Raw genomic sequence first — 115,343 nt, 5'->3', positions numbered from 1 at the left:
GAAGGCATTCCTGAAGAGGCTGACTTAGACAAGTTTCGTCAAGGCGTTGAATTGAAAGATGGGATGACGAAGCCAGCAAAAGTGCGGTTGATTTCAGAACCAGATTTTCTTTGGCCTCGCAAGCCACCTATTCGTGAACGTCAAAGTATTCCAACGAGCTGGTTAGAAATTAAAATTAGTGAAGGGCGTAATCGACAAGTACGTAGAATGACGGCACATATCGGCTTTCCGACATTGCGTCTCATCCGTTATCAAATGAGCCATTTAACACTTGATGGATTGGGTAATGGTGAATATCGCTGTTTGAATGAAGAAGAAATGCGTGCGTTATTCAAACAACTTCATTTGAACAACGCACATTAAGATTAGAAACGTTGAGCGGGTTGTGCGTTTTCAACTTGCACGAAGAAACCTTTATCATTCAAGATAATGCTGTAATCGGTGACATATTTAACGCTGTTAGTTTCCACTATCGCATTACAGCTGCGAATGCCTTGTTGTGGATAAGATTGCGTTTCACGGGCTTGCGTGATTTGTTTTACTGTCATTTGGGTGTTAGTAGCAGCGCCTTGTTTTTTGAAGGCATCAGATAATACCGCAAAAACTTTTGAATCATTACATCTTGGCACAACGACGGATTTTGTCACAGTATTCGCTGTTTTCTGAGCAACAGTTTCCACTCTATTTTCAGTTACTTTTTCAACGGCTTTTGGTTCCGCTTTCTTCACTTCAGTTTTAACCACTGGAGTTTTTTTAGCCATCACCTTTTCAGGTTTAGCGGATTCTTTAACTGCACTTTGTTTGCTTTTCTCTACAGTCTTTTTATCTTTTACTGCCGCTTGCTTAGTTTTTTCTACTGGCTGTTTGCCTTTCGTTTTTGTCGGCTCTGCTTTAGCGGCTTTATTTGTCGTTTTATTTTTTATTTTTTCTTTTTTTGTTACCGCTTTTTTCGCTTCGACAATTTTAGCTGGCTTTTTCACTTCTGCTTTTTTGGCATCGGCTTTCTTTTTGACTGTTTTGGCTACAGCTTTAGGTGTGGTTGCTTTCTTGGCTTCCACTTTTTTAACTGCCGTTTTCACTGACTTGGTTTGAGTTGATTTTGCCGTATGATTTGGCGATGCAGCAAAGGCCAAAACAGGTAACAAAGCAAAAATCACCGCGAGTAATTTTTTCATCTGTTATTCTCCTTAAACAAAAAGTGCGGTCAACATTAACCGCACTTTGAAATCATTTATAAATTAAAGATAGTAGTGTTCTACGTAGTTTAATTTATCGTCAAGTTTTAACACTAATGGTTGACCGGTTGGGATTTCAAAATCCATGATTTCCGCATCAGAAATACCAATGATGTGTTTTGCTAATGCACGAAGTGAGTTACCGTGTGCCACCACTAAAACACGTTTACCAGAAAGCATTGCTGGAGCAATTTGGTCTTCCCAGAATGGTAATGCGCGTTCTAAGGTTAATTTTAAGTTTTCTGCATTTGGTATAACATCAGACGGAATGTTTGCATAACGACGGTCATTATGTGCAGAATTTGGATCTTTCGGATCTAAATCTGGAGGGGAAATATCATAAGAACGGCGCCAGATATGAACTTGTTCGTCACCGTATTTTTCTGCTGTTTCTTTTTTATCTAAGCCTTGTAATGCACCGTAGTGACGCTCATTTAAACGCCAGTTTTTCACTTGAGGAATCCATAATTGGTGAGATTCTTCTAACACGATGTTACAGGTTTTGATTGCACGAGTTAAAACAGAGGTAAAGGCGATATCAAATTCATAGCCTTTCTCCAACAATTTTTTACCCGCTGCTTTTGCTTCTTCAACACCGCGCTCGGTTAAATTCACATCACGCCAACCGGTGAATAAATTTTTTGCGTTCCACTCACTGAAACCGTGACGAATGAATACTAATTCCATAAGGATCTCCTAAGTATTAATAAAAAAATGAATGGTTCTGTTATAGCAAAAAATCGTTATGTTTAAAAGTAAAAAGGCGGTATTTACTGATCTTTCGCAAAAAATCGCCTGTAAACTTTTAGCCACTCAAAAATAATGCTAGTATTTAAGCTTTATTCGTCCCTTAATTTCTCTCAAGTTTAGATGTATGCAGCAAAGCAATCGTAGAAAAAAAATCTTATCAAAACTGACCGTACTTTTAGCTTGCGGTCTGCTTGGCTTTTCATCTTTCGCGCAAGGCAACGATCTCAACCAAATTCAAAAACAAATTAAACAACAAGAGTCGAAGATCGCCGAGCAAAAACGTGCACAAGCTAAACTCCAAGCTAGTCTTAAAGATCAAGAAAGCAAAATTAATAGCGTTGTTGGTGAATTACGTGAAACAGAATTAAGTTTGCAAGAAATCCGCAAGCAAATGGCGGAAACCGAAAAGCAAATCAAGCAATTAGAAAAGCAAGAGCGCGTGCAAAAAGCGAAGCTCGCACAGCAAATAGATGCCATTTATCGCTCAGGTGTCAATCCTTCTACCTTGGAAAGAATGCTTTCGGAAGATGCCAAAAAAGCGGAACGCATGAAAGTGTATTATCAGCACTTAAACCAAGTTCGCATTGATATGATTAACAATCTGAAAGCGACACAAGAGAATTTAGCGAAACAACGCGAAGCGATTTCAGGCCAACAAAAGAATCATCGCGATCAGCTTTCTACGCAAAAGAAACAGCAGCAAGAATTACAAAAAGCGCAACAAGAACGTCAATCTACGTTAAATGAACTCAACAAAAACTTAACGAAAGATCAGAATAAGCTGGAAACGTTGAAAGCGAATGAAAATGCCCTTCGCCAAGAAATTCAACGTGCTGAACAAGCTGCTCGCCAACAAGAACAACGTGAGCGTGAAGCCCTTGCTCAGAAAAAACAAGAGGAAGAAAAACGTACCTCAAAACCTTATCAACCAACTGATCAAGAACGTAAGTTGATTAACAGCACCAGTGGTTTAGGTACGGCTGCACGTCAATACAGTCGTCCAGTTTCTGGCCCGACGTTATATTCCTTTGGTTCAATCCAAGCGGGCGAAGTACGTTGGAAAGGCATGGTTATCGGTGCACCAACGGGTACCGCGGTAAAAGCTATTGCAAGTGGTCGTGTCATTCTAGCGGGTCATCTTAATGGCTATGGTTATATGGTGATTGTGAAACACGGCGACAGCGACTTGAGCTTATATGGTTTCAACCAAGCGGTATTTGTGAAACAGGGTCAGCTGGTGTCTGCGGGACAAACCATCGCACAAGTGGGGAATACGGGTGAGATCTCTAAACCGGCACTTTACTTTGGTATCAGCCGTAAAGGGGTGCCTGTAAATCCAGCTGGGTGGATTAAATAATGGCGGCATTCTTTCAAAGTGCGGTCAAAAATACGATCATTTTTTCAACCGCACTTTTCTCTGCGTTTACTTCTGCACAAGGCAAACTGGCTATTGTAATTGATGACATTGGCTATCATCCGAAAGAAGATGCCGAGGTTTTAGCCATGCCAAAAGAAATCTCCGTTGCTATTATTCCAGCTGCACCCTATGCCAAATTACGCAATCAAGAAGCGAAAGCACAAAATCATGATATTCTCATCCATATGCCGATGCAGCCTGTCAGCAACATTAAAATTGAAGAGGGTGGTTTGACTTTAGGCTTGTCTGAAGCGCAAGTGAATGAGCGAGTAAAAAAAGCGAAAGCTATTGTGCCCAATGCCATCGGAATGAATAATCATATGGGCAGTGCAGCCACAGCCGATGCCACATTAATGACCTATTTGATGACCGCACTTCGCGAGCAGCATTTATTCTTTTTAGATAGTCGCACTATCGGGAAATCAGTTGCGGGAAAAATAGCAAAAGAACAAGGCGTACGTGTATTAGATCGCCATGTGTTTTTAGATGACAGTGATAATTTGACAGATGTTCAACGCCAATTTCAAAGTGCAATTCAATATGCGCGTAAACATGGCACAGCCATTGCTATTGGACACCCTCGCCCAAATACTGTGGCTGTATTAAAAGCAGGAATAAAGAATTTACCCGATGATATTCAATTAGTGAGCATGGGAAGTTTATGGCGAAATGAAAAAATCTTGCCACCTAAACCATTTATCTTACTTTTTAATGATATTCCTGCGCCAACCTCAGTCGCACCGTTTGAGCCAATTCCTTTATTACGGGGCGTGCCGAGATAAATAAAAAGTGCGGTCAACATTGACCGCACTTTTTACGTTTTGAAACTTGCCTATCGACCATTTCGTTCAAAGAATAATACTGTCGCCGCAACACGTGAATGCACGTTAAGTTTACGCAGTAAATTACGAATATGCACTTTAACTGTTTCTTCAGAAATGAAAAGTTGGCCTGCAATTTGTTTGTTGGATAAACCTGTTGCGATTAAACGTAATACATCCATTTCACGATCAGTGAGTGAATCCATTGGATCAACGGTATGTTTGCGTTCTAAAAGAAGATTTTTAATTGAATCACTTAAAATCACTTCACCTTGTGCAATACGTTTAATTTGCTCAAGGAGCACATCTGGCTCAGTATCTTTCAATAAATAGCCATCAGCACCCGCATCGATGAGAGTGAAGATATCATTTTTCGCATCAGACACCGTCAAGATCAAAATTCGCGCATCAACACCTTCTGCACGCAAGCCTTTGAGCGTATCTAAACCAGAAAGACCCTTCATATTAAGATCTAAAATGATTAAATCCGGGGATTCTTGAATTGCAACGGAAATACCTTCGGTACCGCTTCCTACATCAGCGACGACTTCAAAATTCTCTTCTAATTCAACTAATTGCTTGATACCACGACGCATTAATGGATGGTCGTCGATAATTAATACTTTTAATTTTTCTTGCATAATATTCTCCAAGAGATAAGCAGGCGCACATTTTATCGCCCGAAGGCAAAAACGTCTACCGCCTTAGATTATTTCTCAATAGATTTTCGGACGAGGGATTCTATCGGGATTTTGCTTATCTTCCAATGCATAATTTGCAGATAAATGAGTTTTATCCCAAATAATGCTTGTTTTGATTTAGCTATTAGCAAGTCCTTTTGCTTTTAAATTTGAACGGCATAATACGCATGCCGCTTTCTGTCGGATGCAATTGATAAAATTGCGGGTAATTAAAATTCCGTTGCACCATTTTATACGGATTTTCACAATCTTTTGAACCAAGCGATTGATAAATCTGATTTATTTCACGTACTTTATCATCTTTCGAACCTTCACATTGACGATAAATTTCGAGACGATTTTTTTCATCTAACAAATAGACGTTAAAACTATCATCCGCATTATCTTCAAAAAAGAACTGTAAAAAACCTTCACTGGCAAATAAATCAATTTCAGGTGGGTATCGACGGGCTTCCGGAATAATTTCTTTTTCTTCCAACTGAGTCGGTAAAACGTCCTCAAAATTGACCGCACTTTCTTTTCCGCCTTCAATAGGTTGCAAACTGATCCCTTTTTCCTCAAAAAAGAATTGCCAGTTTTTCCCTGCTACACGTAAACGAGAATGGGTTGTTGGACGACTATCCCCCAATTGAATACTAATACAACGATTGACTAACGCACTCACTAAGTTTCGCAACGTACGATTGTAGTGTTTACTATAACAGAAAACCTGTACAGAACGCGGCTGATTTACACCCTGATCAATTTTATTAGAAAGCACTTTTAAGGCAAGCAAAATCGCATTCTGCCCTTCAAAGTGTAAGGTTCGAATTTCATTCCATACGTTACGGTAAGTGAAATCAATGCTTCCGACCAAACTCTGTTCTAACTGACCAAAACTGAATAAATCACTTGGGGAAATATTGGATTTAAGTTCTTCCACTTGTGCAGTTGGGTCATTTACTAAGTTCACAGCGATAAATAGATCACGGATTTCACATTGGGACGAAAGCGCCTCATTTGTAGGCGCTTGGCCATTGGTATGCGGGAAAAATAACCGTAAATCGGCAACAAAATTACGTAAAGTCAGTTGGTCGATATTTTGACTAATTAGATGTAAACGCGTTTCAGCTGTTAGCAAGCGATTAAAATAAGCCCATGCGACCACTTTATTTAAACTTTCCCCATATTCAATCACGCGTTCTTTCGAGAACATCATATGATGTGGCGGCTGATTCACCAGATACCACCCATCCTTAAAATTCTTATTGCCGTGAACTTCGATAAATGTGAGGTGATCTTCCGCTAAATTATGCGAAATCTGTGGATTCAGTAGTGTGATTTTACCGGGTAATTCTTCAAAAGCAGTATAAAGTTTGCGAGACAATACCGTAATATCTTGCGGAATCACGCTAGAATTAATTTTGTGTTTGCGTGCAAAATCCACCAGATTTCGATAACTCATCATCAAGAAATTCACTAAATTATTGTGACTTTCTTTCACCCGTTTAATTTTCCAATTTGGACGTTGATCCAATTCTTCAATGCGCTCTTTTGACCAGCCCCATTCTTGAGCCATCATTTTCATATAAGAAATACGCCAGTTTGAGGCGTGATATAACGCAAAGTCTTCTGTGGCTTTCACATAAAAACAAGAACGCACAAAATCAAGGCGCTTAAATTCTGAATGTGCGGTCAAATATTGACTAATTCTCTCTAGAATCGCGATATAAGGGTCAAAATGGTGTGCAGCGGTACTGCGACCGGACAGTAAATCTTCTTTAAATTGACGAGCAATTAAATGGGCATTTGGGTATTCTTGGGCATAGGTTTCCAACAATAAGATTTTCATCACTGATTTATACGGTGAATCAATACCTTTATAAAGTTGCCATAAACTCGCACCGAAATATTCACTGGCAGAGAATTGCCCCAATCCACCAAAATCCACCCAATCATTTGGATTAAGCTCACCTTCTGCCACTAGACGCGCAACTTCAGCTTCATATTGTTTTTCATCTTCCACCCACAAGTGGAGCCACAATAATGGTTTACCCGAAAGGCGTACAGCAGAACGATAAAATTCTTCCAATAACAACATATATTGAGCAGAACCGCTGTTTTCTTTAGTTAATGGATCGGAATAACGCTCATTACGGAAACGTTTTTGCGTCATCAAATAAAAATGCATTTCCACATGAAATGTGGATGCCCATTGAGTGATTTTCTTCGTTTTTTCCGCTAAGCGCTGCTGATCTTGTTCAGATAAATCATCTTGATGGCAGATCCAAATATCCAAATCCGAAGCTGAGGTTTGGCTAATAGATCCAAAACTGCCCATCACATAAATACCTAAGATCGGTGTGAAAACAGCATCAGAATTGACCGCACTTTGCACATATTCGACAAGTTCGGGATGTTCTTTTGAGAGAAAATTTTGCTGATAATTGGAAAGGATAAAATCGGCAATGCCTGCAGGGGCATCTTCCACATAACCCGGCAGAGCTGGATGATTAAGATGCAACAACAGCGGCACCAAAGAGACAATGTGTCGGAATGCATCACCAGAGCCCAATAATGCACGATCAAAACGACGTTTATCTAGAGTTTCGATACATTTTCGGGCTTGAGTGAGATCGTATTTCAAGGCTTCCTACCTATGACCATATAACTGATATTACTGTACCACTTAGCTCATCAGAAATCAAAAATTTAAATGATCTGACTTTTTGCCCTAAAAATGGTAGCATAGGGCATAATTCTATTTAAAATCAGCGGTATTTATGGCAGTACTTAAAACCTTAAAAATAGCGACTCGTCAAAGCCCTTTAGCCCTTTGGCAAGCGAATTTTGTAAAAGATCAATTAGAGAAATTTCATCCAACGCTTTCTGTTGAATTAGTTCCGATGGTAACAAAAGGCGATGTCATCCTAGATTCTCCTTTAGCTAAAATTGGCGGAAAAGGCTTATTTGTTAAAGAGTTAGAAAATGCTTTACTCGAAAAACGTGCCGATATTGCCGTCCATTCAATGAAAGACGTACCGATGGAATTTCCGGAAGGTTTAGGGTTAAGTGTGATCTGTAAACGTGAAGATCCGCGCGATGCTTTCGTCTCCAATACATACTGTTCATTAGATGAATTACCACAAGGTGCTATTGTTGGAACCTCAAGCTTACGTCGTCAATGCCAATTGAAACAATTACGCCCTGATCTTGATATTCGCTCTTTACGTGGCAATGTGGGCACCCGATTAAGTAAATTAGACAATGGCGAATACGATGCCATTATTTTAGCCTCAGCCGGCTTAATTCGTTTAGGACTAGCAGAACGCATCGCCTCATTTATTGAAGTAGAACAATCTTTACCGGCTGCCGGACAAGGTGCAGTTGGCATTGAATGCCGCGTTGATGACGAAGAAGTGAAAGCGTTACTTGCTCCACTTGCAGATGCGACCACGACGACTTGTGTTTTGGCTGAGCGTGCAATGAATACCCGCTTACAAGGCGGCTGCCAAGTACCAATCGGTGGTTATGCTATTGAGCAAGATGGCGAAGTTTTCTTGCGAGCACTCGTCGGAGAAACCGATGGCTCTGCGATTATTCGAGCAGAAGGTAAAAGTGCGGTTGAAAATGCCGAAGCATTAGGTGTGAGCATTGCAGAACAACTTCTAGCACAAGGCGCAGATAAGATTCTGGCGAAGATTTATTCAGCATAGGAAATCACCATGGCCGTACTAGTCACTCGCCCTGATGAACGAGGAAAAGCCCTAGTTGACCAGCTGAATCAAGCCGGTGTGGTTGCCTTGCACTTGCCTTTGCTTTCTATTGAAGCAGGGGCAGAATTGGCACAATTACCGATGAAACTTAATCAGCTAAAAAGTGGTGATTATGTGTTTTTGGTTTCCAAAAGTGCGGTCGATTTTGCGGATAAAACCCTGAAAGATATTGGCTTTAGCTGGCGTCAAGATTTACAATACTTTACAGTTGGACATAGAACGGCACAGCATTTTTCCTGTCAAACTGAATGCACTGTTCGTTATCCAATTACGTCGGAAAATACCGAAGGCGTGCTAAATTTACCGCAAATGACAGAATTAACAGATAAAAACTTGTTAATTTTACGTGGCAACGGCGGACGAGAATTACTGCGCGAACAAGCCACACTACGCGGTGCAACTGTTGATACAGTCGAATGTTATCAACGCACACCGATTAGTTATAATAACGAAGAGCAAACCAGTATTTGTATTCGTTCTGGTGTACAAACCCTTGTAGTAACAAGTCTTGAAATTTTGCAGGCGTTAATCGAATTTGTGCCTGAAAATGAACAAACTTGGCTAAAAAATTGCTGTTTAGTCACGGTAAGCCAACGCATTGCTGATGTTGCAATACAACAAGGTTGGCATAATGTGGTGGTTTCCGCCGGTGCGGACAATCAAAGTTTACTTAATACCTTACTTAATGAAGTAACTCCCCTTTCTCACTAAGGAAAAGATATGGCGAAAGAGAAATTAACCCCTGAAACGACAGATGAAATCCAAGCAACAGATGCGGTGGAAATTCAAACTGAAGATCGCGAGCCTGTTGCGCCACGTACACAAACCGTTGTGAAGAAAAGTGGTACTGGATTAAGTTTATTGGCTATTCTCATTGCACTTGGCGTGGGTGGTGCCGGTTATTATTTTGGTCAACAACAAGTGGATGAATTCCAACAAAAATTGACCGCACTTGAAGCTCAAATCAATAATAAAACGGCGGTTTCAGCACCTGCTCAAGACGTAAAATTTGATACCACACAACTTGCTCAATTAGAATCTGCGAATAAAGCAACACAAGACAAAATTGCACAAGTAGAAGAACTAATCAATGCTAAATCACATGAGTTAGTTGGCTTACAATCACAAATTAATAAAGTGAGTGCGCAAGCTAATGCTCAACAACCTACTGATTGGTTATTCTCAGAAGCCGATTTCTTACTCAACAATGCATTACGTAAATTAGTGTTAGATAATGACGTGGATACAGCGGTTTCACTCTTAAAACTCGCTGATGAAACTCTTGCTAAAGTGAATAACTCACAATCAGCAGCTATTCGTAGTGCCATTAATCAAGATCTGAAACAACTTCTCTCCGTAACTGGCGTGGATCAAAATGCGGTCATGCAAAAATTATCGCAATTAGCCAATACGGTTGATGAGTTACCTGTGTTAGATGTGAATTTTGGTGATGACCAAAATGCAACAAAATTGTCAGATTCTCTTTCAGATTGGGCGGAAAATGCAGAAAAAAGTGCGACTTCATTCTTGAACCACTTTATCCGCATTTCACCGAAACATGGTGCAGATCGCAAAGAATTATTAGCGCCAAACCAAGATATCTACTTACGTGAAAACATTCGTTTACGCTTACAATTAGCAATTATGGCAGTGCCTCGTCAGCAAAACGAACTTTATAAACAATCTCTAGAAGCTGTTGCATCTTGGATTCGTAGCTATTTTGATACCAATGCTGAAGTAACTCAAAGCTTCTTAAAATCAGTGGATGAATTATCTGAATTGTCCATCTATGTGGATGTGCCAAGCCAATTACAAAGCTTAAGCATGCTTGATAAATACTTAAACCGTACACCTTTAGATGTACAAAAAGTGGAAATCGAAGCAGAAAAAGCGGTTGATAATTCACCAAGAAAAGAAGAAGTAAAACCAGCACCTGAAGCGAAAGCTGAAGAGCCAAAAGCGGAAGAAAAACCCGCTGAAGCACCAGCTGCACAACCGGCAACTGAACCCCAACAATAAGGATAGATAATGTTTAGAGTTCTCTTTTTAATGATCGCCTTACTTGCCGGATTGATTGCAGGACCTTACCTCTCCGGTCAGCAAGGTTATGTCAGAGTTGAAACGGCAAACACCGTGTATGAAATGTCACTTACCACATTAGTCCTTCTCTTTGTGGTCGCACTTGCAGTGATTTATACATTAGAGTGGATTGTTACCCGTTTCTTCCGTTTAAGTAGCAATACCTATAACTGGTTTTCTCGCCGTAAACGTGTGAAAGCACAACGTCAAACCCTTGAAGGCTTGATGAAAATGAATGAAGGCGATTATGCCAAGGCAGAAAAACTGATTGGTAAAAACGCGAAACATTCTGCAGAGCCAGTATTGAATCTGATTAAAGCCGCGGAAGCTGCTCAACAACGCGGTGATGAATTCAGCGCAAACCGTTATTTAATTGAGGCTACGGAGCTTGCTGGTTCAGATAATCTACTGGTCGAAATTGCCCGTACCCGTATTTTATTACAACAAAATAAATTACCGGCAGCGCGTAGTTCTGTTGATAGCTTGCTTGAAATGTCAGATCGTAACAAAGAAGTATTAAAACTTGCTGCTGAAATTTATAGCCGCTCCAAAGCTTATCAAGCACTTGATGGCATCTTAGATTTAATCGAAGGTTCAGGATTATTCTCAGCTGAAGAATTTAAAGCGCTTCAACAAGAAACAGAAAATGGCTTGTTAGATGAGAAAATGAATGAAGAAGGCGTTGAAGGTCTGCTTGCTTGGTGGGAAGCTCAACCACGCCGCCGTCGCAATGACTTAGAGTTAAAAACCGCTTTAATTCAACGTTTGATTGATTGCAACGACCATGAGTCAGCTTATGAATTCACGCTTGAAATCATGAAAAAATTGGGTGATAACACCCCAATCAGCCCTGAACTTTGCACGCAAATCACTCGTTTACAAGCAGAGGATAACAGCAAACTACTCAAGTTAGTAGAAAAACGTGCAAAACGTGCCGATGAAAGCCAACGTTGTTGTCTCAATCGAGCATTAGGCTACCTTTATGTGCGTAATAACGATTTTGCTAAAGCTGCAGAAGCATTTAAAGAAGTCACTGCTTGCCCAACCCAGCTTCAACCAAATGATGTCATGATGGCATCTTATGTGTTCGAACAAGCTGGCGACAAAGCAGCAGCGGAAAAAATTCGTCAGGACAGTTTAAAATCAGCCATGTCTATTCAAGACAAACCAGCTGAACAGCAAACTGAACCAAAAACAGATGAAGAACCAACCGCACTTATCGCAAAACGTGATTAAAATAAAAAAAGACGGGGCTGAATGAAGCCCCGTTTTTATTATTTCATCCTCGCCTATCTCATTTAAAACACATTTCTTATTACATTTCATTATAAATAATGCATTTCCATTCTTTTCTCACCGATTCAAAATTTTTTACTATATCGTCAAGCAAACGATTAAATTATAAGAAATGAATTGGGATTATATTTTAAGCGTCACACCACGTTTTATTCACGCCACATTAATGACGCTTCATCTCGCCTTTTGGGGCATTTTGTTGTCGCTGATGATTGGTGTGGTTTGTGCTGTGATTACCACCTACAAAGTCAAATCATTAACTTGGCTTGTAAAAGGCTATATCGAGCTTTCTCGTAATACGCCTTTATTAATTCAAGTGTTTTTTCTCTATTTTGGGCTTTCTAAAATTGGCCTGAAATTAGATGGGTTTACTTGCGGTATTATCGGCCTGGCATTTTTAGGTGGAAGCTATATGGCAGAAGCCATTCGCGGAGGCCTAGAAGCGGTATCAAAAGGACAAATTGAGTCAGCCTTAAGTATCGGCCTAACTCCTTTTCAAGCTTTTCGCTATGTCATTTTCCCACAGGCCTTTGCAATTGCGACACCTGCAATTGGTGCAAATTGCTTGTTCTTAATGAAAGAAACCTCTGTGATCAGTGCTGTTGCTGTTGCTGAACTCATGTTTGTCGCAAAAGAAGTCATTGGGCTCGATTACAAAACCAATGAAGCCTTATTTTTATTAGTGGTATTTTATTTGATCATTCTATTACCGATGTCTCTGTTCATCAGTTATTTAGAACGCCGTACTCGGAGAGCAAAATATGGGGCTTGAGTTATTATTCCAAGGCAGCAACATTGAACGCTTGCTCAACGGTTTATGGGTAACAGCTGAAATTGCATTCGTTTCTGTCTTCTTCGCCTGTATTTTAGGTGTCATTTTTGGCGTAATCATGACAAGCAGAAATCCAATTATCAAAGCCATCTGCCGCTTTTATTTAGAATTTGTGCGCATCATTCCATTATTAGCGTTACTTTTTCTCGCGTATTTCGGTTTAGCAAAATGGTTTGATATTCACTTAGATGGCATTTCTGTATGTATTTTGGTGTTTATTTTCTGGGGAACGGCAGAAATGGGCGATTTAGTGCGTGGTGCATTAACGTCCATTGAAAAACATCAAGTGGAATCAGCCTATGCTTTAGGCTTAACGCCGTTTCAAACCTTTGTGTATATTTTACTTCCGCAAAGTTTAAAACGTGTGACACCAAGTGCTATTAACCTCTTTACTCGCATGGTAAAAACCAGCTCTTTGGCGATGTTAATTGGTGTGGTTGAAGTAATTAAAGTCGGTCAACAAATTATTGAGCATTCATTATTTAGTAATCAATCGGCGGCGCTTTGGATTTACGGTGTCATTTTCGGTTTATATTTTGTGATTTGTTACCCGCTATCCTTATTTTCCCGTTATTTAGAAACCCGTTGGGAAAGTTAATTTTAATTAGGAAAACACATGGCGTTATTAGAAATTAAAAACCTCGTCAAAAATTACGGTGATGTAGAAGCACTCAAAGGCATCAATCTTTCTATAGAGAAAGGCGAAGTTGTCGTGATTTTAGGTCCATCGGGTTGTGGTAAAAGTACTTTTTTACGCTGCCTAAATGGACTAGAGGAAATAAAGAGCGGTCAGATTTTGCTGCAAAATGCAGGCGAATTAGGCAAAGACATTCCTTGGGTCAAAGCACGTCAACGCATTGGGATGGTATTCCAAAGTTATGAACTCTTCGCTCATTTATCAGTGATTGACAATATTTTGCTCGGCCCTTTAAAAGTACAAAAACGCGATCGCGCTGAAGCTGAAAAACAAGCCGATGAGTTACTTAAACGCGTAGGTTTATATGACCGAAAAAATGCCTATCCACGTGAATTATCCGGTGGACAAAAACAGCGAATTGCCATTGTTCGTTCACTTTGCATGAACCCTGAAATTATTCTGTTCGATGAAGTCACTGCAGCCCTTGACCCTGAAATGGTACGTGAAGTACTTGATGTAATTTTAGGTCTTGCCAAAGATGGCATGACGATGCTCATCGTTACCCATGAAATGAACTTTGCCCGTCAAGTGGCTAATCGCATCGTGTTTATGGATAAAGGGCAAATCATTGAACAGGCAAAACCAGAAGATTTCTTCACGAATCCAACCACGGATCGTGCGAAAACATTCTTAAATATCTTAAATTATGAACCGAGAGGGACAAACTATGAAGAAAACATTTAAAACATTGACCGCACTTTTAGCTACTGCCACCTTAGCATTTGGCTTAACCGCGTGTAATGACAAAGACCCCGCTAAAGACGGGGCAAAAACGGTTTCAAGCCTTGAGCAAATACAAAAAGATGGCAAAGTGCGCATTGGTGTATTTAGCGATAAACCACCATTTGGTTATGTTGATGCACAAGGCAAAAGCCAAGGCTTTGATGTTGAAATTGGTAAAGCGATCGGTAAAGATTTATTAGGTGATGAAAACAAAGTGGAATTTGTTTTAGTAGATGCCGCAAACCGTGCAGAATACTTACTTTCTAAGAAAGTTGATATCATTCTTGCCAACTTCACTGTGACACCAGCACGTAAAGAAGTGGTGGATTTTGCGAATCCATACATGAAAGTGGCATTAGGTGTTGTTTCAAAAGATGGTTCTGTTATTACTGACCTTGAACAATTAAAAGGAAAAACTTTAATTGTTGATAAAGGTACTACTGCCGATATTTTCTTCACCAAAAACTATCCTGATGTGAAGTTATTAAAATTCGAACAAAATACAGAAACCTTTGAAGCCTTACGTGATGGTCGAGGTGATGCATTATCTAATGACAATACCTTCTTATTCGCTTGGGCAAAACAAAATCCAGGTTATACCGTAGGCATAAAAAACTTTGGTGATCAAGATGTTATTGCACCAGCTGTTCGCAAAGATGCGCCTGAATTGTTAAATTGGTTAAATAACGAAATCCAAACCTTAGGCAAAGATGGTCGTTTAAAACAAGCTTATGAAAAAACTTTATTGCCTGTTTATGGTGATAGCGTCAGCGAAAGCGATATCGTGGTTGAATATAAATAATTCTCCCACATTCACTTCTCCTTTAGTCCAACTCAAGGAGAAGTGAAAACTTACTAAGTTTTGACCGCACTTCCAATTTTAAATGCGAAATATGTTTTTTCTAGATATATGCCTATTTTACCCTTCAACAGCATTTCTTGTATTATCACTTTATAACATCTAAATTTGATAATAATTCTTATTTATGGCAATATTCTGATGTTTTATTCAGACAGGAGTTTATATGCAAAAAAATCAACAATTCGTTTAATTTTGGCCGTTCTATTACTGACTTTTGGTATCACTACTCAAGCAGAAATAAAAACAATCAAAGATGTATTAGGACGAGAAGTTAACGTTGATGTGCCCGTAAAAAATGCCGTGTTAGGCTTTTACTATCCTGATTACATTGCTGTTACGGGTGTTGAAAATTTTAAATATGTTAAAGGTATCTCACGTGAATTTTGGGAAAAATTTAATCCAGGAAGTTGGGCATTGTTTTCTGAAAAAATGCCTGAACTCAAAAATATTGCTGATATTGGTAATGTAAATACAGGAACTTTCTCAACCGAAAAAACCTTGGCATTAAAACCTGATGTATTGATTCTTGCAGAATGGCAATATCAAACTATTGGTTCCGAACTACCAAAGTTAGAACAAGCTGGCGTTCCAATTATTGTTGTCGATTTTAATGCTCAAAGTGTAGAACGACACACCCAAAGCGCAAAGATTTTTGGGCAACTTGCAGGTACCGAAGAACGAGCAAATAAAATTGCAGATGAATATGCTCAAGGCATTACTGATATTCAAAAACGTGTAAAAGAGGCTAACCTACCTAAACCTAAAATCTATGTAGAATTTGGCAATAAAGGTCCTAGTGAATATAGCTTTACCTTTGGTAAAAATATGTGGGGTGCTATTGCTGAAACTGTTGGCGGGGATAACGTAAGCGCGCCTTTTGTCGAAAATTGGGGACCAATTAATCCAGAACAACTTCTTGCCGCACAACCTGAAGTGATTATGATTTCTGGCACAGAAATGGGGCATGAAACTAACGATGAAATGATGGCGATGGGAATAAACATCAATGAACAGGATGCACAAAAACGCCTAAAAGGTTTCTTAACCCGTGCAGGGTGGCAAGATTTACCTGCAGTTAAAAACCACCGTGTTTACGGTATTTATCATACGGCTTCTCGCTCACTAAGTGATCTAGCAGCCGCTCAATTTATGGCAAAAGCACTTTACCCAAAACTTTTTGAAGACATAGACCCACAAAAAACCTTTATGGATTTCCATAAAAACTATTTGCCTATCATACCTAGTGGTACGTTTTTTATTAAATTGAAAGATTAAACAATTCATAAGGTGAGCGATGCTCACCTTTTTTATATTCTCACTGCCTTTCATAAGTGAAAACTCCTTTATTTTTGACCGCTCTTTGGAAGATGCGGTGTAAATCTCGCCTTTAATGGCATTCTTTCCTGAATACGTTCCCGATTAATCTGTAACGCCGCCTCTGTGGCTTCATAGTCCAACCATAAACTTGGATCATCGGGTAACGTTTCATTCCAAATATACTGCACGTTAAAGCCTCGCGCTTTACATTCCGCATGTAATGCATCATACCGTTTCTTTAAAAATGCCAATTTATTAAAGAAAAAACGCACATGCCCTTCCCCTAATTTATATTCTGCAGGCTGTCCTTTTAAGTGATATTTACCTTTTGCTACGGCATTAGGAATACGGGTTAATTCACGATGTTCAGCTAAAAGATGCTGATCACAAAGCTCCTCAGGCGGAACAAGATTAATTCGAGTCATAAACGATACCAAAGAAAAAGAAACATAGTACGGGGCATGAATGTATTTGTCTATCTCATAATAAATACGACTCAAAAGATGAATTCTTTTTCTTTGATTTTCACATACATCAATCCTTGCTAAACTGATTAAAAATATCGCTATTGAAGGAATCTCTCATGTCTGTCAAAACATTTGAAAAATTGACCGCACTTTTAGATAAGCATCAAGCACGCTATCGCGTGGTTGAACACCCCACCGCAGGAAAATCAGAGGAAGTGGCTAAAATCCGTGGCACAGAATTAGGACAAGGGGCAAAAGCCTTGGTATGCAAAGTAAAAGGGAATGGCGTAAAACAAGCAGTATTAGTTATATTACCAGCTGATCAACAATCTGATTTAAGCAAAGTAGCGGCCTATTTGGGTGGAACTAAGGCGTCACTTGCTAGCCCTGCAGAAGTGGATACCCTAACTGACTGTGTATTTGGTGCAATTCCGCCTTTTAGCTTTCATCCTGATTTGTTGCTAATTGCTGATCCTAGCTTGCTTTCTCGTTATGATGAATTAGCATTTAATGCAGGTACGTTAGAACGCTCTATTATTCTCAATACACGAGATTATGCCTCAATCGTTCAGCCCACATTAGTGGATGTAATAAAAACCGAATAGAGAAAAGATTGGTTGTCTTTCATTTGATTGATACAATGCTTCCGTTTTTCTATTAATTGGACATCTCATGAAAAAATATCTTAAAGCATTTATTCTTTTTCCGTTGATTATTCAAATTATCGGCACTGTCGCCTTAACATTCTCGAATAATGACACTGATCAAATTCAGAGCTCAGTGCTTTCTGTCTTTATAGTGGCTGCAGTGCCGACTTTTCTCATTACGCTTTGGGCGGCATTTCATCGTTATGCAAGCTACAATGTGAAAGCTATTGCATTAATTGCAGGATTAATCGGATTTAGTTACACAGTCGTGGCAGGATTCTTTTATGCCACACTCATTAATGACATGGGATTTGGCGAATGGTTACGCGCAGGAGGATTAGAAATTACCTGCTTAATGGCCGCAGGTTTGGCGCTTTATTCTGTTATGGTATTACCGCTCTTGTTACCGAAAGAACGCCCGCTATAAGGCGATTTGAGGAGAATATTGAGCAGTTAAATCCACCAAATCTGCTAATGAAATTGACCGCACTCTATTGTTTTCTGGCAAAAGTGCGGTTAAATTTCGGGCTAAAACATCTTGTTCCAGCACAAAACATTGTCCTTTGCATTGAGTAAACATTTCTCCGTACTTTACCGCTAGCAACACACCATCTTGCCATAAAACCACCGCATCATTTTCTGTGATTTCAGTCAAATAACGTTGAAGGTCTGTCTCAGAATCATGAGCTTGAGAAAAGGTATAAAGCATAATATTCCTTAAAACGTAAACACTTTTTCTGCTTGGCTAAGTTTATTGATCAGCGAAGTGCGGTCAATTTTTTCAGCAGAAATAATGAGTTGTTCTGTTTGCAAATTGTATTGGTCGAGCGAATCGGCGCAGACAAAGCGCTGTTCAATATCGTATAAATCTAATAATTTAAAGGTGCGGATAAAATCTTTTTGTAACAATAACTCAGGATTTTGCCCATCAAGTAAATTTAATACGCCATCATCGATAAAAAAGACACCAATTTCCTCTTCATCACAAAATGCTGTTGCCGCGAGCAAAGCATCTAAACCTTCACGAGAAATCGCGTTTCCATGCGGTGCGGTACGAAATAAGAATGCAAGCTTCATAATGTCACCACCCGATCTGCTTTTAATGCCATCGCCATAAACTCACCTAAGCCTGTAATCTCAAAACCTTCTGCCAGATTCGTTTTATCAGTCTCTTTTGCCGTAAGTGCATCCACCACACCACGACGTTGTGAAGCGGCTACACATAAATGCAAAGGAACATGATGCTGCGCTGAAAAGGCTTGCCAAGCTTGCGCGAGATTAAATTCATCATTGGCAGGATAAACTAAACCATTGCCATTACTCACGCCGTCTTGGAAAAAGAAAATTTGACTAATGACATGCCCTTTTTCGAGTAAAGCTTGGGCAAATTGATAGGCAAGAAAAGCCCCTTGTTTTCCATAAACGGGACTTTTCACAGCGAGAACATAGTTCATTACTCTTGCTCTTGTTTGATTTGACGAATATACAAATACACGGTGTGGCGAGAAATCGCGAGGCGATCAGCCACTAAATTGATCGCATCTTTAATATCAAAAATGCCTTTTTCATAAAGTGAAATCACAATCTGACGGTTCTTATTATTATTTGAAACCGAGCGATCTGCATTTACTTCTTCAATGGTTTTTTCTACCGTTTGTGCCACCAATTCTTCCACTGAACTTGCAAAATTGACGGAAGAGGTTTCATTTTGCTCCTGCGTTGGCATAAAGGCCTGCATAAATTGAGAGACTGGCACATCCAAATTAATATTGATACAAAGTAAACCAATAATGCGTTGTTTGCTATTTCGAATGGCGATGGTTACAGACTTCATCAACACATTGCCTTTAGCACGGGTGAAATAAGGCTTAGACACACTCGCACTTTGCATGTTACGCAAAGATTTCAAGGCTAAATCCGTAATAGGTGAACCCACTTGACGATTGGTATTATGCCCGTTGGCGATACAAATGGCGGAATGCTCAATGTCTTCCAAAGAGTGTAAGACGATTTCACAATGCTTGCCGATCAACGCGCTCACGCCATCAACTACCGCTTTATAGGAAATCAGAATGGTACGATCTTCATCGGTGAAAGGTTGTCTATCGGTTAGTATCATTTTTCAAATCTGGTAGGGAAAATGACCGCACTTTGGACAAAGTGCGGTTAAATTAAGGATTATTTTTTAGGATTAACATCTAATACTTCAACGTCGAAGTAAAGTGTTGCATCAGGTGGAATTGCATCGCCTGCACCTTGTTTACCGTAAGCTAATTCAGGTGGAATCACTAATTCGATTTTACCGCCTTTTTTCACTAACTGAAGACCTTCAGTCCAACCTTTGATCACTTGGTTTAATTTAAATTCTACCGGTTGACCACGTTCAACAGAGCTATCAAATACTTTACCATCTGGTAATTTACCAGTGTAATGTACTTTCACAGTATCCGTTGCTTTAATCGCCTCACCTTTACCTGCTTCAGTGATTTTGTAAAGTAAGCCATCTTTGGTGCTTTTCACGCCATCTTTTTTCGCAAATTCAGCACGGTATTTATCACCTTCTTCTTTTGCAGCTTTCGCTTGTTGTTCTACTTTTGCTTTCGCCGCAGACACTAATTGCTCTTGAATGCCATCTAAGGTTTTTTGAATTTTTTCGTCTTTACGAACATCAACTTTACCTTCTAATGCATCTTTTAAGCCATCTAAAATACGTGCATTGTCGTATTGAATGACCTCTTTTTGAGCATCCACTAAATCTTTTACTTGGTTACCCATTAATGCACCTACAGCATAAGACGCATCACTTGCGCTTGGCGCTACTTTATCTTCTGCAAAAACAGAACCAGAAACGACCGCACTTACCATAAGTGCAGCAAGAGAAAGCTTTTGAATTTTCAACATTTTGCTTGATCCTTTATAATAGAAACGGAATAGCGAATAGGTTAAATCGGATTGACCAAATTCACAACATTTTTTTAAAAATTAGAGAAATTTTATGCAAAATCAACAAATTTTAGAAGATCGCATTGCTGAACTTGAAATGAAAATTGCATTTCAAGAACAACTTTTAGACGAGCTAAACCAAGCATTAGTTCAACAACAGTTTGATATGGATAAAATTCAACTTCAACTCCGCTATCTCGCCGGCAAATTAAAAGATATGCAACCTTCTAATATTGCCAGCCAAGCAGAAGAAACACCGCCTCCGCATTATTAAAATGTAATAAAACCATATTTTATCTAAATGCGTGATCTTCATCACAAATTCATAAAAAATATTTTTATTTTATTGAAAAAATAACCAAGTGTTTTATGGTTACCTCTATCGTTGTAAGCCAAATAGAGGATGTAAAAATGGCAAAGTTAGAAATAAAAAATATTACAAAAAAATTTGGTGACTTTTACGCAGCAAATAATATTACTTTTACCGCTGAAGAAGGCGAGTTTGTCACCTTATTAGGACCAAGTGGCTGTGGTAAAACCTCCTTATTAAAATTAATCGCTGGATTTCATGTGGCTGATGAAGGTGAAATCCTTATTGGAGGAAAAAATGTTAACAATGTTCCTCCAGAAAAACGCAATACAGCCATGTGTTTCCAATCTTATGCCCTTTTCCCTCACCTCAACGTTTCTCACAATATTTGCTATGGTTTAAAGCAACGTAAAATTGATATTGAAGAACAAAAACAGCGTTTAGATCTCGCATTGAAGCAAATGGATTTAGAATTTCATAAATTGAAATTACCTAATGAGCTTTCTGGAGGTCAACAACAGCGTGTCGCATTAGCCAGAGCCATGGTTACTCGTCCAGATGTGATTTTATTTGATGAACCACTTTCTAACTTAGATGCCAAATTACGCGAAAGTGTACGTTTTGAAATTAAGCAACTCTCAAAACAATATAATTTGACGAGTATTTATGTGACTCACGATCAGGCTGAAGCCCTAACTATGTCAGATAAAATCATCGTGTTAAATAAGGGCTCTATTGAGCAAATTGGCTCTCCTCAAGATATTTATCATCATCCTAAAAACCGCTTTGTGGCAGATTTTATTGGCATTGCCAATATCACGGAAGCCAATGTGAAAAACATCGGTGACAATCTTTATGCAGTGAGTTCTATTTTTGGCGATTTCACCGTATTTTCTGAGAAAAAACCGGAATCTGAACGAATTTATATTTGCTTTCGACCAGAAGACATTGAATTGTTACCAAACGCACAAACGGAAGCGGAAAACCAAATTACAGTAGATATCATCAACACCGCTTTTATGGGCAATATCACGGAAGTGCAAGGAATCATTAAACGTAATGATGAAGAGAAAAAATTACGTCTGCAACTAACAAAATGCCCGAATTTGAGCGATAAACTCACCTTTACGGTTCCCCGCCATGCGATTAAATTCTTGGAGTCCGTAAAATGAAAAGTCTCAAAAATGATGTAAAAGCATGGTTATTACTATGCAGCGGTTTAGGTACGATCCTATTTTTAATGGGGTCCACATTCTACATTGTCGTCTCTCAAAGCCTTGGTTTATACAGTATGGGCGGGGAAGAAAGTCAATTTAGTTTGGAATATTGGCAAGCCGTATTAAATAGTCCTGTATTCCAAAATTCGTATATTTATTCCGTAAAAGTGTCTTTATTAGGGGCCATTTTATCCATCATCGTGGCTTATCCCATTGCTATGTGGTTGCGTAAAAAATTGCCTGCCAAGGTAACGATCATCACCATCTTGCGGGCACCTATGTTGGTACCTGGATTGGTTGCCGCCTTTTTGTTCGTCAATATGATTTCTTACCACGGCATTCTTAATGAGGTATTTGTTTATTTAGGCATTTGGGACGAGCCGAAAACCTTACAAAATGATGAATTTGGTTGGGGGGTAGTGATTTTACAAATGTGGAAAAACATTCCCTTTGCTTTAATTCTTATTGGTGGCGCGGTCAATTCACTGAAAACTGATTTATTAGATGCAGCAGCTAATTTAGGTTCGAGTCCTTGGCAACGTTTTCGTTATGTGATCTTCCCACTAACCTTAGGTGCGGTACAAGTTTCTTTTATTTTAATATTTATTGGCGCACTCGGTGATTTCGCCTTTTATAGTATTGCTGGTCCTCGTAGTACCTATTCTTTAGCACGTTTAATGCAAATGTCTGCCTATGAATTTGAAGAGTGGAATCAAAGTGCGGTCATGGCATTAACTATTATGTTGACCTCTGCCTTCTTCACCATCCTAGTGTCATTATTGATTAAACCATTAGCCGTCAAACGTGGAGAAGTCAAATGAGTAGTTCCGTACAAATCACAACGAAAAATGGTCGATTAATCGCACGTATTTCCTTAGCGTTCTTTATTCTTGCTAATTTTATTTGGTTGTTCTTACCCTTTTTAATGGCAGGTTTATGGTCATTGGTAGATCCCGCTAAACCGTGGAGTTATCCAGATATTTTCCCTCAATCATTATCTTTTGAGCGTTGGAAAATTGTATGGGAAACCACCTCTTTACCTGAAGCAATGTTTAATAGCTATACCATTGCGCCTACGGTTTCTCTGATCACTATTTTACTCTCTCTCCCAACAGCTTATGCATTTGGACGTATGGAGTTTAGAGGTAAAAAATTAGCAGAATTATTAACACTGATTCCATTGGTTATTCCAGGCATGATTATTGCCCTATTCTTTAGCCGCATGTTATTGGATTTAAATATTAATAATCCATTCATCGGCATTGTTATTGGGCATGTTGTACTCACGTTACCTTATGCTATTCGGATTTTATCCGCGGGCTTTTCTTCTGTACCGCAAGACCTTATTGATGCTAGCCGTGACTTAGGTGCATCTAAATTTACCGTTTTCAAAGACGTGTATATGCCGATGTTAAAACCTAGTTTTTTAGCATCAATTATCTTCTGTTTAGTGAAAAGTATTGAAGAGTTTGCTATCGCTTTCGTTATCGGCTCACCAGACTTTATTACCGTGCCAACCATTTTATATTCTTTCCTCGGTTATTCTTTTATTCGTCCGAATGCGGCCGTTGTATCGATTATTTTGTTGGTACCAAACATTATTTTGATGATGATTATCGAAAAATTGTTGAAAGGGAATTATCTCTCTCAATCCACAGGAAAAGCATAATTTTCACAAGGAGCATCTTATGCAAAAAAATATCCGTAAACTTCTATCCATTGGTCTTACCGCTGCCGCCTTGGCTATCAGCACTTTCGCCTCGGCTTCCACAGACTTAAGTGGTAAATCTTGGAGTGAAATCGAAGAACTGGCCAAAAAAGAAGGAAAATTGACAGTTAGCGTTTGGTATTTGCAGCCGCAATTCCGTAATTTTGTCAAAGAATTTGAAAATCAATACGGTATTAAAGTCAAAGTACCTGAAGGCACCTTGGACGGTAATATCAATAAACTGATTGCTGAAAAAAATCTAGAAACCGGCAAAATGGACGTGGTTGTGTTAAATGCTGACCGTTTAGGCAACGTAGCGAAAAATGACATTCTTGTAAAACTCAATAACTTACCAAATTTCGATAAATTAAATCACCACTTACAAGGTGTTGAATTAGGCGATGTAGCTGTAGGTTACTGGGGTAATCAAACTGGTCTAGCTTATGATCCTATGCGAATTAAAGAAGAGGAATTGCCACAATCTTGGGCTGATATGGAAAGCTATATTGATAAAAATCCCAAAAAATTCGGCTATTCTGACCCAAATGGTGGTAGCTCGGGTAATGCCTTCATTCAACGAGCTTTAGTGTACATCAATGGTGATTATGATTATCGTACCGATAAAATCGATGAAGCACAAATTGCTAATTGGAAGAAAACCTGGGATTGGTTCAGCAGTAAAAAAGATGCGCTAATCCGTACCGCTTCGAATGCTGATAGTTTAACCCGTTTAAACGACGGTGAGTTAGTAATTGTCTCCGCATGGCAAGACCACTTGTTCAGTTTGCAAAAACAAGGTGCGATTACTGACCGCTTAAAATTCTATGTACCAAAATTTGGGATGCCTGGTGGTGGTAATGTTGTAACCGTAGCAAAAAATGCACCGAACCCAGCCGCATCACTTGTTTTCGTACATTGGATTACCTCACCTGAAGTACAACAGAAATTAAACCAAGAATTCGGTGTTCGTCCACTCAATAGTGAATCTGGCTTGAAAGATACTATTTTCTTCTCAACACCATGGCGTAAAGCCGAAATGGAAGCCTTCACAAAAGAGGTTATTTCGAGATAAACAATAAACCGCACTTTAACGTGCGGTTTACTTTTATAGGCTAATAAAGTGCGGTCAATTTTAACCACATTTACAACCAAACAAAATAAGTCATGCTGCCGATGATGGCAATACAGAATAGGTTTAGAATCAAACCGACTTTCGCCATATCAAGTTGTTTCACATTTCCGGTTGCAAACACGATAGCATTTGGCGGTGTAGCGATTGGCAACATAAATGCACAACTTGCCCCACAAGCAATAATCGCTGCTAAAGCGATAGGCGGTAAATTCATAGATTGTGCCACTGAAATCACAATTGGCATAATCAATGCAGCACTGGCGGTATTCGATGTGAATTCTGTTAAGAAAATAATAAATGCAGTTATCACAAAGCAAAGTACCCAAAGTGGTTTGGTTTGTACAAACTGAACGATGCTATCCGCCATAATCTTACTGGCACCCGAATCTTTCATCACAATGCTGAGTGTCAAACCACCACCAAATAAAACGAGCACGCCCCATTCAACACGCTCTTGAATTTCTTTCCAAGTCGCCACGCCTGAAATACAAATAAAGATCACAACGCATAGCGCAATTACCGTATCAAAGTTTTCGATTTTTTTCGGTAATTCAAGGAAAGCACTAATCCATGGGTTTAAGAGAGAGCTGAAAAGCAACATAATTGCCATGCCGATAAAGATCAGCAAAGTAATGATATTTTTTCGGTTAAAACTGACTTTCTCAAGTGATGGATTAAAATCCACAGAAAAGTCTGGACGTAAAATCACCCATAAAGAAAAAATCATTGAAGGCACAAGCAATACCATCACCGGGAAACCGTAGCCTAGCCATTCCGTGAAGGTCACTTGAATTTGAGATGCCAAAATCGCATTCGGAGCACTTCCCACCAAGGTACCAATGCCACCAATACTGGCACTAAATGCCATGCCTAATAATACGAAGGCGTACAACCGATGATTTTTCTCTGCATTGATACCTTTTAACATCCCCATGGTGAGCGGTAACATCATGGCTGCCACAGCGGTGTTGTTAATCCACATAGAAAGGAATGTCGTTACGGTAAACAGATAGGTGATAGAAAGTTTTAAGTTTCCCTTGGCTAAACGAATAATGTAATTCGCAATAATCTTGTCTAGATTCTGAATTTGTAACACCGCAGCCACCACAAATCCCCCAAAGAACATATAAATAATTGGCGTAGAGAATGGCGCAAGGGCTTTTTGTGTATTAATCAAGCCTAATCCTATGGCCAAAACAGGTACCATCAGGGATGTTACGGTAATATTAAAGGCTTCCGTTAACCATAATATACCAATGAAAATCAGCAAGGCTAGCCCGCGATTCTCTTGAGCAGAAAATGGCAGTATTTTGATTAACACCAACATGAAGACAAAGTCTAAGGCAAGAATAATGAGACTTTTATATTTAGAGAGAAAGGTTTGTTGAGTTTGCATATACAATCTCCTATAAAACGATAGGGGAGATTATTAATTAGCATTTAACCGAAAAAATTGAAACATATTTTTAACAAATTTGTGACACGCTTCAAACTATTTTTGTATAAACAACAAACCGCACCTAAAAGTGCGGTCTGTTTTGCTTTCGTTTTTTATTGTTGCATACGAGCTTGAATTCGTTCTGGCAATCTTAATCCAACGAGAGCAACAAGGACAATTGTCCAGAATAAGGTGACATACACAAGGGCTGAACCAAGTCCCACTCTTTCGCTAAGGGCCGCGGCAATCACTGGAGACACCCCACCACCGATCGCTGCGAAGTTATAGATGAAACCAATACCTGTGCTTCGCATTTCAGCTGGGAAGAACGTCGCCATATATTTTGGCACTAAACCGGCAATCCCTAAGTTAGTTGCAAGTAAGAAGAAGAGCAACGCACCAAGCGCTAATACATTATTTTCTGGCAAATAGAATACTGGGAAGAGGAAGAAAAGTGATAACAATAAGCTATATACAAAGGTTTTCTTCTCACCCAATTTGTCCCCGATAAAGCCTGCAATTAAGGTACCGATGAGGATACCAAAGCCTGCCCAGAACATCAGTGATTTAACATTCTCAGCATAGCCGTTTTCTTTGAGGTAAAGTGGAAGCAAGCCTACTACCGGCCAGTTTACGGAAAAAATTGAATAACAAACTAAGAAAATAATTAAGGTAATTGGTAATTGTTTTTTAGTGAATAGGTCAGTAAGTGGAACTTTATTCACTTTACCCGCCGCTTTTGCTTGCGCCCATTCTTCACTTTCAGGTGCATGGCGACGAACGTAGAGCACTAAAGCGACTGGTGCTAAACCAATGAAGAAAGCCATACGCCAACCATAAGCTTGTGCAACCCAAGGAATCACTTGAGAAGCAAGAATATTACCGATAGAAAAGCCACTCACTAAGAATGCACTGGCTTTTGTACGTAAATGTTGTGGCCAACTTTCAATGGCATAGGAGGAAGAACACGCATATTCACCCGCCATCCCCATGCCGATAATCATACGGAAGATGAAAAGCCAAATATAACTGGTGGATAAACCGCACAAGAATGTGCCAACGGAATACGTGATAATGGAAACAATCATCGCCAAACGACGACCATATTTATCGGCAAAACTACCAAAAATCGCCCCACCTAATGGACGTGCGACGAACGCTGCAAGTAATAATGTAGATGTTTCCGTTGTGCTCATGGCGAATTCTTTTTGAATATCCAAAAGCACATAAGTGATAAGCATATAATCGAAGCCATCAAAAACATAACCTAACCAAGCCGCAAATAACGCTTTTTTTTGCGTAGGACTGACTTCTTTATACCATGGTAATGATGTTGCCATAACAACCTCCTTCCTTGTATTTGAGAATTTTGTGGTATAGATCACAGAATTTAAAATCACTGCTAATTTCTGCTTGCATAAATAAAGATAAGACGTATGATGTCCTATGTCAATTAGAGAGAATGAGAGCTGGATCACAAATTCAGAAAATAGATTAGAAAATGAGAACAGAAATGAAAAAAACAAGTAAAAAAGAAGCAAGTCTCGTTTTGCAGGATAAAATCAAATCGCTCATCATCAAACAAAATCTTAAATCCGGCGATTTAATGCCAACAGAAAATGAGCTGATTGAACAGCTCGGAGTGAGCCGTTCCAGTTTGCGTGAGGCCATTAAATCTTTAGAGGCGCTATACATTTTAGACATTCGCCATGGCGTCGGCACCTTTGTGAGTGAATCATCTCTTGTACCCATGATTCGTGGATTAAGCTTTCACACCCAACTGAATTTGCATAATGATCATAATCAGCTGATTAATATTTTGGATATTCGGGAAATTTTGGAATACGGTTTTGCTCCGATGGTGTTGGGAAAAATTAGCCAAGAACAGACCGCACTTTTGCAAAAATCAGTGGCAAACATGGAAAAAAATGCTCGTGAGCAAAAATTTTCGCCTAAAGATGAATACCACATTCATTTAAAACTTTATGAACCATTAAATAACCCGTTACTGATTCAATATTTAGATGCGTTTTGGCAAATTTATCAACAAGTGGAAAAAGGCTTACCGCCACCAACACTTTCGCCTGAAAAATCAGCCATGCAGCATCGCGAATTAATTGATGCGGTAGAAGCGCATGATTTGGTACGCATGCAACGCGCGATTTTGCAATATTTCCAAAGTATTCGCCAACGCTTACAACAAGGAGGGCATGATGCAAACTAATGGATTAAACATTGCCTTAATCGGCTGCGGCTTTTTTGGCGTTCAGTTGGCTTCAGCATTTGATAAAGCTCAAGCAAACTTAATTGCAGTGACAGATATCAATCCTTCTCTTGCACAAAAACTCGCCGACCAATATGGCAGCCAAGCCTTTTTTAGTGTGGAAGAAATGTTGGCTGAAACCAAACCTGATTTAGTTGTTATCGCCACACCAAACTATGCTCATTATTCCCCAGCGATCTTAGCGTTAAATGCTGGCTGTCATGTCTTTATTGAAACACCTTTTACCTTAAGTTCTTCCCAAGGCCAACATTTACGCCGTCTTGCCGAAGAAAAAGGCAAATTCATTTTTGTGGGCCATTTGGAACGTACGTTACCAGGCATGTTGAAAGTCAAAGCGGCTTTAGAACAAGGAAAATTAGGCAGAATTACGGTCGCACGAGCTATGCGCCAACGTTGGATTGAAAACCTACCAAACAAAGAATGGTGGAAATTAGATGCCAATCTTACGGGCGGTGAGCTTTTCCACCTCATTCATGAGCTGGATTTACTCTGTTGGTTACTAGGCGATATTGAGGCGGTCTTTGCTCAAGCGGCTAATCAAGCTCATCACGATACGCCAGATAGTCGCGATGTTTTGCAGATGTTATTACGTTTTGAAAATGGCGTGTTAGGTTCGCTCGAAATGGGCACCGCTTATCGGTTACACCAATGGGGCATTCAAATTCATGGTGAAAATGGTGTGATTGAAGTCAATTTCTTTACCTCAAGTGTCACATTTAATTATCTAGATGGAAAAATAGAACACGTTGATTTATTTGATGAATTTGAGGCTGATTTATCTTTACGCGAAAGTGCAAAAGGCACACAGCAATATAATGTCACCCACGCACCTTGCCAACTTTGGTTAAGCCGAGCCGCTGAAATCGAAGTACAAAGTGTGGTGGAGCACTTAACGCAAGGAAAAACCAGTCCATTAAGTCTATGTTTAACTGAAGCCATCGAAGTTGCAGAAGCAGCGAAGCAATCCATGGTAACGGAAAAACAAATCTCAGTGAAAAAATAAGGAGTTTATTATGATGCGATATGGTGTTGTTGGCGTTGGCTATTTTGGTGCAGATTTAGCCCGTTTCATGAATGAATTTGATGATGCACAGATTACCATGGTATACGACCCTGAAAATGGTGAAACCATTGCCCAAGAATTACAATGCGTAGCGGCAAAATCGCTTGAAGAATTAGTCACTTCCCCTGAGGTGGATTGTGTGATTGTTGCCACTCCAAACTACTTACACAAAGAACCGGTCATTCTTGCGGCGAAAAACAAAAAACATGTTTTCTGTGAAAAACCTATTGCCTTAAGCTATCAAGACTGTGACGACATGGTCCGCGCTTGCGAAGAAAATGGCGTTACCTTTATGGCTGGCCACGTGATGAACTTCTTTAACGGTGTTCACCATGCCAAAGAATTAATCAATCAAGGCGTGATCGGTAAAGTGCTTTACTGCCACACCGCACGTAACGGTTGGGAAGAACAACAACCAACCATTTCATGGAAAAAAATCCGTGAAAAATCTGGCGGTCACTTATATCACCATATTCACGAACTAGACTGCGTACAATTCATTATGGGTGGTATGCCAAAAACCGTTACTATGGCAGCTGCCAATGTTGCACACAAAGGCGAAAAATTCGGTGATGAAGACGATATGATTTTTGTCACCATGGAATACGATGATAATCGCTTTGCTGTTCTCGAATGGGGCTCCGCTTTCCGTTGGGGTGAGCATTATGTACTAATTCAAGGGGAAAAAGGTGCGATCAAACTTGATATGTACAATACCAAAGGTACCCTTCGTGTAGATGGAAAAGACACCTATTTCCTCATTCACGAAACCCAAGAAGAAGATGATGACCGTACCCGTATTTACAACAGCACAGAAATGGATGGTGCAATTCAATATGGTAAACCGGGTAAACGCACACCGCTCTGGTTGAGTTCTATCATGAAAAAAGAAATGCGTTATTTAAACGACATTCTTCATGGAATGGAACCAACAGAGGAATTTGTAAAATTACTCACCGGTGAAGCTGCCCGCGCGGCTATCGCTACTGCGGATGCATGTACCCGTTCTCGTTACGAAAACCGCAAAGTTGATTTAGCAGAAATCATCGGTAAATAAAAATAATGTAAAAATTAACCGCACTTTGGTTGAAAAATCAAAGTGCGGTTGTTTTTTTATAATGTTTTTAAAGAGTTTACGGCGATAACCGCTCTCTTTCCCATTTTCCATCATTGTATAAATAACAAATTCGGTCATGTAAACGACTTGGGCGACCTTGCCAGAATTCGATGCGATCAGGAATTACAAGATAACCGCCCCAATGTGGTGGACGAGGTACGTTTAATGGGTGTTTTGCTGCAACCAGTGCCGCTTTCGCTAATAAAGATTTGTGGCTAGAAATGACCGCACTTTGCTCACTGGCCCAAGCGCCAATTCGGCTGGTGTAAGGGCGAGTTGCAAAATATTCATCTGATTGTTCAGGCGAGATTTTTTCGGCTTTGCCCTCAATACGAACAGAACGTTCTAATTCAGGCCAAAAGAATGTCAGAGCGACGAAAGGATGATGTTCTATGGCACGACCTTTTCGGCTGTGATAATTCGTAAAAAAGACAAATCCTTGTTCGTTCACTTCTTTCAACAGTACCATTCGACTTGTTGGTCGGCCGTCTTCATTGACTGTCGCAACATTAACACCTGTCGGCTCATTGACTTTGGCTGTAATTGCTTCATTGAGCCATTTTTCAAATTGTTTTATCGGATTTGGATCGCAATCATGCTGAGAAAGCGCCTGTTTGCAATAATCCTCACGAATATCATGTAAGTCCATTTTCTTTCTCCTTTTGCTTGAAAACAAAAAGCCCTTGCAGTTGCAAGGGCTAGTATAGTCCGTTAATTATTTACCATCAACACTCACGCCATAAAACGCATCATAGCCAAATGGGCTTTGTACGTAGCCTTTTACGCGAGGGCTAAGTGGTGCGAAACCAACAGAGTGTGCAACTGGAATCCATGGCGCTTGCTCATGGAAAATCACTTGTGCTTGTTTATAAAGTGCAGCACGCTCATCTTTATTGGTTAAGCCAATCGCTTTATCTAATAAGGCATCAAATTCAGCATTTTTGAAACGCGCAAAGTTTGAGTTGCCCGCGTTAGCACTCGCAAGTAACGGAGAAAGGAAGTTATCCGGATCACCGTTATCACCTGACCAACCGAAGATACCTGCCGTTAATTCGCCTGCTTTAGCACGTTTTTGATAGTCAGCCCATTCAAATGTGACTGGATTTGCTTTTACGCCAACTTTCGCCCAGTCTGCCATCACAAGTTCAGCCATACGTTTTGGATTTGGGTTAGACGCACGTACCACCGGTTGAATCCAGAAGTCCGTTTCAAAACCGTTTGGATAACCTGCTTCCGCTAAAAGCTGTTTCGCTTTCTCTGGATCATACGGATAATCTTGGATTTCGTCGTTATAACTCCAAATTGTTGGTGGCAATGGATTTTTCGCTGCAGTGCCTGCACCTTGATAAACCGCGTCAATAATCGCTTTTTTGTCCACCGCATAATTCAATGCTTGACGCACTTTCACGTTGTCAAACGGTGCTTTTTCCGTATTGAATGCGATATATGCCACGTTCAAACCTTTTTGTTCCAAAAGCTGTACTTTTGGATCAGTTTTCATTTTGGCTAAATCCGCCACATTCGGGAAGAGAATTAAATCACAAGAACCCGCTTGTAACTTCGCATAACGCGTAGTCGCATCGGGTACAATACTGATCACTAAACGATCAAGCGGTGTACGACCTTTCCAATAGGTTTCATTTGCTACATATTGTGCCGCTTGGTCAGTTTTATAATCCACAAAAATAAACGGACCTGTCCCCACCGGTTTATTATCGATCGTTTCTGGTTTACCCGCTTTCAACATCGCATCTGCATATTCAGCTGAGTAAATAGAGATAAAGTCCATACCCAAGCTTGCTAAGAAAGTCGCATCTTTTTTATTTAAGGTGATACGAACGGTGTTGTCATCCACTTTCTCAACTGATTTTAATAAATCTGGGAATTTCATTGCTTTGAAATACGGATAAGTCCCTTTTGATACATTGTGGTAAGGGTGGTTAGGATCTAACTGACGTTGGAAAGAAAAGATCACGTCATCCGCATTAAAATCACGTGTTGGCGTAAATTCTTTTGTCGTATGGAATTTCACCCCTTTACGTAAATGGAAAGTATAAGTTAAACCATCGTCACTGATCTCCCAACTTTCAGCCAAGGCTGGCTCAAGATCAGTAGAACCTTTTTTGAATTCAACCAAACGGTTATACACTTGTTGTGAACTTGCATTGTAAGATGTACCTTCCATTACTAATGCTGGGCTAAAGCTAAGTGGTGCTTTCGCTGTACAATACACAAATGTGTTATTACCTGAAGGTTTTGTTGTTTCTGCTTTCGCATTTTCTTTTGCCGCAGAACCAGATTGATCACAAGCCGCTAAAAACAAACTGGCAGCAATAAGAGTTAAGGTCGCTTTTAATTTCATAAGTTTTCCTTCTTTAATCGGGCAAAACACCCAAACATGAATATAAAATTTTACCTAAGATATAAGCAAATCAAACTTTTACGAAATAAGAAAAAGATCTTTCTTATAACCAATTAGACTAAGACATTCAATATCAGCGTTTTTTCCGCAAATGATCCCCGTCTGTTTTACGTAAATAACTCAATATCCAAACTAGTGCGATAGCAAAAACAGAAGTGGTCAGAAATGTATAACTGAAAGCATGTTGTAATGCGCCGTCGTCGTTACCCATGAATTGACGATATAACGTCAAAATAATAGATGCTACAGCGATACCAAATCCGATCCCCACTTGTTGCACAATGCTCAACACTGTTGAGCCTACACCGCTTTGAGCCTGTGATAGATCGCCAACGGTAAGTGTATTAATTGAGGTAAAAATCATCGACATGCAGGCACCATACCACATCAGATTACATATAATCCACGTCGTTGATGATGAGGTATCAAGCCATGACATGGAAACCGTTGAGCCTGCCATTAAAAGTGACGATAAAATTAACGTGGTTTTATAACCTAAGATATTTAAGATATGCCCAATAAAACGTTTAAATACAACAGACATTAGCGCAATGGGTGCAAGCAACCAGCCTGACTCTTCAGCTGAATAGCCAAAAGAAAGTTGGAACATTAATGGCAATAAGAATGGCACAGCCGAACCGGAAAGACGGATAAAGATATTAGCTGCAATGCCTAATCGAAATGTTCTTGTATTGAAAAGAGATAAAGGCAAAATTGCACGCTCATTACCTTTTGCATAAATATAATAGGCCACCAATAATGCAATACCAATCGACAATGCACTATATGTAGTCATATTGTCACGGTGACTTTCGCCCAGTAAATCAAGCCCGAGCGTTAAACCGACTAAACCAAATGCAAAGAGTAAAAAGCCTGTCCAGTCTAACTTACTCGCATTACCCTTATGATTTCCCATCACTTTAGCCGCTGCCCAAAAACCTAACATGCCAATCGGAATATTGATTAAGAAAATCCAATGCCATGACGTATGCACCACAAGCCAACCACCTAAAATCGGGCCAAGAATCGGGCCGATGAGTCCTGCTGTAGCCATTAAATTCCAGGCATTAATTAATTGATTTTTCGGTACAGTTTGAATAATGGCAAGACGGGCTACAGGCATCATAAATGCTCCACCAACACCTTGGAGAATCCGTGCAAGCACAAGGGTCTCGAGAGAGGTTGCCATCGCACAAGCGACTGAACCGAATACAAAGGTAAAAACAGCTGAACGGAAAACCGTAAGCGTACCAAATTTAGCTGCCGCCCAAGCAGTTAAAGGAATAAATAAAGCAACGGCAAGAGAATAGGCGATAATCGCCATTTGCATTTCAAAGACAGGGGTTTGTAGATCTGTTGCGATGGTGGGTAAGGCAGTATTTAAAATAGTCGCATCCAAGCTTTGCATAAACAAAGCCATGGAAGCCACCCAAGCCAGCCCTTTGTAATGCTGACGTTCTATTACTGCGTCTTTTTCCACCATTGATAAATAAACTCAGCGATCTGTTCAATGTGATTAATATCTAATAAAGTGCGGTCAGTTTCAAGCGAATAATCGGTTGCTAAAGCCAACACGTTTTCATCTAATTCCGGCAATGTTTTTGTCATCTCTTGTCGATGCAATAGAATCTTTGGAATGGGTTCTTGTTTAAATCCTTCCACCAAAACTAAATCCGTTAAATGACGATCAAATTGTTGACTTAAATAGGCTAATGAAACTGGTTCTTGAGGGGTTTCTGTCATCAACGCCCAGCGAATATCACAAGCCATAATAACTTGCGCAGACCCCGCCTCTTTCATTCGCCAACTGTCTTTTCCTTCTTTATCCACATGAGCGTTGTGATGGCTGTGTTTAATCACTGAAACACGTAGGCCTTTTTTAATTAATTGAGGAAGCAATTTTTCCAGCAATGTGGTTTTGCCACTACCGCTGTAACCTGTGATGCCAAGAAGAGGAAGGGGATTATTCATTGTAAAAACCTTAAGAAAAATGACCGCACTTGATAAAACAAAACCCCGCAGGACGGGGTTTAGCTATCAAAATCCATTAGGTGAAGAAAGTATAGCAAGGGGAAACAAAATAGCAACTTTCTCACTGCTACTGAATTATTTTAGGAATGTTACACCTTGTACAATTCGTTTCGCTGCGGCAATTGGAAGCTGTCCGATAAAGGTAATTTCTTTATCGCCTATGACTTCACTGTAAATCGTGTAAGCCCCTTGTTTCCAAGTGTTTTCTTTTGCAGCGGTGCTATCAGCTTTATTGATATAAAGTGTAAAAGTGAAAAGACCATCACTAAATAACGCATTTTCAATCACTTCACCATCTATCACATCTTGATTCTGGCGAATTAAATCAAACCCTTGCGGTAACCAATCAGTTTTCCAATTGATTGAAAGGGATGACTCTTGTTTTCCTTCATTTAAAAGTGGCGGCACTGACACCTTATTAAGGTAATCCGTTAAACCACGTAGACGATCATCGATATATAACGTCACCACACGGAACTGATCCAATAACTTGCCTTCTCTATCAAGCATATCGCCACGTAATAACAAACCATTTTCTTCATCTAAGAAAACGAGATATTGATAGCGAAAATCATCTTTTGGCACAATGCGAATAGTATCGACAAATCGGCCTGCAATTCGGTCTTTTCCAAGCTTAATAAAGTCATAATTCTGACTCAGCTTGCTAAAATCAGTACGAATCACTGCCGGAAGCGCATCCACAATCTCACCACTGTTAATCGTGAAAGCGCGTGAACCTGGCTGGAAATAGCTGACTAAATTACCGCGCTGGATGATCTCTTGTTGCTCACCATCTAATGTCACCAACTGTGCATACACTTTTTGCCCTTGCTTAATATGGCGATAGCGGAACGAGTCCATATTCGTTGGTGTCGTTTGCACAAAAGCAATCTCATAATTTAAATCTCTCATGGCTTGCGACATTTTATTTAATGACTGAATTGGCTCTTCTGCAAATGCCCTGAAAGGCAACAAGAATAAGCCTAAAAGTGCGGTTAATTTGAGAAACGTTTTTTTCATAAATAAATCAATTGATCCATAAAAAAATTCACCACGCCTAAGGTGGTGAATTATCGATTAATTGCTGTAATTATTTCGCTTGGTTGCTACCCACATTTAAGCTGTCTGCATGCATACGACGCTGTAATTCATAGTTTTGTAACATCGTACCAATACGGCGATTTTTTTGTTCAACCTGTTCCGAAGTGGCTACATCTTTGGTCGGAGCGTTGTAACTTACTTCTTGAACTGAACTGTTAAATGGTAAGGTTTGTAAAACAGGGTTTTCTGGTGTAACCGACGTGCTTTTCGCATTAAATGATTGGACACCTACTACTGCCACTAAACACACACCTGCAGCCACCGCAATTTGTGTCATTGGTGCAAAGAATGCTTTTAATTTTTGCACAAATGGTAAGCTGTCTGCTTCTTCTGGTGTTGGTTGAGAAACAGTAATCTCAACGTGTTTTACTTCTTCTAATTCAATTAAATCAGCCATTTTCGCAGTAAAATCAGCACCTAATAATACTGGTGACTCTTTACGCATAACTGCTCTTACTGTGTGATACGCCGCCCAAGATTCTTGTGAATCTTTATCCTGACAAAGTTGTTCCGTCAACTCGGCACTGACTTCTTCTCCATCCATATAGGCTGAAAGTAACTCTTTTTGCATTTTATAAACTCCGACTTTATTTTAACGTTGCATAAGCGGTTGTATTTTGTTCTCAATCACTTCCCGAGCACGGAAAATGCGAGAACGTACAGTGCCTACTGGGCAATCCATTATTTCTGCGATTTCTTCGTAGCTTAACCCTTCAAGCTCACGCAGGGTAATCGCGGTTCTTAAATCTTCTGGCAAACTGTGAATGGTATCAAATACCACTTTTTCTAATTCGCTAGATAACATTTCATTTTCAGGGGTATCTACATCACGTAGATGGGTTCCCACATCGTAGCTTTCGGCATCTTCAGCCAAAATATCTTCGCTCGGTGGACGGCGCCCCTGTGCCGTTAAGTAATTCTTTGCCGTATTAACGGCAATTCGATATAGCCAAGTGTAGAATGCACTATCGCCCCGAAAGGATTCAATGGAACGATAGGCCTTAATAAAGGATTCTTGTACAACATCTGGAATGTCGTTATGAGAAATGTAGCGGGTTAAAAGTCCGGCTACTTTATTTTGATAACGAGAAACCAATAAATTAAAGGCTTTTTTATCGCCTTGCTGCACTCTTTCTACCAAAGCCTGATCTGTTAGCTGTTCAGCCATATATCTCCTATGCTACGTCTAACACGCCTTCATATATTCAAGACAGCAAGCTATTGTTGCTTTATCAGACAGAGTTAAAATTGAAAAGTTCCTTATGTATAAAAAATTTCAAAAAAATTAACGGACATTCGTTTTCTGCATATCTTGGATATATTCAACCATCGCTTGCACTTCGGCATCGTCTGATTGACTGCCATTAAAAAACCACGAAAAAAGCTGTAAATCCGTGGCCGCGAGTAAACGAATAAAAATATCTTTTTTGTCGTCAGTCAGTTGGTCAAAATGCGCTTTATAAAAAGGCATGATGATTTTATCCAACTCAAGCATACCTCGACGACAATCCCATTCAATGCGGAGTTTATTGTATTTATCCATAATTTCTCCCTAAACCATTGTAATTATACCTGATAAATGAAAAGTGCGGTTAAAAATTACCGCACTTTTTTAATCAAAGAATCGATTATTCTGTCGCCTTCGGCTTAATCACGGCATAAACCACGCCAGTTAATAATGCCCCCGTTGCAATTGCACCTAGGTAGAGTAATGGTTCAGAGACAAACGGAATGACAAATAAACCACCATGTGGTGCTTGCAGAGAAATATTTAATGCCATTGAAATCGCACCCGCAGTTGCACCACCAATAACCGAGCTAATAATCACACGTAATGGATCGGCAGCCACAAACGGCAATGCCCCTTCAGAGATAAAGCATAAACCTAAGACAAAAGAAGCTTTACCTGCATCACGTTGATTACGGGTAAATTTACTGCGAGCAATCCAAGTTGCAATCGCCATTCCAATTGGCGGCACCATACCGGCTGCCATAGCGGCAGCCATTGGAGTGTGAACTTGAGAGGCTAACATTCCCACAGAGAACGTATAAGCCGCTTTGTTTACTGGACCACCCATATCAATACACATCATCGCACCGATAATCGCACCTAAGACCATCGCATTGACTTCACCCATGGATTTTAACCAATCGCTTAAGGTAGTCATAATTTGTGAAACCGGTGGGTTGATCACATAAATCATGGCAAGGCCGACAATCAAGGTACCAAAGAGCGGGAGAATTAAAATCGGTTTTAAGGAAGTTAAACTTGCCGGCAATTTAATGGTTGCATTTAATCCTTTCACCACATAACCCGCTAAGAAACCAGCAATAATACCACCTAAAATCCCTGCTCCCGCCGTGGTGGCTAACATACCGCCAATAAGACCTACCGCAAGCCCTGGACGGTCTGCGATAGAAAAGGCCAAATAGCCGGCAAATACTGCAATCATCAGATGGAATGCTGCACCGCCACCGATATCCATTAAGGCTTTTGGAATACCATGGAAAATTGTTTCATCTTTGAAGGCTTCGATACCAAACATAAAGGAAATTGCGATTAACAAACCACCGGCAACCACCAACGGTAACATGTGCGATACCCCGGTCATCAAATGTTTATAAACACCTTTTTTCTCACCGCTTTCTTCTGATTTCGCAGAAGATTTTGCTGCGCCACCTTCGTAAATTTTCGCTTCTTTAAATGCCTTATCGAATTCCTGTGCGGTTTTCTTTAACGCCAAACCAGTCGACGTACGATACATCGGTTTTCCTTGGAACTTATCTAACGGCACATCAATATCGGCTGCAACAAAGACTAAATCTGCTGCAGCGACTTCTTCAGGGGTAATTTCATTACCTGCGCCCACTTGGCCACGCGTTTCTACTTTTACCTGCCAACCTTGCTTTTTCGCATAGGTTTCAATGGCTTCAGCAGACATAAAGGTATGTGCCACACCCGTTGGACAAGCCGTAACTGCGACGATATTTTTGACGCCAGAAACACCGCCAAATCCAACCGCACTTTGAGCCGGTTTAACATAGTCCACTGCTTGATTAAGCGCATTCGTCAGCGTGACTTCAGGTGATGCAATCGCCGCATCTTCATTGGCTAAAAAGACTTTTTTACCCACAAGTTCAGCTGAGTTTGGCAAAGTAGATCCGAAAACAATCACTAAATCCGCCTCTTTGGCTTGCTCAACCACAGTATGATTGGCTTTTTTTGCTGCCATGCTCAATGCTTGGCGAAGTAAATAGGCTTTTGCCGCACCAATTTGCGGAGATTGAGTTAAAAACAAATTCATTACATTATCCTTCAATCACAGAAATTTTAACATTCGCCAGAATTGGCTCAAGCAAGGCGATATCACTCACCCCCACGTTACTTTGCGAAACAGCAAAGGCAGAAACAGCACTCGCAAATGCTAAGGTTTCTGCTTGAGACAAGCCTTTTTCGATACCATAAATTAAGCCCGCTACCATAGAATCACCCGCTCCTACGGTGCTCACCACGTTTTCACATTTAGGTGGTTGAGCTTGAATCACAGCTTGATCACTCAGCCATAAAGAACCGTTCGCGCCCATCGAAATAATCACGTTAGCAATGCCATCTGCTTTAAGTTTTTTGGCTGCCGCAATAATTTCATCAAGAGAATTTAATGGATGGCCAATCCAAGCTTCCAATTCGCGATGATTTGGTTTTACCAACCAAGGATGGGCTTTCAAACCTGCTGTAAGTGCTGCATTACTGCTATCTAATACGACTTTCACACCAGCTTGATGCAACTGATTAAGCCAATCCGCGAACAATTCGGGACTCACACCTCGCGGTAAACTGCCGCAAACCGCAACGATGTCAAAGTTTTGACAATACGCTAATGAATCTGCTGTAAATTGCTGCCAAGCTTCTGGAGTAATTTGATAACCTAAGAAATTTAGGTCTGTCACATCGGCTTCGGTTTCCGTAATTTTTACATTAATACGGGTTTTGCCTGCAACACGATGGAATTTGTCTTCTAAGCCTTGTTTTTTAAATAGGGTTTCGAAATCACCCACGTTGTCTTCCCCTAAGAAGCCACCAACCGCCACCTCTACGCCCAAATCTTTTAATACTTTAGCGACATTAATGCCTTTTCCGGCAGGGAAAAGACCAAGGGTTTCAACAGTATTCACTTCGCCGATTTCAATACGCGGCAAACGCCCGACTAAGTCGTAAGCGGCATTTAAGGTAATTGTTGCTACTTTTGCCATCACTTACTCCTTACCTTCACCTAAACCGCTTTCAATGACTGCACCAATACCGTCAATCGCTTGTTGAGCTTCTTCGCCGCTCGCTACAAAACGTAAGCGATGACCTTTCACGACACCGAGCGCCACAATTTTCATCAGACTTTTTGCGCTGACTAATTGGCTATCACGATCTAAGTTTTGTACCGCAACAGACGCATTGTATTTTTTCACTTCATTAACCAGTACCGCACTTGGACGAGCATGTAAACCGTGTTCATTACGAATCATAAATACGGCTTCAATGGCATCTGCTGGTAAACCTGTTTTGTCTTCGTGAATTTGTGGTGCGTGCTCACTGCTCACTTCAATGGTATCCGGTTCAGCCGGTGGCACAGCAGAGACAGCTTCACCAAGCCCACTCGCAATAATCTTACCTAAGGCTTCAATGGCTTGTTTCGCATCATCCCCTTCTGCCACAAAACGTAAGCGATGACCTTGAGTGACACCTAATGCCACAATTTTCATCAAGCTTTTTGCACTAACTGGTGCGGTTTCTCGAGTAAGATTTTGTACGGTAATCTTGGAGGCGAATTTTTTCATCTCATTAACAAGCACCGCACTTGGGCGAGCGTGCAAGCCATGTTCATTGCGAACAGTAAAGGTCCCAATCACTGCACCTGTAGCAATTTGACCTTCAGATTGAGCAGCTGCTGCAACAGGCACTTTACCGCCATTAAGTGCGGTCAAAATTTGCTGCGTATTACCACTTAATAAAATATTTTGGACTTCATCATCCAATAAACGCGCTAATGTCTCATTGATTTGATCGTTAACCGCCGAAATCGTCAACACGCCTTTCACCGCTTTGCCATTATGATTAAAAATGGTTTTCGCACGACTGAATGCTAAGGCATTTTTCACATTACCTGATACGGCATCGGTTACCCATAACCCTTTACCAAGCGGCAGAGCAGAATTGGATACCACTTCAGAAACAAAGCTATTTTCAACCGCACTTTGCTGTTGTAATTTACCTGCATTGATGGCGGTAAGGATGAGCAAACTTTGCGTTTCAATATCTAAACTTAATGTTTCTTCAGCAATGCTAAAAGCATCGCTTTCACCTAACAAAATCGCACGGAATTTTTCAACATTTGTTAATGTCGCTAACTGTGCCGCAGTGTCTTCATCACCTAAAACATGCGTTAATTGACGAAGCAAAGCAAGATGCTCATCGGAACGGGCAGCAATACCAATCACAACATAAGCAATATTGCCTTCTCCCCACTCAATACCTTGTGGAAATTGGAAAACTTGCACACCGGTTTTTTTCACCATCGAACGGGTTTCTAATGTACCGTGTGGAATCGCAATCCCATTGCCTAAAAAAGTGGAGGTTTGTTGTTCACGTCCAAGCATGCCCTGCAAATAGCCTTGTTCAACATTGCCAGCTTGCTCTAACGCACTTGCAGCCATTTCAATAGCTTGCAGCTTATTTGTTGCCGTAGCATTTAAATGAATGTTGCTTTCCGAAAGTTCTAACATTCTTGCTCCTTCACATTGATGATTTTAAAAAAGAAAAGCTGCTGATGGGATCGCTCATCAACAGCTCAAATTGATTATTGGCCGGTACAGGCTTTGAGTAGCATTTCGCTACCTTGGGAAATGTAAGCGTCATTTTCACCGCGCTCTTTGCCTTTTTGCAAATCACGCATTGCATCGTAGATCCCTTGTGTCACACTTGGTGAATCCACTTTTTGCCAACAATTCGCGCTTAAGCGGCTGAAGTTGGTTTGTAATGCTTCTGCATGCAACACACCACTGTAGTAAGCATACACATCAGAATCATGACCACCTGTGTAGAGTTTATCTTGAATTTGTTTGATTGGCACAACAATACGACCGAGATACCAGTCATTTGCACCACTTGCAAAATTATCCACAAAGAAATTTTTTGTTACGCGATCTTTATAGGTTGCCACAGTGGCTTCATAAGCTGCCGCGTAAGATTTTTGGTCGATTTTATCTTTATCTAAATCAATGACCTTTTTGTCTTTACCCATAAACGGAATGTAAGAGGTCATATCTGAAATCGAAGAACAACCTGCAAGCATTACTGCCACAAAGAATACCGAGATTTTTTTAAACATTAAATTTTCCTTATTTATAGGCGGTTAAAACCGCCGTTAATTATACTTAGAATGGGGGATTAAGCAAGGAAACGCCTAGCACTACGCTGATTCTTTGCTCACTCCGCTGTCTTTGACAATCGAAACTAAAATTTGATCAATTTTGAAGTTTTCGGTATCGATGACTTCAAATTTATATTTATCGTATAACACAAAATCAGTTTTTTTCGGGATTTTGCGTAGCATATACATCATAAAGCCACTGATGGTTTCATAGTTTTCTTCATCTGGGAAAGATTCAATATCTAAAGCACGCATCACATCTTCAAGTGGCGTTGCACCATCAATCAACCAAGAGTTTTCATCACGGCTAACGATTTGTTCTTCTTCGTTAGAAACCAATTCGCCCATCACAATACTCATCACATCGTTTAAGGTAATTAAACCCATCACAAGTGCATACTCATTGACGATAATGGCAAAGTCTTCACCCGTGGATTTAAATAACTCCAATACCTCATATAACGACAATGTATCTGGAATAAATAATGCTTTACGCAATAAACGGCTATCCGTTAAATCCACTACTTCTTGTTGAAGATAGAGTGTTAATAAGGTGTGTGATTCCACATAACCTAAAATCTTATCCAAACCATTATCACAGATCACTAATTTAGAATGAGAGTCTGCCGATAAGGTATTCAACACCTCCTGACGACTAAAAGTGCGGTCTAAAAACACGATATTTTCACGTGTTGTCATGGTTGAAGACACGGTGCGTTCTTGCATTTCAAAGATATTTTCAATCAAATAATGCTCTTGTGTTTTTAACACCCCCGCTTCGGCTCCCGCTTCTACGATCGCCACAATGTCTTCTGGCGTCATGTTATCTTCACGTTTAGTAGGTACACCCATTAAATGGAAAAAAATATTAGAAAGACCATCAAAAAACCATACAATAGGTTTTAAGAAGAAAATAAAGGCTTGCATAATGCCAATAGTCCGTAACGCAACACCTTCAGGATTAATCAATGCAAGACGTTTCGGAATTAAATCGGCTAATAAAACAAATGTTATGGTTACCATGAAAAAGGCAATCCAAGAGGAGGCAGGTTCAACCCATTCAGCCTTGGTGTATTCATGTAAAAAACTCTGTAAGTGAAGACTAATTGTTGCTTCACCAATCACCCCACCAAGTACGGCAACCATATTGAGTCCAATTTGGACCACAGTAATAAAGCGACCTGGCTGCTCCTGTAATTTTAAGACTTTTTCCGCTTGGATATTGCCTTCATTGGCTAACGTTTGTAGTTTAATGCGTCTTGCACCCGCGAGAGAAATCTCGGCTGATGACAAGATTGCACTGATAATAATTAATACGATTAAAATTAAAATCGCTGCAGATAAACTCATAATGTTCTCTTTATTGGTTTTAAAGTGCGGTCAATTTACCGCTGGTTTTTAGGTTAGAAATGGTATTATTAAATTGTTAGGGCGTTCTATGACGCCCCATTTGAGAAACGCTAATTTTCGCTGTCGAACCAGCCGCGTACAAATTGTACTGAAAGGAAAAGGGTAACTAATAGGAATGCATAGAATACCCAAGATAAAATTGGATGGCTTGGTGTGATATCGTCGCTGATTTCCTTCACCGAAACCGCATTACGATATTCATCAAACATCGTCATACGCCAACCGTAATACTTGATTTGTACTAATTTATTTTCATTACCAAAGGCTTGAGCTTGAGCCTGTAAGTTAGCTGAACCAAATTTGAAATAGAATGGAAAACCCCAACGGGTATCTTCATTACGATATACCATGATTTTTCCATCATCATTTTGTGTATTAATAAAATACACATCACGCGTTGGACCATCAGCCGGATTCGATTTTGTAATCGGGCCATCTTTATCAACACGTTTCACTTCCACACCCGTTACTCGCGTCACATCATAGTGTGGGAAAACGTAGTCCACCACGGCAAACATAAATCCGTGGAAAACAAAGACCACTAAAAATAAAAAGTACTTAAAAAACTTACGCATAAAACTCTCTCATTTAAATCGATGATTTATTGTACATTAATTTTAAATAAACGCTCGAAGTTTTGTGTACTAATTTGCGCAAATTCTTCCACAGACATCCCTTTTAACGCCGCCACATACTCACACACCTCACGCGTATAGGCAGGTTGATTCTCTTTACCACGATAAGGCACTGGCGCTAAATAAGGCGAATCGGTTTCAACTAACAGGCGATCTGCTGGTACATAACGAATGGCTTCACGAATACTTTCCGCATTTTTAAAGGTAATAATGCCCGAACAAGAAATATAAAAACCTAAATCAAGTGCCTTTTTCGCAAAGTCTAAGGTTTCTGTAAAACAATGAATTAATCCACCGCACTTTTCTGCATGATGCTCACGCAACATGGCAATGGTATCTTCTGGCGCGGAACGAGTATGAATAATCACGGGTTTATCCACTTCATTAGCAATTCTGATTTGATCAACAAAAACCGTTTGCTGCAATGCCTTATTATCGGCGCTGTAATAATAATCCAAACCGATTTCGCCAATTGCGATCACTTTTTTATCTTGGGATAAACGTAATAAACGCTCAGCATCGTAAGGTTCTTCTTCAAGATCTAATGGATGCACGCCGCAAGCCAAAGACACATTCGGAAATTTTGCTAACTCAGGGTAAGCTTTTTCAAAACGGCTTAATGTTACACCAATCGCCAATAAATGCTTCACATCTCGTGCGTGGGCTTTGGCCACTACATCAGCAATATCTTTGTGTAAATTTTCATAATCCAATGCATCTAAATGGCAATGGGAATCTACGATAAACATAATTTATTTAGTCCTTAAATACGTCGGTAATTAACTTCGTCAAACCATCTAGTAACATTAATTCCGTATTAACACCATTAATGGTAAGTAAATCCGAGCGTACTTTTTGCATAATTTTATTCGCGGTTAATAACCCAAGCGCTGTTTGCTCGTCTGCAAATTGAGTTACACCTGTTTTAAGATCAAGTGTTTGCCAGCCACTTTGTATTTCGAGTTTGTATTTAATGGCATCGCTTAAAAACGCTAAAATCCAATCCACTTGCTGTACGGTGCGTTCTTTTTCAAAGAAAGGCAAAATTTCCAAAGGTGAACGACGACGATAAAACAGCCAAAATTGACGTAGGAAATTTTTTCTCTGTTCAATTAATCCTTGCTGGAGTGTTTCTAATGCTGACATCGGACGCCCCAAATTCATCGCAAGTGCGGTCAATAATTCTGATGTTTCTGCCTGAAATTTAGAAGAAAGCCAAGTTAAAGCTTCCTCTTCCGTTGGCAAAGGAACATTCCACACTTGGCAACGGCTGTAAATAGTCGCTAACAATGAAGAGGAAGGTTCTGTTTGCAATAAGAAATACGTGTTCGGACGTGGCTCTTCCAAGGTTTTGAGCAACGCATTCGCTGCCGCTTCCGTAAGACGTTCTGCATCTTGGATATACACTAATTTATTGCCGTTTTGTTGCGCGTGTTGGCTGACAACTTCATTAATCGCCCGTACCTGATCAACGCCAATGTCTTTGCCTTCTTGAGAGGCTAAAACATGAAAATCGGGGTGACTTTGCGCAACCATTAAGTGGCAAGCATGACAATGGCCACAAGGTGCATTATCTGGCGTTTGACACATAATGAGTTTTGTCAAAGCATCAAATAAACGTTCTGCCCCTAGCCCTTGATCGGCTTTAATTAACAACGCATGATGCCCCAAACCTTCGCTAAAAGTTTGGCTAATCTTGTTATAAGTAGGCACTAACCAAGGATAAAGTTCGCTCATTTTGCTTGTGAAACCCACCAATTTTTGATCGCACTTTGAATGTCCGCTTGTACTTGTGCCAAAGGCTGGCCAGCATTAATAATGGCGGCTTTCGGATTGTTTTGCACCAATTCCAAATAACGTTGGCGAGTACGATGGAAGAAATCAAGCCCTTGTTGTTCAATACGGTCTAATTCGCCTCGTCCTCTAGCACGTGCAAGCCCCTCTGCAGGATCAATATCTAAATACAGTACAAAATCGGGTTCAAAATCACCTAACACCATATTTTTTAAATTTGCCATCAGCGTTTGGTCAAACTGACGCCCACCACCTTGATAGGCCTGAGAAGACATATCGTGACGATCGCCAAGCACAATTTTTCCTTCTGCCAATGCTGGCTTAATCACATTTTCTACCAATTGAATTCGTGCCGCATAAAGCATTAATAATTCCGCTTTATCGGTAACAGGCTCTTCTGTTTCATGTTTGATTAAATGGCGTAATTTCTCTGCTAACGGTGTACCGCCTGGCTCACGAGTAAACACGATATCATTTACACCAAGACATTTTAATGTATCCACCACCGTTTGCATGGCGGTACTTTTACCTGCACCTTCCAGCCCTTCAATGACGATAAATTTGCCTTGCATTAGTTGGCTCCTTTTTGTTGGTTACGATACCAACGTAAATATTCTTGCACCGCTTTATTATGCTCGTTCAGATTGCGAGTAAATTTATGACCGCCACTTCCATCAGCAACAAAATAATAAAAGTCCGTTTTCGCTGGATGCGCCACAGCCTGTAAAGCGCTCTCACTCACCATCGCAATTGGTGTTGGTGGTAAACCCTCAATCATATAGGTATTGTACGGGGTCATCGTTTCCAAATCTTTCTTACGAATATTGCCGGTATAACTCTCACCCATTCCATAAATCACGGTTGGGTCAGTTTGCAGTTTCATATTGGCTTTTAAACGATTAATAAATACTGAAGCCACTTGTGGGCGCTCCGCCGCAATTCCTGTTTCTTTCTCCACAATAGAAGCTAAAATTAGCATCTGATATGGATCTGCTAATGGGAGATTTTCATCCCGTTCACTCCACGCTTTATCTAAAGCTTTTTGTAAGCGAGTAGCTGAACGTTTTAATAATTCAAGATCCGTCGAGTTAGGCGTGTAATTATAGGTATCTGGATACAACCACCCATCCATGTTATTCCATTCGTAAACGGCTTTTGCAACGGCTGGAATATCCAATAACACCATGATCTCTTTATCCGTTTTACCTTGCAAGGTTTGTTTTAAGTGAGGTGCGCTTTCAAGGTTTTTACGCCATTCCTTGAACGTTTTACCTTCAATAAACTTCACGCTAAATTGCGCTTCCTTGCCGGAATTGAGCATATCCAATAAATCTTGCAACGTTTTCACGCCCGTTAAAGAATAAGTCCCCGCTTTCACTTTGTTGAGCTGCGGTTGTAATTTCAATAACCAAGGCAATAAATCGGCATGTTCAAGAATTTTTTCTTGCTCTAATAAAGCGGCGAGTTTACTGCCAGTAGTGCCTCGCTCAATTGTAAGCAATTGATCCTGCGTGACATTCACCGGCGTATGAACAAACTCAGTTAATTTTTGATAACCCCAAAAACCAACACCACCAAGAATTAGCAAGAGAATCAGTAAAAAGACAAAAAATTTTTTCATGCGTCACTCATTTTATAAAAACGACAAAAGGGGCAAAAATGCCCCCTTATTCTAACGGTTTCTGTTACTTATCGAAATATTGAATATCAGCATTTTTACGTAATGCTTTCACCCAGTCTTTGGTTGCATCTTGTAATTGGCTATTCACGATTTGTTCGTAAGCTTTTTGACGATAGGCATCTTCTGTTTTATCGCCATCACGACTACCGGTTACTTCGAGAATATGCCAACCAAATTCAGATTTAAATGGAGCAGAAATAGTACCTTGTGGGGTTGTTTCAACCATTTTTGCAAATGGACCTACATAAGCTTCTGGGAAAGCATAGCCTAAGCTTCCGCCATTCGCACCTGATAAATAATCTTTAGAATATTTTAATGCCGCATCAGCAAATGTCATTTTGCCAGAAATAATCTCGCTACGAATACGTTCTAATTCTGCTTTAGCTTGTGCATCGTTCAGTAATGGGTTTAATTTTAATAAAATATGACGAACTTCATACTCTTTACCCATCACTTTTTGTGCAGTACCTTTTGCTTTCGCTTCATCGAACATTTGTTTACCCAATGCATCCACTTGCTCACGAGTCACATCTACGCTGTTTTGAATGGCATGGTTACGCACACCCGCCATTAACATTTGACGAGAGATTTGTTGTTTAAATGCGTTTAAGGAAATGCCTTGATAATCCAACGCATCTAAGAATTGACCATAAGTTAAACCATTTTTCGCTGCAATATCTTCTACGATACGGTTTACTTCCGCTTGGTTTACTTTTACGCCTGATTCTTTGATAGCCTTATCAGTCAGCATATCATCAATAATCTTATCTAATGCTGCACGTTGGCTACCTTTCTTACCCATTACAGCATTCACTTGGCTTTGTAAAATTGGTGTACCATTCACAGTCGCCACAACGCGTTCTTCTGCTTGAACTTGAGAAAAAGTAAACAGACCGATCATGGCAAATAAAAGAGATTTTAACATTGATTTTTTCATTTTAGTTGTCTTAAAAAATAATAGGATAATGCTCGTTAGATTATCAATTTTATCAAAGGTTCACAATAGGCTGATCGTTATTTAGGCAATAATGCCACTTCATAACAACCATCGTATTTTAATGTACGCACCTGAACTTGTTCATCACGGGAAGTAGGCACATTTTTACCTACATAGTCTGCCCGAATTGGTAATTCACGATGTCCGCGATCCACTAAAATCACCAATTCAATTTTAGCAGCTCGACCAAAATCTGTTAACGCATCCATCGCGGCACGAATAGTTCTACCGGTAAAGAGTACGTCATCGATCAAAATGACTTCTTTACCCTGAATATTCATATAACTTGAGGCCCCGCTATACACAGGGGTTGGATTTTCAGGTTCAACGTACTCTAAGTCATCGCGGTAAAATGTGATATCCAATTCCATCATTGGAAGACTTACTCCATTCAACTCTTCAATACGACGTTGAATCAATTCGGCAATTTCAGCACCACGGCGTTTCACCCCAACTAAAATCACATTATCGAAATCTTGGTGCTTTTCAATAATTTCGTGGGAAATACGTGAAATGGTACGTAAAAATCTGTCTGCATCAATAATGATTTTTTCCATTTTATCTCTCGCTTTGTTTATCTCACCTAAAGTGCGGTTAAAAAACACGGATTTTTTGACCGCACTTTGACTGGAATATTAACCGAATTCTAGCTCTACTGCATTTTCGCCGAGCAAATTCACCAATTCTGTTAGAATGTCATCCGTTGGTGTAATCGACCATTGAATCCCTAAACGCAATAACGCACGACCTTTTGCGCTTTGATAATATACGTTAATCGGTAAAGTGCCGCCACTAACAGGTTCTAACATTTCTTTCAGTTTCTTGATAAAACTTGGGCTAATCTGCTCCTCAGACAAACTGATAGCCAAAGATTTCGCATAACGGGAACGCGCCTCATCCAAGGTCATCAAATCCCGTACCGACATTTTTAATCCACCTGAAAAATCATCAAAACTCACTTGGCCAGATACCACTACAACCGTGTCTTTTTGCAGTTTCTCACCAAATTGGTCTAAGCTTTCACCGAATATGGTTAAATCTAAACGTCCCGAACGGTCATCTATGGTTGCGATACCAATTCGATTACCTTTTTTCGTTGTCGCAAAGCGAGTTGACACCAACAAACCGGCTGCCGTACTAATTTGCCCACGGCGGTTTGGCGTGAGATCTTTTAATCGCGTAGAACTATAATGAGAGAGCTCTTTTAAATAACGACTCACCGGGTGGCTGCTTAAATACAAACCAAGGGTTTCGCGCTCACCATCTAAAATTTGTTTTTCTGTGTAAGGTGGCGTATGAGCGTAAGCATTTTCCACTTCTTCATGTGTTTCTGTCAGCACACCGAACATATCGGCTTGTCCCATGGCCTCATCTTTTGCATGCTGATCAGAGGCTTTGAGTGCATCTTCTAGATTCTTAGATAACGCCGCACGATGTGGCCCTAACTTATCAAATGCGCCCGACATAATCAGACTTTCAAAAGTACGACGGTTAATTTTCTTCAAATCAACGCGAGCACATAAATCAAATAAATCTCTGAAAATCCCACCTTCATTACGAGCGGTAATCAGTGCCTCAATCGGACCTTCACCCACACCTTTAATGGCGCCGATGCCATAAACAATTTCACCATTTTCATTCACGCTGAAATGATGTTTTCCTACGTTAATATCCGGTGGGGTAACTTTTAAGCCCATACGTAAACATTCATCGTATAAGCCGACAATTTTATCCGTATTATCCATTTCCGAGGTCATTACTGCTGCCATAAACTCAGCAGGGAAATGGGTTTTCAGCCAAAGGGTTTGGTAAGATACTAATGCGTAAGCGGCAGAGTGCGATTTATTGAAACCATAGCCGGCAAATTTTTCCACTAAGTCGAAAATCTTCATGGAAAGTTCGCCATCAACACCATTTTTTTCAGCGCCTTCTTTAAACACTGAGCGCTGTTTCGCCATTTCTTCCGGTTTTTTCTTACCCATCGCACGGCGTAATAAGTCCGCACCACCAAGAGTATAACCTGCTAACACCTGAGCAATCTGCATAACTTGCTCTTGATACAAAATAATACCGTAAGTTGGCTCTAGAATCGGTTTAAGGCTTTCATGTTGGTAGTTTGCATCAGGATAAGACACTTCCTCACGACCATGTTTACGGTCAATAAAGTTATCCACCATGCCCGATTGTAATGGACCTGGTCGGAATAATGCCACCAATGCGATAATATCTTCAAAACAGTCTGGCTGCAGGCGTTTAATCAAATCTTTCATCCCGCGAGATTCCAACTGGAATACGGCGGTCGTTTCAGACCGTTTCAGTAAATCAAAGGATTCGGGATCATCCAATGGAATAGCAGCAATATCGACTGGCGGTTTGCCTTCACGAGCAAGGCGAGCGTTAATCATATCCAAAGCCCATTTGATAATGGTGAGTGTACGCAAACCTAAGAAGTCAAACTTCACTAAACCTGCATATTCCACATCATTTTTATCGAAGTGAGTAACCGGATGAAGGCCCTCATTGTCACAATAAAGTGGTGCAAAGTCTGTAATCAAAGAAGGGGAAATTACCACGCCACCCGCGTGTTTACCCGCATTTCGCGTGACCCCCTCTAGCTTACGCGCCATATCAATTAGGGCTTTGACTTCTTCATCTGAATCATATGCCACTTGTAACTGTGGTTCAGCCTCAAAAGCCTTGGCTAAAGTCATGCCGGGATCAGGGGGAATCATTTTCGAGATACGATCCACAAAGCCATAAGGATGGCCTAATACGCGACCCACATCTCGAATTACTGCTTTGGCCGCCATGGTACCAAAAGTAATAATTTGTGATACCGCACCACGACCATAAGTTTCTGCCACATGATCGATAACACGATCGCGTCCATCCATACAGAAGTCGACGTCGAAATCGGGCATGGAAACACGTTCTGGGTTTAAGAAACGCTCAAAAAGAAGATCGAATTCAAGGGGATCCAAATCGGTAATTTTTAGTGCATAAGCCACCAATGAACCCGCACCAGAGCCACGCCCTGGTCCTACAGGAATATCATTGTCTTTTGACCATTGGATAAACTCCATGACGATTAAGAAGTAACCCGGAAAACCCATTTGGTTAATCACATCGAGTTCGACTTGAAGACGCTCATCATATTCTGGTCGTCTTTCTGCCCGCACTTTTTCATCGGGGAATAAAAACGCTAAACGCTCTTCCAAGCCTTCTTTGGCTTTCATCACCAAATAATCTTCCGTGCTCAGCTCGCCAGTTGGAAATTGAGGGAGGAAATATTGCCCCAAACGCAAAGTCACATTACAGCGTTGTGCTATTAATACCGTATTTTCAAGTGCAGAAGGAATGTCCGCAAATAAGTCGCACATCTCTTCTTCTGAGCGAAAATATTGTTGCTCGGTATAACGTTTTGGACGCTTCGGATCGTCAAGGGTATAGCCATCATGAATAGCAACTCGAATTTCGTGTGCCTCAAAATCATCAGGTGCGAGAAAGACAACATCGTTGGTTGCAACAAGCGGTAAATCATGTTCCTCAGCCAATTTTAATGCGGCTTGAATATAACGCTCTTCATCCGGACGACCCGTTCTAGACAGCGAAAGGTAAAAATGGTCAGGAAAAAATTCTTGATAAAAACTGACCGCACTTTCCGCTTCGGAAATATTTTCTTTAAGGAGTTTTTTCGCGATATCGCCTTGTGTGCCACCTGATAAAACAATTACACCCTCACGGTGTTCAATCAACCATTCCTGGTCGATATAAGGCAAGTCCACATAGCCGCGTTGATAGGCTTTTGAAAGTAATAATGTGATGTTTTTATAGCCTTCATTGTTCTTGGCAAGTAAAGTGAGGGTGAATAATTCCTCACCGCATAGCTCGCTTTTAACATGAACATCTGCGCCAATAATCGGTTTAATCCCCGAAGAAAGGGTTTCACCATAAAAACGCACTACACCACAGAAATTGGTAAAATCCGTTAATGCCAACGCAACCATATTGTTTGCAGCACACGCTTTGACCAATGGTTTCACTTTCACGATACCATCGATCATTGAAAAATCGGTGTGTGTACGAAGATGTACAAAACGCGGTTGAGTTGACATGAATAATCCTTATGTTGATAGTTAAAACAGATAACTTAGGCTTTTTTAATATCTATTCTAGCTAAGCCTTCTTTAAAAGCGTATCCATAACGTCTTGGTATTGATGCTTCAAATCTACCATTCTCTACTGTGGTTTCATAGCTGCAAACTTTAAATTCAGGCACTCGAATAAAGGAATAATCGACATTGACCATAGGCGATATTTTTGAATATAACGTCCATCTTACTTTGCACCCTTCTTCAAAAGAGGTTTTCGCATCAAAACTACTTGCTCCTTCGCAATGCGCAATTTGATAATGAGGGTAAAACTCTCCAGGGAAAGGTTTTGCATTACAGAAATTAAATACCCTATCATGTGAGAATACATCTTGGCGAATATAGCCCCACAAGTCTTCAGCAAGGAAATCCTGATCAGCAAAATGACGAGAGTCATAACCCTTATCAACAAAACGTTGAATTCTAGCTTCCATATCTGGCACCGCACCAGCTTTAGCCCCCCACATCCCCGCTAAAATAAGTGCGGTATGGGAGCCTGAATCACGCATCGTATGGAATAAACGACCACTTTCAATCCATTCAGCTACGGCCTCAGCTTCGCGGTGAGAGACCACAGAGTCCGCATCACGGAAGATCACATACTCTGCTTCTGGATCATTAATTGCAAGAAAACGCCACATTGCACCAGGCCATTTATTCACAGGTGAAGTGACATAAACCACTTCTGCACCATTATTTTTTAATCGTTGAATCGCTTCAGGAGAAACTGAATCATCTACATAAAAACGGCACACCCAATCAGGGAATAACATCGGAGAAACTTGTGTATTTAATACAGCCGGCTCAATATATTTGGAGTTATTACCAAATAAAGAAAATGCGATAATTCGCTTACCATTTTTAGGCGCAGACGCAGGAACCATTTCCTGTGTTGGAACGGGAATAGCTTTATCTTTCAACTCAAGGGCTAAACTACCATAAAAACCTGAGCGCTCCCAATCATCTACTGCACCATAAGCATGTGCCAATAAATCTAAAGCCGGAATATATTGCGCATCCACTTTTAATGTTTTTAATTCTGCCTCAATTGCCTCTTCCCATTTTAATTGTTGCAAATAAACATAAGCAATTTTATGAGAGTATTCGGGATTATTAGGATCAAGTAAGCAAAGCGTTTCAGCCAGCTTGACTGCTTCATCATATTCTTTATTTTCAAGTGAGGAAACGTAAGATCGCTCTAACGTTTTTTGTGCGTCCATATTATTCATAATCAAAATAAATTGGTCATAATTATTACGCCGGAACTATAAAAGCACCGGCGTAACGAAATTTTATATTTAGGTTTTATTATTTTCTTGCCAATGGTGGCACGAAAGTTAAACCTAAATCCCAAGGTTGTTCAATCCAAGTATTTTGTGGAATATCAATCACGTAATCATCCACTAACTCCGCACCCGCAGGCTTTGCGAATACTGTGACAAATTTTGCTTTTGGATACATTTCACGAATTGCACGAGCAGTGTTGCCGGTATCCACTAAATCGTCTACCACGATCATTCCTTCACCATCACCACCTGCGCGGTGTAACACTTTTAATGCACCTTGTTCATCGTGATCATAACTCGCAATACACACGGTTTCTACGAAACGAATATTTAATTCGCGAGCAAGTACCGCTGCTGGGAACAAACCACCACGGCTTACTGCGATGATACCTTTCCACTGAGTGGCAGGAAGTAAACGTTCCGCTAATTTGCGGGCATGCATTTGGAACATATCCCAAGTCACAACATATTTTTCGCTCATAACAAATACCTTAAACTTTGTCGCTAAATAAAAAAATTGCGGAATTTTAACCTGAAATGGCGTTTTATGCTATGATTTCCGCAAAAATTTTAATGAAAAAAGGAGTTCATTATGTCAGAAATTACCACATTACAACCGCAATTACTTTGGAAATGGTTTGATCAAATTTGTGCGATACCACATCCTTCACATCATGAAGATGCGCTCGCTACTTTTATTGTCAACTGGGCGAAAGAAAAACAATTCTTTGCAGAACGTGATGAGGCCGGCAATGTATTAATTCGTAAACCGGCTACAGCCGGGATGGAAAACAGCCAACCTGTTGTCTTACAAGCACATTTAGATATGGTGCCACAAGCAAATGAAGGCAATCCTCATAATTTTACGCAAGACCCTATTCGCCCTTATATCGACGGTGATTGGGTAAAAGCGCAAGGTACGACACTTGGCGCGGATAACGGTATTGGTTTAGCCTCTACCTTAGCGGTATTAGAAAGTACCGATATTGCACACCCACCACTTGAAGTGTTACTCACCATGACTGAAGAAACCGGCATGGATGGTGCCGTACACCTTCGTCGTAACTGGTTAAAATCAGAAATCTTAATTAATACCGATACCGAAGAAATCGGTGAAATCTATATTGGTTGTGCTGGTGGGGTGAATGCTAATGTTGAACTACCTGTTCACCGTGAAAGCAATTCATTCAGCCATAGTTTGCAAATTAACTTAAAAGGTTTACGAGGCGGTCACTCTGGTTGTGATATTCACACCACACGCGCGAATGCAATTAAAGTTTTAGCACGCTTATTAGCAAAACTCTCACAAAATCAACCGCATTTTGCCCTTGCAGAAATTCGTGGTGGCTCAATTCGTAATGCAATTCCACGTGAAGCCGCGGCAACCATTTGCTTCAATCATGATGTAGAAAGCGTAAAAAGTGCGGTCAAAAATTTTGAAGCTTTATTGAAAGAAGAGCTCGCTATCGCTGAGCCAAACTTAACTTTAACAGTTGAGCAAGTTGAAAATCCACAACAAACTTTCACACTTGAAACCACCAAAAAAGTGATTAATTTGCTGAACATCTTACCAAATGGCGTAATCCGCAACAGTGATGTAATCAAAAATGTCGTGGAAAGCTCATTGAGCATTGGTGTATTAAAAACTCTTGAAGACAAAATCAAAGGCACAATTCTTATTCGCTCATTGATTGAAAGCGGTAAAGAGTATGTAGAAGAAACCTTAACCTCACTTGCTGAACTCACTGGTGCAACAGTTGAATTTTCAGGTTCTTACCCAGGTTGGAAACCGGTAAATGACACCGCAATTCTGACATTAATGAAAAAACATTATGCAGAAGTGCTTGGCAAAGAGCCTGAGATTAAAGTGATTCACGCGGGGCTTGAATGTGGCTTGTTGAAAGAACATTATCCGAATATTGATATGATTTCTGTGGGACCAACTATTCGTAATGCGCATTCGCCAGATGAAAAAGTCCAAATTTCAACAGTACAAACTTACTGGGAATTACTCACTAAAGTCTTAGCGGATATTAAATAATCTACAAATAAAAAGGGCTAAATATTACATTTAGCCCTTTGTTTTTTTTATCTTTTATAAACTACGTAATGCTTCTATACGTTTTTCAAGAGGAGGGTGACTCATAAAGAGTTCGCTGCGTTTGCCGTTAATCATAAAGGCATTAAGTGAACCTTCCATCTCTTGTGGCTCATGAATTTGTTGTAAACGTTGTAATGCCGCGATCATTTTTTCTTTACCCACAAGGTGCGCAGAACCAGCATCTGCACGATATTCACGATAACGTGAGAACCACATCGCGATAATGCTCGCTAAAATACCAAATACAATTTCTAACACCATTGAAACCAAGAAGTAAATGCCTGAACTACGGCTTTCTTCATCGCCATTACGAGAACTTGCTACCACATTGGCGATCACGCGAGATAAGAAAATCACGAAGGTATTCAATACGCCCTGCAATAAAGTCATGGTTACCATATCACCGTTCGCAATGTGTGATACCTCATGAGCCAATACCGCCTCAGCTTCTTCTTCCGTCATGGAGTTTAATAAGCCTGTACTAATCGCCACTAAAGAATTGTTTTTAGTTGCACCCGTAGCAAAAGCATTCGCATCATTAGAATGATAAATCGCCACATCTGGCATTGGGATGCCTGCTTGTTGCGCTTGACGGCGTACAGTTTCCACCAACCAACGTTCCGCTTGATTACGCGGTTCGGTAATTACTTCTGCCCCCACAGAGCGCAATGCCATGGTTTTTGATAAAAATAATGAAATCAACGATCCGGCAAAACCAAAAAGCATTGCCATAATTAAAATGCCACCTGTACTATTTCCTGCAATACCGGTCACATTTAAAATAATCCCTAACACAAGCATCACAGCAAAGTTAGTGGCTAAAAATAAAAGGATTCGCATCATAATAAAGTTCCTCAATAAAATAGAAAGTAAACACTGCAATAATGGAGAATTTTTTGCAAAATTCAAGGTTTAACAAATAATTTATTGTAAATCTTCTAAGGTATTAAAATTTACAAATCGTCCCTCTTGTTCGTCAAATTGGACAGCAACCGCCCCATTTTTGTTCATAAATTGTAATAAGCGACGTTCGCCCTCGTTTAAATAAGCACGTAACTTCTCTTTAAGCTGAACGGACATCAAACAAAATGTCGGGTGTTCACGCTCCTTATCTTTTGCATAAGCAATTAAAGTGCGGTCATTTTTAACCGCGTTTTTTAGTTTTTCTAATAAGTTTTGTGGAAAATACGGACTATCACAAGGCACAAAAAGTACAAAATCTGTTTTAGCTTGTTCGAGTGATGTTAGCATACCACTCAACGGTCCCTGAAAATCAGGCAATTCATCTGAAAATACGGGAAACCCCCATTGAGCATACTCCGTATGGTGACGATTAGCATTAATCGATATATCAACTACTTGGGGTTGTAAGCGCTCAATCACATGACTAATTAACGGTTTATTTTGTAAAAGCTGTAAGCCTTTATCCGCCCCATTCATTCTCCGTGCTTTTCCGCCAGCCAAAATAACCGCACTTATTGTGTATTCCATATTTTCTTATTGCCTTATTTGAAGTATGATCTAGCCTTATTTTTCTCCATTTAAAAGGAAATAGCAATGAAATGTAAGCGTTTAAATGAAGTTTTGGAACTTTTACAACCTTACTGGTCTAAAGACCCAGATCTTAGCTTGCTACAAATTTTGCAAAAAATTGCTGATGAAGCAGGTTTCGATAAGCCCGTGGCAGAATTATCTGATGAAGTGATTATTTATCATTTAAAAATGCATGGCACAGATAAGTTTGAGCCAATTCCTGGCATCAAAAAAGATTATGAAGAAGATTTTAAAACCGCATTGTTAAAAGCGCGCGGAATTATTAAATAAGGAAAACAAATGAAAAAATTTTTATTTTTACTCGGTGCTTTATTTTCATTTAACGCATTCGCAGCTAATTTAGAAGAAGGTAAACAATACGTTCAAGTGGGTCAAACCGCTTCTGCACAGCCTGAAGTGATTGAATTTTTCTCTTTCTACTGCCCGCATTGCTATGCCTTTGAAATGGAATACCACATTCCAAAACAAGTTGCAGAAAGCTTACCAAAAGGCACTGAATTTAAACAATATCATGTTAACTTCTTAGGTCGTCAATCTGAAAACCTCACTCGTGCATGGGCATTAGCGATGGCACTTGGTGCAGAAAGCAAAGTGAAAGCGCCTTTATTCGAAGCGGCACAGCAAGATAAATTAAGCTCAATGGACGATATTCGTAAAATCTTCATTGATAACGGTGTGACTGCTGAACAATTTGATAACAACATCAACAGCTTTGCTGTAAACGGTTTAGTGAATAAACAAGTGAATGCGGCTGAGCAATTTAAAGTACATGGCGTACCTGATTTCTATGTAAATGGCAAATATCGTGTGAACCCTGAAGGCTTAAATTACGATGATTTCGTCAAAGATTATGTAGAAACCGTGAAAGGTTTATTGCAAAAATAAAAAAAAATTGGTTTAATGCCTGCCGTTTTTAAATATAAAGAAGAGAGATGATTATGGCTGCTAGTTTCAGTGTTACTCGTCGTTTTTTTGACGACAAAAACTACCCACGCGGATTTTCCCGTCATGGTGATTATACAATCAAAGAATCCCAAGTATTAGAGCAATATGGTCAAGCGTTTAAAGCATTAGATTCAGGCGAGCGCAAGCCAGCGACAAAAGAAGAAAAAGAATTTGTTGCTTTTTGCCGTGGTGAACGTGCACCGGAAACTTTCTTCGAAAAAACCTGGAATAAATATCGTACTCGCATTAACACAACAAAACGTGTTTACACCTTATCAGGTGATGTGAGCGAAGCGGCTTCTGGCGGCGAAGATTATTCTGGCGAATAATACATTTTAAAAGGCAGGCAGAAGCTTGCCTTTTGCTTTTTTACTCAATCCCCATGCTTGCCAAGGGCTGGGGAATATTTATCATTCAAACGTAAACATCAATGCAACTACCCGTTTCCCAATATACCGAACTCCTGCAAAAAAAGACTGAAAAACTGACCGCACTTTTGCAGCCTTTTAACGCCCCAGAAATAGCCGTGTTTGATTCGCCAACCAGCCATTATCGGATGCGTGCAGAATTTCGTATTTGGCATGATAAAGGCGATTTTTATCACATCATGTTTGATCAAAGTACCTTGCAGCGCTATCGAGTGGACGAGTTTCCAATTGCCAGCGAACGGATCAATCGCATGATGAAAGCCTTATTGCCGTTGTTAAAAACGCAGGAAGTGCTACATAAAAAACTGTTTCAAATTGATTATTTGAGCACGCTCAGCAATAAAATTATTGTAAGCCTGCTTTACCACAAGCAACTCACGGAAGAATGGCAAAGCGCTGCAGCAAACCTAAAAGGTGAATTACAACAACTTGGTTTTGATGTGCAACTGATTGGTCGTGCGAGTAAACAAAAAATCTGTTTAGAGCAAGATTTTGTTGATGAAGTATTACCAGTAAAAGGTCGCAATTATGTTTATCGCCAAGTGGAAAACAGCTTTACCCAGCCTAATGCAGCTGTAAATTGCAAGATGTTGGAATGGGCAATTGATTGCACTCAAGGTTCTCAAGGTGATTTATTAGAGCTGTATTGTGGTAACGGCAATTTCTCTATTGCCCTTGCACAAAACTTCCGCAAAGTACTTGCTACTGAAATCGCCAAGCCATCCGTGGCTGCCGCACAATTTAATATTGCGGAAAATGCGATCGATAATCTGCAAATTATCCGTATGTCGGCAGAAGAGTTTACCCAAGCAATGAATGGTGTACGTGAGTTTAATCGCTTAAAAGGCATTGATTTAAAAGCCTATCAATGCAATACGATTTTTGTGGATCCACCACGAGCAGGGCTTGACCCTGACACGGTAAAACTGGTGCAAAATTACGATCGTATTTTGTATATTTCCTGCAACCCACATACCCTTTGTGAGAATTTGCAAACCCTAAGCCAAACCCACCGCATTGAAAAAGCGGCGCTGTTTGATCAATTCCCTTACACAGATCATATGGAAAGCGGCGTATGGCTGGTGAGAAAATAAAAATCCAATTAATTGCTGAAGTGGGAACATTGTCAGAATTGACCGCACTTTGCGCCCCTCTTGGTATCGAGCATTGTACTGAAAGCCCGCTTGCATTGGTGCGAACCGAAACCCACCTTGCCTTGCGTAAGCTAGACGAGCCCAAATTGGGCGATGTGTTTGTGGATTTTGTTGCAGGTGCCATGGCTCATCGTCGTAAATTTGGCGGTGGACGTGGCGAAGCTGTTGCCAAAGCTGTAGGCATTAAGGGTGCAGAATTGCCGAGCGTGATTGATGCCACAGCTGGACTTGGTCGGGATGCGTTTGTTTTAGCCTCTATCGGCTGCCAGGTGCGTTTAGTGGAACGCCATCCTGTGGTGTATTTATTATTACAGGATGGGCTCAACCGAGCCTATCAAGATGCAGAAATAGGCGAAATGATGCAACAAAATATGCGTTTACTAGATGTTCATCATATTGCCGAACTTAATCCACAAATCGATAGTGCCGATGTGGTGTATTTGGATCCAATGTATCCACATAAACAAAAATCCGCCCTAGTTAAAAAAGAAATGCGTGTATTCCAATATTTAGTTGGTGCCGATTTGGATGCCGATGAGCTCTTGACACCTGCGTTACAATTAGCCCGTAAACGCGTGGTGGTAAAACGTCCTGATTATGCGGAATTTTTAGCGCAAAAAGCGCCCCATGTCAGTCGTGAAACTAAAAATCACCGCTTTGATATTTATATGGGAGAAGCACAATGCTAAAAGAAAGTGCAGTTGTGATGAGCTATGATGCAGAAACGGGTCTTGCTAAAGTGAAATGTCAGTCACAAAGCGCCTGTGGAGCTTGTTCGGCTAGAGAAGCCTGTGGAACAGCCTCCCTTTCTGAGCTTAACGGAAAACGAGGCGAGCATATCTTCACAATCGAAACCATTACGCCACTGCGCACAGGTCAAATGGTAGAAATCGGTCTAGAAGAAAAATCCATGTTATTTTCTGCATTGTTAATGTATATCGTGCCGCTTTTGACTTTATTGATTGCAACGTTGCTTTCTAGCTATATCAGTGAAAATGAGCTCATCCGTGCGATTTTAATCTTTATGTTGACCGCACTTTCCTTTGTGATGGTTAAACGTTACACCCTAAAACTCGGCCAACAAACAGAATTTCAGCCTGTTTTGTTGAGAGTATTGTCCTAAATAAAAAGAGCGGTTGAAAACAAGTTAATTTTCAACCGCTCTTTTGTACTTAGCTTATTACTACTCGAAAGAGCCTACATTAAGATGTAGGCTTTTCTTTTTTAATTAAGCTTGAGATTTTTTAAGGTCAAATTTGTAAGAAACAAAACCATACAATGTCCAACCGATAAAGGTCACAATTGAACCGTATAGCATCGCTTGTTCACCCGCAGCATAAAGCGCATAGATACTATAGACTGAACCAATAAAGGCAACAAGAACAGTTTTTTTGTATTTTTGGTAAGGAACGTTTTCAGTTTTCAACAATACGGGAAGTGCAGCCATTGAGAGCAAGTATGGAATAACGTTTGTTACTACCGCTAGGTCAACCAGCACATTGAATTGTTTATTTAATGATGGGCTGATTGTCATTAATGATAGTAATGTTTGTAACGCAGTGATGGTTACCATACCAACGATAGGCGCATCTTTGCTAGTAACTTTTTTGAAGAATGCTGGGAAATAACCTTCTTCCGCTGAAGATTTGAATACTTGAGCAATAGTGAACTGCCAACCTAATAATGAACCAAAACAAGACATCACCATTAAGCCCATGATGACTTTACCGATTGTTTCATTAAACATATGAGCAAAGGCTAAACCGAACGGTGCAGTTGAGTTAGCAAGTTCAAGATTAGGAACAATACCTGCGATAACGTTAGTAGAAACGATATAAATTACCGCCGCACCTAAAGTACCACCAAGTACCGCAATTGGTACGTTTTTCTCTGGATTTTCAACCGCATCAGAGTTCGCACAAGCAGACTCTAACCCTAAGAATGCCCATAATGTCATTGAAATAGATACACCGATCGCTTCAAAAGTAGGCACATTGTGTGGGTTCCAAGAATTTACATACATTGTACCATCAAACCATTTCCAACCGATGATTGAAATACCTACCACAGGAATGATTACACCCCAAATGGTGAATGAACTGATGTTACCGGTGATTCTTGCACCACCAAAGTTAAGAACGGTTGCAAGCCAAAGAGTGAAGATTGTCCATAATGCGATAGAAAGTGGAGAAAGGGTTGCACCAAGGAACTCTGAGCCATAACCCACAGCAGAAATTGCGATTGCTGTATTGGCAATAACTAATGATACACCGTAAGTGTAGTTTGCCATGAAGTTACCGGCTTTACCGAAAGAGTATTCCGCATAACCGCCCATACCACCAGATTTTTTACTAAACATACCGCATTGTGCGAATGCATAAGCTAAGGCTGTTGAACCAACGGCTGTTACAAGCCAAGAAACGATGGAAATAGTCCCAATTTCGGCTAATTTGGTCGGTAACATAATAATACCGGAACCCATCATATTAACCATGGTAAGAATGGTGAGTTGTACCACACCAATTTTATTACTTTTAGCACTCATAATTTATACTCCTACAAGTGCGGTCAAAAAATCAGATGTTTTTAACCGCACTTTTTTGTTTGTGCTGAGAGGGTTATGAGGAAAAACCTCATAACTTCACTTTATTAATAGTCAGTTAAAACATAGCCATATGCACGAGTACGTCCATCAGGGTCTTTTTGTAAGTAAACCCCTTGGATTTCAGGTGCGAAGCCAGGTAATGTGTTAATACCTTCTTCTAATGCAAGGAAGTATTTTTGTGCAGTTGAACTCCATCTTTCTCCTGGAACCACACATAACACACCTGGAGGATAAGGTAACGCACCTTCCGCAGCTACACGACCAACAATGTCTGTTAATGGAACAAGTTCAACTTTGTTACGAACGAATTCAATATTCGCATCGTGTGGATTTAACGCATATTCCGGTAATGTTGCTTTACGGAATAGGTCTTTTTGAAGTTGTTTTACATTGCGGCTTACATAAAGGTCATGCATTTCTTGGCATAATTGACGGATGGTATAGCCTTTGTAACGGTCTTCATTGTTTTTATACACAGTTGGCAATACATCTTTTAATAAAGAGTCTTGTTTAATGTGTTTTTCAAACAAGGCGATTTGAGCAACCAAAGTTTGCATTTTGGTGAGGGTTTCTGCCGGAGTGAGCAAGAATAAGATTGAGTTCAAGTCACATTTTTCCGGAATAATACCGTTTTCACGTAAGTAGTTTGCAAGAATAGTTGCTGGTACACCAAATTTTTCATATTCACCGGTTTCTAAGCTAATACCTGGAGTGGTAAGCAAGAATTTACATGGGTCAACGAAGTATTGTTCATCAGCATAGCCTTCAAATTTATGCCATGTATCTGTTGGGTGGAATTTGAAGAATTCGAGATTAGTTGCAATTTCTTCTGTGTCATAATCTTGCCATTTTTTACCTTTAATTGTGGTTGGAATAAATGGACGAATTAATTCACAGTGATTTAATACTAATTTACGTGCTTCGATACCTACTTTCACACATTCATGCCATAAACGACGACCTGCTTCACTACCTTGAATTTTCGCATTCACATCTAATGCCGCAAATAATGGATAGAACGGACTGGTTGACGCATGTAACATAAAGGCGTTATTGAAACGTTTGTGGTTTACATAACGATCTTGACCTTTAATGTGTTTATCTTTTTTGTGAATTTGTGAAGTTTGTGAGAAACCTGCTTGTTGTTTATGAACAGATTGGGTCACTAAAATACCTGGGTCGTTTTCATTTAATTCAAGCAATAATGGAGAGCAGTCTTTCATCATTGGAATGAATTGTTCATAACCTACCCATGCAGAGTCGAATAAGATGTAGTCACAAAGATGACCAATTTTATCTACCACTTGACGTGCGTTATAAATTGTACCGTCATAAGTACCTAATTGAATAACTGCTAAACGGAATGGACGTTTTTGGTTTAATTTTTCAGGTGCGACTTCTTTAATTAATGATTTCAAATAATCTTCTTCGAAGCAGTGACTGTCGATACCACCAATGAAACCAAATGGGTTACGTGCAGTTTCTAAGTAAATTGGGGTTGCACCCGCTTGAATTAATGCACCATGGTGGTTTGATTTGTGGTTATTACGGTCAAATAACACTAAATCGCCCGGAGCTAATACAGCATTTAACGCAACTTTGTTTGAAGAAGATGTACCATTTAATACGAAGTAAGTTTTATCTGCATTGAATACTTGAGCCGCATATTTTTGTGCATCACAAGCTGCACCTTCGTGAATTAACAAGTCACCTAATTTCACGTCAGCATTACAAATATCTGAACGGAAAATGTTTTCACCGTAGAAGTCATAAAGGAAGCGACCAGCTGGATGTTTACGGTAGTATTGACCACCTTGGTGTCCCGGACAGTCAAAAGCAATATTACCCATTTCTACATATTCACTTAACATTTTGAAGAATGGAGGTAACATTTTTTCTTCATAAAGTCTTGCAGCAGTTTCGATTTGACGGCTATAAAGCTTAATGTCATAACCATTTAAATCTTGAATATGATAAATAGCATCATAGAATTTCGGATCAACTTGTTCTTCTTCAGTTTGAACAACAAATACTGGGATACCAAAATTTGTTGCTTGAATACGTTCAAGGTATTCACCGACATCTCCTGCTGTCAACACAATAGCGGCAACATCAGTAAAGTCTGTTTTGGTAATTTCAACTAATTCTCTATTTGTAGAGAAATATTGTTCAACTTTTGGACTATATGCAATTTTTAAGTTTGGCATAATAAACTCCTTTTATTTATTTTTTTGACGTAAAGTTACCCTGCGTTATTAAAATTAATAACGCAATAGATTTATTTAGAATAAAACAACCCACTCTAGTTTTTTATATAAAAAAACTAAAGTAAGAATTTTTTATTTTAAATTAAATAAGATTAAGTTAATTTCACAAAATATTTCTTGCCTGTTCTAGACAATACAAAAATATTCAGAAATTAATCTGTGGAGACTCTCCAAACAGAGAGAACAACTCTGTTTAGAGAGCCGTGTTGGATGGTTTGTTTTGAGAAGCAAATACTGAATATGAGAAGCAAGAACGATGCGATGGCATCATAATATGACGTGTACGACGGATATGCGCCATCAAAGAACGACCTTTTATCGGATTAAACCGTAAAAGTCTCAATACTTTCGTATGGACGTATCTGTGTATATATGTACGAAGTAGCATAGAAAAATTTCCTCTTTCTATCTAAACTAACCTTAGTTGGGTATATTCTCTGCTTGTGTAAATATCATGTCAATAATATTTTTCAAAAAATGTGATCATTATCAAAAAATAAATTGAATTTTTCACATAAAAATAAAACCACAAAAAGTATGGAAATAAATTATTCTTAAAATAGATGATTAATAAATGTACTCATTTATCGAGATCTTTACTAAGCTAAACTCGCTACCATGACTGCTTTAATCGTATGCATACGGTTTTCTGCCTGGTCAAATGCAATATTCATCGGCGACTCAAATACCTCTTCAGTCACTTCAATGCCGTTTGCTAATTCAGGATACTTTTCAGCAATTTGGCGACCCACTTTGGTTTCGCTATTATGGAATGCAGGTAAACAGTGCATGAATTTTACTTTTGGATTACCTGTACGCTTCATGAGTTCAGGCGTTACTTGATAAGGAAGTAATAACTTAATACGTTCTCCCCAAGCTTCTAATGGTTCACCCATTGAAACCCAAACATCAGTATGCACAAAATCAACGCCGCTTACAGCTTTATCGATATCTTCCGTTACAGTAATCCGCGCACCGCTTTCTTTAGCAAAACCTTTACACATTTCAATAAAACTGGCTTCAGGTAATAGAGCCTTAGGGCCACAAATTCGCACATCCATCCCTAGTTTTGATCCAATTAGTAAAAGAGAATTCCCCATGTTATTGCGTGCGTCACCAATATACACATAACTTATTTGATGAAGTGGCTTGTCACAATGCTCAATCATCGTGAGAACATCCGCGAGCATTTGTGTAGGATGAAACTCATCCGTTAAACCATTAAACACCGGCACACCTGCATAATCCGCAAGTTCTTGCACGGTACTTTGTTTAAAGCCCCGATATTCAATCGCATCATACATTCTCCCAAGAACTCGAGCTGTATCCTTCATGCTTTCTTTATGTCCAATCTGAGAGGAGTTTGGATCAATGTAAGTCACTCTAGCACCTTGATCATAAGCAGCGACTTCAAAGGCACAACGAGTACGCGTTGATGTCTTTTCAAAAATAAGTGCGATATTTTTACCTTTAAGCTGAGGTTGCTCTGTTCCTGCATATTTCGCACGTTTCAAATCACGTGATAAATCTAACAAATAATTAATTTCGCGTTCTGAATGATGAACAAGACTCAATAGGTGTCTATTTTTAAGATTAAAAGCCATAGCGATCTCCTTATCGGATGCCATTAATAAATGCAGGCTACCTTACTATGAATGACTTAATTTCTATTGGATTGGATAGCCTATTTTTGTCCCAAATGCGGAGTTTTGCAACAAAATTCAATCCTTTATTTTGTGATGCTCATCACACTTCATCCCAGAACTTTATATTGCACTTTCTTTATATATAAAAGAGATTTAAAATCCCGTCGATTCTCACACAACAGGAGCACATATGATCAACAGAAGAGATTTCATCCAACTTGGCGCAAGCAGCATTTTAGCGTTGAGTGCGAGCCGTTTTGCTTTTGCGAAAAGCGACACACAAGTCGATTTACGTATCGTAGCAACGACCGATATTCACAGTTTTTTAACTGACTTCGATTACTACAAAGATGCACCTACTGAGAAATTCGGTTTTACCCGTGCAGCAAGCTTGATTCGTCAGGCGCGTCAAGAGGTGAAAAACAGCGTTTTAGTTGATAACGGTGACTTAATCCAAGGTAACCCAATTGCTGACTATCAAGCCGCGAAAGGTTATAAAGAAGGCAAACCAAACCCAGCTGTAGATTGCTTAAATGCAATGCACTATGAAGTAGGCACATTAGGTAACCATGAGTTTAACTATGGTTTAGATTATTTAGCCGATGCAATTAAACAAGCGAAATTCCCAATTATCAATGCTAACGTAGTGAAAGTCGGTACCGAAGAGCCCTATTTCACGCCTTATGTGATTCAAACCAAAGAAGTGGTGGATAGCCAAGGTAAAACGCACAAACTAAACATCGGTTATATCGGTTTTGTGCCACCACAAATTATGGTGTGGGATAAAGCAAACTTACAAGGTAAAGTAGAAACTCGCGATATCGTGAAAACCGCACAAAAATATGTACCAGAAATGAAACAAAAAGGCGCAGATATTATTGTGGCACTTGCGCACACTGGCCCATCTGATGAGCCATATCAAGAAGGTGCAGAAAACTCAGCATTCTACCTTGCTGATGTACCACACATTGATGCGATCGTTTTCGGTCACTCTCACCGTTTATTCCCGAATAAAGAGTTTGCAAAATCACCAAATGCAGATATTGCTAAAGGTACCGTAAAAGGTGTGCCTGAAAGTATGGCAGGCTACTGGGCAAACAACATCAGTGTAATCGACTTAACCCTTGCTCAACACAACGGCAAATGGTTAGTGGCTGATGGTAAAGCGGCACTTCGCCCAATTTACGATGCAGAAAACAAAAAAGCGACCACAGAAAGTGACGCAGAATTGACCGCACTTTTAAAACCTGTGCATGAAGCAACTCGTGAATTCGTGGCACAGCCAATCGGTAAAGCGACCGATAACATGTACAGCTACTTAGCGTTAGTGCAAGATGACCCAACGATTCAAATTGTGAACCAAGCACAAAAAGCTTACGTTGAAAAAGTGGCCCCAAGTGTTGCGGCAATGGCGGGTTTACCAATTTTAAGTGCAGGCGCACCATTTAAAGCAGGTGGCCGTAAAAATGACCCTACTGGCTATACAGAAGTGAACAAAGGTGAATTAACCTTCCGTAACGCAGCAGACTTATACCTCTATCCAAATACCTTAGTTGTTGTGAAAGCAACCGGTGAAGAGCTGAAAGAATGGTTGGAATGTAGCGCAGGTATGTTTAAACAAATCGACCCTGCAAGCGACAAACCACAATTTTTACTTGATTGGGAAGGTTTCCGTACTTATAACTACGATGTGATTGACGGCGTAAATTATGAATTCGACCTTACTCAACCAGCGCGTTATGACGGCGAATGCAAATTGATTAACCCGAACTCACACCGTGTGGTAAATTTAACTTACCAAGGTAAACCAGTTGATCCAAAAGCAGAATTCTTAATTGCGACTAACAACTATCGCGCTTACGGTAATAAATTCCCAGGCACAGGCGATGCACACATTGTTTACGCTTCTCCTGATGAAAACCGCCAAATCCTTGCGGATTACATCAAAGCAGAAAGCGAAAAACATGGCCATGTAAACCCAAGTGCGGATAAAAACTGGCGTTTTGCACCGATTAAAGGTAACGATAAATTAGACGTGCGTTTTGAAACCTCGCCAAGCGAACAAGCAGCGAAATTTATTCAAGACAATGCTCAATACCCAATGAAGAAAGTCGGCACTGATGAAGTGGGATTTGCGGTATATCAAATCGATTTATCGAAATAACAAAAAAGGGCGTGCTCAGCACGCCCTACTTATTTTAAAGTGCGGTCAATTTTGACCTTATTTTTCTTCTTTTGGAAGTCTAATTAAAGCAAAGATCAAGCCGCCCCAAATAATCAAAAGCGACACAATCATCATTGTAAGTGCAATACCTGTCATCTTTATTCTCCTTTTTCTTCAAGATTGAGATTCTCTTCATTTTTCCATTTTAAGCGAGAAAGAATGAACGAAACGACTACAAGCAAAATTGCCATACCCCAACCAAAGGTATTTACGAACCAACTTGGATAACCTTCATAACCTTCTGTAAATACCTTCGCACCTTCACTCAATAACATAAAGGCAAGAATACCCGTGGTGATTACAATGCATAAACGCCATAGGAAACCGACTTTGAATGAAGAGCTTTCATTTAAGTGCTTACCTAATAAGCCAAGTTTTTCATTTGCTACAATCACAATTAATGAAACAAATGCTACCGCTACAATACCAAAGTAGTTTACGAATTTATCCAACACATCAAGCATTGGTAGACCGGTTGTGGTACCGAATAAAATCACTGAAACCACCATCATTGGTAAACCCACAATAAAGGTCGCTTTTGCTCGACGTAAACGGAGTTTATCTTGAATCGCTGAAATGATTACTTCAATAACAGAGATAAATGAAGTTAATGCCGCGAAGGTTAATGAACCGAAGAACAATACCCCTAACACTTCACCAAATGGTGCTTTATTAATGATGGTTGGGAATGCAAAGAAAGCTAAACCAATACCGCCTTTTGCCACTTCACTCACTTCCATACCTTGTGCAGCGGCAATAAAGCCTAATGCCGCAAATACACCGATACCTGCAAGTACTTCAAAGCTTGAGTTCGCAAAGCCAACAACTAAACCACTTCCTGTTAAATCAGAATCTTTTTTCAGGTAAGACGCATAAGTGATCATAATCCCGAAACAAATAGAAAGAGAGAAGAAGATTTGACCGTAAGCCGCAATCCACACACTTGGGTTAGACAATTTTGACCAATCTGGTGTAAATAACGCATTCAAGCCTTTTTCTGCACCCGGTAGAAATAAAGAATAAACAACCAACGCCACAAACATCACCACTAAAACAGGCATTAAGATGTCTGAAGATTTAGAAATCCCTTTTTTAATACCTAAAGAAAGTACGCCTAATGCGACTAACCATACTGCGATTAATGGGCCTGTCACCATGCCAACAAACTCAAAGCTCACACCATTGCTGATATCGCCCATTTTTAAGAATTCGTGTAGGAAGAAATCAATTGGTTTATCGCCCCAGGCAGAATTAAGTGAGAAGTAGGTGTAGCTTGCCGCCCAACCTAATACTACTGCGTAGTAAAGACCGATGATGACGTTCACCATCACCTGCCACCAACCAAACACTTCAAAGTGCGGGTTGAAACGACGATAAGAAAGTGGTGCACCACCACGATGGCGATGACCGATTGCGTAATCTAAGAAAAGCAATGGAATACCAGCGGTTAAAAGTGCAATAAGATAAGGGATAATAAATGCACCGCCCCCGTTTTCATAAGTGGTATAAGGGAAACGCCAAATGTTTCCTAAACCAACAGCGGATCCAATTGCCGCCATAATAAATGCTTTCCGACCAGAGAAGGTCTCACGCTTTGCGTTTGACTGCGTCATATTAAGTTCCTTTTTAATGAAGAAAGATTTCAATATAATGAATTCTAAAACCGAGTCAAGGACTTGGTTAAAAGAGCGGTTAAAAATAGTGAATTTTTTTTAAAATTTACTGTCTAAAGGGCAAATTTGATCTCTATTAACAACCAAAAGGAAACATTTATGGATATCAACAGCATTTTAAATCAAGTTTTAAATGTCGCTAAAAACTCTGCAAGCAAACTTGAAACTGGCAACCAAACTATCGACTCTATTACCAAAGTAGGTGGTGGTGCAGCGTTAGGCGGTATCTTATCGATGATTTTAGGCCGTAGCGGTGGTGCAAGCTTAGCAAAATTAGGCTCACTTGCCGTTTTAGGTAACCTTGCTTATCAAGCTTACCAAAACTATCAAAAATCCCAACAAAGCAGCCAACCAAACATCTCAGAAAATGCGTTTGATGTATTAAATTCATCAAGCCATGTCGATGCAGGCGAATTAATTTTACGCACCATGATCGCCGCAGCGGCAGCTGATGGTGAAATTACTGAAGATGAAAAACAAACTATTGCAAACGAAGCGGGTAACAACCCTGAATTAGCACAATGGCTTGCACAAGAAATCCAAAATCCAATTTCTATCAATGAAATTGCACGTCTTGTAGGCAACGATACTGCACTTGCAAGCAATGTGTACTTAGCGGCTCGTTTAGTAAGCAAAGATTTATCTCGCAAAGAAATCATTTTCTTAGCAGACTTAGCAAAAGCGTTAGGCTTAGACGATGCGCTTGTGGAACAATTAGAAAAACAAGCAGGCTTCTAATTTTACACAAAGAAAACATCATGTTTTCTGACCGCACTTTTCATTCAAAAACACGATAATGTTTGTTATCGTGTTTTTTTCATTGGTTTTTTCGCTAAAACCTAACCAAAGGCGAAAAATTCCGCTACAATGCTGAACTTCAGTGTTTATAAAATTATTCAATAATCATAAAAACGGGAAGCAACATGACAGGCGCACAACTCATTATCCAATGTTTAAAAGCGCATGGCGTAACCGATCTTTTCGGCTACCCAGGCGGGGCAATCATGCCAACCTATGATGCCATCTATGACTCAGGTCTTGATCATCTCCTTTGCCGTAACGAACAAGGTGCCGCAATAGCCGCGATTGGTTATGCGCGCTCTACAGGCAAAGTCGGCGTATGTGTCGCAACGTCAGGCCCTGGCGCCACCAATTTAATTACCGGTTTAGGCGATGCCTTTGCTGATTCTGTACCAATCGTTGCATTTACTGGCCAAGTGGCCGCTCCCCTTATCGGTACCGATGCTTTCCAAGAAGCCGATGTTTTAGGTTTATCTCTTGCTTGCACCAAGCATAGCTACATTGTGCAATCCATTGAAGAACTCCCCGAAATTATTGCCTCTGCTTTCCAAATTGCACAAAGTGGTAGACCTGGTCCAGTTCTCATTGATGTGCCTCGTAACATCCAAGTGAGCGATGTACCTGAACATGTAAAACCTATTATCAAACCAACCGTAAAACCAACCGCACTTTCAGAATTAAAATTAACTGAAGCAAAAGCATTATTGGCACAAGCGAAAAAACCAGTGCTTTATGTAGGTGGCGGTGTAGGTATGGCGAAAGCCACACAATCAGTCAAAAAATTCCTACAAATCACCAAAATGCCATCCGTTTCAACATTGAAAGGTTTAGGCTCAATTAACCCAACCGATCCCGTTTATATGGGCATGATTGGTATGCATGGCACAAGAGCCGCAAATATTGCCGTACAAGAATGTGATTTATTGTTAGTATGCGGTGCGCGTTTTGATGACCGTGTGACCGGTAAATTAGACAGTTTTGCGCCACATGCGAAAGTGATTCATTGTGATATTGATGCAGCAGAAATCAACAAACTTCGTGTAGCAAATGTTGCCCTTCAAGGTGATTTAATTCAAGTTTTAGAGGCTTTAAGTATCCCGCTTGCAATTGACGATTGGCGAGCACACATTCAAGCATTGAAAGCCAAACTCGATTTCACTTATATTGACAATGCAGGCAACCGACCTATTGACCCTTGGTCATTGCTTAACACACTTTCTCAGCGTAAACCTCAAAATGCGGTGATTTGCACCGATGTGGGTCAACATCAAATGTGGTCTGCACAACATATGCGCCATTTTGCACCAGAAAACTATATTACCTCTGCGGGGTTCGGCACCATGGGATTTGGTTTACCAGCAGCGGTAGGCGCGAAAAAAGCACGCCCTCATGATGAAGTGATTTTAGTGACGGGTGATGGTTCATTGATGATGAACATTCAGGAATTAGGCTCTATCAAACGCGGCAAATTACCGGTAAAAATTTTGCTGTTAGATAACCAACGCCTTGGCATGGTGCGTCAATGGCAAGACCTTTTCTGGAACAAACGCCGTTCTGAAACCATTTTAGAAGATAACCCTGATTTCGTGATGTTGGCAAAAGCCTTTGATATTCCAGCTGAACGCATTGAGCGTGCTGATGATGTAGATGCGGCACTTAATCGCTTATTAAATAGTGAAACAGCCTATTTATTACAAGTATGCATTCCACCTGAAGAATGTGTGTGGCCATTAGTCCCACCAGGTGCGTGTAATGCCGATATGTTGGAGGAAATTTAAGATGAACCAATATACTTTTGAATTGACTGCTCAACATCGCCCAGAGGTTTTAGAACGAGTATTACGTGTTATTCGTTTACGTGGCTTTACCGTGACTAATATGGATATGGCATTGGTAGACACCCAAGTGCAGTTAAAAATCACTGTAAAATCTGACCGCACTTTTGATTTGTTGGTGAATCAATTGGCGAAATTGCCGGATGTATTAGGAATAAAATGATGAAAAAATTTATCTTACTTGTTATTTCTATTTTGTTTGTATTTGGATGTACAACAACACAAGAAAAAGAAATATCTAAGCAAACAGAGGTGATTCAAGCCTTTTTTATTGCAAATAATAATATTTATGCTGTAGGGGATTTAAATAGCTATCAGTTCTCTTCTTCTAAATCTGAAGATGTGCAAAATTTCATTAATTTTTTAAACTCTAAAGATATGAAAGCTTTTAAAGAAGCACGCATAGATCGTATTGAAAAAAATAGTGAAGATAACAAAATTAAAGCATTCATATTTATTGAACTTGATAGCAAAAAATTGACTAAAAAAGAGATAGAAAGTTTATTTAATAAACGTGATGTTTACAAATCATCTCAGGGAAATCCTGACTTACTTTTTGGAATAAGTCATGGTGAGCTTGTAAAACTTCAGAATAAAGATGAGATACTAATTAAAGGAAAGCTATCTAAACCATTAAAAACAAATTTTATTGAATATAAAAAATCAACAAGTTTTGATTATGAAGGAACCACAGATGGAGCTTCAATGGCTTTAGTTTGGGGAGGTGTTGCTATTCTTATGATTCCATTAGCAATTATTACATTACCATTTCAAGCTGTAGATTCTTTATCTAAATAATTGTATTTATAAACTTAATTATATCGAATAATTCAACGAACCCTAAAAATTTACTTGGAGAGATTATTTATGCCAAAACTACGTTCAGCGACCAGTACACAAGGTCGTAATATGGCGGGTGCACGTGCCTTATGGCGTGCAACAGGGATGAAAGAAAATGACTTTGGTAAACCGATTATTGCGGTGGTGAACTCATTCACCCAATTTGTACCAGGGCATGTTCATTTAAAAGATATGGGGCAACTAGTCGCGGCTGAAATTGAAAAAGCTGGCGGCGTGGCAAAAGAATTCAATACTATCGCAGTAGATGACGGTATCGCGATGGGCCACGGCGGGATGCTTTATTCCTTACCAAGCCGTGATTTAATCGCAGACAGCGTGGAATATATGGTTAATGCTCACTGTGCTGATGCAATGGTATGTATTTCCAACTGTGACAAAATCACCCCGGGAATGTTAATGGCGGCAATGCGTTTGAACATTCCAACCATCTTCGTTTCAGGCGGTCCGATGGAAGCGGGTAAAACCAAACTTTCCGATCAGCTCATCAAATTAGACTTAATTGATGCAATGATCCAAAGCGCCGATGTGAATGTCAGCGATAAAGATGTTGATGCCATTGAACGCAGCGCTTGCCCAACCTGTGGTTCTTGCTCAGGCATGTTCACCGCAAACTCCATGAACTGCTTAACTGAAGCGCTAGGTTTATCTTTACCGGGCAATGGTTCTATGTTGGCAACCCACGCTGACCGCAAAGAATTATTCTTAAAAGCTGGTCGTCAAATTGTTGAACTTTGCAAACGCTATTATGAACAAGATGATGAAAGCGTATTGCCTCGTTCAATTGGCACCTTTGAAGCCTTTGAAAATGCAATGAGTTTAGATATTGCGATGGGTGGTTCAAGTAATACCGTTTTACACTTATTAGCAGCTGCTCAAGAAGCGGGTGTAGATTTCAAAATGGCAGATATTGACCGCTTATCACGCGTTGTGCCTTGCTTAAGCAAAATCGCGCCAAATACCAATAAATACCACATGGAAGATGTACATCGTGCAGGTGGGATTATGGGTTTATTGGGCGAACTAGATCGTGCAGGTTTAATCCACCGTAACACCAAAACCGTATTAGGTATGACTTTAGAAGAGCAATTAAACCAATACGATATCATCCGCAATAAAGACGAAGAATTACACAAATTCTTCCGTGCAGGTCCGGCAGGCATTCGCACCACGCAAGCCTTCTCACAAGATTGTCGCTGGGATAGCGTAGATGATGACCGTGTAGGCGGCTGTATTCGTAATAAAGAAAATGCGATTTCTCAAGAAGGCGGCTTAGCCGTATTATTCGGTAACATAGCTAAAGACGGTTGTATCGTAAAAACGGCGGGTGTGGATGAGTCTATTTGGAAATTTACCGGTCGAGCAATCGTATTTGAAAGCCAAGAAGATGCGGTAGCCGGTATTTTAGGTGGCAAAGTGAAAGAAGGCCATGTGGTAGTCATTCGCTACGAAGGTCCAAAAGGTGGCCCAGGTATGCAAGAAATGTTATACCCAACCAGCTATTTAAAATCTATGGGCTTAGGTAAAAAATGTGCTTTATTAACAGATGGTCGTTTCTCTGGCGGTACATCTGGTTTATCTATTGGTCACGCTTCTCCTGAAGCCGCTTCTGGCGGTGCGATCGGCTTAGTACATGATGATGATATTATCGAAATCGATATTCCAAATCGCGCGATTAATCTAAAAATCAGCGATGAAGAATTAGCAAAACGCCGTACCGAGCAAGATACCAAAGGCTGGCAACCAGCTAACCGTGAACGTGAAGTGTCTTTTGCATTAAAAGTATTTGGTCACTTCGCTACTTCTGCGGATAAAGGTGCCGTTCGTGATAAAACACTTTTAAAATAGTGTCTGATTCTCCCTCTCTTTTATGAGAGGGAGAAATAAAACAAAGAAAAAATTACCCGCACTTCATCATAAACAACAAATACCATGAAAAACCTACTCACCAATCCTCAACCCTCTCAATCGGATTACATTAACGCGATTGTCAAACTTGGCTCCAGAGTATATGAAGCCGCTACCGTAACTCCACTACAAAAAATGGGCAAATTGTCTGATCGCCTACATAATAATATTTGGATTAAGCGTGAAGACCGCCAGCCAGTAAATAGCTTTAAGCTTCGTGGTGCTTATGCAATGATTTCCAGCCTTTCTGATGAACAAAAACAAGCAGGTGTCATTGCGGCTTCTGCAGGTAACCATGCACAGGGTGTTGCTTTATCTGCTAAACAGCTTGGCTTAAAAGCGTTAATTGTTATGCCACAAAATACACCGAGCATTAAAGTGGATGCCGTTCGTGGTTTTGGTGGCGAAGTGCTGTTACACGGAGCCAATTTTGATGAAGCCAAAGCCAAAGCCATTGAGCTTTCAAAATCTAAACATATGACATTTATCCCGCCATTTGATCATCCATTGGTTATCGCAGGTCAAGGCACATTGGCGATGGAAATGCTACAACAGGTGGCTGATTTGGATTATGTCTTTGTGCAAGTCGGAGGCGGTGGTCTCGCCGCTGGCGTAGCCATTTTGCTCAAGCAATTTATGCCGGAAATCAAAGTCATTGGTGTCGAGTCCAAAGATTCAGCCTGTTTGAATGCCGCCTTAGAAAAAGGTGAACCTACAGATCTAGCACATGTTGGGCTATTTGCCGATGGCGTAGCAGTAAAACGTATTGGTGACGAAACATTCCGTTTGTGTCAAAAATATTTAGACGGTATGGTGCTAGTAGATAGCGATGAAGTTTGTGCGGCAATGAAAGATTTATTCGAAAATGTGCGGGCAATTGCTGAACCATCTGGTGCACTAGGTCTAGCTGGTTTAAAAAAATACGTGAAACAAAACAATCTAGAAGGCAAAAATATGGCAGCGATTTTATCTGGTGCCAACCTGAACTTCCATACATTACGTTATGTTTCAGAGCGTTGCGAAATTGGTGAAAACCGTGAAGCTTTACTGGCTGTAACCATGCCTGAACAACCAGGCAGTTTCTTAAAATTTGCCCATGTCATCGGTAATCGTGCAGTAACAGAATTCAGTTATCGTTATGCAGATAATCAAAAAGCCTGTATTTTCGTTGGTGTGCGCACGGCTAATGAAGCTGAAAAATCGGAAATTATTGCTGATTTAACGAAAAACGGCTTTGATGTAGAAGATATGTCTGATGATGATATTGCGAAAACTCACGTGCGTTATTTAATGGGTGGACGAGTTTCTAATCATCATGAACGACTTTATAGCTTTGAATTTCCAGAACAAAAAGGCGCTTTACTTAAATTCTTAGAAATTTTGGGTAAACGTTGGAATATTTCATTATTCCATTACCGTGCTCATGGAGCTGATTACGGTAATATTCTTGCAGCTTTCCAATTAGGCGAAAAAGATAACGCAGAATTTGAAAAAGCTTTAGCTGAACTCGGCTATGTTTATGAAGATGTGAGTGAAAGTAAAGCGTATCGATATTTCTTACGATAGAAAAACAAAAAGAGCGGTCAAAATAACCGCTCTTTTTTATTATCATTAACTTATCGTTTTGATTTAACGAGTTTTTCAGTAAGTTCGTAAGCACGAAGTTTCGCTAACTCTTTAGAAAGTTTAGCTACAAGTAAATCATGATCCACATCAACAGCGTGATTCACAATATTTTCTTCCGCTTTACGTTTTGCTTCACGAATACGATCTGCATCTAACTCGCTACCGCGAATTGCAACATCGGCAAGTACCGTTACTACTTTAGGTTGAACTTCTAAGAAGCCGCCTGAAACATAGATAACTTCTTCGTTGCCATCTTCGAGAGTAAATTTAACAATCCCTGGCTTAATCGCCGTCATCAAAGGGGTGTGGTTTGGTAAAATACCTAGTTCACCTTCCACACCTGTTGCTTGGATTTGTTTCACAGCACCTTCAAAGATTTTTCGCTCTGCGCTGACTATTATTAGGTTAAATGTCGCCATTTTTGTTCTCCTTCAAATGACTTGAAGTGATTACATATTTTTGGCTTTTTCTAGCGCTTCGTCGATTGTACCGACCATGTAGAACGCTTGTTCTGGAATATGGTCGTATTCGCCGTTTAAAATACCTTTAAAGCCGCGGATAGTTTCTTTTAAAGAAACGTATTTACCTGGAGTACCGTTAAATACCTCAGCAACGAAGAACGGTTGTGATAAGAAACGTTCAATTTTACGTGCACGTGCTACCACAAGTTTGTCATCTTCAGATAACTCGTCCATACCAAGAATTGCGATAATATCTTTTAATTCTTTATAACGTTGTAAGATACCTTGTACGCCACGCGCTACATCATAGTGCTCTTGACCAACAACGAGTGGGTCTAATTGACGTGAAGTTGAATCTAATGGGTCAACCGCAGGATAAATACCTAAAGACGCAATTTGACGACTTAATACAACTGTTGAGTCTAAGTGCGCGAAAGTTGTTGCCGGAGATGGGTCAGTTAAGTCATCCGCAGGTACGTATACCGCTTGAACAGAGGTGATAGAACCTGTTTTGGTTGAAGTGATACGTTCTTGTAACACACCCATTTCTTCTGCTAATGTTGGTTGGTAACCTACCGCAGATGGCATACGACCTAATAACGCAGATACTTCAGTACCAGCAAGGGTATAACGATAGATATTATCCACGAAGAATAATACATCACGACCTTCGTCACGGAATTTCTCTGCCATAGTTAAACCGGTTAACGCAACACGTAAACGGTTACCTGGTGGCTCATTCATTTGTCCGTAAACTAATGATACTTTATCTAATACGTTAGAATCTTTCATTTCATGATAGAAGTCGTTACCTTCACGAGTACGTTCACCTACACCCGCAAATACGGAGTAACCTGAGTGCTCAATCGCGATATTACGGATTAATTCCATCATGTTAACGGTTTTACCTACACCCGCACCACCGAATAGACCTACTTTACCACCTTTTGCGAATGGACAAATTAAGTCGATAACTTTGATACCAGTTTCTAATAATTCCGTACTGTTAGATTGTTCTTCGTAGCTTGGTGCTGGACGGTGAATAGACCAATTTTCTTCCGCGCCAATTTCACCTTGCTCATCGATTGGTTCACCTAATACGTTCATAATACGGCCTAACGTTTTAGTTCCTACTGGAACTTGAATCGGGTTACCCGTATTTTCTACTTTTAAGCCACGTTTTAAGCCGTCAGATGTACCTAATGCGATACAGCGAACTACACCGCCACCTAATTGTTGTTGAACTTCAAGGGTTAAACCTGATTCAACTTTTAATGCATCGTAAACTTTTGGTACTGCATCTTGTGGGAATTCAACGTCAATCACCGCACCGATGATTTGTACAATTTTTCCTGCTGACATTACCGTTCCTCTTTCATTAAATCGCTGCCGCGCCGGCGACGATTTCGTTTAATTCATTTGTAATACTTGCTTGACGGGCTTTATTGTAAACTAATCGCAAGTCATTGATTAAATTACCTGCATTATCAGTTGCCGCTTTCATTGCTACCATTCTAGCAGCTTGCTCGGAAGCAAGGTTATCTACCACAGATTGATACACTTGTGATTCCAAATAACGAGTAAGCAAACTGTCTAATAAGACTTTTGGCTCTGGCTCGTAAAGGTAATCCCAGGTGCTTTGTCTTTGCTCTAAATTATCGGTTTCTAATGCCGGTAATGGTATTAATTGTTGATAAACAGGTTTTTGCGCCATTGTATTAACGAATTTATTGTAGGCAATATAAACTGCATCTACTTCTTCGTCTTTATAGCTACCAAACATACCGTTTGCTACACCAATTAAGTCTTCCATTGTCGGATTATCACCCAAACCGGAAAGTTGTGCACGGACAGGTAATCCTAATGAACGGAAGAAGCTAATGCCTTTTGAGCCAATTAAACCCAATTCAACATTAACACCTTTATCTTTCCATTGTTTGATTTCTGTCATGACGGTTTTAAACAAGTTAATGTTCAAACCACCACACATTCCGCGGTCAGTCGAGACCACTAAGATCCCGACTTTTTTCACTTCGCGTTGAATTAAAAATGGGTGTTTATAACCAACACTTGCTTTAGAGACGTGGCTGATAACATTTCGTATTGTTTCAGAATACGGACGAGAAGCCGACATACGATCCTGCGTTTTACGCATTTTCGAGGTCGCCACCATTTCCATTGCCTTTGTAATTTTTTGTGTACTTTGTACACTGGCAATTTTGGTTTTTATCTCTTTTGCACCTGCCATCTTATTTCTCCGTTACTTTTACCACGCGCTGTTGGCTTTAAAGTTATCCAAAATCGATTTCAATGATGCTTTAACTTCATCATTGTAATTACCGGTTTTGGTCAATTCAGCCATAAACTCGCTGTGGTTACGGCGAGCGTAATCTAAAAGTGCGGCTTCAAAACTTGCAATTTTTTGTAATTCCACATCTTCTAAATAGCCAAACTCAACCGCGAAAAGCAACACAGATTGCTCTGCTACGCTAAGCGGTACATATTGTTTTTGTTTCAATAATTCAGTGACTTTTTCACCGTGAGAAAGTTGTTTGCGGGTAGCATCATCAAGGTCAGATGCGAACTGAGCAAACGCCGCTAATTCACGATATTGAGCTAATGCGGTACGGATACCACCAGCTAATTTTTTCACTACTTTAGTTTGTGCAGAACCACCCACACGAGATACCGAAATACCAGGGTTTACCGCTGGACGAATACCAGAGTTAAATAAGTTAGATTCTAAGAAAATCTGACCATCGGTAATCGAAATTACGTTGGTTGGAACGAATGCTGAAACGTCACCAGCTTGAGTTTCAATAATAGGAAGAGCGGTTAAAGAACCAGTTTTTCCTTTTACTGCACCTTGAGTGAATTTTTCTACGTATTCTTCATTTACACGTGCTGCACGTTCAAGTAAACGTGAGTGTAGATAGAATACGTCACCTGGATATGCTTCACGACCTGGTGGACGACGTAATAATAATGAAATTTGACGATAAGCAACGGCTTGTTTTGATAAGTCATCGTAAACGATTAACGCATCTTCACCGCGATCACGGAAATATTCACCCATTGCACAACCAGCATAAGGCGCTAAATATTGTAAAGCAGCTGATTCAGATGCAGATGCCGCAACAACGATAGTGTTTTCAAGCGCACCATGCTCTTCTAATTTACGCACTACGTTTGCAATAGTTGACGCTTTTTGACCGATTGCTACATAGATACATTTAATACCCGAATCACGTTGGTTAATGATTGCGTCGATTGCTAATGCTGTTTTACCAGTTTGACGGTCACCGATGATTAATTCACGTTGACCACGACCGATTGGAACCATGGAGTCAACCGCTTTATAACCAGTTTGTACAGGCTGATCAACAGATTTACGATCGATAACACCTGGTGCAATGACTTCAACAGGAGAGAAACCATCGTTTTCAATTTCACCTTTACCATCGATTGGTTGACCAAGTGTATTTACCACACGACCTAATAAACCTCGACCAACTGGTACTTCAAGAATACGGCCAGTACATTGTACTTCCATACCTTCCGCTAAATCTGCGTAAGGACCCATTACTACCGCACCAACAGAATCACGTTCAAGGTTAAGTGCCATTGCGTAACGGTTGCCTGGTAAGGCGATCATTTCGCCTTGCATCACATCGCTTAAGCCATGAATACGAATAATCCCGTCGCTTACAGAAACAATTGTCCCTGTATTACGGGCTTCGCTCACCACGTCAAATTGAGCGATGCGTTTTTTAATCAATTCACTAATTTCAGTTGAATTTAGTTGCATCTTGTATTCCTCTTATAATTGCAACTCATTTGCGAGACGAACAAGTTGTCCACGACTACTTCCGTCAATCACAAAATCTTCTGTACGAATCACTACACCGGCAATCAGTGAGCTATCTACATTGCAATTTAATTTCACTTTGCGAGCTAATCTTTTTTCCATTGCAGCTGCAATTTTTTCGATTTGTGTTGCATTCAATGGTTGTGCTGAAGTTACTTCAACTTCTGCAATAGCTTGATGTTCTTCCACATAATGTTTAAATTCTTCAAACATGGTAGGAATCGCACTCAAACGCTTATTTTCAGCCATTAACCGAATAAGATTTTGCCCATATTGATCCAATTGTTCGCCACAAATAGAAATTACTGTATCAGCTAATTTCTGTGCAGAAAGAGAACTACTTAAGTAAGCTTTTACCGTTTCATCTTCAGCTACGGCTGCAGCAAAACCTAACATTTCAGTCCATTTTTCAACCGCACTTTGTTCAATGGCAAAGTCGAATGCAGCTTTTGCATAAGGGCGAGCTATTGTAGTTAATTCTGACATAAGCTAAGCCTCTTATAACTCTGCAACTAATTTATCAATAATGTCATTGTTTGCCGCTTCATCAATAGAACGACCCACAATTTTCTCAGCACCCGCTACTGCTAATGAAGCCACTTTAACTCGTAATTCTTCTTGAACACGTTTACGTTCTGCTTCTACTTCAGCATAACCTTGAGCAATAATTTTTGCTTTTAGTTCTTCAGCTTCTGCCTTCACTTCGTCTAACACTTCATTGCGACGTTTATTTGCAGCATCTAAAATTTCTTGAGCTTGTACTTTTGCAGATAGAAGTTCTTGTTCAACAAGATTTTTAGTATCTGCTTGCTCTTTTTTCGCTGCTTCAGCTGACGCTAAGGCGTTCGCAATTTGGCTTTGACGTGTTTCAATCGCATTAATAATTGGTGGCCAAACAAACTTCATGCAGAACCACACAAAAAGTGCGAACGCAATAAGTTGACCAATCAATGTTGCATTTAAATTCACAACGTCCTCCTTACTATGCTTGTTTTACGTTGATAAGCAAATAAGGTGATTAGTGTAATAAACCGATGAATGGGTTTGCGAAAATGAAAAGTAATGAAATACCAACAGCAATCATTGCAATCGCATCCAAAAGACCAGCCACGATAAACATTTTAGTTTGTAGGCTAGATGCTAATTCAGGTTGGCGAGCAGATGATTCTAAGAATTTACCACCTAAGATCGCAAAGCCGATTGCAGTACCTAATGCAGCAAATGCAAGAAGAATTGATGCACCAATGATTGTCGCTGTAATTACAGTTTCCATAATGTTCTCCAATAGATAGAAGTTAAGTTTAGCCCTAGAGCCGGTTAATAAAAATTAATGTTCTGCTTTGTTATAAGCAATACTTAAATAAACCACCGTTAACATCATAAAGATGAATGCTTGTAACGTAATAACCAAAATATGGAAAATAGCCCAAGCTAGGTGTAATGGGATTCCCAATGCTGCAATGGCCACATTTGCAGAGTACATCACAGCGATAAGAATAAAGATTAATTCCCCTGCATACATATTACCGAAAAGACGGAAAGCAAGAGAAATCGGTTTAGCTAATAAAGTTACCGTTTCAAGAATAAAGTTTACAGGAATAAACGCCCAATGATTAAAAGGGTGGAGTGTATATTCTTTAACTAAACCACCAAAACCTTTTGATTTAATTGTATAGAAAAGAATGAGAAAGAATACACAGATTGACATACCTAATGTTGCACTGATATCTGCTGTTGGTACTGCTCTTAAGTAATGAATACCAAAAAGACCGGCAAATTGAGGAAGAAAATCAACTGGGATTAAGTCGATAGCATTCATAATGAATACCCAGCAGAAAATGGTTAAAGCAATTGGTGCGACCACATTACGCGGACCATGAAAGTTTTCTTTCACAATACCATCAACCCAACCTACAACAATTTCAACCAAACATTGCATTTTGCCTGGTACGCCTGTCGTAGCATTTTTTGCAACACGAGAAAAGATAAACAAGAAAATCACTGCCGATACAATTGAGAAAAAAAGCGTATCGAAGTGAACGTTCCAGAAACCATCACCTGTCTTCAAGAAAGACAAGTGGTGACTAATATATTCGGAAGTTGTTTGTCCAGACATAGTCAACCCTTTGTAGAAAAATTAAGATCTATTTAACAAAAACGGAATAACATTATTCAACGCTAATGCTGTAAAAAAACCAACAAAAAACAAAATAAAATGTGAGATAGCAAGCCATTTAAAGGACACCCCCACAAGCACAATCGTTAGTATAAACTTTAACGCTTCACCACGATAAAATGCTGTTAATTTTGTTGAAAAATCTTGTTTGCGAAAAAAAACAATATAAGCAAAAGCACAAAATGGTACAAAAGCACTGATAAATCCTAAACTGAAATCTACCGCACTTTCACCTTGCCAAATTGCAAGGAATACCCCAAAAACAACAAGACAAACCGACTCAATAATTATCGCCTTTTGATATCGATTTTTAGCCTGTGTTAAAACCTTAGACATTATCTTATTTTTTTAAAATACAAAAACTATCTAATTATACCCGCGCTACAAAGAGTTTCAACTTTTAAACCACTAAAAAATGTTAAACAAATCACACTTTTAAAAAAATATTCACAAAATCATCACAAAAAAAGTGTGTTTTATCGTAAAACGATTAAATGTCGTTCACCTACAAGCTCAGGGACATGTAAAGTTATCACGTCTTTTATTTCGAATTTTTTGTCTAATTCTTGAACTTCATCTTCGTGATAAATGCCTTTCAAGGCATAAAAATATCCATCTTTTTTTAGCAAATGATGACACCAATCTGTCATATCTTTTAACGAAGCAAATGCACGACTTAGTACACCGTCGAATTTTTGTTCAGGTTGGTATTCCTCAACGCGGCTAAGAACGGGTTCTACATTTGTTAGTCCTAACTCACGTACTGCATTTCGAATAAAGCTAATACGCTTACCTAAACTATCTAACAAGACAAATTGCTTGGTAGGATTAATAATGGCTAGAGGCAGACCTGGCAAGCCTGGACCGGTTCCTACATCAATAAAACGATCCCCTTGTAAATAAGGACTAACAACAATACTATCCAAGATATGTTTCACTAACATTTCCTGTGGATCACGCACAGAGGTTAAGTTATAGGCTTTATTCCATTTATTGAGTAATTGCACTAACTGAATAAGTTGATCTTTTTGTCGATCTGTTAATTGAATTTCAGCTTGAGTCAGTAAATTTTCGAGTTTTGCTTTCATTTTTCTATCTATCTTGTCTGTTTGTCGTCATTCTACTTGAAAATGCCTACCTTGAAACATTATTTCTTCTGGCTTGCTAAAATATTCCCTAAATTTGTTTCCAACCAATCCACTAACTCAAACATCTTATTAGAAGCCTCTGTTCCAAATTCTGTTAATGTGTAATCCACTTGCGGTGGCACGGTATTATAGGATTTACGGATTAACATACCATCAGCCTCCAATTCCTGCAGGGTTTTAGTCAACATACGCTCGCTTACGCCATCAATAGCACGGCGAAGTTCACTAAAACGCTTGGTGCCAGAATGTAAACTCACTAACACTAATGCGCCCCAACGGCTGGTTAAATGTTGCAAAATTTGGCGAGAAGGGCAAGCTGAAGCCAGTACGTTCCCACGATTTAAATTTTTTTCCATTTTTAATTCCTTAAAAATCACAATTTGAAAATTATTTTTAAAAAATTCCAAAACTTACGTTTATGTAAGTACTTCTCAAAAGTAAGTATTAAAATATAATACGCCACATCAAGCGAACAATCAAATGTTCAAACATCATTTCAACTTAACGAGAAGGAAAACATCATGACAACTAAAACTATCGCAATTACTGGTGCAACAGGTCAATTTGGCTCAATCGCATTAGACTTATTAAAAGCAAAACAAGCAAACGTTCTTGCGCTTGTACGCTCTCCAGAAAAAATTTCAGGTGTAGAAGCTCGCAAATTTAATTATTCAAAAACAGAAGGACAAGTAGAAGCATTACAAGGCGTAGATACATTAATTTTGGTATCAAGTAATGAAATAGGTCAGCGTTTTGTACAACACAACAACGTAATTGAATCAGCGAAAAAAGCAGGCGTGAAACATATTATCTACACCAGCTTACTCGGTGCAACCAACGACAACACAGTGAAATCTCTTGCCGGTGAGCACGTTGAAACTGAAGCTGCACTAAAAGCCTCAGGCATTACTTACACCATTTTACGCAATGGTTGGTACACCGAAAACTACACGGCTTCAATTCCGGCAGCATTAGCAAATAATGCTTTCTACGGTTCAGCAAAAAACGGCAAAATTTCGTCTGTATTCCGTGCAGAACTTGCTGAAGCAGCGGTAAACGTCGCATTAAGTGAAGGTCATGAAAACCAAACTTACGAACTTGCCGGATCAACCAGTTGGACATTAGCCGACCTTGCAGCAGAAATCAGCAAACAAACAGGTAAAGATATCCCTTACGTAGATATTCCTGCAGCAGATTATACCGCTGCACTTGTGCAAGCAGGATTAGATGAAGGCTTTGCAGGCTTAATTGCACAATGGGATGTAGATGCATCAAACGGTGCATTATTCTCAGAAGACAAAACCCTTGAGAAATTGCTTGGCCGTCCAACAGCAGGATTGGATGTAGCAGTGAAACAAGCTTTATCCCACTAATAACATTTGACTAAAACAAGGTGCGGTTATTATCGCACCTTTTTAAATGGCATTTATGTATTAATTTGTTGCAGCTATTTATTCTTTATGTGCATAATGAGTTCGATTAAATAAATGTTAGATAAAATAAAAATGAATAATAAAAATTTTAAATTAACTAGAGAAGATAATGGTGAGGATATAGGATTTGCTATATCTTGCATGTATTCTCAAGCTATTACTCTAGATGAATTTAAATCCTGGATTGACTATGTCATTTTAAATAGCAAAGTTGAAGATTTACCATCATACATCTGGGAAATTGTTGATTGGGATGGAAAATATAACATTTATGAATATATAGGTTTTACACCTTATGGAATTGAAGGGCGTTTATCTGATGCATTGACTGGTATTGCTATAAAAAGAAATATGGATATATTTGAGCCTGTTTCTAAAAAGAAAGCATTAGATGCATTAAGAAAAAATCCTAACTTAGTCAAAAAATTTAAAGATTTCTTTCCATTTATAAAATTTGATTTATAAACCACACTTAATAAAAAAGTGCGGTTAGTTTTAACCGCACTTTTCATTTTTAAACATTATTCGCCGCGTTTAAGCATCCCTTGTTTTTTCAAATTCACCAGAATAATTGAAATTGCCGCAGGGGTAACACCTGAAATTCGGCTGGCTTGGCCAATGGAAACTGGACGATGCTGTTCCAACTTCGCACGTACTTCATTAGATAAACCAGACACTTTGCTGTAATCAAAGTTAGCTGGAATTGCCGTATTTTCGTGGCGTTTTTGTTTCTCAATTTCTTCTTGTTGATGCTCAATATAGCCTTGATACTTAATAGCAATTTCTACTTGTTCTACGGCTTCTCGGTCTTCCATTGCCGGTTTGTATGGCGTTAAAGAAGTTAAAATATCGTAGGTCATTTCAGGACGGCGCAATAAATCTTCACCGCTGGCTTCACGCACAAGTGGGCTGCCAAGCACTTTATTCGCTTCTTCTAAATATTCAGAACGCGGATGCAACCAAATGCTGCGTAAGCGTTGGCGTTCCTGTTCGATATTTTCCATTTTTTGATTGAAGCGAGCCCAACGAGCCTCATTAATCAAACCTAATTCATGGGCAATTGGCGTTAAACGAATGTCCGCATTGTCTTCACGTAATAACAAACGGTATTCCGCACGAGAAGTAAATACGCGATACGGTTCTTTGGTACCAAGCGTACAAAGGTCATCCACCAATACGCCAGTATAAGATTGATCGCGGCGTGGATACCATGCCTCTTTCTCTTGTACATAAAGACCTGCGTTAATCCCAGCCAATAAGCCTTGTGCTGCTGCTTCTTCATAACCGGTTGTACCGTTAATTTGACCCGCAAAGAATAAACCCGAAATCGATTTAGTTTCTAACGTTGGTTTTAAGTCACGTGGATCAAAATAATCATATTCAATGGCATAACCTGGTTTAATGATGCGAGCTTTTTCCAAACCTTTCATAGAATTCACAATACCCATTTGTACGTCAAACGGCAAACTAGTAGAGATCCCGTTTGGATACACTTCATTACTGGTTAATCCTTCCGGTTCCAAATAAATTTGATGTGAATTACGATCCGCAAAACGCATCACTTTATCTTCAATGGATGGACAATAACGAGGGCCGATCCCTTCAATTACACCGGTATACATTGGACTGCGATCCAAGTTATTACGGATCACTTCATGGGTTTGTTCATTAGTGTGGGTGATATAACAAGGAATTTGTTGAGGGTGATCATCCACTGATCCCATAAAAGAGAATACAGGCAACACCTCATCACCATGTTGTTTAGTCAATATATCGAAATTTATCGTGCGTGCATCAATACGCGGTGGTGTACCGGTTTTTAAACGATCTACACGTAAATTCAGATCACGTAAACGATGAGAAAGTGTAACAGATGCCGGATCACCAGCTCGGCCACCTTCATAATGTTCTAAACCTATATGGATCTTACCCGCTAAGAAAGTACCAGCTGTTAAAACCACCGATTTAGCACGGAATTTAAGTCCCATTTTGGTTTCCACACCACAAACGCGATCTTGCTCAATTAAAATATCAGTTACTTCTTGTTGGAAAATATCTAAATTTGGTTGATTTTCTAGTGTGATGCGTACGGCTTGGCGATATAAAACGCGGTCAGCTTGAGCTCGGGTTGCACGTACAGCAGGCCCTTTACTGCTGTTTAAAGTACGAAATTGAATCCCCGCCTTATCTGCAGCATGAGCCATTAACCCGCCCATGGCATCTACTTCTTTCACTAAATGGCCTTTACCAATACCACCAATAGCGGGGTTACATGACATTTGTCCAAGGGTATCAACATTATGTGTCAATAATAGGGTTTTTAATCCCATCCGTGCCGGAGCCAATGCGGCTTCTGTACCGGCATGACCGCCACCCACAACGATCACATCATAATTTTCGGTGTAAAACATATCTCTCTCTTCGTCTTCAATTTGATCTTCGATCTAAAAATAGGCGCTATTCTACTGAAAATTACGTGTGCTTGAAAGCAAGAATTCAATCTGTGATAAGATAAGATCGAGAGGTAATAAAGATAAGATCTATTTATATATAAAGATCTTATTATTGTTACTATTAGGATCCTTTTACCTTGTTAATAAGATCCTTTTCCTTTTTTAAATGAATAAGTTAGATCGTTTTAGACTGTGTTGAAATGTCATCAGTTTGAAGGCTTTTTCTTGTGGATAACCTTCAATTTTATCCACAGTTAAAACAATTATCATATTTACTCAGTGGAAAAGAACACGTTTTTGACAGGTTTTATTAAAGTTATCCACAGGTGATTTTTTTTGGATAATAGATAAAGAAAAAGCGATAACTCAAATTATCGCTTTATTATGACTAAAGTGCATTTATAAATTGTGGTAGCCAATCTTCAGCAAATTGTTCTTGATCATCAACATGCAAGACATCGATTTTTAAACTGTCGCAAATTTTGACCGCATTTTTTTCACTTAATTGTGTTTCAACTTTATTCACGGCATGACAGAATGTATCGTAATCTGAATTACCTAAGCCTACAACGGCAAAGCGGAGGGAAGAGAAATCTTTATCTGATGCCGCAATTTGTTCAAAGAGTAGTTTCAAATTATCAGGCAATTCACCTGCACCATGTGTTGAAGTGACAATCAACCAAATATTTTCATCAATCACATCATCAAGTTCTGGTCCGTGGAAAAGTGCGGTAGAAAAATCTTGTGTTTTTAGCACATCTTCTAAATGTTCCGCTACATATTCAGCGCCGCCTAATGTGCTGCCTGAAATCACGCAAATATTCATATTGTTTCCTAATAAGAAAAAAGGCTTAGATTTTCTAAGCCTTTATAGTCATTATACGTTGTCGAATTTACCCAACAATGAACGAATATGTTCTTGCCAGTTGCGGTGTTCATTTTTAAGTTGCTCGTTTTCATGTTGCAACGCTTCTACCGCTTGTTGAGATTGATTTTTTTGTTCTTTTAATTCTTCTACTTCAAGTTGAAGTAATTGAATGGTTTCTACTGCTTGTCTAATTTTTTCTTCAAGCTGATCTAAAATTTCTAAAGACATAGTGATTTCCTTTTTTAAAATAAGTCCGAAACGGCTTTATTCTACCGACTTAATCCTATTTTTAAAAGCCTCTTGTCAAAATTTATTATGTAAACGTTTGCTTAGTGATAAAATAACGAGACTTTTTGCATTGGGAGAGAAAAATGAATCGTGCATTAGCTATTGAATTTTCAAGAGTAACCGAAGCAGCTGCATTAGCGGCTTATACTTGGCTTGGACGTGGTAATAAAAATGCGGCAGATGAGGCGGCAGTCAAAGCCATGCGTTATATGCTGAATTTAATCCATATGGACGGTGAAATTGTGATTGGTGAAGGGGAAATTGACGAAGCACCAATGCTTTATATTGGCGAAAAAGTGGGCTCGGGTAATGGTGAGCTCGTTTCTATTGCGGTTGATCCGATTGACGGCACAAGAATGACTGCAATGGGCCAATCAAATGCTATTTCAGTATTAGCTGCTGGCGGTAAACGCACTTTCTTAAAAGCGCCAGATATGTATATGGAAAAATTAGTTGTAGGCCCTGAAGTAAAAGGCATGATTGATTTAAGTTTACCAATTGAACAAAACCTTCGCCGTGTGGCTTCTCGTTTAGGTAAATCCTTATCAGATTTAACAGTAATGGTACTCGCTAAACCGCGTCATGATGAAGTGATTAAGCAAATGCATAATCTAGGTATTCGTGTGATGGCTATTCCAGATGGTGATGTTGCGGCTTCGGTTTTATGTTGCTTACCGGATGCTGAAGTGGATATGGTTTATGGTATTGGCGGTGCACCTGAAGGTGTGGCAGCTGCCGCTGCAATTCGCGCATTAGGTGGAGATATGCAAGCTCGTCTTATTCCACGCAATGAAGTGAAAGGCGATACAGAAGAAAACCGTAAAATTGCCGCTGAAGAAGTTCAACGTTGTGAAGCCTTAGGTGTGAAGGTCAATGAAATCTTAAAATTAGAAGATTTAGTACGTGATGATAACCTTGTTTTTGCCGCAACGGGAATTACGCACGGTGAATTACTTAAAGGGATTTCTCGCCGTGGCAACTTGGCCACCACAGAAACTTTATTAATCCGTGGTAAATCACGCACCATTCGTAAAATCCAATCCATCCATTATCTCGATAGAAAAGATTCTGAAATCTATGAGATTTTAAGAAATTAGTGAAAATAAAAGAGCGGTCATAAAAAACAATGAATTTTTTGACCGCTCTTTTTTATTTCTTACAGCATTTTCTTCAATTGATACAGATAAGCTAAGGCTTGTTTTGGACTTAATTCATCGGGATCAAGCTGCTCAATAGCTTCGCGTAAAGCATCTGGTTCCGCTTCAAAAGCCAATTCACCTTGATATTGATTTAAAGCTCTTAAATGTTGAATTTGTTGATCACCATTTTGTGCCGACAATTTTTCTAACTGATGTAATTTTTGCTTCGCCAGTTTAATGACCGATTGAGGTACACCTGCCAGCGCTGCAACAGCAAGACCATAACTTTTACTTGCCGCACCGTCTTGAACAGCGTGCATAAAGGCGATGGTATTGTTATGTTCTAACGCATCTAAATGAATATTGGCAATGCCTTCAATTTGTTCTGGCAGAGCAGTGAGTTCAAAATAATGGGTCGCAAATAACGTAAGTGAACGAGTTTTCTTCGCTAACCATTCAGCACAAGCCCAAGCTAAAGAAAGCCCATCATAAGTAGACGTACCTCGTCCTATTTCATCAATCAGAACTAAACTTTGTGAAGTGGCTTGATGAAGAATATTCGCCATTTCGGTCATTTCTACCATAAACGTAGAACGACCAGAGGCTAAATCATCAGAGGCACCAATTCGAGTAAAAATACGATCAATTTGCCCAATAACCGCGCTATCAGCTGGCACAAAGCTGCCTATATAGGCCATTAACGTAATTAAAGCTGTTTGACGCATATAGGTACTTTTACCGCCCATATTGGGGCCAGTAATAATCAATAAATGACGTTGCTGATTGAGATTCACAGGGTTAGCAATAAAGGGGTCTTTTAAGACTTGTTCCACGACAGGATGGCGACCATTTTCAATTTTTACGCCTATTTCATCACTAAATTGTGGTGCAACATAATTTAAGGTTTCTGCTCGTTCTGCGAGATTAACTAATACATCCAATTCAGACAATGCCAAGCTGGCTAACTGTAATTGACCTAAATGTGGCAACAATAGATCAAATAATTCATCATAAAGTTGCTTTTCTAAAGCAAGCGCCGCCCCTTTTGATTTTAAAACCTTATCTTCATATTCTTTTAATTCAGGAATAATGTAGCGTTCGGCATTTTTTAAAGTTTGACGACGAACATAATGAATCGGTGCTTTATGAGCTTGCCCTTGGCTAATTTGAATGTAATAACCATGCACCGCATTAAAGCCAATTTTTAAGGTATCAATACCTGTACTTTCCCGTTCGCGTTGTTCTAAATTTTCTAAATATTGTGTTGCACCAGCTGAAAGGGTTCGCCATTCATCTAATTCGGCATTATAGCCTTCAGCAATAACGCCACCATCGCGAATTAATAATGGAGGAGTTTCAATAATTGCTTTTTGAAGTAGCTCGATTTGCGCGGAAAAATCATCGATTTGCGCGGAAAGTGCGGTCAAATTTGATGATGTTTTTGTATGAATCAGCGATTTTATCGGTTCAATTTGTTCTAATGCAGTACGTAAACGTGTGAGATCGCGAGGACGTGCAGAACGCAGTGCTACACGGGCAAGAATACGTTCCATATCGCCTACTTGTTGCAAATAAGGCTGCAATTCGTGATATAAGTCTTGCTCAATAATTTCACCAATCGTTTTTTGGCGTTTTAATAGAATGTTTGTTTGACGGATAGGTTGATGAATCCAACGTTTTAATAAACGGCTACCCATTGGTGTAACACATTTATCTAATACCGAAGCCAGCGTGTTTTCTGTGCCACCAGCAAGGTTTTGAGTGAGTTCTAAATTTCGGCGTGTTGCAGCATCTAATTGAATATTATCGTTATTTTGAATGACACTGATGCTTTGAATGTGTGGCAGAGAAGCACGTTGTGTTTCTTTTGCATATTGCAATAAACAGCCTGCTGCTGCCAAGCCAAGAGGTGATTTTTCTACACCAAATGCACGTAAATCTTTCGTACCAAATTGACGGTTAAGTTCTGAAATCGCCGTACTAAGTTCAAATTCCCAAATAGGACGACGGCGTAATCCTTTATAAGGTTCGATAATGGCCATTTCGGCAAAATTTTCACAATAAAGTAATTCTACGGGATTAATGCGCTGTAATTCAGCTTGCAAGGCTTCTTTTGAATGAGGTTCACAAAGCTGGAAGCGTCCAGATGTCATGTCTAATGTGGCTAGACCAAATTTTTCTTTTTCCTGATAAACCGCCACAATTAAGTTGTCTTGGCGTTCTGGTAAAAGGGCTTCATCACTCACTGTACCTGGTGTCACAATTCGCACAATTTTTCGCTCAACCGGTCCTTTTGATGTGGCGGGATCACCCACTTGCTCACAAATGGCTACAGGTTCACCTAATTGTACTAATTTTGCTAAATAGCCTTCTACCGCATGATAAGGCACGCCCGCCATGGGAATGGGATTACCTGCTGATTGTCCACGTTTAGTTAAAGAAATATCTAACAACGCTGCCGCTTTTTTTGCATCATCATAAAAAAGCTCATAAAAATCCCCCATTCGATAAAATAACAAAATGTCAGGATTTTCTGCTTTTAACTTGAGATATTGCTGCATCATCGGCGTATGCTGCTCGAAATTATCTTGTAAATTCATGATGTTATCCAGTTTAGGTATTTAACTTTTTGTCTAGCAAGTAGTGGTTTTACGATAGAAGTAATGTATTATTTTGAGCTGATTTTAATTTTCTACATCCACACTCAGTACTTCATCTTCTGTTTTTAACAGTGTATAGACATCTTTTAGCATTTCATTATCAATATTGTAGCATCGGACTTGCAAGCGAACCTCGCCGCTAGCTTGGTCTTTTACTGAGATATTTTCAATGCGGTAATCATGTTTCAGCAATAAATCGGTTACTTTACTGATGCCGTTAGCAGAACTCAGTTGAATAGCTAAACGAGTACGTTTTTTATAGGTTTTACGACGAACATAACGCTGCACAATCGGGCTGATACGGATAGCGATTAAAATCATTAAAGTGGCAATAATCGCATCAAAAATAAAGCCTGCACCTGTTGCCACACCGATAGCCGCTGCTGCCCAAATAATGGCAGCTGTGGTTAAGCCTGAAATCGCATCATTTTTCTTGTGCAAAATTACCCCTGCACCTAAGAAACCGATGCCACTGATTACTTGTGCGGCAAGTCGCATAGGGTCAGTTCGGATATTATCTGAAACTTGCGCATAATGTTCTGCGGCTTGAATGGAGACAATCGTCAGTACACAAGTCGTCACCGCAATAATGGCACAGGTTTTGACCCCAACCGGTTTGTGTTTAAGTTCACGTTCTAAGCCAATAATCCCGCCAAGTACAAGTGCGAGTAGCATTTTCCCTAGGATAAGTAAATAAGCCGTCTGTTCAAGAGCGGTCGAAAAAAGAAAAGAATTTTCCATGTTAATAATGAATATGAGTAAATAAAAAAACGGGCATTATTCTACCTGAAAAAAGGACTTTAATGGGCAAATTTACAATCAATTTACCTTTAATTTATCGCCTTTCGGCTTGAAATTGAGTAAAATCTAAAGTTTTGAAAGATGATGATAGCTGAGAATAAATTTATGCAAAAATCAACGCCGAATATTGGCTTTGTAAGTTTAGGTTGTCCTAAAAATTTAGTGGATTCTGAACGTATTCTGACTGAATTACGTACTGACGGGTATAACATTGTGCCAAGTTATGAAAATGTGGACTTGGTTATTGTGAATACTTGCGGTTTTATTGATAGCGCTGTACAGGAATCCCTAGAAGCCATTGGAGAGGCGTTGGAAGAAAACGGACGTGTGATTGTGACCGGCTGCTTGGGGGCGAAAGAAGATCAAATTCGTCAAGTTCACCCGAAAGTTTTAGAAGTGAGCGGTCCGCACAGTTATGAAACGGTAATGGCTCAAGTGCACAAATACGTACCAAAACCAGAGCATAATCCTTATACCAGCCTTGTACCAAAACAAGGGGTGAAATTAACACCAAAACACTATGCTTATTTGAAAATCTCAGAAGGCTGTGATCATCGTTGTACATTCTGTATAATCCCTTCATTACGTGGGGATTTAGAAAGCCGCTCTATCACGCAAGTATTGGATGAAGCAAAACGTCTTGCTGATGCAGGCGTGAAAGAGTTATTGGTTGTTTCACAAGATACTTCTGCTTATGCAATGGATACACAACGCAAAGAAGGTGGCGTGAAAACGGCTTTCTGGAATGGTATGCCAATTAAAAATGACTTAATGACCTTGTGTAAACAGCTTGGTAAATTAGGTATTTGGGTACGTTTACATTACGTTTATCCTTATCCGCACGTGGATGATTTAATTCCATTAATGGCGGAAGGTTTATTGTTGCCTTATTTGGATATTCCATTACAACATGCGAGTCCGAAAATTTTAAAAGCAATGAAAAGACCAGGAAAAATTGACCGCACTTTAGAGCGTATCAAGCAATGGCGTGAGATTTGTCCAGATTTAACGCTGCGTTCAACTTTTATCGTAGGTTTCCCGGGTGAAACAGAAGAAGACTTCCAAATGTTATTGGATTTCTTAAAAGAAGCACAACTTGATCGAGTGGGCTGTTTCAAATTTAGCCCAGTAGAAGGCGCACCTGCAACTGAAATGGCTGGCCAAGTGCCTGAAGATGTAAAAGAAGAACGTTTCCACCGCTTTATGCAGTTACAACAAGAAATTTCGGCTGAACGATTAAAACAAAAAATTGGCCAAACGCTTGATGTAATTGTGGATGAAATTGATGACGAAGGTATTATCGGCCGTACAAAAGCCGATGCACCCGAAGTTGATGGCTTAGTTTATATTGAAAATCTAAGTGGCACGCCTGTGAAAGTGGGTGAATTTATTAAAGTAACCATTACCCATTCAGATGAATACGATCTGTGGGGAACCTGTTAATTATTAATCTTATTTATTTTTTACCAAAGGAATTAAAAAATGGCAGAAACACAAAAACAACCAAGTGTTATCCGTTTTGAACAAGAAGTTGCGGCAAAAAATTATGAAGCTGCTTGCGTAGAATTGCTCGACATTTTAAGCAAAATTGATACTAATTTTGGTGGCATTGAAGGCATTGAAATTGATTATCCTAGCCAATTAAATGATGAATTAGCACAAGAGAAGATCAAGCATTTTTGTACCCGTGTAGCAGTAGCAATGAGCGAGCTGTTTTCTGATCCTAAATTAGATATTTCGGAAGGCGGGGCACAGCGTTTCTTTACTTTACAACGTTGGATTAACATGATTTTTGCATCATCACCTTTTGTGAATGCGGATCATGTGTTGCAGACTTATAACCGCAATCCAGATAAAACCAATTTATCCGATTTTCATTTAGATAATGCGAGATCATCATTAATTAAATTCTGTATTTTCTATCTGCCAGAATCTAATGTGAATGTTAATCTTGATGCTTTATGGAATTTAGACCCTGAATTATGTGCATCACTTTGTTTTGCATTGCAATCACCCCGTTTTATCGGTACTGATCAAGCGTTTTCTAAGCGTGGTACGCTTTTACAATGGTTCCCTGAAAAATTAGCGACGATTAAAAACTTAAATAATGTGCCGAGTGCAATTTCACATGATGTGTATATGCATTGCAGCTACGATATTGCTGAAAATAAACACTGGGTGAAAAAAGCATTAAACCAAGTTATTCGCCGTCATTTATTGCAAGGTGGATGGACAGATCGCGATGTCACTAAATTAGGTGAACGTGATGGCAAACCAGTTATGGTCGTATTATTGGAACATTTCCATTCATCCCATTCAATTTACCGTACGCATTCCACCTCAATGATTGCTGCGCGTGAGCGTTTTCATTTAATTGGTGTGGGTAATGAAGCTGTAGATGCAGCAGGTCAAGCGGTGTTTGATGAATTCCATTTATTAAAAGGCGATAATATTTTTGGTAAATTGAATGAATTAAAAGAGATTTGTGAAAAAAATGGTGCTGCGGTTCTTTATATGCCAAGTATTGGGATGGATTTAACCACTATTTTTGCAAGCAATACACGCCTTGCACTAGTTCAAGTGATTGCTTTAGGTCACCCAGCTACGACACATTCTGATTTTATTGAATATGTGATTGTAGAAGATGATTATGTGGGTTCTGAAAAATGCTTCAGTGAGCAATTATTGCGTTTACCGAAAGATGCCTTACCTTATGTGCCTTCAGCACTTGCACCACAACACGTAGAATATCGTTTACGTGAAAATCCTGAAGTGGTGAATATTGGTATTGCTTCAACTACAATGAAGCTTAACCCCTATTTCTTGGCAGCATTAAAAGCCATTCGTGATCGTGCAAATGTGAAAGTGCATTTCCACTTTGCATTAGGTCAATCTAGTGGTGTGACACATCCTTATGTTGAGCGTTTTATTAAATCTTATTTAGGCAATGATGCGACAGCTTATCCACATGCGCCTTATGATCAATATCTTCGTATTTTGCATAACTGCGATATGATGGTAAACCCATTCCCATTCGGTAACACGAATGGCATTATTGATATGGTGACATTAGGTTTAGTGGGCGTATGTAAAACCGGTGCAGAAGTGCATGAACATATTGATGAAGGGTTATTCAAACGTTTAGGTTTACCGGAATGGTTAATTGCAAATACGGTAGATGAATATGTTGAACGTGCAATTCGTTTAGCAGAAAACCATCAAGAACGTTTAGCACTTCGCCGTCATATTATTGAAAATAACGGCTTACAAACTTTATTTACAGGCGATCCAAGCCCAATGGGTAAAGTGTTACTTGAAAAATTTGAGGAGTGGAAAGCGGCAAATTTAGCTGAAAAGCCAAAGAAAAAAGCAACTAAATCCGCAACCACAAAAGAGAAGACCACCAAGTCTACCACAACAAAGAAAAGTGCGGTCAAATCTGAAGGTAAATCTGAGCCGAAAAAACCAGTAAAGAAAACCACGAAAAAAGCAGATAAATAATCAATAAATCCCCGAAAGGGGATTTTTTATTGAGAAAAATTAAACAAAGCCTCATTTTTTCTAAAAAAGCTTGATTTTGTAGCGTAAAGCCTGTAATTAATAGACCCATTCAACACAACATAAAATAAGGAAAAATTCATGAAAAACGTCGGTTTTATCGGTTGGCGCGGAATGGTCGGCTCCGTATTAATGGATCGTATGGTGCAAGAGCAAGATTTTGCCAATATTAATCCAGTTTTCTTCACCACTTCTCAAGCAGGTCAAAAAGCGCCTGTGTTTGCAGGAAAAGAGGCGGGTGAGCTTAAAAATGCATTCGACATTGATGAACTCAAAAAATTAGACATTATCGTGACCTGCCAAGGTGGCGACTATACCAATGAAGTTTATCCAAAATTGAAAGCAACAGGTTGGGATGGTTATTGGGTTGATGCCGCTTCTGCACTACGTATGAAAGATGATGCAATTATCGTGCTTGATCCAGTAAATCAACACGTAATTTCTGAAGGCTTGAAAAAAGGCATCAAAACTTTTGTAGGCGGTAACTGTACCGTGAGCTTAATGTTAATGGCTATCGGTGGTTTATTTGAAAAAGATTTAGTGGAATGGGTATCTGTCGCAACTTACCAAGCGGCTTCAGGTGCAGGCGCAAAAAATATGCGTGAATTGATTTCACAAATGGGTTTATTAGAACAAGCGGTTTCAAGCGAATTAAAAGACCCTGCTTCATCTATTTTAGATATTGAACGTAAAGTGACTGCAGAAATGCGTTCTGATAGCTTCCCAACGGATAACTTCGGTGCAGCATTAGGGGGCAGCTTAATCCCTTGGATTGACAAACTTCTTCCAGAAACCGGACAAACTAAAGAAGAATGGAAAGGTTATGCAGAAACTAACAAAATCTTAGGTTTAAGTGACAATCCAATTCCTGTTGATGGTTTATGTGTACGTATCGGTGCATTACGTTGCCACAGCCAAGCGTTCACCATCAAACTGAAAAAAGACTTACCGTTAGAAGAAATCGAACAAATTTTAGCGTCTCACAATGAATGGGTGAAAGTAATTCCAAACGACAAAGAAACCACATTACGTGAATTAACCCCAGCTAAAGTAACAGGTACATTAAGCGTACCAGTTGGTCGTTTACGTAAATTGGCAATGGGTCCAGAATACTTAGCGGCATTCACTGTAGGTGACCAATTATTATGGGGGGCTGCAGAGCCAGTTCGTCGTATCTTAAAACAATTGGTAGCGTAAGTTTTACTTTCACTACAAAGGGCGTATTTACTACGCCCTTTTCATTAGAAAATTATGATCAGAGAACCTCATTTTCATCAATTTGCCCTTGCAGAGTTATTGCCTTTTTTTGAGCAATTTCCGACGCAATATCTTTCTGGTGAACGAAATATTAAATTAGCTTATCGTCATTTGGTTCAGCCTGAAAGTGCGGCCAGAAAATTGATGATTTTGGTGAATGGCCGAGCAGAAAATATGCTGAAATGGACTGAGTTGTCTTACGACTTTTACCAACAAGGTTATGATGTTTTGCTTTTTGATCATCGAGGACAAGGCTATTCACAGCGTATTATTCCTCAAAAAGGGCATTTAGATGAGTTTCGTTTTTATACCGATGATATGGCAAAAATCATTGAAAAAACGACCGCACTTTATGCTTATCAAGCGCAATATATTCTTGCACATTCCCTCGGCGCGTTGATTTCCACCTATTATCTTGCCAATTACGATCATCAGATAAAAAAGGCCGTGCTTTCTTCGCCTTTCTTTGGTGTTCCCATGAAACATCCGTTACGAGATGAAGTCATCATTGCAACGATGATGGCATTTGGTCAAGGTCATCGCTATGTTTTTGGCAAAGGACATTACAAACCGGCAGATTTAAACCTTAATGAACTTAGCCATTCTAAAACACGAATGAAATGGATGAACCGAGTTAATCGAAAACGCGCTGCTATTCACTTAGGTGGCCCGACATTCCGTTGGGTACATTTGTGTTTAAATGCAATCAAAGCGCTCCCTAAAATCATTCCAAGAGTGGAAACACCTGTGCTTATTTTACAAGCGGAAAAAGAAAAAATTGTGGATAACAAAAATCTTGAAAAATTGACCGCACTTTTTCCGCATGCAGTATCCATGCTTGTACTTCAAGCAAAACATGAAATCCTTTTTGAAAAGGATAACGTGAGAAAAGCCGTACTTGAACACGTGAATCAATTTCTTCATTCTTAAAGTTATTTTTTAATCTGCATCAAGTTTTCATCAAATTTTATTAAAAACATCGCTTAAATCTTTACTCATACCAAATAAGTGGTATCTTTGTGATTGCTATTTAATCGATTGCGTCACGGTTGTTATACGTGATGAATTATTTTTTTGTTCATTTATCCAGGAGTTATCCTATGGAAAGTAAAATTCCAGCAGTAGAAGTCAAACTTGGCTTTAAATGGCAAGGGCTGCTGATTGCCGTCATCGTTGGTTTAGGGATTTGGTTGATCCCAACACCAGAAGGCTTATCCGCTAAAGCATGGGGAATGCTAGCGCTGTTTGTGGCAACCATTGTGGCTATTATCGCTAAAGCAATGCCTATGGGTGCAGCAACGCTAGTTGCCTTGGTGATTAGTGGTTTGACTGGACTTACACCAATTTCACCAAAACAAGGTGATGTCGGCATGTTATCCGGCTTTGCGAACGGCACAATTTGGTTGATTGCTATTGCCATGTTTTTATCTCGAGCGGTGATTAAAACCGGTTTAGGTAAACGTATCGCGCTGTACTTCGTTGGTCGTTTTGGTAAAAAAATGATGGGTGTGGCCTATGGTATGGCGTTGGCTGATGTTGTTATCGGTCCGGGTATTCCTTCGGCTTCTGCGCGTGGGGGCGGTATTATGTACCCTATTATGCAATCTATTGCTGATGCATATGAGTCCAAACCTGGTCCAACTGCTCGTCGTGCAGGTGCTTTCTTAGCGATTGCTGTCTCTCAAATCGATACCATTATTTGTACCATGTTCTTAACCGCCATGGCGGGTAACCCGTTAATTGCAGAACTCGCGAAAAGCCAAGGTGTAGAAATCACTTGGATGACATGGTTCTTAGGGGCGATCGTACCTGGTATTGTGAGCCTAATCGTCTTGCCTTATTTCGTGTATTTAATTTATCCGCCAGAATTAAAAGATACGCCTAAAATGGCAGAAATGGCACGTGAAGAATTAAAAAGCATGGGCCCAATGAGCAAAGCGGAATGGATTCTTGCCCTAGACTTTATCCTTCTTTTATTCCTTTGGACAGTGGGTGATTTAGTCTTCCATATCCCTGCAACAATTTCAGCGTTTATCGGTTTAGTGATTTTATTATTAACCAATATTATGAGCTGGAAAAATATCGTAGCAGAAACCACCGCATGGGATACGATGTTCTGGTTTGCGGTATTGGTGATGATGGCAAATGCACTTAACAAATACGGTGCAATCACTTGGATTTCTACCCACATCTCTTCATCTGTGGGTAGTTTCAGCTGGCCAATTGCCTTTACTATTTTAGTTTTGGTGTATTTCTATACCCGCTATTTCTTTGCTTCAGCCATGGCGCATATTTCCGCAATGTATCTCGCTTTCGTGGCAGCGGCTATCGCTGTGGGTACACCACCAATCATTGCTGCAATTGGTTTAGGTTACACCTCAACATTATCCATGAGTTTAACGCAATATGCTGGTGGCCCTGGTCCAGCTTTATACGGCTCAGGTTATAACTCAACCGGTCAATGGTGGGGCGTGAGCTTTATTGTTTCCATCCTTTCATTAGTCATTTGGTTTGGTGTAGGTGGATTATGGATGAAACTACTCGGTTGGTGGTAATCCCTATTAATTCATAAAAATCCCTAAAAAAACGACCGCACTTTGATTTGTATCACAAAAGTGCGGTCATTTTTATCTGTATTTTGAATTAATCATCCCAGTCATCATCCCAATCACGATGTCTTCTGTGGTGATGATGTCTTTTATGTTTTTTATGATGGCGATATTCTCTGTCATCGTAGTCTCCGCCTTTGTTCACTTGACTACCGATTACACCACCTAATGCTGCGCCGCCGAGTGTTGTGGCAATATCTCCACCTAATAAACCACCGGCTACGCCGCCGATTGCTGCACCTGTTGCAGTATGACGTTGTTGTCTGTCCATTTCACAAGCGGTTAAGCTTCCTGCTAATGCAACAATCACTAACCCTTTCATCAATTTAGATTTCATAAATCTACTCCTCTATTTTTGTCGGGATTGCTTGCCTAAGCACTTATGCAATCCGGCGTGTAAAAGCATTCCTTTTACGATTGCTTTGACTATGTGGAAAATTAGTTAGTTCAAATGGCTTGTTCAATTGGTTTAAGAATGAGCAATTTTTGGTATGATTGTTGAGAGGTTTAATTAGTGATTCAGTCAGATGTTGTAAAATCTATTTTAACTAATTGAAGTTAGGGATTAATAATGTTTGGTATTTTCTTTAAAGATAAAGGCGTGTCTATTAATAATGAAAATGGAATGCATGTTTTGGCCTCGATCTCTTTGGGTGAATATGTAGAAGAATTGCATATTCCAATAGACTACTGGGGCATTGAAGAATATAAAAAGAGCTGGGCTACATCCATAGCTGATGGGATAGAAAAAAAGAAACATTCAGTACTTATTACATCTATGCATAAGCCAGAATCTTTAAATTTTATTTCTGCATGGATTATTTATTATGATGGGGAAAATTCTTATGTTCAAAATAAGATAATATTTGTAGATGATTTCCCAGAATTTGATGCGTCTAAAATCAATGAATATGTAAATGAACGAGAGGTCTTAAATGAAGATGGTTTTAAGATATCTGAATGGATAGTAAAAACAAAAGATATAATTGACTTTTACAATGATATTATTAACTTGGCAAGATAGAATGTATGAATCCTTGATTCATGCGACGAAGGATAGCAAAAATAATGGAGAATAAGTAATGATGAATATATTTGCTATTCTTAAAAAGGCTTTTTTTTCTTCAATTATTATGACAGTGTTACTTTCTATAATGATGTATTTAAGAGGATATCCTGCAGAAATTTCATTTGTTATAAAGTATATATTCCATTTTTTCTTCTTTTCTATGATATTAGTTATATCTTTTGGAAACTATCTAAAAAAAGAAGAAAAAAACATTGCTAATAAAATAAAGAAAAAAAGGGGAAGAAATGGGAATTAATGATGCTTTTTTTAGGCATCTCTTAGAAGAAAGGCTTCGTCTTGAAAGTAATGGTCTTCCCACTTATCAAGAGGGCTTAGGGATGAATTTTATTATTAGGTGCAATGGTAATGCCAATGAGGTAATGAGATTAGCAAGAGATGTGTTATTAAAGGTCAATTATCAATATGATTTATATACTAAGTCTAAATGGGACGATGTAGAAGCTTGGAAAAAAATATTACCAATAAAATTTATTAATGGTTTTAAAAAAGTTAAAAGCCGTTTTGATATTTTTGGTTTTTTTTGTAGAAAAAGAGAGGACGATTGGACTTTTGATAACTGGATATTTCTTATGGATCCTATAGATAGAAGCTGGTTTTGGTGGGGAGCAACTATTTTAGATGAAGACCACTTTTTATTTGCAACTAAAGTTCTAGATGATCCATTTTTATCGGGAACATTAAGATGGTTATTTATAGGATGTGGTGCTATTGAGGTTATAGAAGAGGGGGATTTTTAGTAAGGTGGAGTATGTGAATAATTTATTATTGGCACTCCCAGATAGGCGTGTCTCCTGACGCGTGCTTGTATCTATCTAAAAAACTATACATCTGAAGAAGTTATTGAAGTATTGATAATTTAAGTGCGGTCAATTTTCAAAGAGTTTTAAAACCCCTCAAAAACTGACCGCACTTTTTTGTATTTTTGATGCTTCTTTTGTCGAAATATTGCCCTCTCATAGCAATCCCGCCTACAACACCATTCCCATATCTGCTTGTCCTATTGAGAAAACTGGTTAGTCCAACTCGCTTGTTTAATTGCTCTAATAATCAGTATGTTTATGATTTTTGATATAAAATTATCAAATAAAAATAATTTTCTATAAATTTGATAAAATTTTATTGATTTGTGACTTTGATCACAGTATTGCAGAAAAAAATTCAGTACTATGCTTGCAACTCGATGATAGATGTTTTTAGTAGCGGGTTAATAATCATGGACTTTAAACCTAACATAATAGGAGATTTATTATGGCATACTATCCAGCAGAACCGTTCCGTATTAAAAGTGTTGAACCTGTTTCAATCTTACCAAAAGCAGAACGTGAAAAAGCAATGAAAGCGGCAGGCTTCAATACCTTCTTACTTGATTCAAAAGATGTTTATATCGACCTTTTAACCGATAGTGGTACAAATGCAATGAGTGACCGTCAATGGGCCGGTATTATGATGGGTGATGAAGCTTATGCAGGTAGCCGCAACTTCTATCATTTACAAGAAACGGTTCAAGACTTATTTGGTTTCAAACATATTGTGCCAACTCACCAAGGTCGTGGTGCTGAAAATATTCTTTCTCGTATCGCGATTAAACCGGGTCAATACGTACCAGGTAATATGTATTTCACCACTACACGTTTCCACCAAGAAGCCAATGGCGGTATTTTCTACGATATTATTCGTGATGAAGCGCATGATGCGACATTAGATGTGCCATTTAAAGGCGATATTGATGTTAAAAAATTAGAAAAATTAATTAACGAAAAAGGCGCTGAAAATATTGCTTATGTGTGCTTGGCGGTAACCGTAAACTTAGCTGGTGGTCAACCGGTTTCTATCGCAAACATGAAAGCTGTTCGTGAATTAACCGCAAAACACGGCATTAAAGTGTTCTACGATGCAACTCGTTGTATTGAAAATGCTTATTTCATTAAAGAACAAGAACCAGGCTATCAAGATCGTTCAATCAAATCTATCGTTCAAGAAATGTTCAGCTATGCAGATGGTTGTACAATGAGTGGTAAAAAAGACTGCTTAACCAATATCGGTGGTTTCTTATGTATGAATGATGAAGAATTGTTCATGAAAGCGAAAGAATTGGTTGTTGTGTTCGAAGGTATGCCGTCTTACGGTGGTATGGCTGGTCGTGATATGGAAGCGATGGCGATCGGTTTGAAAGAAGCAACTCAGGAAGAGTACATTGAACACCGTGTTAAACAAGTACGTTACCTCGGTGAAAAATTAAAAGCAGCGGGTGTACCGATTGTAGAACCAATTGGTGGTCATGCGGTGTTCTTAGATGCACGTCGTTTCTGTCCACATTTGAAACAAGAAGAAGACTTCCCAGCACAAGCATTAGCGGCAGCAATCTATGTTGAATGCGGTGTGCGTACAATGGAACGTGGTATTATTTCAGCTGGTCGTGATATCAAAACTGGCGAAAACCATCATCCAAAACTTGAAACTGTACGTATTACTATTCCGCGTCGTGTTTACACCTATGCACACATGGATTTAGTTGCTGATGGTATTATCCACTTATTCAAACATAAAGAGGATATTAAAGGGCTTCGTTTCGTGTATGAACCAAAACAATTACGTTTCTTCACTGCACGTTTTGAACAAAAATAGGCCTACCGCCCTTACCTCAGTAACGGGGTAAGGGCTTTTTGTATCTAAAAAATATTTGGTTAATGAGAAAAATGCGAAAACATTCTAATGACATTGTGGTTTGATGTATTGTCAAATAAGGAAGTGACTAGCCTTTCTACGATAATCGGAAAGGAGAAAACTTATGAACAAAACATTGGGAAGTACCTTGATTACCTCAGGGACGATGATTGGGGCAGGGATGCTTGCCATGCCTCTCACCTCTGCAGGAATAGGTTTCACGTTTACAGTTGTTCTACTTGTTCTTTTATGGATTCTGCTCACCTATAGCGCATTATTATTTGTTGAGGTTTACCAAACTGCTGAACATGATGCTGGTATTGGCACGCTTGCCGCACAGTATTTTGGTCGACCAGGACGAATTGTCGCAACTAGCGTATTAATGATTTTCCTTTATGCATTACTTTCCGCCTATGTAACCGGTGGTGGTGCAATTCTTGCTTCAACTTTACCTGATTTTGCGACGCCTGATCTCAAAATGAAAGGTTCTATCCTGGCATTTACGATCTTCTTTGGTATCTTCGTAGCAATTGGCACAAGCTTTGTGGATGCCTTAAATCGTTTCTTATTTATCGCGATGATTGCGGCTTTATTTATTGTGCTTGGATTGATGATTCCAGAAATTAAAATCGATAACTTAATGGCCATGCCAATTGATAAAGCGCTATTGATTTCGGCTAGCCCGGTTTTCTTTACCGCTTTTGGTTTCCACGGCTCAATTCCTTGCTTAAATAAATACTTAGAAGGTGATGTAAAAGCCTTAAGATTTTCTATTATTGTGGGCTCTGCAATCACATTAGTGGGTTATCTTTTATGGCAATTTTCTACTCATGGCGTGTTAAGTCAAAGCCGATTCTTAGAAATCCTTAATCAAGATCCAACATTAAATGGATTGATTGAAGCCGTTCGAGTGATTACAGGCAGCACCATTATTGCGGCTGTCGTGAAAATCTTCTCTGCCTTAGCACTGATTACCTCATTCTTAGGGGTCGCACTCGGTTTACTAGAATGTATTGACGACTTGTTAAAACGTGTATTCAATTTTTCTGCAAACCGTTTAAGTTTAGGTTTTTTAACCTTCCTTCCGCCATTGCTCTTTGCATTCTTCTATCCAGAAGGTTTCATCCTTGCATTAGGTTATGCAGGACAAATGTTTGCTTTCTATGCAGTGGTATTGCCAGCAGCATTGGTTTGGAAAGCTCGCCATCAACATCCAAACTTACCTTATCGTGTGCCGGGTGGTTCAGGGGTTCTACTCTTTGTCTCAATTTTAGGGATTATTATCGTGAGTATCCCATTCCTCATTAAATTAGGTGTATTGCCTGAAGTAGTGGGTTAATAACACGATTAAAATAAAAAGTGCGGTTAATTTTAACCGCACTTTTTTATGCTTTCTCTTTGATTGCTTTAAGATATCGATATACGCTAGGTTCTGAGATTTTCAAATATTTCGCCACCATTGGAATGGCACCTTTGATATTGAAAATACCTTTATCAAATAAGACTTTAATGGCGTTTTCCCGTTGTCTTAAGCTGAGTGGTTTATCGGAGTGTAATAGAGTGAAATCAAGGTATTCACAAAGGATATCTTCGATGGAGTTTTCGAGTTTTTCTTTATTAATTATTTCGGCCTCTTCTACGTCAGCAAAGGCAGCATCAATACCTAAAATATTGACGAAGTTTCCAAGGTTTTCCAGTGAAATTAATTTGGTCATCACATCAACCAACTCAGAAGTATCATGATTAATACAAAGGATGCCTTCTAATTTATCCCCGTTTTTAATGAAATAAGTTGCACCTCGAATGACCTTTTCGGAATCTGCCACGGCTTTGTAGTTAAAGATAAAATCCTTATCTAAATACACTTTATCCTGCAACAAACTTGAAGCAAAAGAGCTAAGTGGAGAGGAAAGAGTCCGCCCGCTAACGTGGCTATTCGCAATGGCTTCCATATGAGCCTTATTCTTATCAAAAGAATGAAATACGACTTCGTATTTAGGGCCGAGAACATTTCCCAAAAAATGGGTTAGGCCAATAAAATATTTCTTTTGTACGTTATTCATACCAACTTAATCTCATTAATTTCAGCTTGCTATAGGTATTCTATAACCGCTTATTTTTTATAGCAAATATATTGTAAAAAACGGCAGGTTATCTGTGGTGTTTTACTTTAAGTGAATCTTATAACGCTTAGAGGATATGGTTAGACAATACTTCTGTGATATTCTTTGGTGTTGGGATTTTTATCTTTAAGACACTTCAAGTGAATCTTGTAAGAAATGCTAAAGCTTGTATCCTCATTATTAAGGATTATTACATACGAGATGATTACTAAAGCACATGATGAATTAAAATAAAAGGAGAAGTAGGCATGAGATATTTATTACTCATTTTAAAAAGATCTTTTTTGATGACTATCATTCTACAACTTATTTTTTATATAAATGCGTGGTTTATCACGGGGAATGTTGATCAGAGTGATTTTTTTGTAAGTAAGGAGCATTTGTTTTTTAGTTTAAAAATATGGGGCTCTCTATTTGTTTTATTTTTATTAATATATTCTTTAGGTGATAATAAATATTAATGGCTTACTGATGATGCAAGAATGAGATGATTAAGGTATGACAATGTTTTATTTATTAGAAGAATATGAAGATGAATTGTTATGGTCTGGAGATATATTTAGAGTTTTTATCCAGAATAAGGGGGAGAATTATTACACAGATCGAGTCGTGGACTTTATCATCTTTGAAACAGAGGATGTTGATAGACCGCTAGGGTTGCTATCTATATCTGGTTATAAGGCTGGAAAAATAGCGTTCATCTTTCCTAAAGAAGCTTTTAAAAAAGATGCGATTTATTCTTTAGATAAGAATTGGATAGAAAAAAACATATATGATTATTTATATCTAAACAAAGAGTGTGACAAAGTTTTTATATCAAAAAATGATTCAATACTTCCATTCTAATGTCTAGATTAAACTTACATAAAATAAATCGTTGGATATAAAGTGTGGTCAATTTTCAAAGAGTTTTAAAACCTCTTAAAAACTGACCGCACTTTTTTATTGAGAATATGAGTTTATAGAATTTTAAAACAAGTTTTGATATCATATCGCAGATTTATCAATAACTTAATCTCTGAAGTATAATGAAGAACTTATCTCGCTCTTTTCTTTCTAGTTTATTATTTATTTCCTCTTTCGCGTTGGCGGCGCCAAGCTCACCAAATGCAGATGTAGAAAAACAAATCGATGCCAAACAACAGAGGCAACAAGCTGAACAAGATGCGGCTATTTTAGCCCAGCAAACGCAATCCGCGAATGTGCGTTTAGAGGGTGAAAAAGAAGCCTCTCGTGGCTTTCCACAGAATGAAGCACAATGTTTTCCTATCAATCAATTGGTGCTGACCGATTATCAAGCTGAAGAAGAAAATTCATCAGCCTCTTCCCTTAAATTAATCCAACCAAGCCAATTCTCTTGGGCATTGAAGTCGGTTTATGCTGAGCGTGATTTTACGCTGCCGGCTTGTATTGGTTCTGAGGGGATTAACGTCTTACTTCGCCGTATTCAAAATCGTTTAATTGATTTTGGTTATGTCACGACACGCGTGGTGGTGGAGCCACAGGATTTACGTTCAGGTATGCTCGTACTCACTGTGATTCCGGGTAAAGTAGGTCGTATTCAATTACAAGACCAAAGTGCGATTCCGTTTGCCACCCGTGGTACCTTATGGTTTGCTATGCCAATGGCGCAAGGGGATATATTAAATATTCGCAATATTGAACAAGGTTTAGAAAACTTAAAACGTGTACCGAGTGCTGATGCGAATATGGAGCTTGTGCCAACGGATGCAGTGGGTGAAACCGATGTGGTGATTGCTTATAAGCAAAGCTTACCTTTTCATTTAACTTTGGGACTAGATGACTCAGGCAGTAAAGCTACGGGTCGTTTACAAGGTTCAGCTACGTTTTCTTGGGATAACGTGCTAACACTTAATGATATGTTCTATATCAGTGGTACACGCAGCTTTAAACGTGATAGCGATGATGCGGAAGGCGATTATGGCAGTAAAAATGTCAGTCTCTATTATTCCATTCCTTGGAAGAACTATCTCTTAACGCTTTCCGGTTCAAAATATTCTTATCACCAAACGGTAGCGGGCGCATTTGAGTCTTACACCTATTCGGGTGAAAGCCAACAAATGAAAGCGAATTTAAGTCGCTTATTAACTCGTGGAAGTCTTCATAAAACCTATGTGAATGCCGCGTTATGGACGAAAAAATCTCATAACTACATTAATGACACCGAAATTGAAGTGCAACGTCGTCGAACAGCAGGTTGGGAAGTGGGGCTTAATCACACCCAATACATTGGTGAAACTGTTTTACAACTGTTTGCGAACTATAAACGTGGTACGGGTGGGAATAAATCCTTACCAGCACCGGAAGAAGAATTTGGTGAAGGCACTTCTCGCATGCAGATTTTTACTGCAGGCATTGATTTTACCTATCCTTTCACTATCGGCAATCAACCTTTCCGCTTTAACACCAGTTGGAATGGACAATGGAACGGCACACCTTTAACCCAACAAGATAAATTGAGTATTGGTGGTCGTTATACCGTACGCGGATTTGATGGTGAGCTATCACTTTCCGGTGAAAAAGGTTGGTTATGGCGAAATGAGCTCGGTTGGAATATTGCCAATAAAGGACATGAGCTTTATTTAGGAATAGACCGAGGCAAGGTGCACTCTAGCCAAGAAGAGCTTCAAATTGGTGACAGCTTAATGGGTGGTGCAATTGGACTTCGCGGTAAATTATGGGGCATTAACTATGATTATTTTGTGGGTGTTCCAATTAAAAAACCGGAAGGATTTAGAACTAGTCATGTGACAACCGGATTTAATGTGAGCTACCGTTTTTAATGCTCACGCTTTTAGATGAATAAATTGATTAAAACCAAACAGAATTTAAAACTTTAAAGGAAATTAAAAAATGAATAAACGTCATTATAAAGTGATTTTTAGCCGTGTATTAAACCAGCTTGTGGTGGTCTCTGAGCTGGCAAAATCTCAAGGTAAAGCACAAAGTGAAAATGTGAGCTCAGAACAAGAAAAAACAGGACTATTTTCAACCGCACTTTCACTTAATCCTATTCATTTTAGCTTAATGTTGGCATTAGGCTTTGTCTTCTTATCCCCTTCTGTTCATGCAGAAGATATGGCCATTCGTGCAGATAAATCTGCACCGGGTAATCAACAACCCACAGTACTTCAAACCGGCAATGGTTTACCGCAAGTAAATATTCAGACACCAAGCGCCGGTGGCGTATCACGTAACCAATATTCACAATTTGATGTGGCAGAGAAAGGCGCGGTGTTAAACAATGCTCGTAAAGCGGCACAAACGCAAATGGCAGGCTGGGTGCAAGGTAACCCGAATCTTGCTCGCGGTGAAGCAAAAGTCATTCTTAACGAGGTGAACTCTGCTAATCCAAGCCGTTTAAAAGGTTATGTGGAAGTGGCAGGTAAAAAAGCAGATGTGGTGATTGCCAACCCAAGTGGTATCCAATGTGATGGCTGTGGTGTGATTAATGCTGGACGCACCACGCTGACAACCGGTAAAGCGGAAGTTGAAAATGGCGAGTTGAAAGGCTATCGCGTAAAAGGCGGTAAAGTGACTGTTGGTCAAAAAGGCATGGATAACAGCCAATCCGATTACACCGATATTATCGCGGAGAAAGCCGAAATTAAAGGTGGGGTTTGGTCGAAGAAAGGTATTAAAGTTACCACGGGTAAAAACAACGTTGACCGCACTAATGATTCGGTTGTGTATGTGGGCGATAAAAACACCGACAACACTGACCGCACTTCTGATACCCAAGGCGAAAACCAAAGCTACAGTGTGGATGTGAGCCAATTAGGTGGGATGTATGCGGAGAAAATCCATTTAGTGGATAACGGTCAAGGCCTTGGTGTGCGTAATGCGGGGCATATTGGGGCATCTGCTGGAAGCGTGAAAATCGATAGCCAAGGTAAGATTGTGAATGAAGGCTTTATAGGTGGTAGCGAAAATGCCGAACTCAATGCGAAAAAGAATATTGAGAACCGTGGCACCGTTTATGCTAAAGCTCAGACCCAACTTAATGCTCAAAATATTGATAACAAACAGGGTGTCATTGCCGGTAAACAAGTTCAGCTTAACGCAAATAACGTGGATAACCGCAAGCAATCGGATAAGGGCTCTTTGATTGTTGCAACAGAGAAAGCGAGCATTAAAGCGAAACATGTAGATAACCAAGGGACGAAAGCTGGCGGCAAAACGGAACAAGGTATTCGTGGTGCTCAAGTGGCTATTACAGCTGAAAATCTTTCTAACCAACAAGGGGGCATCTACAGTGATGAGCATACCCAACTAGATGTTGCTCAAACAATTGATAACAAACAAGGTGAGATTGAAGCGGGTAAATCAATTGAGTTAAAAGCGAAGACGTTGGCAAATGAAGGTGATATCAAAACCAAAGGGGATTTGACGGTTCGTTTACAAGATAGTTTAACCTTAAATAACGCTTTCCAAGTTGGTGGTAATTTAGATTTTAAAACCGAAGGGGATTTTAAAAATAATAGCCAATTACGTGTAGGTAATAAGGTAGATGTTAAAGCGGCTAATGTAGAAAACACTAAAGATGCTGAAATTAGTGGTAATGAAACACGCATTAATACAAACACGTTGACTAACCGAGGCTTAATTGATGGTGCATTGACGGTGGCAAAAGCCGTGACCATTAATAACTTAGGTACCGGTCGTATTTATGGTGACCATGTTGCTTTACAGGGGGAGAATTTAAATAACCTTGAAGAAGGGGATAAATCCGCTGTAATTGCTGCACGTGAGCGTTTAGATGTGGGCGTGGATAAAGTTTTAAACCGCAATGAAAGTACTCTTTTAAGTATGGGTAAAATTTATGTGGGTAAAGCGTTGGATGAAAACAACCAAGCGACAGGTAAATCAGCGTATGTTCAAAACTACAATGGCGTGATTGAAGCGCTAAACCTTTACGACAATGCGAAAAGCAAAGCGATCACCTTTAATACTGGTAAGGTAGAGAATAAACATTTCTTCCTTGAAACAGAAAATGTGGATACTTCTTCTACGCCAATTTTTGAGTATCGAATTGGGAATGATTCGACTATCTACGGTAAAGACTCTGGGGTTTATAAAGTAAAACAAGATAATAAGAGTGGTCGCTGGGGACTAAACCGAAAAATAAGAGATCTTTATCATATTTTTTCACCGGATGGCAAAATCGAAAGTGATAACTGGCATCAATATGATTATACCCGCACAGTGAATGAAACCGTGGTACTTAACCCAAAATATCAAGAAGGTAAGATTTTAAGTGGTGGCGGCATTGATTTTAATGATGCGCGTGTAGACAACCAAGACAGTAAAGTGATCGCTGGTGGGGTGATTCAGATTGCGGATGGCCAATTACATAATGATGAGTTGAAAGGTCGTACTATTGTAACGGATGTGGGGAGTGTAACTGAATTTTACAAAGGTGAAAAGTGCAGAATAAGAGTTAAATTTTTTGGGTGTGTAGATAGCTATACTACCACTAAAGATGATACTAGTCCTTACTTTAAGCAAAATAAAAGAGTGAAAGATTTAGGAGTATTTGCTTATAAAGAAAATGTAGCACCTGAATTTACCAATAATAGCGTGGCTAATAAAGGTGATGCGGGGGATGTTGTATTAAATCATCTGACTCAATCGTTGGATAAATCCTCGCTTTATCATGTGAATCCTAATGCACCAAAAGGCTATGTGATTGAAACCGACCCACGTTTTGCGAACAAGCAAAAATGGTTGAGTTCGGATTATATGTTCAATGCATTACGCTACGACTCAAATAATATGTTGAAACGTTTGGGGGATGGTTTTTATGAGTTGCGTTTAGTGAATGAACAAATTAATCAGTTAACTGGTCGTCGTTATCTGGATGGATATCAAAATGCCTTAGAGCAATATAAAGGTTTGATGAACAACGGCATACGTTATGCCAAACAATTTAATTTGGTGCCGGGTGTTGGCTTAACAAAAGAACAAATGGCGGAGCTGACCACTGATTTAGTGTGGATGGTGAATCAGGAAGTGACGCTTCCAAGCGGCAAGAAAATTAATGTGTTAACGCCGAAAATTTACTTAGCGTCTAACCGTACTCAAGTCACTCCAACGGGCTCAGTGATCTCGGGGGATAGTATTGTTGGTTCTGTGAAGGATATGACCAACGAAGGAACGGTACTTGCCGCAAACCTAGTAAATTTATACGGCCAAAATTTAGAGAACAAAGGTCTGGTTTTTGCTAATAATGTCAACCTTAATGCTAAGCAAAAATTAGTGAACCTCGGTGGTAAGATTGTGGCTGCAGATAGCTTATCTCTATACGGTGGAAAATCCGTAGAGCTTGGTGCTACCACAACAGAAACACAAAACCAATTA

General features: G+C 39.5%; 113 protein-coding genes (2 of these 113 cut by a window edge). 52 read left to right on the top strand and 61 right to left on the bottom strand.

The genetic code is table 11. The annotated features are described in order from the left end of the window. Positions 1–363 carry the 3' portion of an rRNA large subunit pseudouridine synthase E gene (locus tag HMPREF3279_RS04675; RefSeq protein ID WP_049384670.1) on the top strand. 324 nt of this gene lie to the left of the window's left edge, so the window shows 363 of its 687 coding nt (coding positions 325–687); its start codon lies off the left edge, out of view; the stop codon is at positions 361–363. 2 nt (positions 364–365) lie between these two features. On the opposite strand, the gene HMPREF3279_RS04670 is transcribed toward HMPREF3279_RS04675, so the two are convergent. Together HMPREF3279_RS04670 and HMPREF3279_RS04665 are read right to left on the bottom strand one after the other, a co-directional pair. Then, a complete protein-coding gene (locus HMPREF3279_RS04670) occupies positions 366–1,175 on the bottom strand; it encodes a hypothetical protein (protein WP_049366641.1) in 810 nt (269 codons plus the stop codon). Between the two features lie 63 nt (positions 1,176–1,238). After that, positions 1,239–1,922, bottom strand: coding sequence for a 2,3-diphosphoglycerate-dependent phosphoglycerate mutase (locus tag HMPREF3279_RS04665; RefSeq protein WP_049365165.1), 684 nt, complete (start codon positions 1,920–1,922; stop codon positions 1,239–1,241). A 187-nt stretch (positions 1,923–2,109) separates the two neighbouring features. Here HMPREF3279_RS04665 and envC point away from each other — a divergent pair, with 187 nt between their 5' ends. Both envC and HMPREF3279_RS04655 read left to right on the top strand, forming a co-directional pair. Continuing rightward, positions 2,110–3,342, top strand: a complete 1,233-nt coding sequence (gene envC, locus HMPREF3279_RS04660; RefSeq protein WP_065244419.1) for a murein hydrolase activator EnvC — start codon at positions 2,110–2,112, stop codon at positions 3,340–3,342. Next, on the top strand, positions 3,342–4,184 hold the full coding sequence (locus tag HMPREF3279_RS04655; RefSeq protein WP_070868219.1) for a divergent polysaccharide deacetylase family protein: 843 nt from the start codon (positions 3,342–3,344) through the stop codon (positions 4,182–4,184). The genes envC and HMPREF3279_RS04655 overlap by 1 nt, the downstream gene beginning before the upstream one ends. A 50-nt stretch (positions 4,185–4,234) precedes the next feature. Here the strand turns inward: HMPREF3279_RS04655 and HMPREF3279_RS04650 are convergent, their stop codons facing one another. Further along, complete coding sequence (locus tag HMPREF3279_RS04650) at positions 4,235–4,864, bottom strand: response regulator (RefSeq protein WP_049365162.1); 630 nt, start codon at positions 4,862–4,864, stop codon at positions 4,235–4,237. Positions 4,865–5,048: 184 nt separating this feature from the next. After that, complete coding sequence (locus tag HMPREF3279_RS04645; protein ID WP_070868218.1) at positions 5,049–7,550, bottom strand: class I adenylate cyclase; 2,502 nt, start codon at positions 7,548–7,550, stop codon at positions 5,049–5,051. A 136-nt stretch (positions 7,551–7,686) separates the two neighbouring features. Here HMPREF3279_RS04645 and hemC point away from each other — a divergent pair, with 136 nt between their 5' ends. The 9 genes from hemC (at position 7,687) to HMPREF3279_RS04600 (ending at position 16,443) form a co-directional block, all read left to right on the top strand. Then, positions 7,687–8,619: a hydroxymethylbilane synthase gene (gene hemC, locus HMPREF3279_RS04640; RefSeq protein ID WP_070591091.1), complete on the top strand. Its 933-nt coding sequence runs from the start codon at positions 7,687–7,689 to the stop codon at positions 8,617–8,619. A gap of 9 nt (positions 8,620–8,628) precedes the next feature. Continuing rightward, positions 8,629–9,390, top strand: a complete 762-nt coding sequence (locus tag HMPREF3279_RS04635) for a uroporphyrinogen-III synthase (protein WP_070591087.1) — start codon at positions 8,629–8,631, stop codon at positions 9,388–9,390. A 9-nt stretch (positions 9,391–9,399) separates the two neighbouring features. Continuing rightward, entirely contained in the window at positions 9,400–10,698 is a 1,299-nt protein-coding gene (locus HMPREF3279_RS04630) for a uroporphyrinogen-III C-methyltransferase (RefSeq protein ID WP_070591084.1), read from the top strand. A 9-nt stretch (positions 10,699–10,707) separates the two neighbouring features. Then, positions 10,708–11,994: a heme biosynthesis protein HemY gene (locus HMPREF3279_RS04625; RefSeq protein WP_070868217.1), complete on the top strand. Its 1,287-nt coding sequence runs from the start codon at positions 10,708–10,710 to the stop codon at positions 11,992–11,994. Between the two features lie 172 nt (positions 11,995–12,166). Next, a complete protein-coding gene (locus HMPREF3279_RS04620) occupies positions 12,167–12,826 on the top strand; it encodes an amino acid ABC transporter permease (protein ID WP_049384680.1) in 660 nt (219 codons plus the stop codon). Continuing rightward, positions 12,816–13,484 carry an amino acid ABC transporter permease gene (locus HMPREF3279_RS04615; protein WP_005699119.1) on the top strand — a complete coding sequence of 223 codons (669 nt, stop codon included), beginning with the start codon at positions 12,816–12,818 and terminating at the stop codon, positions 13,482–13,484. The genes HMPREF3279_RS04620 and HMPREF3279_RS04615 overlap by 11 nt, the downstream gene beginning before the upstream one ends. 18 nt (positions 13,485–13,502) lie before the next feature. Next, positions 13,503–14,267: an amino acid ABC transporter ATP-binding protein gene (locus HMPREF3279_RS04610; protein WP_005699182.1), complete on the top strand. Its 765-nt coding sequence runs from the start codon at positions 13,503–13,505 to the stop codon at positions 14,265–14,267. After that, positions 14,251–15,108, top strand: a complete 858-nt coding sequence (locus HMPREF3279_RS04605; protein ID WP_070868216.1) for a cysteine ABC transporter substrate-binding protein — start codon at positions 14,251–14,253, stop codon at positions 15,106–15,108. The genes HMPREF3279_RS04610 and HMPREF3279_RS04605 overlap by 17 nt, the downstream gene beginning before the upstream one ends. Positions 15,109–15,306: 198 nt before the next feature. Continuing rightward, positions 15,307–16,443, top strand: coding sequence for an ABC transporter substrate-binding protein (locus tag HMPREF3279_RS04600; protein ID WP_070868215.1), 1,137 nt, complete (start codon positions 15,307–15,309; stop codon positions 16,441–16,443). Between the two features lie 68 nt (positions 16,444–16,511). On the opposite strand, the gene HMPREF3279_RS04595 is transcribed toward HMPREF3279_RS04600, so the two are convergent. After that, positions 16,512–16,910, bottom strand: a complete 399-nt coding sequence (locus HMPREF3279_RS04595; RefSeq protein WP_049356858.1) for a pyrimidine dimer DNA glycosylase/endonuclease V — start codon at positions 16,908–16,910, stop codon at positions 16,512–16,514. A 158-nt stretch (positions 16,911–17,068) separates the two neighbouring features. On the opposite strand from HMPREF3279_RS04595, the gene HMPREF3279_RS04590 reads away from it, so the two are divergent. Together HMPREF3279_RS04590 and HMPREF3279_RS04585 are read left to right on the top strand one after the other, a co-directional pair. Beyond that, positions 17,069–17,557 (top strand): YbaK/prolyl-tRNA synthetase associated domain-containing protein, encoded by a 489-nt coding sequence (locus HMPREF3279_RS04590; protein ID WP_070868214.1) that lies wholly within the window; start codon positions 17,069–17,071, stop codon positions 17,555–17,557. A gap of 67 nt (positions 17,558–17,624) precedes the next feature. Next, positions 17,625–18,026: a hypothetical protein gene (locus HMPREF3279_RS04585; RefSeq protein WP_070868213.1), complete on the top strand. Its 402-nt coding sequence runs from the start codon at positions 17,625–17,627 to the stop codon at positions 18,024–18,026. Here the strand turns inward: HMPREF3279_RS04585 and HMPREF3279_RS04580 are convergent. Genes HMPREF3279_RS04580 through fkpA form a run of 5 tightly spaced genes read right to left on the bottom strand, consistent with a single transcriptional unit; the run spans position 18,021 to position 20,500 of the window. Further along, the gene (locus HMPREF3279_RS04580) at positions 18,021–18,308 is read right to left on the bottom strand and encodes a DsrH/TusB family sulfur relay protein (RefSeq protein ID WP_070868212.1); all 288 of its coding nucleotides are present in this window, start codon (positions 18,306–18,308) and stop codon (positions 18,021–18,023) included. The genes HMPREF3279_RS04585 and HMPREF3279_RS04580 overlap by 6 nt on opposite strands. An 8-nt stretch (positions 18,309–18,316) precedes the next feature. After that, positions 18,317–18,676: a sulfurtransferase complex subunit TusC gene (tusC, locus tag HMPREF3279_RS04575; protein WP_070583717.1), complete on the bottom strand. Its 360-nt coding sequence runs from the start codon at positions 18,674–18,676 to the stop codon at positions 18,317–18,319. Then, positions 18,673–19,053, bottom strand: a complete 381-nt coding sequence (gene tusD / locus HMPREF3279_RS04570) for a sulfurtransferase complex subunit TusD (protein ID WP_070868211.1) — start codon at positions 19,051–19,053, stop codon at positions 18,673–18,675. Before tusD ends, tusC begins: the two co-directional genes overlap by 4 nt. Beyond that, positions 19,053–19,718 carry a helix-turn-helix transcriptional regulator gene (locus HMPREF3279_RS04565; RefSeq protein WP_049384689.1) on the bottom strand — a complete coding sequence of 222 codons (666 nt, stop codon included), beginning with the start codon at positions 19,716–19,718 and terminating at the stop codon, positions 19,053–19,055. The genes tusD and HMPREF3279_RS04565 overlap by 1 nt, the downstream gene beginning before the upstream one ends. 59 nt (positions 19,719–19,777) lie before the next feature. Beyond that, on the bottom strand, positions 19,778–20,500 hold the full coding sequence (gene fkpA, locus HMPREF3279_RS04560) for an FKBP-type peptidyl-prolyl cis-trans isomerase (protein ID WP_070868210.1): 723 nt from the start codon (positions 20,498–20,500) through the stop codon (positions 19,778–19,780). Positions 20,501–20,594: 94 nt separating this feature from the next. On the opposite strand from fkpA, the gene HMPREF3279_RS04555 reads away from it, so the two are divergent. The 5 genes from HMPREF3279_RS04555 to HMPREF3279_RS04535 all read left to right on the top strand — a co-directional run bounded on the left by HMPREF3279_RS04555 (position 20,595) and on the right by HMPREF3279_RS04535 (position 24,849). Then, complete coding sequence (locus HMPREF3279_RS04555; RefSeq protein ID WP_005699194.1) at positions 20,595–20,816, top strand: SlyX family protein; 222 nt, start codon at positions 20,595–20,597, stop codon at positions 20,814–20,816. A 137-nt stretch (positions 20,817–20,953) separates the two neighbouring features. After that, a complete protein-coding gene (locus tag HMPREF3279_RS04550) occupies positions 20,954–22,024 on the top strand; it encodes an ABC transporter ATP-binding protein (protein WP_049366660.1) in 1,071 nt (356 codons plus the stop codon). Then, on the top strand, positions 22,021–22,890 hold the full coding sequence (locus HMPREF3279_RS04545; RefSeq protein ID WP_014064417.1) for an ABC transporter permease: 870 nt from the start codon (positions 22,021–22,023) through the stop codon (positions 22,888–22,890). The genes HMPREF3279_RS04550 and HMPREF3279_RS04545 overlap by 4 nt, the downstream gene beginning before the upstream one ends. Continuing rightward, complete coding sequence (locus HMPREF3279_RS04540) at positions 22,887–23,738, top strand: ABC transporter permease (RefSeq protein ID WP_049366661.1); 852 nt, start codon at positions 22,887–22,889, stop codon at positions 23,736–23,738. Before HMPREF3279_RS04545 ends, HMPREF3279_RS04540 begins: the two co-directional genes overlap by 4 nt. Positions 23,739–23,757: 19 nt before the next feature. Beyond that, positions 23,758–24,849 carry an extracellular solute-binding protein gene (locus tag HMPREF3279_RS04535; RefSeq protein WP_049366662.1) on the top strand — a complete coding sequence of 364 codons (1,092 nt, stop codon included), beginning with the start codon at positions 23,758–23,760 and terminating at the stop codon, positions 24,847–24,849. Positions 24,850–24,919: 70 nt separating this feature from the next. On the opposite strand, the gene HMPREF3279_RS04530 is transcribed toward HMPREF3279_RS04535, so the two are convergent. Both HMPREF3279_RS04530 and HMPREF3279_RS04525 read right to left on the bottom strand, forming a co-directional pair. Next, the gene (locus tag HMPREF3279_RS04530; protein ID WP_070591041.1) at positions 24,920–26,305 is read right to left on the bottom strand and encodes an SLC13 family permease; all 1,386 of its coding nucleotides are present in this window, start codon (positions 26,303–26,305) and stop codon (positions 24,920–24,922) included. A 155-nt stretch (positions 26,306–26,460) separates the two neighbouring features. Further along, on the bottom strand, positions 26,461–27,687 hold the full coding sequence (locus HMPREF3279_RS04525; protein ID WP_049366664.1) for an MFS transporter: 1,227 nt from the start codon (positions 27,685–27,687) through the stop codon (positions 26,461–26,463). A 173-nt stretch (positions 27,688–27,860) separates the two neighbouring features. Here HMPREF3279_RS04525 and HMPREF3279_RS04520 point away from each other — a divergent pair, with 173 nt between their 5' ends. Genes HMPREF3279_RS04520 through HMPREF3279_RS04510 form a run of 3 tightly spaced genes read left to right on the top strand, consistent with a single transcriptional unit; the run spans position 27,861 to position 30,751 of the window. Further along, positions 27,861–28,571, top strand: a complete 711-nt coding sequence (locus HMPREF3279_RS04520; protein WP_049366665.1) for a FadR/GntR family transcriptional regulator — start codon at positions 27,861–27,863, stop codon at positions 28,569–28,571. Then, positions 28,561–29,634 carry a Gfo/Idh/MocA family protein gene (locus tag HMPREF3279_RS04515; protein ID WP_049366666.1) on the top strand — a complete coding sequence of 358 codons (1,074 nt, stop codon included), beginning with the start codon at positions 28,561–28,563 and terminating at the stop codon, positions 29,632–29,634. The genes HMPREF3279_RS04520 and HMPREF3279_RS04515 overlap by 11 nt, the downstream gene beginning before the upstream one ends. Positions 29,635–29,644: 10 nt before the next feature. After that, the gene (locus tag HMPREF3279_RS04510) at positions 29,645–30,751 is read left to right on the top strand and encodes a Gfo/Idh/MocA family protein (protein WP_014064423.1); all 1,107 of its coding nucleotides are present in this window, start codon (positions 29,645–29,647) and stop codon (positions 30,749–30,751) included. A 76-nt stretch (positions 30,752–30,827) separates the two neighbouring features. On the opposite strand, the gene pdxH is transcribed toward HMPREF3279_RS04510, so the two are convergent. The 23 genes from pdxH to gpt form a co-directional block, all read right to left on the bottom strand. Beyond that, positions 30,828–31,460: a pyridoxamine 5'-phosphate oxidase gene (pdxH, locus tag HMPREF3279_RS04505; protein ID WP_049366667.1), complete on the bottom strand. Its 633-nt coding sequence runs from the start codon at positions 31,458–31,460 to the stop codon at positions 30,828–30,830. Positions 31,461–31,526: 66 nt separating this feature from the next. Next, a complete protein-coding gene (locus HMPREF3279_RS04500) occupies positions 31,527–33,173 on the bottom strand; it encodes an ABC transporter substrate-binding protein (RefSeq protein WP_049366668.1) in 1,647 nt (548 codons plus the stop codon). A gap of 133 nt (positions 33,174–33,306) precedes the next feature. Next, positions 33,307–34,716 carry an MDR family MFS transporter gene (locus tag HMPREF3279_RS04495; protein ID WP_070868209.1) on the bottom strand — a complete coding sequence of 470 codons (1,410 nt, stop codon included), beginning with the start codon at positions 34,714–34,716 and terminating at the stop codon, positions 33,307–33,309. After that, positions 34,695–35,204, bottom strand: coding sequence for a molybdopterin-guanine dinucleotide biosynthesis protein MobB (mobB, locus tag HMPREF3279_RS04490; RefSeq protein ID WP_049366670.1), 510 nt, complete (start codon positions 35,202–35,204; stop codon positions 34,695–34,697). Before mobB ends, HMPREF3279_RS04495 begins: the two co-directional genes overlap by 22 nt. A 135-nt stretch (positions 35,205–35,339) precedes the next feature. Next, positions 35,340–36,284 carry a sigma-E factor regulatory protein RseB gene (gene rseB / locus HMPREF3279_RS04485; RefSeq protein ID WP_049366671.1) on the bottom strand — a complete coding sequence of 315 codons (945 nt, stop codon included), beginning with the start codon at positions 36,282–36,284 and terminating at the stop codon, positions 35,340–35,342. Between the two features lie 70 nt (positions 36,285–36,354). Beyond that, positions 36,355–36,936: a sigma-E factor negative regulatory protein gene (locus HMPREF3279_RS04480; RefSeq protein WP_049366672.1), complete on the bottom strand. Its 582-nt coding sequence runs from the start codon at positions 36,934–36,936 to the stop codon at positions 36,355–36,357. 21 nt (positions 36,937–36,957) lie between these two features. Further along, the gene (gene rpoE / locus HMPREF3279_RS04475; protein ID WP_014064431.1) at positions 36,958–37,533 is read right to left on the bottom strand and encodes an RNA polymerase sigma factor RpoE; all 576 of its coding nucleotides are present in this window, start codon (positions 37,531–37,533) and stop codon (positions 36,958–36,960) included. A gap of 117 nt (positions 37,534–37,650) precedes the next feature. After that, entirely contained in the window at positions 37,651–37,908 is a 258-nt protein-coding gene (locus HMPREF3279_RS04470; RefSeq protein WP_049366673.1) for an FAD assembly factor SdhE, read from the bottom strand. A gap of 85 nt (positions 37,909–37,993) precedes the next feature. After that, complete coding sequence (locus tag HMPREF3279_RS04465) at positions 37,994–39,670, bottom strand: fructose-specific PTS transporter subunit EIIC (RefSeq protein WP_070868208.1); 1,677 nt, start codon at positions 39,668–39,670, stop codon at positions 37,994–37,996. A gap of 4 nt (positions 39,671–39,674) precedes the next feature. Then, the gene (fruK, locus tag HMPREF3279_RS04460) at positions 39,675–40,616 is read right to left on the bottom strand and encodes a 1-phosphofructokinase (protein ID WP_070868207.1); all 942 of its coding nucleotides are present in this window, start codon (positions 40,614–40,616) and stop codon (positions 39,675–39,677) included. Positions 40,617–40,619: 3 nt separating this feature from the next. Beyond that, a complete protein-coding gene (gene fruB / locus HMPREF3279_RS04455; RefSeq protein WP_049366676.1) occupies positions 40,620–42,140 on the bottom strand; it encodes a fused PTS fructose transporter subunit IIA/HPr protein in 1,521 nt (506 codons plus the stop codon). A 74-nt stretch (positions 42,141–42,214) separates the two neighbouring features. Next, entirely contained in the window at positions 42,215–42,745 is a 531-nt protein-coding gene (locus tag HMPREF3279_RS04450; protein WP_049365129.1) for a hypothetical protein, read from the bottom strand. Positions 42,746–42,826: 81 nt separating this feature from the next. Continuing rightward, positions 42,827–44,137 (bottom strand): polyamine export protein PaeA, encoded by a 1,311-nt coding sequence (locus HMPREF3279_RS04445; protein ID WP_049365128.1) that lies wholly within the window; start codon positions 44,135–44,137, stop codon positions 42,827–42,829. 110 nt (positions 44,138–44,247) lie between these two features. Continuing rightward, positions 44,248–44,772 carry a DUF1523 family protein gene (locus HMPREF3279_RS04440; protein ID WP_049365127.1) on the bottom strand — a complete coding sequence of 175 codons (525 nt, stop codon included), beginning with the start codon at positions 44,770–44,772 and terminating at the stop codon, positions 44,248–44,250. Positions 44,773–44,798: 26 nt separating this feature from the next. Further along, complete coding sequence (locus HMPREF3279_RS04435) at positions 44,799–45,581, bottom strand: YchF/TatD family DNA exonuclease (RefSeq protein ID WP_070868206.1); 783 nt, start codon at positions 45,579–45,581, stop codon at positions 44,799–44,801. Positions 45,582–45,588: 7 nt separating this feature from the next. After that, positions 45,589–46,569, bottom strand: coding sequence for a DNA polymerase III subunit delta' (locus HMPREF3279_RS04430; protein WP_070868205.1), 981 nt, complete (start codon positions 46,567–46,569; stop codon positions 45,589–45,591). Further along, positions 46,566–47,198 carry a dTMP kinase gene (gene tmk / locus HMPREF3279_RS04425; protein WP_070868204.1) on the bottom strand — a complete coding sequence of 211 codons (633 nt, stop codon included), beginning with the start codon at positions 47,196–47,198 and terminating at the stop codon, positions 46,566–46,568. The genes HMPREF3279_RS04430 and tmk overlap by 4 nt, the downstream gene beginning before the upstream one ends. Then, positions 47,198–48,247 (bottom strand): endolytic transglycosylase MltG, encoded by a 1,050-nt coding sequence (gene mltG / locus HMPREF3279_RS04420; RefSeq protein WP_070591009.1) that lies wholly within the window; start codon positions 48,245–48,247, stop codon positions 47,198–47,200. Before mltG ends, tmk begins: the two co-directional genes overlap by 1 nt. Positions 48,248–48,311: 64 nt before the next feature. Then, positions 48,312–49,244 carry a peptidylprolyl isomerase gene (locus tag HMPREF3279_RS04415; protein ID WP_070591006.1) on the bottom strand — a complete coding sequence of 311 codons (933 nt, stop codon included), beginning with the start codon at positions 49,242–49,244 and terminating at the stop codon, positions 48,312–48,314. Positions 49,245–49,321: 77 nt separating this feature from the next. Further along, on the bottom strand, positions 49,322–49,861 hold the full coding sequence (gene pyrR, locus HMPREF3279_RS04410) for a bifunctional pyr operon transcriptional regulator/uracil phosphoribosyltransferase PyrR (RefSeq protein ID WP_049365120.1): 540 nt from the start codon (positions 49,859–49,861) through the stop codon (positions 49,322–49,324). A 78-nt stretch (positions 49,862–49,939) separates the two neighbouring features. Next, positions 49,940–53,419 (bottom strand): DNA polymerase III subunit alpha, encoded by a 3,480-nt coding sequence (gene dnaE, locus HMPREF3279_RS04405; RefSeq protein ID WP_070591003.1) that lies wholly within the window; start codon positions 53,417–53,419, stop codon positions 49,940–49,942. Positions 53,420–53,454: 35 nt separating this feature from the next. Beyond that, positions 53,455–54,675 carry a tetratricopeptide repeat protein gene (locus tag HMPREF3279_RS04400; protein WP_257282991.1) on the bottom strand — a complete coding sequence of 407 codons (1,221 nt, stop codon included), beginning with the start codon at positions 54,673–54,675 and terminating at the stop codon, positions 53,455–53,457. Between the two features lie 88 nt (positions 54,676–54,763). Beyond that, positions 54,764–55,222, bottom strand: coding sequence for a xanthine phosphoribosyltransferase (gpt, locus tag HMPREF3279_RS04395; RefSeq protein WP_005694918.1), 459 nt, complete (start codon positions 55,220–55,222; stop codon positions 54,764–54,766). 111 nt (positions 55,223–55,333) lie between these two features. On the opposite strand from gpt, the gene HMPREF3279_RS04390 reads away from it, so the two are divergent. Next, on the top strand, positions 55,334–56,782 hold the full coding sequence (locus tag HMPREF3279_RS04390) for an aminoacyl-histidine dipeptidase (protein WP_070868202.1): 1,449 nt from the start codon (positions 55,334–55,336) through the stop codon (positions 56,780–56,782). 54 nt (positions 56,783–56,836) lie between these two features. Here HMPREF3279_RS04390 and htpX read toward each other — a convergent pair whose 3' ends face one another. Together htpX and mobA are read right to left on the bottom strand one after the other, a co-directional pair. Beyond that, positions 56,837–57,688 (bottom strand): protease HtpX, encoded by an 852-nt coding sequence (gene htpX / locus HMPREF3279_RS04385; protein ID WP_198429573.1) that lies wholly within the window; start codon positions 57,686–57,688, stop codon positions 56,837–56,839. A gap of 78 nt (positions 57,689–57,766) precedes the next feature. After that, positions 57,767–58,333, bottom strand: coding sequence for a molybdenum cofactor guanylyltransferase MobA (mobA, locus tag HMPREF3279_RS04380; RefSeq protein ID WP_070868201.1), 567 nt, complete (start codon positions 58,331–58,333; stop codon positions 57,767–57,769). Positions 58,334–58,399: 66 nt separating this feature from the next. On the opposite strand from mobA, the gene HMPREF3279_RS04375 reads away from it, so the two are divergent. The 6 genes from HMPREF3279_RS04375 to HMPREF3279_RS04350 all read left to right on the top strand — a co-directional run bounded on the left by HMPREF3279_RS04375 (position 58,400) and on the right by HMPREF3279_RS04350 (position 62,046). Then, complete coding sequence (locus HMPREF3279_RS04375) at positions 58,400–58,666, top strand: YihD family protein (protein ID WP_005699179.1); 267 nt, start codon at positions 58,400–58,402, stop codon at positions 58,664–58,666. A 9-nt stretch (positions 58,667–58,675) separates the two neighbouring features. Beyond that, positions 58,676–59,281 carry a thiol:disulfide interchange protein DsbA gene (locus HMPREF3279_RS04370; RefSeq protein ID WP_070868200.1) on the top strand — a complete coding sequence of 202 codons (606 nt, stop codon included), beginning with the start codon at positions 58,676–58,678 and terminating at the stop codon, positions 59,279–59,281. Positions 59,282–59,334: 53 nt separating this feature from the next. After that, on the top strand, positions 59,335–59,670 hold the full coding sequence (locus HMPREF3279_RS04365; protein ID WP_032804166.1) for a MaoP family protein: 336 nt from the start codon (positions 59,335–59,337) through the stop codon (positions 59,668–59,670). Positions 59,671–59,771: 101 nt separating this feature from the next. Next, positions 59,772–60,863 (top strand): tRNA (uridine(54)-C5)-methyltransferase TrmA, encoded by a 1,092-nt coding sequence (gene trmA / locus HMPREF3279_RS04360; protein WP_070868199.1) that lies wholly within the window; start codon positions 59,772–59,774, stop codon positions 60,861–60,863. Then, positions 60,845–61,612 (top strand): class I SAM-dependent methyltransferase, encoded by a 768-nt coding sequence (locus tag HMPREF3279_RS04355; protein ID WP_070868198.1) that lies wholly within the window; start codon positions 60,845–60,847, stop codon positions 61,610–61,612. The genes trmA and HMPREF3279_RS04355 overlap by 19 nt, the downstream gene beginning before the upstream one ends. Then, positions 61,606–62,046, top strand: coding sequence for a SoxR reducing system RseC family protein (locus tag HMPREF3279_RS04350; protein ID WP_070868197.1), 441 nt, complete (start codon positions 61,606–61,608; stop codon positions 62,044–62,046). Before HMPREF3279_RS04355 ends, HMPREF3279_RS04350 begins: the two co-directional genes overlap by 7 nt. A gap of 105 nt (positions 62,047–62,151) precedes the next feature. Here HMPREF3279_RS04350 and potE read toward each other — a convergent pair whose 3' ends face one another. The 4 genes from potE to HMPREF3279_RS04335 form a co-directional block, all read right to left on the bottom strand. Next, positions 62,152–63,468, bottom strand: a complete 1,317-nt coding sequence (gene potE, locus HMPREF3279_RS04345) for a putrescine-ornithine antiporter (protein WP_070868196.1) — start codon at positions 63,466–63,468, stop codon at positions 62,152–62,154. 104 nt (positions 63,469–63,572) lie between these two features. Then, the gene (gene speF / locus HMPREF3279_RS04340) at positions 63,573–65,735 is read right to left on the bottom strand and encodes an ornithine decarboxylase SpeF (protein ID WP_070868195.1); all 2,163 of its coding nucleotides are present in this window, start codon (positions 65,733–65,735) and stop codon (positions 63,573–63,575) included. A gap of 253 nt (positions 65,736–65,988) precedes the next feature. Next, on the bottom strand, positions 65,989–66,183 hold the full coding sequence (gene speFL / locus HMPREF3279_RS10195; RefSeq protein WP_197534114.1) for a leader peptide SpeFL: 195 nt from the start codon (positions 66,181–66,183) through the stop codon (positions 65,989–65,991). Between the two features lie 211 nt (positions 66,184–66,394). Then, complete coding sequence (locus tag HMPREF3279_RS04335) at positions 66,395–67,399, bottom strand: ornithine carbamoyltransferase (RefSeq protein ID WP_070868194.1); 1,005 nt, start codon at positions 67,397–67,399, stop codon at positions 66,395–66,397. Between the two features lie 232 nt (positions 67,400–67,631). Between HMPREF3279_RS04335 and cpdB the strand changes: the two genes are divergently transcribed. After that, positions 67,632–69,605, top strand: coding sequence for a 2',3'-cyclic-nucleotide 2'-phosphodiesterase (gene cpdB / locus HMPREF3279_RS04330; RefSeq protein ID WP_070868193.1), 1,974 nt, complete (start codon positions 67,632–67,634; stop codon positions 69,603–69,605). Between the two features lie 57 nt (positions 69,606–69,662). On the opposite strand, the gene HMPREF3279_RS10095 is transcribed toward cpdB, so the two are convergent. Then, on the bottom strand, positions 69,663–69,761 hold the full coding sequence (locus HMPREF3279_RS10095) for a methionine/alanine import family NSS transporter small subunit (RefSeq protein ID WP_111327440.1): 99 nt from the start codon (positions 69,759–69,761) through the stop codon (positions 69,663–69,665). Between the two features lie 2 nt (positions 69,762–69,763). Beyond that, positions 69,764–71,278 carry a sodium-dependent transporter gene (locus HMPREF3279_RS04325; RefSeq protein WP_070868192.1) on the bottom strand — a complete coding sequence of 505 codons (1,515 nt, stop codon included), beginning with the start codon at positions 71,276–71,278 and terminating at the stop codon, positions 69,764–69,766. Positions 71,279–71,437: 159 nt separating this feature from the next. Between HMPREF3279_RS04325 and HMPREF3279_RS04320 the strand changes: the two genes are divergently transcribed. From HMPREF3279_RS04320 to ilvA, 6 genes are all read left to right on the top strand, one after another. Then, the gene (locus HMPREF3279_RS04320) at positions 71,438–72,076 is read left to right on the top strand and encodes a tellurite resistance TerB family protein (protein ID WP_070775162.1); all 639 of its coding nucleotides are present in this window, start codon (positions 71,438–71,440) and stop codon (positions 72,074–72,076) included. A 185-nt stretch (positions 72,077–72,261) separates the two neighbouring features. Next, positions 72,262–73,917, top strand: a complete 1,656-nt coding sequence (gene ilvG / locus HMPREF3279_RS04315; RefSeq protein ID WP_070868191.1) for an acetolactate synthase 2 catalytic subunit — start codon at positions 72,262–72,264, stop codon at positions 73,915–73,917. A 1-nt stretch (position 73,918) separates the two neighbouring features. Next, complete coding sequence (gene ilvM / locus HMPREF3279_RS04310; protein ID WP_070868190.1) at positions 73,919–74,137, top strand: acetolactate synthase 2 small subunit; 219 nt, start codon at positions 73,919–73,921, stop codon at positions 74,135–74,137. After that, on the top strand, positions 74,134–74,772 hold the full coding sequence (locus HMPREF3279_RS04305) for a hypothetical protein (protein ID WP_143422660.1): 639 nt from the start codon (positions 74,134–74,136) through the stop codon (positions 74,770–74,772). The genes ilvM and HMPREF3279_RS04305 overlap by 4 nt, the downstream gene beginning before the upstream one ends. Positions 74,773–74,841: 69 nt before the next feature. After that, the gene (gene ilvD, locus HMPREF3279_RS04300) at positions 74,842–76,680 is read left to right on the top strand and encodes a dihydroxy-acid dehydratase (RefSeq protein ID WP_070590951.1); all 1,839 of its coding nucleotides are present in this window, start codon (positions 74,842–74,844) and stop codon (positions 76,678–76,680) included. An 84-nt stretch (positions 76,681–76,764) separates the two neighbouring features. Further along, complete coding sequence (ilvA, locus tag HMPREF3279_RS04295; RefSeq protein WP_070590949.1) at positions 76,765–78,306, top strand: threonine ammonia-lyase, biosynthetic; 1,542 nt, start codon at positions 76,765–76,767, stop codon at positions 78,304–78,306. A gap of 50 nt (positions 78,307–78,356) precedes the next feature. Here ilvA and HMPREF3279_RS04290 read toward each other — a convergent pair whose 3' ends face one another. The 11 genes from HMPREF3279_RS04290 to HMPREF3279_RS04240 all read right to left on the bottom strand — a co-directional run bounded on the left by HMPREF3279_RS04290 (position 78,357) and on the right by HMPREF3279_RS04240 (position 86,375). Further along, on the bottom strand, positions 78,357–78,785 hold the full coding sequence (locus HMPREF3279_RS04290) for a F0F1 ATP synthase subunit epsilon (RefSeq protein WP_005699104.1): 429 nt from the start codon (positions 78,783–78,785) through the stop codon (positions 78,357–78,359). Between the two features lie 30 nt (positions 78,786–78,815). Beyond that, entirely contained in the window at positions 78,816–80,189 is a 1,374-nt protein-coding gene (gene atpD / locus HMPREF3279_RS04285) for a F0F1 ATP synthase subunit beta (RefSeq protein WP_005694944.1), read from the bottom strand. A gap of 16 nt (positions 80,190–80,205) precedes the next feature. Continuing rightward, complete coding sequence (gene atpG, locus HMPREF3279_RS04280) at positions 80,206–81,075, bottom strand: F0F1 ATP synthase subunit gamma (protein ID WP_005694946.1); 870 nt, start codon at positions 81,073–81,075, stop codon at positions 80,206–80,208. 18 nt (positions 81,076–81,093) lie between these two features. Continuing rightward, positions 81,094–82,635, bottom strand: a complete 1,542-nt coding sequence (gene atpA / locus HMPREF3279_RS04275) for a F0F1 ATP synthase subunit alpha (protein ID WP_049365101.1) — start codon at positions 82,633–82,635, stop codon at positions 81,094–81,096. A gap of 12 nt (positions 82,636–82,647) precedes the next feature. Then, positions 82,648–83,181 (bottom strand): F0F1 ATP synthase subunit delta, encoded by a 534-nt coding sequence (gene atpH / locus HMPREF3279_RS04270; protein WP_070868188.1) that lies wholly within the window; start codon positions 83,179–83,181, stop codon positions 82,648–82,650. A 12-nt stretch (positions 83,182–83,193) separates the two neighbouring features. After that, complete coding sequence (gene atpF, locus HMPREF3279_RS04265; protein WP_005699161.1) at positions 83,194–83,664, bottom strand: F0F1 ATP synthase subunit B; 471 nt, start codon at positions 83,662–83,664, stop codon at positions 83,194–83,196. Positions 83,665–83,713: 49 nt separating this feature from the next. Beyond that, positions 83,714–83,968, bottom strand: coding sequence for a F0F1 ATP synthase subunit C (gene atpE, locus HMPREF3279_RS04260; RefSeq protein WP_005629249.1), 255 nt, complete (start codon positions 83,966–83,968; stop codon positions 83,714–83,716). Between the two features lie 54 nt (positions 83,969–84,022). After that, entirely contained in the window at positions 84,023–84,811 is a 789-nt protein-coding gene (gene atpB / locus HMPREF3279_RS04255; RefSeq protein WP_014064469.1) for a F0F1 ATP synthase subunit A, read from the bottom strand. A 21-nt stretch (positions 84,812–84,832) separates the two neighbouring features. After that, positions 84,833–85,207 (bottom strand): ATP synthase subunit I, encoded by a 375-nt coding sequence (locus HMPREF3279_RS04250; protein ID WP_070868187.1) that lies wholly within the window; start codon positions 85,205–85,207, stop codon positions 84,833–84,835. A 140-nt stretch (positions 85,208–85,347) separates the two neighbouring features. Beyond that, on the bottom strand, positions 85,348–85,959 hold the full coding sequence (gene rsmG, locus HMPREF3279_RS04245) for a 16S rRNA (guanine(527)-N(7))-methyltransferase RsmG (protein WP_070868186.1): 612 nt from the start codon (positions 85,957–85,959) through the stop codon (positions 85,348–85,350). Between the two features lie 59 nt (positions 85,960–86,018). Then, positions 86,019–86,375 (bottom strand): winged helix-turn-helix transcriptional regulator, encoded by a 357-nt coding sequence (locus HMPREF3279_RS04240; RefSeq protein ID WP_070868185.1) that lies wholly within the window; start codon positions 86,373–86,375, stop codon positions 86,019–86,021. A gap of 165 nt (positions 86,376–86,540) precedes the next feature. Here HMPREF3279_RS04240 and HMPREF3279_RS04235 point away from each other — a divergent pair, with 165 nt between their 5' ends. Together HMPREF3279_RS04235 and HMPREF3279_RS04230 are read left to right on the top strand one after the other, a co-directional pair. Continuing rightward, the gene (locus tag HMPREF3279_RS04235; RefSeq protein ID WP_070868184.1) at positions 86,541–87,392 is read left to right on the top strand and encodes an SDR family oxidoreductase; all 852 of its coding nucleotides are present in this window, start codon (positions 86,541–86,543) and stop codon (positions 87,390–87,392) included. Between the two features lie 114 nt (positions 87,393–87,506). Further along, entirely contained in the window at positions 87,507–87,917 is a 411-nt protein-coding gene (locus HMPREF3279_RS04230; RefSeq protein WP_083327167.1) for a hypothetical protein, read from the top strand. Between the two features lie 56 nt (positions 87,918–87,973). On the opposite strand, the gene mnmG is transcribed toward HMPREF3279_RS04230, so the two are convergent. The 3 genes from mnmG to HMPREF3279_RS04215 form a co-directional block, all read right to left on the bottom strand. Then, positions 87,974–89,863 (bottom strand): tRNA uridine-5-carboxymethylaminomethyl(34) synthesis enzyme MnmG, encoded by a 1,890-nt coding sequence (gene mnmG, locus HMPREF3279_RS04225; RefSeq protein ID WP_070868183.1) that lies wholly within the window; start codon positions 89,861–89,863, stop codon positions 87,974–87,976. A gap of 430 nt (positions 89,864–90,293) precedes the next feature. Then, on the bottom strand, positions 90,294–90,731 hold the full coding sequence (mioC, locus tag HMPREF3279_RS04220) for an FMN-binding protein MioC (RefSeq protein ID WP_070868182.1): 438 nt from the start codon (positions 90,729–90,731) through the stop codon (positions 90,294–90,296). Positions 90,732–90,782: 51 nt separating this feature from the next. Then, positions 90,783–91,001: a cell division protein ZapB gene (locus tag HMPREF3279_RS04215; RefSeq protein ID WP_049370030.1), complete on the bottom strand. Its 219-nt coding sequence runs from the start codon at positions 90,999–91,001 to the stop codon at positions 90,783–90,785. Positions 91,002–91,144: 143 nt separating this feature from the next. Here HMPREF3279_RS04215 and glpX point away from each other — a divergent pair, with 143 nt between their 5' ends. After that, entirely contained in the window at positions 91,145–92,158 is a 1,014-nt protein-coding gene (glpX, locus tag HMPREF3279_RS04210; RefSeq protein WP_014064477.1) for a class II fructose-bisphosphatase, read from the top strand. Between the two features lie 59 nt (positions 92,159–92,217). Here glpX and mutS read toward each other — a convergent pair whose 3' ends face one another. Further along, positions 92,218–94,800 carry a DNA mismatch repair protein MutS gene (gene mutS / locus HMPREF3279_RS04205; RefSeq protein WP_070868181.1) on the bottom strand — a complete coding sequence of 861 codons (2,583 nt, stop codon included), beginning with the start codon at positions 94,798–94,800 and terminating at the stop codon, positions 92,218–92,220. A gap of 84 nt (positions 94,801–94,884) precedes the next feature. Continuing rightward, positions 94,885–95,601, bottom strand: coding sequence for an MgtC/SapB family protein (locus HMPREF3279_RS04200; RefSeq protein WP_014064479.1), 717 nt, complete (start codon positions 95,599–95,601; stop codon positions 94,885–94,887). A 165-nt stretch (positions 95,602–95,766) separates the two neighbouring features. Here HMPREF3279_RS04200 and rimO point away from each other — a divergent pair, with 165 nt between their 5' ends. From rimO to HMPREF3279_RS04175, 5 genes are all read left to right on the top strand, one after another. Continuing rightward, positions 95,767–97,104, top strand: coding sequence for a 30S ribosomal protein S12 methylthiotransferase RimO (gene rimO / locus HMPREF3279_RS04195; RefSeq protein WP_070868180.1), 1,338 nt, complete (start codon positions 95,767–95,769; stop codon positions 97,102–97,104). A 39-nt stretch (positions 97,105–97,143) separates the two neighbouring features. After that, the gene (locus HMPREF3279_RS04190) at positions 97,144–99,162 is read left to right on the top strand and encodes a UDP-glucose:protein N-beta-glucosyltransferase (RefSeq protein WP_070868179.1); all 2,019 of its coding nucleotides are present in this window, start codon (positions 97,144–97,146) and stop codon (positions 99,160–99,162) included. Between the two features lie 138 nt (positions 99,163–99,300). Beyond that, positions 99,301–100,416 (top strand): aspartate-semialdehyde dehydrogenase, encoded by a 1,116-nt coding sequence (asd, locus tag HMPREF3279_RS04185; RefSeq protein WP_005699320.1) that lies wholly within the window; start codon positions 99,301–99,303, stop codon positions 100,414–100,416. A gap of 54 nt (positions 100,417–100,470) precedes the next feature. Then, entirely contained in the window at positions 100,471–101,406 is a 936-nt protein-coding gene (locus HMPREF3279_RS04180) for an alpha/beta fold hydrolase (protein ID WP_070868178.1), read from the top strand. 170 nt (positions 101,407–101,576) lie between these two features. Beyond that, positions 101,577–103,031 (top strand): DASS family sodium-coupled anion symporter, encoded by a 1,455-nt coding sequence (locus tag HMPREF3279_RS04175; RefSeq protein ID WP_070868177.1) that lies wholly within the window; start codon positions 101,577–101,579, stop codon positions 103,029–103,031. 88 nt (positions 103,032–103,119) lie between these two features. Here the strand turns inward: HMPREF3279_RS04175 and HMPREF3279_RS04170 are convergent, their stop codons facing one another. Next, entirely contained in the window at positions 103,120–103,422 is a 303-nt protein-coding gene (locus HMPREF3279_RS04170) for a hypothetical protein (RefSeq protein ID WP_049373789.1), read from the bottom strand. Between the two features lie 234 nt (positions 103,423–103,656). Here HMPREF3279_RS04170 and HMPREF3279_RS04165 point away from each other — a divergent pair, with 234 nt between their 5' ends. The 5 genes from HMPREF3279_RS04165 to HMPREF3279_RS04145 all read left to right on the top strand — a co-directional run bounded on the left by HMPREF3279_RS04165 (position 103,657) and on the right by HMPREF3279_RS04145 (position 108,178). Then, complete coding sequence (locus tag HMPREF3279_RS04165; protein ID WP_049370039.1) at positions 103,657–104,109, top strand: hypothetical protein; 453 nt, start codon at positions 103,657–103,659, stop codon at positions 104,107–104,109. A 58-nt stretch (positions 104,110–104,167) separates the two neighbouring features. After that, a complete protein-coding gene (locus tag HMPREF3279_RS04160; protein WP_049370040.1) occupies positions 104,168–104,410 on the top strand; it encodes a hypothetical protein in 243 nt (80 codons plus the stop codon). Next, on the top strand, positions 104,400–104,912 hold the full coding sequence (locus HMPREF3279_RS04155) for a hypothetical protein (protein ID WP_049370041.1): 513 nt from the start codon (positions 104,400–104,402) through the stop codon (positions 104,910–104,912). The genes HMPREF3279_RS04160 and HMPREF3279_RS04155 overlap by 11 nt, the downstream gene beginning before the upstream one ends. A gap of 511 nt (positions 104,913–105,423) precedes the next feature. Then, complete coding sequence (locus HMPREF3279_RS04150) at positions 105,424–106,800, top strand: tyrosine phenol-lyase (protein ID WP_049365086.1); 1,377 nt, start codon at positions 105,424–105,426, stop codon at positions 106,798–106,800. Positions 106,801–106,963: 163 nt separating this feature from the next. After that, complete coding sequence (locus HMPREF3279_RS04145) at positions 106,964–108,178, top strand: aromatic amino acid transporter (protein ID WP_070868176.1); 1,215 nt, start codon at positions 106,964–106,966, stop codon at positions 108,176–108,178. Positions 108,179–108,224: 46 nt separating this feature from the next. Here HMPREF3279_RS04145 and HMPREF3279_RS04140 read toward each other — a convergent pair whose 3' ends face one another. Then, positions 108,225–108,902 (bottom strand): helix-turn-helix transcriptional regulator, encoded by a 678-nt coding sequence (locus tag HMPREF3279_RS04140; RefSeq protein ID WP_049384239.1) that lies wholly within the window; start codon positions 108,900–108,902, stop codon positions 108,225–108,227. 564 nt (positions 108,903–109,466) lie between these two features. Here HMPREF3279_RS04140 and imm45 point away from each other — a divergent pair. From imm45 to HMPREF3279_RS04120, 3 genes are all read left to right on the top strand, one after another. Then, a complete protein-coding gene (imm45, locus tag HMPREF3279_RS04130) occupies positions 109,467–109,808 on the top strand; it encodes an Imm45 family immunity protein (RefSeq protein WP_049373792.1) in 342 nt (113 codons plus the stop codon). 182 nt (positions 109,809–109,990) lie between these two features. Beyond that, positions 109,991–111,766, top strand: coding sequence for a ShlB/FhaC/HecB family hemolysin secretion/activation protein (locus tag HMPREF3279_RS04125; RefSeq protein ID WP_070868175.1), 1,776 nt, complete (start codon positions 109,991–109,993; stop codon positions 111,764–111,766). Between the two features lie 70 nt (positions 111,767–111,836). Next, positions 111,837–115,343, top strand: the 5' portion of a protein-coding gene (locus HMPREF3279_RS04120; RefSeq protein WP_083327166.1) for a two-partner secretion domain-containing protein. Its footprint extends 5,304 nt past the window's final position; only the first 3,507 of its 8,811 coding nucleotides appear in the window; its start codon is at positions 111,837–111,839; its stop codon lies off the right edge, out of view.

The organism is Haemophilus sp. HMSC71H05 (assembly GCF_001838635.1).
Classification (GTDB): domain Bacteria; phylum Pseudomonadota; class Gammaproteobacteria; order Enterobacterales; family Pasteurellaceae; genus Haemophilus_D; species Haemophilus_D parainfluenzae_R.
This window is presented reverse-complemented; position numbering and strand designations above follow the sequence as displayed.

Coding starts and splice junctions, on each gene's coding strand:
- fruB (WP_049366676.1), bottom strand. CDS start 42,140: ATGTTAGAACTTTCGGAAAGCAACATTCATTTAAATGCTACGGCAACA.
- atpD (WP_005694944.1), bottom strand. CDS start 80,189: ATGTCAGCAGGAAAAATTGTACAAATCATCGGTGCGGTGATTGACGTT.
- dnaE (WP_070591003.1), bottom strand. CDS start 53,419: ATGTCAACTCAACCGCGTTTTGTACATCTTCGTACACACACCGATTTT.
- HMPREF3279_RS04435 (WP_070868206.1), bottom strand. CDS start 45,581: ATGTTTATCGTAGATTCCCATTGCCATTTAGATGCATTGGATTATGAA.
- HMPREF3279_RS04480 (WP_049366672.1), bottom strand. CDS start 36,936: ATGCAAAAAGAGTTACTTTCAGCCTATATGGATGGAGAAGAAGTCAGT.
- HMPREF3279_RS04535 (WP_049366662.1), top strand. CDS start 23,758: ATGCAAAAAAATATCCGTAAACTTCTATCCATTGGTCTTACCGCTGCC.
- HMPREF3279_RS04250 (WP_070868187.1), bottom strand. CDS start 85,207: ATGTCTAAGGTTTTAACACAGGCTAAAAATCGATATCAAAAGGCGATA.
- trmA (WP_070868199.1), top strand. CDS start 59,772: ATGCAACTACCCGTTTCCCAATATACCGAACTCCTGCAAAAAAAGACT.
- HMPREF3279_RS04525 (WP_049366664.1), bottom strand. CDS start 27,687: ATGGCAACATCATTACCATGGTATAAAGAAGTCAGTCCTACGCAAAAA.
- asd (WP_005699320.1), top strand. CDS start 99,301: ATGAAAAACGTCGGTTTTATCGGTTGGCGCGGAATGGTCGGCTCCGTA.
- HMPREF3279_RS04450 (WP_049365129.1), bottom strand. CDS start 42,745: ATGTTTAAAAAAATCTCGGTATTCTTTGTGGCAGTAATGCTTGCAGGT.
- HMPREF3279_RS04520 (WP_049366665.1), top strand. CDS start 27,861: ATGAAAAAAACAAGTAAAAAAGAAGCAAGTCTCGTTTTGCAGGATAAA.
- HMPREF3279_RS04125 (WP_070868175.1), top strand. CDS start 109,991: ATGAAGAACTTATCTCGCTCTTTTCTTTCTAGTTTATTATTTATTTCC.
- HMPREF3279_RS04620 (WP_049384680.1), top strand. CDS start 12,167: ATGAATTGGGATTATATTTTAAGCGTCACACCACGTTTTATTCACGCC.
- HMPREF3279_RS04230 (WP_083327167.1), top strand. CDS start 87,507: ATGTTAGATAAAATAAAAATGAATAATAAAAATTTTAAATTAACTAGA.
- rsmG (WP_070868186.1), bottom strand. CDS start 85,959: ATGAAAGCAAAACTCGAAAATTTACTGACTCAAGCTGAAATTCAATTA.
- mltG (WP_070591009.1), bottom strand. CDS start 48,247: ATGAAAAAATTTTTTGTCTTTTTACTGATTCTCTTGCTAATTCTTGGT.
- mnmG (WP_070868183.1), bottom strand. CDS start 89,863: ATGTTTTACACCGAAAATTATGATGTGATCGTTGTGGGTGGCGGTCAT.
- HMPREF3279_RS04500 (WP_049366668.1), bottom strand. CDS start 33,173: ATGAAATTAAAAGCGACCTTAACTCTTATTGCTGCCAGTTTGTTTTTA.
- HMPREF3279_RS04555 (WP_005699194.1), top strand. CDS start 20,595: ATGCAAAATCAACAAATTTTAGAAGATCGCATTGCTGAACTTGAAATG.
- imm45 (WP_049373792.1), top strand. CDS start 109,467: ATGTTTTATTTATTAGAAGAATATGAAGATGAATTGTTATGGTCTGGA.
- HMPREF3279_RS04190 (WP_070868179.1), top strand. CDS start 97,144: ATGGCAGAAACACAAAAACAACCAAGTGTTATCCGTTTTGAACAAGAA.
- HMPREF3279_RS04140 (WP_049384239.1), bottom strand. CDS start 108,902: ATGAATAACGTACAAAAGAAATATTTTATTGGCCTAACCCATTTTTTG.
- cpdB (WP_070868193.1), top strand. CDS start 67,632: ATGATCAACAGAAGAGATTTCATCCAACTTGGCGCAAGCAGCATTTTA.
- HMPREF3279_RS04635 (WP_070591087.1), top strand. CDS start 8,629: ATGGCCGTACTAGTCACTCGCCCTGATGAACGAGGAAAAGCCCTAGTT.
- HMPREF3279_RS04465 (WP_070868208.1), bottom strand. CDS start 39,670: ATGAATTTGTTTTTAACTCAATCTCCGCAAATTGGTGCGGCAAAAGCC.
- HMPREF3279_RS04655 (WP_070868219.1), top strand. CDS start 3,342: ATGGCGGCATTCTTTCAAAGTGCGGTCAAAAATACGATCATTTTTTCA.
- speF (WP_070868195.1), bottom strand. CDS start 65,735: ATGCCAAACTTAAAAATTGCATATAGTCCAAAAGTTGAACAATATTTC.
- HMPREF3279_RS04610 (WP_005699182.1), top strand. CDS start 13,503: ATGGCGTTATTAGAAATTAAAAACCTCGTCAAAAATTACGGTGATGTA.
- envC (WP_065244419.1), top strand. CDS start 2,110: ATGCAGCAAAGCAATCGTAGAAAAAAAATCTTATCAAAACTGACCGTA.
- HMPREF3279_RS04165 (WP_049370039.1), top strand. CDS start 103,657: ATGTTTGGTATTTTCTTTAAAGATAAAGGCGTGTCTATTAATAATGAA.
- HMPREF3279_RS04530 (WP_070591041.1), bottom strand. CDS start 26,305: ATGCAAACTCAACAAACCTTTCTCTCTAAATATAAAAGTCTCATTATT.
- HMPREF3279_RS04445 (WP_049365128.1), bottom strand. CDS start 44,137: ATGAGTTTATCTGCAGCGATTTTAATTTTAATCGTATTAATTATTATC.
- atpG (WP_005694946.1), bottom strand. CDS start 81,075: ATGGCAGGTGCAAAAGAGATAAAAACCAAAATTGCCAGTGTACAAAGT.
- HMPREF3279_RS04565 (WP_049384689.1), bottom strand. CDS start 19,718: ATGATACTAACCGATAGACAACCTTTCACCGATGAAGATCGTACCATT.
- HMPREF3279_RS04240 (WP_070868185.1), bottom strand. CDS start 86,375: ATGGAAAAAAATTTAAATCGTGGGAACGTACTGGCTTCAGCTTGCCCT.
- fkpA (WP_070868210.1), bottom strand. CDS start 20,500: ATGTTGAAAATTCAAAAGCTTTCTCTTGCTGCACTTATGGTAAGTGCG.
- HMPREF3279_RS04400 (WP_257282991.1), bottom strand. CDS start 54,675: ATGGACGCACAAAAAACGTTAGAGCGATCTTACGTTTCCTCACTTGAA.
- HMPREF3279_RS04580 (WP_070868212.1), bottom strand. CDS start 18,308: ATGCTTTATACCTTTTCTCAAGCTCATGATTCTGAGACAGACCTTCAA.
- HMPREF3279_RS04545 (WP_014064417.1), top strand. CDS start 22,021: ATGAAAAGTCTCAAAAATGATGTAAAAGCATGGTTATTACTATGCAGC.
- HMPREF3279_RS04150 (WP_049365086.1), top strand. CDS start 105,424: ATGGCATACTATCCAGCAGAACCGTTCCGTATTAAAAGTGTTGAACCT.
- HMPREF3279_RS04625 (WP_070868217.1), top strand. CDS start 10,708: ATGTTTAGAGTTCTCTTTTTAATGATCGCCTTACTTGCCGGATTGATT.
- HMPREF3279_RS04605 (WP_070868216.1), top strand. CDS start 14,251: ATGAAGAAAACATTTAAAACATTGACCGCACTTTTAGCTACTGCCACC.
- hemC (WP_070591091.1), top strand. CDS start 7,687: ATGGCAGTACTTAAAACCTTAAAAATAGCGACTCGTCAAAGCCCTTTA.
- tusD (WP_070868211.1), bottom strand. CDS start 19,053: ATGAACTATGTTCTCGCTGTGAAAAGTCCCGTTTATGGAAAACAAGGG.
- tusC (WP_070583717.1), bottom strand. CDS start 18,676: ATGAAGCTTGCATTCTTATTTCGTACCGCACCGCATGGAAACGCGATT.
- HMPREF3279_RS04365 (WP_032804166.1), top strand. CDS start 59,335: ATGGCTGCTAGTTTCAGTGTTACTCGTCGTTTTTTTGACGACAAAAAC.
- HMPREF3279_RS10095 (WP_111327440.1), bottom strand. CDS start 69,761: ATGACAGGTATTGCACTTACAATGATGATTGTGTCGCTTTTGATTATT.
- HMPREF3279_RS04615 (WP_005699119.1), top strand. CDS start 12,816: ATGGGGCTTGAGTTATTATTCCAAGGCAGCAACATTGAACGCTTGCTC.
- HMPREF3279_RS04540 (WP_049366661.1), top strand. CDS start 22,887: ATGAGTAGTTCCGTACAAATCACAACGAAAAATGGTCGATTAATCGCA.
- HMPREF3279_RS04665 (WP_049365165.1), bottom strand. CDS start 1,922: ATGGAATTAGTATTCATTCGTCACGGTTTCAGTGAGTGGAACGCAAAA.
- ilvD (WP_070590951.1), top strand. CDS start 74,842: ATGCCAAAACTACGTTCAGCGACCAGTACACAAGGTCGTAATATGGCG.
- HMPREF3279_RS04515 (WP_049366666.1), top strand. CDS start 28,561: ATGCAAACTAATGGATTAAACATTGCCTTAATCGGCTGCGGCTTTTTT.
- mobB (WP_049366670.1), bottom strand. CDS start 35,204: ATGAATAATCCCCTTCCTCTTCTTGGCATCACAGGTTACAGCGGTAGT.
- rimO (WP_070868180.1), top strand. CDS start 95,767: ATGCAAAAATCAACGCCGAATATTGGCTTTGTAAGTTTAGGTTGTCCT.
- potE (WP_070868196.1), bottom strand. CDS start 63,468: ATGAGTGCTAAAAGTAATAAAATTGGTGTGGTACAACTCACCATTCTT.
- HMPREF3279_RS04630 (WP_070591084.1), top strand. CDS start 9,400: ATGGCGAAAGAGAAATTAACCCCTGAAACGACAGATGAAATCCAAGCA.
- HMPREF3279_RS04440 (WP_049365127.1), bottom strand. CDS start 44,772: ATGCGTAAGTTTTTTAAGTACTTTTTATTTTTAGTGGTCTTTGTTTTC.
- HMPREF3279_RS04160 (WP_049370040.1), top strand. CDS start 104,168: ATGATGAATATATTTGCTATTCTTAAAAAGGCTTTTTTTTCTTCAATT.
- gpt (WP_005694918.1), bottom strand. CDS start 55,222: ATGAGCGAAAAATATGTTGTGACTTGGGATATGTTCCAAATGCATGCC.
- HMPREF3279_RS04370 (WP_070868200.1), top strand. CDS start 58,676: ATGAAAAAATTTTTATTTTTACTCGGTGCTTTATTTTCATTTAACGCA.
- HMPREF3279_RS04355 (WP_070868198.1), top strand. CDS start 60,845: ATGGCTGGTGAGAAAATAAAAATCCAATTAATTGCTGAAGTGGGAACA.
- HMPREF3279_RS04145 (WP_070868176.1), top strand. CDS start 106,964: ATGAACAAAACATTGGGAAGTACCTTGATTACCTCAGGGACGATGATT.
- pdxH (WP_049366667.1), bottom strand. CDS start 31,460: ATGGACTTACATGATATTCGTGAGGATTATTGCAAACAGGCGCTTTCT.
- HMPREF3279_RS04390 (WP_070868202.1), top strand. CDS start 55,334: ATGTCAGAAATTACCACATTACAACCGCAATTACTTTGGAAATGGTTT.
- HMPREF3279_RS04650 (WP_049365162.1), bottom strand. CDS start 4,864: ATGCAAGAAAAATTAAAAGTATTAATTATCGACGACCATCCATTAATG.
- HMPREF3279_RS04350 (WP_070868197.1), top strand. CDS start 61,606: ATGCTAAAAGAAAGTGCAGTTGTGATGAGCTATGATGCAGAAACGGGT.
- glpX (WP_014064477.1), top strand. CDS start 91,145: ATGAATCGTGCATTAGCTATTGAATTTTCAAGAGTAACCGAAGCAGCT.
- HMPREF3279_RS04155 (WP_049370041.1), top strand. CDS start 104,400: ATGGGAATTAATGATGCTTTTTTTAGGCATCTCTTAGAAGAAAGGCTT.
- HMPREF3279_RS04550 (WP_049366660.1), top strand. CDS start 20,954: ATGGCAAAGTTAGAAATAAAAAATATTACAAAAAAATTTGGTGACTTT.
- HMPREF3279_RS04375 (WP_005699179.1), top strand. CDS start 58,400: ATGAAATGTAAGCGTTTAAATGAAGTTTTGGAACTTTTACAACCTTAC.
- ilvG (WP_070868191.1), top strand. CDS start 72,262: ATGACAGGCGCACAACTCATTATCCAATGTTTAAAAGCGCATGGCGTA.
- mobA (WP_070868201.1), bottom strand. CDS start 58,333: ATGGAATACACAATAAGTGCGGTTATTTTGGCTGGCGGAAAAGCACGG.
- HMPREF3279_RS04470 (WP_049366673.1), bottom strand. CDS start 37,908: ATGGATAAATACAATAAACTCCGCATTGAATGGGATTGTCGTCGAGGT.
- atpE (WP_005629249.1), bottom strand. CDS start 83,968: ATGGAAACTGTAATTACAGCGACAATCATTGGTGCATCAATTCTTCTT.
- HMPREF3279_RS04215 (WP_049370030.1), bottom strand. CDS start 91,001: ATGTCTTTAGAAATTTTAGATCAGCTTGAAGAAAAAATTAGACAAGCA.
- ilvM (WP_070868190.1), top strand. CDS start 73,919: ATGAACCAATATACTTTTGAATTGACTGCTCAACATCGCCCAGAGGTT.
- HMPREF3279_RS04595 (WP_049356858.1), bottom strand. CDS start 16,910: ATGACTCGAATTAATCTTGTTCCGCCTGAGGAGCTTTGTGATCAGCAT.
- HMPREF3279_RS04325 (WP_070868192.1), bottom strand. CDS start 71,278: ATGACGCAGTCAAACGCAAAGCGTGAGACCTTCTCTGGTCGGAAAGCA.
- HMPREF3279_RS04590 (WP_070868214.1), top strand. CDS start 17,069: ATGTCTGTCAAAACATTTGAAAAATTGACCGCACTTTTAGATAAGCAT.
- HMPREF3279_RS04180 (WP_070868178.1), top strand. CDS start 100,471: ATGATCAGAGAACCTCATTTTCATCAATTTGCCCTTGCAGAGTTATTG.
- HMPREF3279_RS04335 (WP_070868194.1), bottom strand. CDS start 67,399: ATGGCTTTTAATCTTAAAAATAGACACCTATTGAGTCTTGTTCATCAT.
- fruK (WP_070868207.1), bottom strand. CDS start 40,616: ATGGCAAAAGTAGCAACAATTACCTTAAATGCCGCTTACGACTTAGTC.
- HMPREF3279_RS04170 (WP_049373789.1), bottom strand. CDS start 103,422: ATGAAATCTAAATTGATGAAAGGGTTAGTGATTGTTGCATTAGCAGGA.
- ilvA (WP_070590949.1), top strand. CDS start 76,765: ATGAAAAACCTACTCACCAATCCTCAACCCTCTCAATCGGATTACATT.
- HMPREF3279_RS04290 (WP_005699104.1), bottom strand. CDS start 78,785: ATGGCGACATTTAACCTAATAATAGTCAGCGCAGAGCGAAAAATCTTT.
- mioC (WP_070868182.1), bottom strand. CDS start 90,731: ATGAATATTTGCGTGATTTCAGGCAGCACATTAGGCGGCGCTGAATAT.
- HMPREF3279_RS04495 (WP_070868209.1), bottom strand. CDS start 34,716: ATGGTGGAAAAAGACGCAGTAATAGAACGTCAGCATTACAAAGGGCTG.
- HMPREF3279_RS04415 (WP_070591006.1), bottom strand. CDS start 49,244: ATGAAAAAATCAATGTTAAAATCTCTTTTATTTGCCATGATCGGTCTG.
- HMPREF3279_RS04510 (WP_014064423.1), top strand. CDS start 29,645: ATGATGCGATATGGTGTTGTTGGCGTTGGCTATTTTGGTGCAGATTTA.
- speFL (WP_197534114.1), bottom strand. CDS start 66,183: ATGCTACTTCGTACATATATACACAGATACGTCCATACGAAAGTATTG.
- atpB (WP_014064469.1), bottom strand. CDS start 84,811: ATGTCTGGACAAACAACTTCCGAATATATTAGTCACCACTTGTCTTTC.
- HMPREF3279_RS04600 (WP_070868215.1), top strand. CDS start 15,307: ATGTTTTATTCAGACAGGAGTTTATATGCAAAAAAATCAACAATTCGT.
- rseB (WP_049366671.1), bottom strand. CDS start 36,284: ATGAAAAAAACGTTTCTCAAATTAACCGCACTTTTAGGCTTATTCTTG.
- tmk (WP_070868204.1), bottom strand. CDS start 47,198: ATGCAAGGCAAATTTATCGTCATTGAAGGGCTGGAAGGTGCAGGTAAA.
- HMPREF3279_RS04175 (WP_070868177.1), top strand. CDS start 101,577: ATGGAAAGTAAAATTCCAGCAGTAGAAGTCAAACTTGGCTTTAAATGG.
- HMPREF3279_RS04235 (WP_070868184.1), top strand. CDS start 86,541: ATGACAACTAAAACTATCGCAATTACTGGTGCAACAGGTCAATTTGGC.
- HMPREF3279_RS04200 (WP_014064479.1), bottom strand. CDS start 95,601: ATGGAAAATTCTTTTCTTTTTTCGACCGCTCTTGAACAGACGGCTTAT.
- HMPREF3279_RS04670 (WP_049366641.1), bottom strand. CDS start 1,175: ATGAAAAAATTACTCGCGGTGATTTTTGCTTTGTTACCTGTTTTGGCC.
- HMPREF3279_RS04320 (WP_070775162.1), top strand. CDS start 71,438: ATGGATATCAACAGCATTTTAAATCAAGTTTTAAATGTCGCTAAAAAC.
- pyrR (WP_049365120.1), bottom strand. CDS start 49,861: ATGGAAAAAATCATTATTGATGCAGACAGATTTTTACGTACCATTTCA.
- HMPREF3279_RS04305 (WP_143422660.1), top strand. CDS start 74,134: ATGATGAAAAAATTTATCTTACTTGTTATTTCTATTTTGTTTGTATTT.
- atpA (WP_049365101.1), bottom strand. CDS start 82,635: ATGCAACTAAATTCAACTGAAATTAGTGAATTGATTAAAAAACGCATC.
- atpH (WP_070868188.1), bottom strand. CDS start 83,181: ATGTCAGAATTAACTACAATAGCTCGCCCTTATGCAAAAGCTGCATTC.
- rpoE (WP_014064431.1), bottom strand. CDS start 37,533: ATGGCTGAACAGCTAACAGATCAGGCTTTGGTAGAAAGAGTGCAGCAA.
- HMPREF3279_RS04585 (WP_070868213.1), top strand. CDS start 17,625: ATGAAAAAATATCTTAAAGCATTTATTCTTTTTCCGTTGATTATTCAA.
- mutS (WP_070868181.1), bottom strand. CDS start 94,800: ATGAATTTACAAGATAATTTCGAGCAGCATACGCCGATGATGCAGCAA.
- HMPREF3279_RS04430 (WP_070868205.1), bottom strand. CDS start 46,569: ATGAGCGAACTTTATCCTTGGTTAGTGCCTACTTATAACAAGATTAGC.